Origin of the sequence: Nostoc paludosum FACHB-159, assembly GCF_014698835.1 — a bacterium.
Taxonomy (GTDB): Bacteria; Cyanobacteriota; Cyanobacteriia; order Cyanobacteriales; family Nostocaceae; genus Nostoc; species Nostoc paludosum.
In genome coordinates this window covers 173,015-288,357 of sequence record NZ_JACJTU010000004.1, presented here as the reverse complement: position 1 = coordinate 288,357, position 115,343 = coordinate 173,015, and the positions used below count along the sequence as shown (strand labels likewise).

At 40.1% G+C, this 115,343-nt stretch carries 92 protein-coding genes, 2 tRNA genes and 1 pseudogene (2 of these 95 running past the window's edge); 43 read left to right on the top strand and 52 right to left on the bottom strand.

Translation table 11 applies throughout. From position 1 onward, the window contains the following. Both H6H03_RS06450 and H6H03_RS06445 read right to left on the bottom strand, forming a co-directional pair. On the bottom strand, positions 1-111 hold the 5' portion of the coding sequence (locus H6H03_RS06450) for a hypothetical protein (protein WP_190954355.1). It extends 90 nt beyond the left edge of the window; only the first 111 of its 201 coding nucleotides appear in the window; the start codon lies at positions 109-111; its stop codon lies beyond the left edge, outside the window. Positions 112-223: 112 nt separating this feature from the next. Further along, positions 224-628: a response regulator gene (locus tag H6H03_RS06445; RefSeq protein ID WP_190954349.1), complete on the bottom strand. Its 405-nt coding sequence runs from the start codon at positions 626-628 to the stop codon at positions 224-226. A gap of 536 nt (positions 629-1,164) precedes the next feature. On the opposite strand from H6H03_RS06445, the gene gyrA reads away from it, so the two are divergent. Together gyrA and H6H03_RS06435 are read left to right on the top strand one after the other, a co-directional pair. Then, the gene (gene gyrA, locus H6H03_RS06440) at positions 1,165-3,705 is read left to right on the top strand and encodes a DNA gyrase subunit A (protein WP_190954295.1); all 2,541 of its coding nucleotides are present in this window, start codon (positions 1,165-1,167) and stop codon (positions 3,703-3,705) included. Between the two features lie 8 nt (positions 3,706-3,713). After that, positions 3,714-4,178, top strand: a complete 465-nt coding sequence (locus H6H03_RS06435; RefSeq protein ID WP_190954294.1) for a GNAT family N-acetyltransferase — start codon at positions 3,714-3,716, stop codon at positions 4,176-4,178. Positions 4,179-4,185: 7 nt separating this feature from the next. Here H6H03_RS06435 and H6H03_RS06430 read toward each other — a convergent pair whose 3' ends face one another. Further along, positions 4,186-5,058, bottom strand: coding sequence for a class I SAM-dependent methyltransferase (locus H6H03_RS06430; protein WP_190954293.1), 873 nt, complete (start codon positions 5,056-5,058; stop codon positions 4,186-4,188). Positions 5,059-5,617: 559 nt separating this feature from the next. On the opposite strand from H6H03_RS06430, the gene H6H03_RS06425 reads away from it, so the two are divergent. Continuing rightward, the gene (locus H6H03_RS06425) at positions 5,618-5,800 is read left to right on the top strand and encodes a chlorophyll a/b-binding protein (RefSeq protein ID WP_190954292.1); all 183 of its coding nucleotides are present in this window, start codon (positions 5,618-5,620) and stop codon (positions 5,798-5,800) included. Positions 5,801-6,017: 217 nt separating this feature from the next. Here H6H03_RS06425 and rpoD read toward each other — a convergent pair whose 3' ends face one another. From rpoD to H6H03_RS41170, 4 genes are all read right to left on the bottom strand, one after another. Beyond that, positions 6,018-7,187 carry an RNA polymerase sigma factor RpoD gene (gene rpoD / locus H6H03_RS06420; RefSeq protein WP_190954291.1) on the bottom strand — a complete coding sequence of 390 codons (1,170 nt, stop codon included), beginning with the start codon at positions 7,185-7,187 and terminating at the stop codon, positions 6,018-6,020. Between the two features lie 1,556 nt (positions 7,188-8,743). Beyond that, a complete protein-coding gene (locus H6H03_RS06415) occupies positions 8,744-9,382 on the bottom strand; it encodes a fasciclin domain-containing protein (protein WP_190954290.1) in 639 nt (212 codons plus the stop codon). Between the two features lie 430 nt (positions 9,383-9,812). Then, a complete protein-coding gene (gene gyrB / locus H6H03_RS06410; RefSeq protein WP_190954289.1) occupies positions 9,813-11,750 on the bottom strand; it encodes a DNA topoisomerase (ATP-hydrolyzing) subunit B in 1,938 nt (645 codons plus the stop codon). A gap of 116 nt (positions 11,751-11,866) precedes the next feature. Then, entirely contained in the window at positions 11,867-11,992 is a 126-nt protein-coding gene (locus H6H03_RS41170; protein WP_277926199.1) for a hypothetical protein, read from the bottom strand. 41 nt (positions 11,993-12,033) lie between these two features. On the opposite strand from H6H03_RS41170, the gene miaA reads away from it, so the two are divergent. Next, complete coding sequence (gene miaA / locus H6H03_RS06405) at positions 12,034-12,942, top strand: tRNA (adenosine(37)-N6)-dimethylallyltransferase MiaA (protein WP_190954288.1); 909 nt, start codon at positions 12,034-12,036, stop codon at positions 12,940-12,942. Between the two features lie 65 nt (positions 12,943-13,007). On the opposite strand, the gene H6H03_RS06400 is transcribed toward miaA, so the two are convergent. After that, complete coding sequence (locus tag H6H03_RS06400; protein WP_190954287.1) at positions 13,008-13,715, bottom strand: Uma2 family endonuclease; 708 nt, start codon at positions 13,713-13,715, stop codon at positions 13,008-13,010. A 72-nt stretch (positions 13,716-13,787) separates the two neighbouring features. Here H6H03_RS06400 and H6H03_RS06395 point away from each other — a divergent pair, with 72 nt between their 5' ends. The 8 genes from H6H03_RS06395 to H6H03_RS06360 all read left to right on the top strand — a co-directional run bounded on the left by H6H03_RS06395 (position 13,788) and on the right by H6H03_RS06360 (position 22,698). Further along, a complete protein-coding gene (locus tag H6H03_RS06395; RefSeq protein ID WP_190954286.1) occupies positions 13,788-15,110 on the top strand; it encodes a protein kinase domain-containing protein in 1,323 nt (440 codons plus the stop codon). A gap of 267 nt (positions 15,111-15,377) precedes the next feature. Next, positions 15,378-16,850, top strand: a complete 1,473-nt coding sequence (glcD, locus tag H6H03_RS06390) for a glycolate oxidase subunit GlcD (RefSeq protein ID WP_190954285.1) — start codon at positions 15,378-15,380, stop codon at positions 16,848-16,850. 218 nt (positions 16,851-17,068) lie between these two features. After that, on the top strand, positions 17,069-17,692 hold the full coding sequence (locus H6H03_RS06385) for a hypothetical protein (RefSeq protein ID WP_242058056.1): 624 nt from the start codon (positions 17,069-17,071) through the stop codon (positions 17,690-17,692). A gap of 206 nt (positions 17,693-17,898) precedes the next feature. Then, positions 17,899-19,116: a glycoside hydrolase family 10 protein gene (locus H6H03_RS06380; protein WP_190954284.1), complete on the top strand. Its 1,218-nt coding sequence runs from the start codon at positions 17,899-17,901 to the stop codon at positions 19,114-19,116. A 160-nt stretch (positions 19,117-19,276) separates the two neighbouring features. Continuing rightward, positions 19,277-19,828, top strand: a complete 552-nt coding sequence (locus H6H03_RS06375) for a hypothetical protein (protein WP_190954283.1) — start codon at positions 19,277-19,279, stop codon at positions 19,826-19,828. A gap of 3 nt (positions 19,829-19,831) precedes the next feature. After that, positions 19,832-20,035 carry a hypothetical protein gene (locus tag H6H03_RS06370; protein ID WP_190954282.1) on the top strand — a complete coding sequence of 68 codons (204 nt, stop codon included), beginning with the start codon at positions 19,832-19,834 and terminating at the stop codon, positions 20,033-20,035. Positions 20,036-20,313: 278 nt separating this feature from the next. Then, positions 20,314-22,563: a sensor histidine kinase gene (locus tag H6H03_RS06365; protein ID WP_190954281.1), complete on the top strand. Its 2,250-nt coding sequence runs from the start codon at positions 20,314-20,316 to the stop codon at positions 22,561-22,563. Positions 22,564-22,626: 63 nt separating this feature from the next. Next, a tRNA-Lys gene (locus tag H6H03_RS06360) sits at positions 22,627-22,698 on the top strand. A gap of 434 nt (positions 22,699-23,132) precedes the next feature. On the opposite strand, the gene H6H03_RS06355 is transcribed toward H6H03_RS06360, so the two are convergent. From H6H03_RS06355 to H6H03_RS06335, 5 genes are all read right to left on the bottom strand, one after another. After that, positions 23,133-27,557: an NACHT and WD40 repeat domain-containing protein gene (locus tag H6H03_RS06355; RefSeq protein WP_190954280.1), complete on the bottom strand. Its 4,425-nt coding sequence runs from the start codon at positions 27,555-27,557 to the stop codon at positions 23,133-23,135. A 273-nt stretch (positions 27,558-27,830) separates the two neighbouring features. After that, positions 27,831-28,955 (bottom strand): sensor domain-containing diguanylate cyclase, encoded by a 1,125-nt coding sequence (locus tag H6H03_RS06350; protein ID WP_190954279.1) that lies wholly within the window; start codon positions 28,953-28,955, stop codon positions 27,831-27,833. A gap of 315 nt (positions 28,956-29,270) precedes the next feature. Next, positions 29,271-29,438, bottom strand: coding sequence for a hypothetical protein (locus H6H03_RS06345; RefSeq protein ID WP_190954278.1), 168 nt, complete (start codon positions 29,436-29,438; stop codon positions 29,271-29,273). 323 nt (positions 29,439-29,761) lie between these two features. Then, positions 29,762-31,657 carry a transketolase gene (locus H6H03_RS06340; protein ID WP_190954277.1) on the bottom strand — a complete coding sequence of 632 codons (1,896 nt, stop codon included), beginning with the start codon at positions 31,655-31,657 and terminating at the stop codon, positions 29,762-29,764. A 716-nt stretch (positions 31,658-32,373) separates the two neighbouring features. After that, the gene (locus H6H03_RS06335; RefSeq protein ID WP_190954276.1) at positions 32,374-32,835 is read right to left on the bottom strand and encodes an ABA4-like family protein; all 462 of its coding nucleotides are present in this window, start codon (positions 32,833-32,835) and stop codon (positions 32,374-32,376) included. 32 nt (positions 32,836-32,867) lie between these two features. On the opposite strand from H6H03_RS06335, the gene H6H03_RS06330 reads away from it, so the two are divergent. Further along, positions 32,868-33,188, top strand: coding sequence for a hypothetical protein (locus H6H03_RS06330; RefSeq protein WP_190954275.1), 321 nt, complete (start codon positions 32,868-32,870; stop codon positions 33,186-33,188). Here H6H03_RS06330 and cobW read toward each other — a convergent pair. After that, complete coding sequence (gene cobW, locus H6H03_RS06325; RefSeq protein WP_190954274.1) at positions 33,083-34,123, bottom strand: cobalamin biosynthesis protein CobW; 1,041 nt, start codon at positions 34,121-34,123, stop codon at positions 33,083-33,085. The two genes, H6H03_RS06330 and cobW, sit on opposite strands and share 106 nt — an antisense overlap. 288 nt (positions 34,124-34,411) lie before the next feature. Between cobW and H6H03_RS06320 the strand changes: the two genes are divergently transcribed. Together H6H03_RS06320 and H6H03_RS06315 are read left to right on the top strand one after the other, a co-directional pair. Further along, positions 34,412-35,380 carry a DUF1822 family protein gene (locus H6H03_RS06320; RefSeq protein ID WP_190954273.1) on the top strand — a complete coding sequence of 323 codons (969 nt, stop codon included), beginning with the start codon at positions 34,412-34,414 and terminating at the stop codon, positions 35,378-35,380. A 173-nt stretch (positions 35,381-35,553) separates the two neighbouring features. Beyond that, positions 35,554-37,884: a CHASE2 domain-containing protein gene (locus tag H6H03_RS06315; protein ID WP_190954272.1), complete on the top strand. Its 2,331-nt coding sequence runs from the start codon at positions 35,554-35,556 to the stop codon at positions 37,882-37,884. On the opposite strand, the gene H6H03_RS40140 is transcribed toward H6H03_RS06315, so the two are convergent. Continuing rightward, positions 37,881-38,111, bottom strand: coding sequence for a hypothetical protein (locus tag H6H03_RS40140; protein ID WP_242057821.1), 231 nt, complete (start codon positions 38,109-38,111; stop codon positions 37,881-37,883). The genes H6H03_RS06315 and H6H03_RS40140 overlap by 4 nt on opposite strands. 485 nt (positions 38,112-38,596) lie before the next feature. Here H6H03_RS40140 and accD point away from each other — a divergent pair, with 485 nt between their 5' ends. Continuing rightward, positions 38,597-39,547 (top strand): acetyl-CoA carboxylase, carboxyltransferase subunit beta, encoded by a 951-nt coding sequence (gene accD / locus H6H03_RS06305; protein WP_190954270.1) that lies wholly within the window; start codon positions 38,597-38,599, stop codon positions 39,545-39,547. After that, entirely contained in the window at positions 39,508-39,840 is a 333-nt protein-coding gene (locus tag H6H03_RS06300; protein ID WP_190954269.1) for a hypothetical protein, read from the top strand. The genes accD and H6H03_RS06300 overlap by 40 nt, the downstream gene beginning before the upstream one ends. Here H6H03_RS06300 and H6H03_RS06295 read toward each other — a convergent pair. Further along, positions 39,741-41,162 (bottom strand): MFS transporter, encoded by a 1,422-nt coding sequence (locus H6H03_RS06295; protein WP_190954268.1) that lies wholly within the window; start codon positions 41,160-41,162, stop codon positions 39,741-39,743. The two genes, H6H03_RS06300 and H6H03_RS06295, sit on opposite strands and share 100 nt — an antisense overlap. Before the next feature lie 422 nt (positions 41,163-41,584). Between H6H03_RS06295 and H6H03_RS06290 the strand changes: the two genes are divergently transcribed. Then, positions 41,585-42,841: an ABC transporter substrate-binding protein gene (locus tag H6H03_RS06290; RefSeq protein ID WP_190954347.1), complete on the top strand. Its 1,257-nt coding sequence runs from the start codon at positions 41,585-41,587 to the stop codon at positions 42,839-42,841. Positions 42,842-43,129: 288 nt separating this feature from the next. On the opposite strand, the gene H6H03_RS06285 is transcribed toward H6H03_RS06290, so the two are convergent. After that, positions 43,130-45,577 (bottom strand): ATP-binding protein, encoded by a 2,448-nt coding sequence (locus tag H6H03_RS06285; protein ID WP_190954267.1) that lies wholly within the window; start codon positions 45,575-45,577, stop codon positions 43,130-43,132. A 243-nt stretch (positions 45,578-45,820) separates the two neighbouring features. Here H6H03_RS06285 and H6H03_RS06280 point away from each other — a divergent pair, with 243 nt between their 5' ends. Both H6H03_RS06280 and H6H03_RS06275 read left to right on the top strand, forming a co-directional pair. Continuing rightward, the gene (locus H6H03_RS06280) at positions 45,821-46,729 is read left to right on the top strand and encodes a carbohydrate ABC transporter permease (RefSeq protein WP_190954266.1); all 909 of its coding nucleotides are present in this window, start codon (positions 45,821-45,823) and stop codon (positions 46,727-46,729) included. Then, complete coding sequence (locus H6H03_RS06275) at positions 46,726-47,574, top strand: carbohydrate ABC transporter permease (protein ID WP_242057820.1); 849 nt, start codon at positions 46,726-46,728, stop codon at positions 47,572-47,574. The genes H6H03_RS06280 and H6H03_RS06275 overlap by 4 nt, the downstream gene beginning before the upstream one ends. Before the next feature lie 30 nt (positions 47,575-47,604). Here the strand turns inward: H6H03_RS06275 and H6H03_RS06270 are convergent, their stop codons facing one another. After that, a complete protein-coding gene (locus H6H03_RS06270; RefSeq protein WP_190954265.1) occupies positions 47,605-47,895 on the bottom strand; it encodes a hypothetical protein in 291 nt (96 codons plus the stop codon). A 214-nt stretch (positions 47,896-48,109) separates the two neighbouring features. Between H6H03_RS06270 and H6H03_RS06265 the strand changes: the two genes are divergently transcribed. From H6H03_RS06265 to H6H03_RS06245, 5 genes are all read left to right on the top strand, one after another. Beyond that, entirely contained in the window at positions 48,110-48,307 is a 198-nt protein-coding gene (locus tag H6H03_RS06265) for a hypothetical protein (protein WP_190954264.1), read from the top strand. A 97-nt stretch (positions 48,308-48,404) separates the two neighbouring features. Continuing rightward, complete coding sequence (gene psbV / locus H6H03_RS06260; protein ID WP_190954263.1) at positions 48,405-48,896, top strand: photosystem II cytochrome c-550; 492 nt, start codon at positions 48,405-48,407, stop codon at positions 48,894-48,896. A 337-nt stretch (positions 48,897-49,233) separates the two neighbouring features. After that, complete coding sequence (gene petE / locus H6H03_RS06255) at positions 49,234-49,650, top strand: plastocyanin (RefSeq protein ID WP_190954262.1); 417 nt, start codon at positions 49,234-49,236, stop codon at positions 49,648-49,650. 255 nt (positions 49,651-49,905) lie between these two features. Continuing rightward, positions 49,906-50,250 carry a cytochrome c6 PetJ gene (petJ, locus tag H6H03_RS06250; RefSeq protein ID WP_190954261.1) on the top strand — a complete coding sequence of 115 codons (345 nt, stop codon included), beginning with the start codon at positions 49,906-49,908 and terminating at the stop codon, positions 50,248-50,250. A 459-nt stretch (positions 50,251-50,709) separates the two neighbouring features. After that, the gene (locus H6H03_RS06245) at positions 50,710-51,357 is read left to right on the top strand and encodes a hypothetical protein (protein WP_199338815.1); all 648 of its coding nucleotides are present in this window, start codon (positions 50,710-50,712) and stop codon (positions 51,355-51,357) included. Between the two features lie 379 nt (positions 51,358-51,736). Here H6H03_RS06245 and H6H03_RS06240 read toward each other — a convergent pair whose 3' ends face one another. Then, positions 51,737-53,347 carry a hypothetical protein gene (locus tag H6H03_RS06240; protein WP_190954260.1) on the bottom strand — a complete coding sequence of 537 codons (1,611 nt, stop codon included), beginning with the start codon at positions 53,345-53,347 and terminating at the stop codon, positions 51,737-51,739. Between the two features lie 611 nt (positions 53,348-53,958). On the opposite strand from H6H03_RS06240, the gene H6H03_RS06235 reads away from it, so the two are divergent. Together H6H03_RS06235 and H6H03_RS06230 are read left to right on the top strand one after the other, a co-directional pair. After that, complete coding sequence (locus tag H6H03_RS06235; protein WP_190954259.1) at positions 53,959-54,654, top strand: esterase/lipase family protein; 696 nt, start codon at positions 53,959-53,961, stop codon at positions 54,652-54,654. 102 nt (positions 54,655-54,756) lie between these two features. Continuing rightward, a complete protein-coding gene (locus H6H03_RS06230; protein ID WP_190954258.1) occupies positions 54,757-55,365 on the top strand; it encodes a cytochrome b N-terminal domain-containing protein in 609 nt (202 codons plus the stop codon). A gap of 98 nt (positions 55,366-55,463) precedes the next feature. On the opposite strand, the gene H6H03_RS06225 is transcribed toward H6H03_RS06230, so the two are convergent. Next, on the bottom strand, positions 55,464-57,383 hold the full coding sequence (locus tag H6H03_RS06225; RefSeq protein ID WP_190954257.1) for a cation:proton antiporter: 1,920 nt from the start codon (positions 57,381-57,383) through the stop codon (positions 55,464-55,466). Positions 57,384-57,710: 327 nt separating this feature from the next. Between H6H03_RS06225 and H6H03_RS06220 the strand changes: the two genes are divergently transcribed. Further along, positions 57,711-57,783, top strand: a tRNA-Glu gene (locus tag H6H03_RS06220). Positions 57,784-57,874: 91 nt separating this feature from the next. Here H6H03_RS06220 and H6H03_RS06215 read toward each other — a convergent pair. The 3 genes from H6H03_RS06215 to H6H03_RS06205 form a co-directional block, all read right to left on the bottom strand. Continuing rightward, complete coding sequence (locus tag H6H03_RS06215) at positions 57,875-58,477, bottom strand: SRPBCC family protein (protein ID WP_190954256.1); 603 nt, start codon at positions 58,475-58,477, stop codon at positions 57,875-57,877. 8 nt (positions 58,478-58,485) lie between these two features. Continuing rightward, positions 58,486-60,504, bottom strand: coding sequence for a sensor histidine kinase (locus H6H03_RS06210; protein WP_190954255.1), 2,019 nt, complete (start codon positions 60,502-60,504; stop codon positions 58,486-58,488). 878 nt (positions 60,505-61,382) lie between these two features. Further along, on the bottom strand, positions 61,383-61,718 hold the full coding sequence (locus H6H03_RS06205) for a hypothetical protein (protein ID WP_096535028.1): 336 nt from the start codon (positions 61,716-61,718) through the stop codon (positions 61,383-61,385). Between the two features lie 71 nt (positions 61,719-61,789). Here H6H03_RS06205 and H6H03_RS06200 point away from each other — a divergent pair, with 71 nt between their 5' ends. From H6H03_RS06200 to purT, 8 genes and pseudogenes are all read left to right on the top strand, one after another. After that, positions 61,790-62,038, top strand: coding sequence for a hypothetical protein (locus H6H03_RS06200; protein WP_190954254.1), 249 nt, complete (start codon positions 61,790-61,792; stop codon positions 62,036-62,038). 80 nt (positions 62,039-62,118) lie between these two features. Then, positions 62,119-62,416: pseudogene (locus H6H03_RS40135) on the top strand (HNH endonuclease); the annotation flags it as partial. Between the two features lie 56 nt (positions 62,417-62,472). Then, the gene (locus H6H03_RS06190; protein ID WP_190954252.1) at positions 62,473-62,862 is read left to right on the top strand and encodes an alr0857 family protein; all 390 of its coding nucleotides are present in this window, start codon (positions 62,473-62,475) and stop codon (positions 62,860-62,862) included. A gap of 333 nt (positions 62,863-63,195) precedes the next feature. Further along, positions 63,196-64,050 (top strand): mechanosensitive ion channel family protein, encoded by an 855-nt coding sequence (locus H6H03_RS06185; protein ID WP_190954251.1) that lies wholly within the window; start codon positions 63,196-63,198, stop codon positions 64,048-64,050. Between the two features lie 205 nt (positions 64,051-64,255). Next, positions 64,256-65,206 (top strand): ABC transporter ATP-binding protein, encoded by a 951-nt coding sequence (locus tag H6H03_RS06180; protein ID WP_096535032.1) that lies wholly within the window; start codon positions 64,256-64,258, stop codon positions 65,204-65,206. A gap of 45 nt (positions 65,207-65,251) precedes the next feature. Further along, positions 65,252-67,012 carry an ABC transporter permease gene (locus tag H6H03_RS06175; RefSeq protein ID WP_190954250.1) on the top strand — a complete coding sequence of 587 codons (1,761 nt, stop codon included), beginning with the start codon at positions 65,252-65,254 and terminating at the stop codon, positions 67,010-67,012. Positions 67,013-67,249: 237 nt separating this feature from the next. Further along, positions 67,250-67,753: a pentapeptide repeat-containing protein gene (locus H6H03_RS06170; RefSeq protein ID WP_190954249.1), complete on the top strand. Its 504-nt coding sequence runs from the start codon at positions 67,250-67,252 to the stop codon at positions 67,751-67,753. Positions 67,754-67,985: 232 nt separating this feature from the next. Further along, entirely contained in the window at positions 67,986-69,149 is a 1,164-nt protein-coding gene (purT, locus tag H6H03_RS06165) for a formate-dependent phosphoribosylglycinamide formyltransferase (RefSeq protein WP_190954248.1), read from the top strand. 10 nt (positions 69,150-69,159) lie between these two features. On the opposite strand, the gene H6H03_RS06160 is transcribed toward purT, so the two are convergent. From H6H03_RS06160 to H6H03_RS06115, 10 genes are all read right to left on the bottom strand, one after another. Then, on the bottom strand, positions 69,160-69,690 hold the full coding sequence (locus tag H6H03_RS06160; RefSeq protein ID WP_190954247.1) for a hypothetical protein: 531 nt from the start codon (positions 69,688-69,690) through the stop codon (positions 69,160-69,162). Continuing rightward, positions 69,635-71,833, bottom strand: a complete 2,199-nt coding sequence (locus H6H03_RS06155) for a GumC family protein (protein WP_190954246.1) — start codon at positions 71,831-71,833, stop codon at positions 69,635-69,637. The genes H6H03_RS06160 and H6H03_RS06155 overlap by 56 nt, the downstream gene beginning before the upstream one ends. Before the next feature lie 203 nt (positions 71,834-72,036). After that, on the bottom strand, positions 72,037-73,215 hold the full coding sequence (locus tag H6H03_RS06150) for a DegT/DnrJ/EryC1/StrS family aminotransferase (protein WP_190954245.1): 1,179 nt from the start codon (positions 73,213-73,215) through the stop codon (positions 72,037-72,039). Positions 73,216-73,248: 33 nt separating this feature from the next. Beyond that, positions 73,249-74,322, bottom strand: a complete 1,074-nt coding sequence (locus H6H03_RS06145) for a GNAT family N-acetyltransferase (protein WP_190954244.1) — start codon at positions 74,320-74,322, stop codon at positions 73,249-73,251. Between the two features lie 48 nt (positions 74,323-74,370). Then, positions 74,371-75,237, bottom strand: a complete 867-nt coding sequence (locus H6H03_RS06140; RefSeq protein ID WP_242057819.1) for a hypothetical protein — start codon at positions 75,235-75,237, stop codon at positions 74,371-74,373. A gap of 33 nt (positions 75,238-75,270) precedes the next feature. Beyond that, the gene (locus tag H6H03_RS06135; RefSeq protein ID WP_242057818.1) at positions 75,271-76,152 is read right to left on the bottom strand and encodes a hypothetical protein; all 882 of its coding nucleotides are present in this window, start codon (positions 76,150-76,152) and stop codon (positions 75,271-75,273) included. 39 nt (positions 76,153-76,191) lie between these two features. Next, complete coding sequence (locus H6H03_RS06130) at positions 76,192-76,839, bottom strand: sugar transferase (protein WP_190954243.1); 648 nt, start codon at positions 76,837-76,839, stop codon at positions 76,192-76,194. A 107-nt stretch (positions 76,840-76,946) separates the two neighbouring features. Beyond that, the gene (locus tag H6H03_RS06125; RefSeq protein ID WP_190954242.1) at positions 76,947-78,104 is read right to left on the bottom strand and encodes a glycosyltransferase family 4 protein; all 1,158 of its coding nucleotides are present in this window, start codon (positions 78,102-78,104) and stop codon (positions 76,947-76,949) included. After that, a complete protein-coding gene (locus tag H6H03_RS06120) occupies positions 78,104-79,165 on the bottom strand; it encodes an NAD-dependent epimerase (RefSeq protein WP_199338813.1) in 1,062 nt (353 codons plus the stop codon). Before H6H03_RS06120 ends, H6H03_RS06125 begins: the two co-directional genes overlap by 1 nt. A gap of 10 nt (positions 79,166-79,175) precedes the next feature. After that, positions 79,176-80,456 carry a nucleotide sugar dehydrogenase gene (locus H6H03_RS06115; RefSeq protein ID WP_190954241.1) on the bottom strand — a complete coding sequence of 427 codons (1,281 nt, stop codon included), beginning with the start codon at positions 80,454-80,456 and terminating at the stop codon, positions 79,176-79,178. A gap of 735 nt (positions 80,457-81,191) precedes the next feature. Here H6H03_RS06115 and H6H03_RS06110 point away from each other — a divergent pair. Continuing rightward, positions 81,192-81,515, top strand: coding sequence for a PadR family transcriptional regulator (locus H6H03_RS06110; protein ID WP_313931800.1), 324 nt, complete (start codon positions 81,192-81,194; stop codon positions 81,513-81,515). A 127-nt stretch (positions 81,516-81,642) separates the two neighbouring features. Here the strand turns inward: H6H03_RS06110 and H6H03_RS41710 are convergent, their stop codons facing one another. Next, complete coding sequence (locus H6H03_RS41710) at positions 81,643-81,819, bottom strand: hypothetical protein (protein WP_313931799.1); 177 nt, start codon at positions 81,817-81,819, stop codon at positions 81,643-81,645. Between the two features lie 417 nt (positions 81,820-82,236). Here H6H03_RS41710 and H6H03_RS06100 point away from each other — a divergent pair, with 417 nt between their 5' ends. Further along, positions 82,237-83,424 (top strand): chromate transporter, encoded by a 1,188-nt coding sequence (locus H6H03_RS06100; protein ID WP_313931798.1) that lies wholly within the window; start codon positions 82,237-82,239, stop codon positions 83,422-83,424. A gap of 92 nt (positions 83,425-83,516) precedes the next feature. Here the strand turns inward: H6H03_RS06100 and H6H03_RS06095 are convergent, their stop codons facing one another. From H6H03_RS06095 to H6H03_RS06070, 6 genes are all read right to left on the bottom strand, one after another. Further along, the gene (locus H6H03_RS06095) at positions 83,517-84,638 is read right to left on the bottom strand and encodes a sensor histidine kinase (protein WP_190954240.1); all 1,122 of its coding nucleotides are present in this window, start codon (positions 84,636-84,638) and stop codon (positions 83,517-83,519) included. Between the two features lie 50 nt (positions 84,639-84,688). After that, on the bottom strand, positions 84,689-85,078 hold the full coding sequence (locus tag H6H03_RS06090; protein ID WP_190954239.1) for a hypothetical protein: 390 nt from the start codon (positions 85,076-85,078) through the stop codon (positions 84,689-84,691). Next, positions 85,079-85,555, bottom strand: a complete 477-nt coding sequence (locus H6H03_RS06085; protein ID WP_242057817.1) for a Rab family GTPase — start codon at positions 85,553-85,555, stop codon at positions 85,079-85,081. It abuts the gene before it with no gap. A gap of 42 nt (positions 85,556-85,597) precedes the next feature. After that, positions 85,598-87,385: an OmpA family protein gene (locus tag H6H03_RS06080; protein WP_190954237.1), complete on the bottom strand. Its 1,788-nt coding sequence runs from the start codon at positions 87,383-87,385 to the stop codon at positions 85,598-85,600. 107 nt (positions 87,386-87,492) lie between these two features. After that, positions 87,493-88,098, bottom strand: a complete 606-nt coding sequence (locus tag H6H03_RS06075) for a hypothetical protein (protein ID WP_190954236.1) — start codon at positions 88,096-88,098, stop codon at positions 87,493-87,495. Between the two features lie 176 nt (positions 88,099-88,274). After that, positions 88,275-89,918: a DUF4091 domain-containing protein gene (locus tag H6H03_RS06070; protein ID WP_190954235.1), complete on the bottom strand. Its 1,644-nt coding sequence runs from the start codon at positions 89,916-89,918 to the stop codon at positions 88,275-88,277. 955 nt (positions 89,919-90,873) lie between these two features. Between H6H03_RS06070 and H6H03_RS06065 the strand changes: the two genes are divergently transcribed. The 3 genes from H6H03_RS06065 to H6H03_RS06055 all read left to right on the top strand — a co-directional run bounded on the left by H6H03_RS06065 (position 90,874) and on the right by H6H03_RS06055 (position 96,411). After that, positions 90,874-92,664 (top strand): calcium-binding protein, encoded by a 1,791-nt coding sequence (locus H6H03_RS06065; protein ID WP_190954234.1) that lies wholly within the window; start codon positions 90,874-90,876, stop codon positions 92,662-92,664. A gap of 883 nt (positions 92,665-93,547) precedes the next feature. Then, positions 93,548-94,897, top strand: coding sequence for a pre-peptidase C-terminal domain-containing protein (locus tag H6H03_RS41165; RefSeq protein WP_190954233.1), 1,350 nt, complete (start codon positions 93,548-93,550; stop codon positions 94,895-94,897). Between the two features lie 65 nt (positions 94,898-94,962). Then, positions 94,963-96,411: a PQQ-dependent sugar dehydrogenase gene (locus H6H03_RS06055; protein WP_190954232.1), complete on the top strand. Its 1,449-nt coding sequence runs from the start codon at positions 94,963-94,965 to the stop codon at positions 96,409-96,411. 245 nt (positions 96,412-96,656) lie between these two features. Here the strand turns inward: H6H03_RS06055 and H6H03_RS06050 are convergent, their stop codons facing one another. The 10 genes from H6H03_RS06050 to ilvN form a co-directional block, all read right to left on the bottom strand. Continuing rightward, positions 96,657-97,778, bottom strand: coding sequence for a glycosyltransferase family 4 protein (locus H6H03_RS06050; RefSeq protein ID WP_190954231.1), 1,122 nt, complete (start codon positions 97,776-97,778; stop codon positions 96,657-96,659). Then, on the bottom strand, positions 97,775-98,995 hold the full coding sequence (locus H6H03_RS06045; protein ID WP_190954230.1) for an O-antigen ligase family protein: 1,221 nt from the start codon (positions 98,993-98,995) through the stop codon (positions 97,775-97,777). Before H6H03_RS06045 ends, H6H03_RS06050 begins: the two co-directional genes overlap by 4 nt. Further along, complete coding sequence (locus H6H03_RS06040; RefSeq protein ID WP_190954229.1) at positions 98,967-100,124, bottom strand: glycosyltransferase; 1,158 nt, start codon at positions 100,122-100,124, stop codon at positions 98,967-98,969. Before H6H03_RS06040 ends, H6H03_RS06045 begins: the two co-directional genes overlap by 29 nt. After that, the gene (locus tag H6H03_RS06035; RefSeq protein ID WP_190954228.1) at positions 100,125-101,273 is read right to left on the bottom strand and encodes a phenylacetate--CoA ligase family protein; all 1,149 of its coding nucleotides are present in this window, start codon (positions 101,271-101,273) and stop codon (positions 100,125-100,127) included. Positions 101,274-101,559: 286 nt separating this feature from the next. Beyond that, the gene (locus H6H03_RS06030) at positions 101,560-102,702 is read right to left on the bottom strand and encodes a glycosyltransferase family 4 protein (RefSeq protein ID WP_190954227.1); all 1,143 of its coding nucleotides are present in this window, start codon (positions 102,700-102,702) and stop codon (positions 101,560-101,562) included. 53 nt (positions 102,703-102,755) lie between these two features. After that, positions 102,756-104,114 carry a murein biosynthesis integral membrane protein MurJ gene (gene murJ, locus H6H03_RS06025; protein WP_190954226.1) on the bottom strand — a complete coding sequence of 453 codons (1,359 nt, stop codon included), beginning with the start codon at positions 104,112-104,114 and terminating at the stop codon, positions 102,756-102,758. A gap of 3 nt (positions 104,115-104,117) precedes the next feature. Further along, on the bottom strand, positions 104,118-104,990 hold the full coding sequence (locus H6H03_RS06020; RefSeq protein WP_190954225.1) for a hypothetical protein: 873 nt from the start codon (positions 104,988-104,990) through the stop codon (positions 104,118-104,120). A gap of 132 nt (positions 104,991-105,122) precedes the next feature. Beyond that, positions 105,123-106,109 carry a glucosamine inositolphosphorylceramide transferase family protein gene (locus tag H6H03_RS06015; protein WP_190954224.1) on the bottom strand — a complete coding sequence of 329 codons (987 nt, stop codon included), beginning with the start codon at positions 106,107-106,109 and terminating at the stop codon, positions 105,123-105,125. Positions 106,110-106,162: 53 nt separating this feature from the next. Next, positions 106,163-108,202, bottom strand: coding sequence for a polysaccharide biosynthesis protein (locus tag H6H03_RS06010; RefSeq protein ID WP_190954223.1), 2,040 nt, complete (start codon positions 108,200-108,202; stop codon positions 106,163-106,165). A 740-nt stretch (positions 108,203-108,942) separates the two neighbouring features. After that, positions 108,943-109,461, bottom strand: coding sequence for an acetolactate synthase small subunit (ilvN, locus tag H6H03_RS06005; protein WP_096535064.1), 519 nt, complete (start codon positions 109,459-109,461; stop codon positions 108,943-108,945). 272 nt (positions 109,462-109,733) lie between these two features. Here ilvN and H6H03_RS06000 point away from each other — a divergent pair, with 272 nt between their 5' ends. Next, positions 109,734-110,102 (top strand): phospholipid-binding protein, encoded by a 369-nt coding sequence (locus H6H03_RS06000; RefSeq protein WP_190954222.1) that lies wholly within the window; start codon positions 109,734-109,736, stop codon positions 110,100-110,102. Between the two features lie 92 nt (positions 110,103-110,194). Here H6H03_RS06000 and H6H03_RS05995 read toward each other — a convergent pair whose 3' ends face one another. After that, positions 110,195-111,097, bottom strand: coding sequence for an alpha/beta fold hydrolase (locus H6H03_RS05995; RefSeq protein ID WP_190954221.1), 903 nt, complete (start codon positions 111,095-111,097; stop codon positions 110,195-110,197). A gap of 256 nt (positions 111,098-111,353) precedes the next feature. Between H6H03_RS05995 and H6H03_RS05990 the strand changes: the two genes are divergently transcribed. Beyond that, positions 111,354-111,944, top strand: coding sequence for a Uma2 family endonuclease (locus tag H6H03_RS05990; protein WP_190954220.1), 591 nt, complete (start codon positions 111,354-111,356; stop codon positions 111,942-111,944). On the opposite strand, the gene H6H03_RS05985 is transcribed toward H6H03_RS05990, so the two are convergent. Further along, a protein-coding gene (locus H6H03_RS05985; protein WP_190954219.1) for a WD40 domain-containing protein crosses the window boundary here: on the bottom strand, positions 111,891-115,343 show its 3' portion. Its footprint extends 1,830 nt past the window's final position; 3,453 of the gene's 5,283 nt are visible here — the last part of the coding sequence; its start codon lies off the right edge, out of view; the stop codon is at positions 111,891-111,893. The genes H6H03_RS05990 and H6H03_RS05985 overlap by 54 nt on opposite strands.

Here is a 115,343-nt window from a genome sequence, read left to right as displayed (position 1 = left end):
TACTATTTTCCAATCCCAATGCCCAATGCCCCATGCCCCATGCCCCATGCCCCATGCCCCATGCCCAATGCCCCATGCCCAATGCCCCATACCCCATGCCCCATGCCCCATGCCCAAGTTATATTACCTACTTGCCGAACAGTACTTCCTTATAGTACATATATACTTAATTAAAGATAGGAACTAGTCGGTCAAAAACATTATTGGGCGAGTATTCTGGAAATCAGTCCTTGTCTGTGGGTAGAAGCGTGATGATTTGGTCAACAAACTGTTGATGGTCAACAACTGGTTTAGAAATGTAGCCATCAGCACCGCTTTGCTTGAGAAAGTTCTCGCGATCGCCTTCCATAGCGTGCGCTGTCACCAGAATCACGGGTAAGTTTGCCGTTCTTGGGTCTGATTTCAACATTTGTGTAATCTTGATGCCATCAACTGACTTGCCTTGATAAACACTTCTTGAGAGAGAAACGTCCATCAAAATCAAGTCTGCTTCTCCTGATTGGGCAATTTTTATTACTTCTTCTACATTTTCAGTGTGTTTTACACCCAAGCCGCCGCGCTTGGACAAAATCTTGGAAAAAACACGAGCATTAATCAGATCGTCTTCGACAATTAAAACGGTTTTCATGAGAATTTTAGTTATGGAGGTGAGGGGATTTAAAAATCGGTGTTGGGCAGTTTTGAGTGCTAAACATACCCTTTGGGATATTGCTAAATCTAGCAGCAACCAAAGAAGAAGTTCAGAACTCAGCCAGCTACAAAATTTTGGCAAAATTCAAAATTCCTGGGGGAAATTTGAACCAACTTATTGTATGAGTATCCTGGCTTGTTTGCCTTTGGCGTTCCCAAAGAATTTAACTGGCGTGTGTTTGACTTTGGGGTTGCCACAGCCATCACCCAAACTTGTTCAGACTTTGCCCAAAATTTCAAATTAAGAAATGCAATCATGGTAAATATCCTGGCTACTAAATGTATGTAGATTATATTCGTCTGCCTTCTTTTTAATAGTCAATCAAGAGGCTGGTCATCAAGGATGATACTACTGCTTTTTCTTATGTGACTATCAAGATTTTGTCAGGAATCCCATTTCATCCGTTATGCTGTGGTAGCTGGAGTATTGAGTTTCATCGGTTTTTGTGTAGTTAAATTTCAGGGAAAAAACTCATGGCAAAACAGTTAAACCTTCTCTCAACGGGACAGGTAATTACAACAGCCCTGCACACCGAGATGCAACGGTCTTACTTAGAATATGCCATGAGCGTGATTGTCGGGCGAGCGCTACCAGACGTGCGTGATGGCTTAAAACCAGTGCATCGCCGCATTCTTTACGCAATGCACGAACTCGGTTTGATACCAGATAGACCTTACCGTAAATGTGCCCGTGTAGTGGGTGATGTTCTGGGTAAATACCACCCCCACGGGGATCAAGCGGTTTACGATGCTTTAGTGAGGCTGGTGCAGGAATTTTCTAGCCGCTATCCTTTACTGGCAGGACACGGTAACTTTGGCAGCGTTGATAATGACCCTCCGGCGGCGATGCGCTACACTGAAACGCGCCTTGCACCCATCAGCCATGAGGGAATGCTGGCGGAAATTGGCGAAGAAACGGTGGAATTTGTCGGTAACTTCGATAATTCCCAGCAAGAACCAACGGTGTTACCTGCTCAGTTGCCATTTCTATTGCTCAATGGCTGTTCTGGTATTGCTGTGGGGATGGCGACAAATATTCCGCCGCACAATTTGGGGGAAATAGTTGATGGGTTGATTGCTTTAATCGACACCCCAGATTTGTCAGATCAAAAGTTATTCGAGCTAATTCCAGGGCCGGATTTTCCCACTGGTGGGGAAATAGTTGGTGAAGTGGGAATTCGGGAGGCTTACACCACAGGTAAAGGTGGAATTGTGCTGCGGGGACTGGCGACGTTGGAGGAAATTCCAGCCACCAGGGGAAGCAAACGACGAACAGCAATTATTGTCACAGAATTGCCGTATCAAGTAAATAAAGCTGGCTGGATTGAGAAGGTTGCGGACTTAGTAAATCAAGGCCGCTTGCAGGGAATTTCCGATCTGCGGGATGAAAGCGATCGCGAAGGTATGCGCGTTGTCATCGAACTCAAACGCGACACAAATCCCCAAGAAATTCTGCAACATTTATATCACCAAACTGCTTTACAAAGTAACTTTGGGGCAATTCTGTTGGCAATAGTCGATGGACAACCTCGCCAATTGAGTTTGCGGCAACTTTTACAAGAGTTTTTGAGTTTCCGAGAACAAACTCTCAACCGTCGCTACAGTTATGAGTTGGAGAAAGCCCAAAGTCGATCGCATTTGGTGGAAGGTTTGCTCAAAGCTTTGTCTAATTTGGATGCAGTAATTGAAATTTTGCGCCAAGCTGCTGATGGTAGTACTGCGAAAATCAACCTTTGCAACCGACTCGATTTGAGTGAGGTACAAGCAGATGCAATTTTAGCTATGCCGTTACGCCGCCTTACCAGTTTAGAGCAGCAAAACTTACAGCGCGAATTTGAAGAACTCAGCCAGCAAATTGATTTATTACAAAGATTACTCAACGATCGCCACGAATTACTCAAGGCGCTGAAAAAAGATTTGCGATCGCTCAAACGCAAATACAACGATGCCCGACGCACAAAAATAATAGAGGAACAAAAGGGCACACTAGCCCAAGAACAAAAGGGCAGAGGAGCAGAGGGGCAAAGAAGCAAAGGGGCAGAGGAAGATGAAGAAACCCTCAAACCTTCTGAACCCGCGCAGGAAGCAGTTTTAGAGTTTACTCAACGCGGTTATGTACGTCGTATTAACACATCTGGGAAAAAGTCGAAAGTTGAAAATGGTCTGCACGAAAATGATTTTATTATCCAAAGCGTATTGACCGATACAGACAAAGATTTGCTAATACTAACGAGTGGCGGAAAAGTCTACCCTGTGAAGGTGGGAGAAATTCCCCAAACCACTGGACGTTCTCCACGGGGAACGCCACTGATTACCATGCTCAGCAATACTGCTCAAGGCGCTCAAGAAGATGTGGTTAGCCGCTTTTTACTACCAGAAAATTTTGAAACTAGCCAAATGGTTCTGCTAACAAAACAGGGACGAATTAAGCGTTTGTCTTTGGAAGAATTCACTAACTTGACTCGTCGCGGAATTACAATTCTCAAGCTCAAAGACGACGATCGATTGTCATTTACTCAGTTCATAATTCCAGGGGAGCATCTGATTTTAGCTAGTTCTGGTGGGCGAGTATTGCGATTTGCGGTTAATGACGAACAACTACCAATTATGGGTCGCACAGCGATGGGTTTACAAGCATTTCGACTATTGAGAAATCAGCAAATGGTTGGTTGTGTCAATGTCAGCAAAGATGACCAGCTATTGCTAGTGACTCAAGAAGGATATGCTAAGCGGATGATTGCCAGTCAATTAAGAGCAGCTAATCGTGGGGATTTAGGCACGCAGGCGCTGAAATTTACCAGCAAAACTGATAATTTGGCTGGTATGGTAAAGGCGATGCCTTCGGCGGGCTACGCCAACGCTTCTGGTGAAGTAGCCCTAGTGACAAACAAAGACCGGGTATTGCGGATACCTGTGGAAACAGTACCTATTTTAAGCAGAGATGTCAAAGGTGAAAGCATCATCCAACTCAACCGGGATGAAAAAATTATCACGGTTGCTGAAGTCCGCTCATAGTAAAAACGATGTTAAACCTCCGGCGAGCCAATTTAGGGGATTTAGAGGCGCTAGTTCGACTACGCCTTGAACTCCTGCGTGAGGCTGGCGATATTCAAGATAATACCGAAACAGCAGCGATCCGAGCAGCTACTAAAAACTATTTGGCAAATAAAATGCCGCAAGGTGAGTTTTTGGTTTGGGTTGCTGAGGTGGAAAATCAAATTGTGGCTACTAGCGGCTTGGTACTTTTTACACGGCCTCCCTATGACGGCAATTTGTCGGGCTTAGAAGCTTATATTATGAACGTTTATACAATTCCACAATGGCGAAGCCAGGGAATTGCTACAGCACTTTTAAAGGAAACTATTAGCTTTGTCAAAGAGACTGAGGCAAAACGCATCTGGCTCCACACTACCAAGGATGGCAAAAGTCTTTACGAAAAGCTTGGCTTTATCTCAACTACAAAAGAAATGGAAATTGTTTGGCACTAAGTAAAAATCAAGCAACATCAACAGTGAGCGCGAAGACAGATTGAGTAGCAAGCATTTTCCTTACCACTTCTTTGTCGATGCCCAAAATTTCTAAGCAGCTTAACTCGTCTATGACGTTCAACATACTATGTTCTGTTACACGAAAACCTTGTTCGTAAACAAACTGCCGTGCTAGATCGAGTGTGCCAAAATTATTATTTACTAAAGATCTGCCTGTGAGGTTAGTACCTGTTTGTAATAGCTTTTGTAAATCTGAGTCATCTTGTTGCGATCGCACTAAACTACCTGTATCAATGAAATCAGGAGTAATCCAAACACCACCATAAGAGTGAAGCATATCCCGAATATTGGCACACACAAGTTGTTTTTCTGCCAAAGTTAGATGTGTCAGCAATCCTTCACACAAAATCATCACTGGTTGTCCGGCTTTGAGTAAAGGAGTACTCTTGGAAAACTCGCTAGGACGGCTAGTAGCATCAATTTCTAGAAAATGCAGGTTAGGACGTTCCCCGACTAGTTGCTGAATTAGTTGCTGTTTGCAACGAATCATCTGTGGCAAGTCACTTTCAATAAAAGTAATATTCGGATTGCTAGACATCACAAGTCCACGCGATAACAAACCAGATGCTAGTTCTAGAACTTGTGTTATTTGATATTCAGCTATAACCTTATTCATAGCTTTATAACGAGCTTCCACACGTGCGGTAAGCAAAACGCTTTTGTCTTGATTTTGTGGTTGAGGTAGCTTTACCAACCCTTGCCTTTCTATTAATTGTGCCAACTCCTTAGCATAAGAAATATCTGTGAACTGTCTAGCTAGACTAACCATAAAACCAGTAAGGACAATTTTCTCAAAGTCATTAGTTTGCTGTTTGTTCATAAGTTTTTTGATCTACTAACAAACAGTCTAAGCATTAATTTATTAAATAGAAATTGCTTTAAATTATAAATTAGTTTTATTTGTAATAACTCTAACTTAACTATCTTGATGACAAAGCTAAATTAATACTTTTAGTAAGTGGGTAGATCGCAACCACTGTTAATTATTTAAGTCTTCAACTACAAGATTGCTAAACAACGGACTTTTAACCTATGAACCGTACCCTAGATTTCTAAATTAATGCTAATAAATACTAATTAATTCATAGTTAATACATATTATTTGGAATTTAAATTCTTGTTTTTCAAAGATTATAGCCATCCATAACTGCTTAGATGTTAAAATAATTGATAAAAAATCTCAATAATTTACTCTGCTCTACAAAAGTCTTAAATAGTTGTATCGAAAGATAGATGTTTTAATACTTGTTGATTTACTACCACATCCAATGTCAAGACATTGCAACAAAAATATAATAATCGTTGTTTTTATTAAAATATTTGTTATATTAGTTTACGTAAGGCAATAAAAGTTAAAAATAGAATTTGGAGTGATAACCATGACAAATGCAACAACAAAAGTCACTACTCCTGTAGTTGAAGATCGTAATGCTTGGCGTTGGGGCTTTACTCCACAAGCAGAAATTTGGAACGGCCGCCTAGCAATGATTGGCTTTTTAGCGGCAGTATTAGTTGAACTTTTTTCTGGCCAAGGTTTCTTGCACTTCTGGGGTATCCTCTAATACCATTTTGAATTTTAGATTTTGAATTGAGAATTTCTTTTCCAGAAAGGGTTCTGCAAATTCATTTTTCAAATTTCAAATTGGTATAAGTTTTAATATCTGAAATGACCCATAAATAAAAAAACCTGGAGTGATTACCCACTACCAGGTTTTTATTTGTTTTTTATTAGCCATTTGTGAGTTTATTCACTAATGACTATTGATAAATGACTCTTGATTACCGAATATATTCCTTGAGAACGCTGTTGCGATTTGGATGACGTAACTTGCGGAGTGCCTTCGCTTCAATTTGACGAATGCGTTCGCGAGTGACGTTGAAAATCTGCCCAATTTCTTCAAGTGTCTTCATCCGACCATCATCCAAGCCGTAGCGTAGTCTGAGAACATCGCGTTCGCGAGGGCTAAGACTATCGAGGACTTTTTCTAGGTCTTCGCGCAGCAGATTTTTGGAAACTTGATCTTCTGGTGTTTCACCATCGGATTCAATAAAATCGCCCAAGCGAGAGTCTTCTTCTTTGCCAATGGGCGTTTCTAATGAAATAGGTAATTGGGCTGATTTAGCAATAAACCGCAACTTCTCAATGGTCATTTCCATACGAGTGGCGATTTCTTCTTCCGTGGGTTTGCGACCCATTTCTTGAGATAATAATTTGGTAGTTTTCTTAATTCGAGAAATGGTTTCGTAAAGATGGACAGGAAGACGAATTGTGCGGGATTGATCGGCGATCGCGCGGGTAATTGCTTGACGAATCCACCATGTAGCGTAGGTAGAAAACTTATAACCCTTTTCGTGGTCAAACTTTTCAGCGGCGCGAATCAAACCAAGACTGCCTTCTTGAATTAAGTCTTGGAATGACAAACCACGATTCATGTATTTCTTAGCAATTGAAACTACAAGACGCAAGTTAGATTGCACCATCTTGTCTTTCGCCCTGCGTCCAACATGCAGGCGATAACGAAAAGCTGGTAGTGGCAGTTGCACGGCTTCTGCCCATTCACTATCGCGAGGATCGCGATCTAACTGTTCTGAAAGTCTTTCCCGTACCCTTTCTAATTCGAGCAAATCAGCAATTTTACGGGCCAATTCAATTTCTTCATCTGCCCGCAATAGACGAATTCTACCAATCTCTTGCAAGTAAAGCCGAATCGAATCTTCTGTATAGTGCTTTTTCTTGCTTTGTGTCCGACGACGCGATTTAGCGGCTTTTCCAGACTTTGCGTCGTCCTCATCAGACTGAGGCTCTAAAAACTCATCTTCACCTTCATCTACGATCAGCAAGTCCTCTTCATCATCAATTAAGAGTTCTTCTAACTCGAGCTCAGGCTGATTCATTATTTCTAGGTCAGGCTGATATATGCTTTCGAGTACGTTGTTAGCCTGGTTCATGCCGCGTTCCTCATGCTCCTTGCAGAATCAATTACTCAAGATGTGTTTAATGCTCTTTAAAACGAGCTTGTTGACAACCGAAAATAAACTTTTTGGCAGATTTACCAAAAATATTTTCGGCACTTTTGCACCTCTGTTGGAGGGCTTTTTACTTTAGTTTAAGTCACTACTAAAAGGTGACTTGCTCAATGAAAGTAAATGTCATATGTGTTGCTATCACACATATTTTTTAAGGACTGGTCTTAAAAAAAGACTCACCTTTACCAAAAACTTGCCAACTTGATACAAACAAATTCAGACTTTTGGCAGATTTTCGTAGTAAAGACTCTTCCGATTGTAGCCTGTTTCACAGAAATTGCACTCTATTTTGTGTATCGATCATGAATTTATTAAACAAGTGTTAGCCACTTTTACCAAAAAGACATTAAACACGGGAATTACACCCTTAAATATTTTCTAGACTTCTCGGAATTGCAGTGGTTCTTTGATTACGTTTAAAAGTTAAGTACACTTTGTTTGGCTCGATTTCATGTATTTTACACAACATTAATTACTGAGAAAGAGTGCATTGTTATGTTAACTCAGGTGAAAAGCCTTAACCTACCTATTTTACATTTCCTTCATAAATTATCAGTCCTTGGATCAAAGTGGGTTTTCCTATGAATAAATACAACAACAGCCGTGGTACTTGCCTAAAATAAGTTAACCTTTTGCGTAATCATTACCTTAACTGAGGAGTTGAGGTTGTCGCAGAATCGACCTGATAGCAGATCGCTTTAGGTTTAACTAATTTGGTCTTATTCACACGTTAGCGCACTGTGGCGATTTCAGCCCTATGAAACTTGACAAACTCTTCTTATTGTATACAACGATATTTTAATCAATTCAAAAATGATTTGCCCTGAAAAATCGTTGATATTAGTTTACCTAAGGCAGAAGTACATTGAATACATGCGATGCAATAGCTATTTCCAGGGTAGTACATGAAGATATTAACAAGTTTTCAGTCAGATGGTGTTTGCTCCCACTAGGCATTGTATTGAGCAAAGAAAAATCAAAGATTTGCCTGATAACTTGGTTAAGAAGCTTTTTTACGTAAAGTATTTGTTATTTTAAATACTTCTCATCCAGTAAATTCTGATGGTTTTGTCATCTGATTATGAGAAATCCTCAAGATACTTATTAACTGTTGTTTGATAGATGATATTTAGTTATGTTATTCAAGCATAACAAATGTGTTTCTCACTGGTGGGCGCAATTAAGTCAGCGAGTTGGGACACAAGGTATTCATTGACTGGCTTCCAACAATGTTGGTATTTTATTGGTACTTTAACATTGGTTTTTTTAAATCTTTACAATAAATAAAATTATATGATGAGTTGCTAACTGAAAAATTGAGTTTTTCTTGTAGTATATGTATTAATGAATTATAATTCTTGCGGGCTTGAATTTATAAGTTCCCAAAACCTTAGGAAAAAGGAGTTTTTATTTTTCTCCTTGTCCTAAAAAAGGTCAAGTCAGGTTTGAGAAATCATAGATGTATTAACTTTTTCCAACTACCGTGGTGTTGGCGTGGCATTTAAACTTGCGGGAAAATTGGGTGGAACAATTACCCGGTCAACTATGTGAACGATGCCATTGCTAGCTGGGATATCGGGCTGAGTCACTTTAGCGTTGTTGACGGTTATAGTTTTAGTACTAGGATCGACTGTAATTTTTACGGGAGTGCCTTCCATAGTTTTTACTTGTCCGGATTTTAACTCTTGGGAGGTAATTCGACCGGGTATAACGTGGTAAGCCAAAAGCCTGACTAATTGTTGCTTGTTAGCAGGTTGTAAAAGTTTATCTAAAGTAGCTTTTGGTAAAGCAGAGAAAGCTGCGTCAGTAGGTGCAAAAACTGTGTAAGGGCCTGGTGTAGTCAATTGTTCATTTATGCCGGCGGCTCCCACTGCTTTTATGAGAGTTTGAAACTGTCCCTGAGCTACTGCTGATTTTGCCAGCTCTGCTAAATTTTGGCTGGGAGCGGGAGTTTGTGTGATGGGAGAAGGAGTTGTTATGGGGGTTTGAGTAACCGGAGGGATAGTTGCTGTGGGAGTTTCAGTGACAGGCTCAGCGCAAGCAGACAGAGCAACCAAACTACTTATGCCAACAATATTAAAAAATATTTTTCCTACTATGTCTTTAGTCACTTTCATAACTTTGTTTAAAATCCAGTTGAATAGGTAATTATTGACAATAATTAATGAATTGATGAATATAGTCACTTATCTAACGGTATAGTTTGTAGTCAGAAAAAATATTAAAACAAAACATTGACCAATTTTTTAGTTTGCCATCAGTCAAAAGACTTAAGTTTTTCGATTTTTAATTATGTAGCAGTACAGTTATAGTAAATTTTAAGGATACTGAGCAATTGCTTCTCTAGGTAAGGATTGTCCTTTTATCTGAATTGTATTCTTCGATAACCCTGTTGCCTGTTGTCTTTTGCCTGGGTTAAATTTTAAGATTTACCTTTGGATAAAGATGGAAATAATAGCAGTAATCAAAAAATAATGGGTAATAGATTTTCTATCCATTACCCATTACCAGGGTCACAAATTATTAGAGTGATGAGAAAAAATTGAATTAAATATCTAGATCCGTGAAGTTGAGTTTAGAACCATAGGTTTCAATGAATTCTCTTCGAGGTGCGACACGATCGCCCATTAAAATAGTAAAAATGCGATCGGCTTCGGCGGCGTCTTCAATTTCGACTTGCTTCATTTTGCGAGTTTCTGGGTTCATTGTGGTGTCCCAGAGTTGTTGTGGCATCATTTCACCCAAACCTTTGAAGCGTTGGATGGTGTAGTTGGCGTTGGCTGGAAATTTGGCGATAACTTGGTCTTTGTCGCGATCGCTGTAGCAATATTCATGATTGCGCCCGCGTTCTACCTTAAACAGTGGCGGACAAGCAATATAAATAAAGCCTTGTTCAATGAGCGATCGCTGATAGCGATAGAAGAAAGTTAACAACAAAGTCCGGATGTGCGCTCCATCTACGTCAGCGTCAGTCATAATCACGATGCGGTGATAGCGCAGTTGGGTGGAATCGAATTCTTCGCCTTTGACACCTAAACCGAGTGCTGTAATTAACGCTTGAACTTCGTTATTTTTATAAATTTTGGCGTCGTCGGTTTTTTCAATGTTGAGAATTTTACCACGTAGAGGCAAGATCGCTTGAGTGCGGCGATCGCGCCCTTGCTTGGCACTTCCAGCGGCTGAGTCCCCTTCTACGATGAAAATTTCTGATTCGCTGGGATCGCGAGAACTACAATCTGCCAATTTACCAGGTAATGGTGAAGATTCCAGTACCGATTTGCGTCTGACTAATTCCCGTGCATGACGCGCGGCTTCTGCGGCTTTGAAAGCTTGGATGGCTTTATCTAAAATCGCATCAGCGATACTGGGGTGAAATTCTAGATATTCGGTGAGCACTTCTCCTACCAAAGAATCGACAATTCCCCTGACTTCGGTGTTACCGAGTTTGGTTTTGGTTTGTCCTTCAAATTCTGGATCGGGGACTTTTACAGAAATTACCGCCGTTAAACCTTCGCGGACGTGTTCGCCACTCAGGTTGGGTTCATTTTCTTTAATTTTATTTCGCTTGCGGGCGATCGCATTTAACGTGCGAGTCAGAACTGCTTTCAACCCTTCTAAGTGCGTACCACCATCAACCGTGCGAATATTGTTAGCAAAGCCTAACACATTATCCGTATAAGCATCAGTACACCACTGTAAAGAAACTTCCACTTGAACGTTGTTCCGTTCGCCCTGGACATAGATAATCTCTTCATGTAGTGGTTGCTTTTCACGGTTCATGTAAGAGATATACTCTTTAATACCACCCTTGTATTCGTAGGATTCTACCTTGGGTGTATCGCTTTTGAGTAATTCTAGGCGGTGGTCAGTAAAGGTAATTTTGACACCAGCGTTCAGATACGCTAATTCCCGTAAGCGACCTGATAAAGTAATGTAATCAAACTCAATGCTAGTGGTAAAAATTTGGGTATCTGGCTTGAAGGTGACAGAAGTTCCAGTTCTAGCTTCTTTATAAGGCTTGACTTGCAAATCGGTAACTGGTGTGCCCCGTTCATAGCGTTGGGTATGAACCTTTTTATCTCGCCAAACTGTAACTTCTACAATCTCAGATAAGGCATTAACTACAGAAATACCAACTCCATGTAATCCTCCAGAAACTTTATAGCCACCGCCGCCAAACTTACCCCCGGCGTGCAGTACCGTCATCACGGTTTCCAAAGCTGATTTTCCCGTTCGTGAGTGAGTATCTGTGGGAATACCGCGACCATCATCTGTTACAGTTACAGAACCATCAGCATTGATATCCACCTCTATATGGGTGCAGTAACCCGCCAAAGCCTCATCAATTGAATTGTCCACCACCTCGTAAACTAAATGGTGGAGTCCTCGCGGCCCTGTAGTACCGATGTACATTCCTGGTCGTTTGCGGACGGCTTCCAGACCTTCCAGAACTTGAATCTGATCGGCACTGTAACTGCTCGTCATGTAAATTCTCCTGATGCGTGGGGTTTAACTCGCCGAAAGGCAAATAAAAGTAAAAACACTCCAAAATTGTAACACAAAAGCCTTGCTGGCGTCTGTAGGGCATTTTCAAGAGAAGTTTATACAGGGGTTGCAGTCCCGTGTAAGAGGGCGGAGGGGCGGAGGGGCAGGGGAGTGTGGGGAGTGTGGGGAGTGTGGGGGGAAAGATTTCTTCCCCATCCTCCCACACCTCCAACACTTCTCAATGCCCTATGCCCAATAACCAATGACTAATGACTAATGACTAATGACAAAATTAATTGTAATTTGTGGGACGACGGCAACAGGTAAGTCGGGGTTGGCTTTGGCTTTGGCAATGCGGTTGGGTTCTGTAATTCTCAGTGCTGACTCTCGCCAGGTTTATCGGGAGTTTGATATTGGTACGGCAAAGCCAAGTATGGCCGAACAAAAATTAGTGCCGCACTATTTAATAGATATCTGCGACCCGACAGACACGATGACAGTAGCAGACTACCAACAAAAAGCGCAAGCCTTAATCAATTCTCTTCCATCTGTGTCACCTATCTTCATGGTTGGTGGTACTGGTTTATACATACGTTCTATTGTCCAAGGGCTGAAAATTCCTCGTGTGGCACCGCAGAATGAATTGCGATCGCAACTGGAATCTCTGGGACAAAATCAACTCTATGCAATGTTACAACAAGTCGATCCCGTTGCTGCACAAAAAATTCATGCTAATGATTCAGTGCGAACTTTACGAGCATTAGAAGTATATTATATTACTGGATATCCAATTTCAGAACAGCAAGGGGAGAATCCGCCAAATTATCCGATTTTGCAAATTGGGTTGGATTGCGATATTGAAAAATTAGGCGCTCGTATTCAACAGCGTACTGAACAAATGATAGCAAATGGTTTGGTAGCTGAAGTGGAGTATCTTTGTCAAAAATATGGCGCTGATTTGTCTTTGTTGAATACTTTAGGCTATCAAGAAATCAAACAATATTTAGCTGGGGATATTTCCTTAAATGAATCGAAAGAATTAACAGTTTTGCATACAAGACAATTTGCCAAGCGACAACGCACATGGTTTAAAGCATATCCACAAATTGAGTGGTTTGATGCAGACGCTTCTGATTTATTAGAGAAGGTTTGGCAGCGAATACATGAGTTTATAAATTGTACAAAGTTGTGAGATTTTTTTTGTTTATGTAAAGCTGCAAAGACGCAAAGTTTTGTTTGCATCTTTACATGAGTGCCTTATATAGTGTCAGGATCTATGCCCATAGCCCGTAGCCTTTCTGCTAGAATTTGTGCGCGTTGTTCAGCTTGGGAGGCGCGTTGTTCGGCTTGGGAAGCGCGTTCATCTCCAGTTGGTAGAATAGTTCCGTCTTGCTGACACCAGCGTAACCAACTATCGTGTCTACTTTCAAATTCACCTTCCCATAAAGTTATACCTAAACCAACTTGTTCAAGCCAAGTTTCTTGACTTTCAAAGTAACGTCTTCCTCTCAATTCATAAACGCGTACTACTTTTTCTCCTAATTGTTGATTTGGGTCATATATGATGTAGTAACTAGCCCGCATATGTTCATAAATTTGTAGCTTTTTACCTAGTTCATCACCTTCTTTATTAGAGACAATTTCAATTACGACTTCTGGAGGTTTGCCAAAACGCCAAACCATATAACAACGATTTTGTTTTTCCCACCAATTTTCAGGCACTTGCACATCCAAGCTGAGAAAGATATCGGGTACAATTGCTGGTTGACCGTCTGTATGGTAAATGCCAACATTCGCTGCTGCTAAAAAAGTATGTTGCTGTGCAGAACTGTAAAGAGAGCCAACTAAGAGACGTTGTTGTTTTTCTGAAGCAAAATTATCCACAGGTGTATCATCTTCAGTGACTAACTGGTTGGCATCTGGCACATAGTAATCATCATTATTGATTAGAAGTTGCTCAACCATGATTTTATCTAGTGTTAAAAGTGTTATTTCTAGCTTAGTTTATTGAGGATAAGAGAGTATTTAGCAGCAAGGATGCTGTTAGAGGATAAATTGTGCCAAAATCTACACAAAGGGGCATCTAGCATCAGCATCATGATTGGATATATACTGCGACAGCGTTACAAAATTGTAGATAAATTAGGATCAGGTGGGTTTGGAGAAACGTATTTGGCTGAATACCCACAGGATCTACCAGTCATACCTAAGTATAAATGTGTTATCAAACGGTTGATAAGACCCTCAACGCCAGACCTAGACACAGAGCAAAGATTTAAGAAGGAAGCGGCAATTCTATTTAAATTGGGTAAAGAACATCCACAAATTCCTGAACTGTATGACTTTTTTGAGGAAAATAGAGAATTTTATCTTGTCCAGGAATTCATTGAAGGCCATGACCTGAGTAACGAAATCATTTCAGGAAAACCGTGGAGTGAAGCTGATGTAATTCAACTTTTACAAGAAATTTTGGAGGTGCTAGCTTTTGTCCATCAACATAATGTAATTCACCGAGATATTAAGCCATTAAATTTGATGCGACGATATTTTGATAATAAGCTTGTTCTCATTGACTTTGGAGCAATCAAAGAAATAAGCACACCCAAAGTCAATATTCAAGGACAAATCAGCAGCACAATAACCATTGGTACTCGTGACTATATGCCAAGTGAGCAATGGGAAGGGCATCCTCAGCTTTGCAGTGATGTATATGCTTTAGGAATGACAGCAATCCAAGCTTTGACTGGATTAACGCCACAACAACTACCAAAATTTGAGACTTTAGAATTAAGGTGGCGTGATTATGCTCAAATTAACGATGGACTAGCGAATTTTTTAACAAAAATGGTGCAACGTGATTTCCGCCAGCGATACAAAAATGCAGACGAGGCATTGCAAGCTTTACAACTGGCTTTATTCAATTCACAATCATCTGTTACCTCAGTAAAAATGCAAGCTCTCAAGCTAGCTCAACTAAGACTAGAATCGCCTATCTTTTCACAAAAATTTCAAGTTTCAAACCTAGCTCAACTAGGTTTACAATTAGCTGTTGCCTCACCAAAGTTGGTCAAAATTGGTGACAAGTACGGTTATGTTGACCAGACAGGGAAGTTAGTTATTCAAGCACTGTTTGACATGGCTCGCGAATTTTCCGAAGGACGGGCAGCAGTTAATATTGATAGAAGGGAGAGCTTATTCGGTGGTGAAAGTGTTGGCAAGTGGGGGTATATTGACGAAAAGGGTTCTTGGGTAATTAAGCCTATGTTTAAGATGGCTTATTCTTTTAGGAATGGGCAAGCAAAAGTCGAAATTGGTGGGCAAGAGCGGATTATCGACAAAAGAGGTATGTTTATTGATTAGTAGTTTGTCAAGCTTTAAGCAGTAATTTGCATAATTATGATTATCATTTCTTGATATCTCTTAAATGCATATCCTCAATTAATAAATACAAGTGATGCGATCGCCTTCCATGCACCCATCCAAATTATTAGTCAAGATAAATACGATCGCACTTACTCTACATCAAATGTGGTCGCTTTTTACTTACTCTTGGCTGCTATTCTTGCAACAATGGTAATTACAGCCATATCAACCAGGCTTAAACATCTACCTTTAACTGTAAAACCTATGCTTACCCAAGATAAAAAACAACGTAACTGGAAGCCCATTATCAAAGCATTTGAGGCTGTACTTGGCAAAAATGGTGTGGTGCAACGCCGTGAGGAACTTATTACTTATGAATGCGATGGTTTAACCGGCTATCGTCAACCTCCGGGTGTGGTGGTTTTACCGAGAACTACAGAACAAGTTGCCGAAGTTGTGAAAATATGTAACCAATACTCTATCCCGTTCATAGCACGCGGTTCTGGTACAGGTTTATCTGGCGGCGCTTTGCCTTTAGAAGATTCAGTTTTAATTGTCACTTCTTTAATGCGGCAAATCCTTAGCATTGATTTGGAAAATCAACGCACAGTTGTGCAACCAGGGGTGATTAATAGTTGGGTAACACAAGCCGTTAGTGGTGCAGGTTTTTACTATGCTCCTGACCCTTCGAGTCAAATTATTTGCTCTATTGGCGGAAATATTGCAGAAAATTCTGGGGGAGTGCATTGTCTCAAATATGGTGTAACCACTAACCACGTTTTAGGATTAAAAATTGTCACGCCGTTAGGGGAAATTGTTGATTTAGGCGGACAAATTCCAGAAATGCCTGGTTATGATTTAACTGGTGTTTTTGTTGGTTCTGAAGGTACTTTAGGAATTGCTACAGAAATTACTTTACGAATTCTCAAAAGTGCAGAATCAATTTGTGTATTATTAGCAGATTTTACTAGTATTGAAGCTGCTGGGGCTACTGTTTCTGACATCATCAGCGCTGGAATAATTCCTGGCGGGATGGAAATGATGGATAATTTTAGTATCAACGCCGTTGAAGACGTTGTAGCAACTAATTGTTATCCCCGCGATGCTACTGCTATTTTGCTCATAGAAATTGACGGTTTAGAAGTAGAAGTTGCAGGCAATAAACAGCGAGTTACAGAAATTTGTAAAAAGAATGGTGCGCGTAATGTCACTTCTGCTAGCGACCCAGAAACGCGATTGAAATTATGGAAAGGACGTAAAGCTGCTTTTGCTGCTGCTGGGCATTTAAGCCCAGATTATTATGTGCAAGACGGTGTGATTCCCCGGACTCAGTTACCTTATGTGCTGCATGAAATTGAGATGTTAAGTCAACAATATGGTTACCGGGTTGCAAACGTATTTCACGCTGGTGATGGCAATCTTCATCCACTAATTCTTTATGATAATTCTGTGTCTGGAGCATTAGAAAAAGTCGAAGAAATGGGAGGTAAAATTCTCAAACTTTGCGTCCAAGTTGGTGGTAGTATTTCTGGCGAACATGGCATTGGTGCAGAGAAAAAGTGCTATATGCCAGAAATGTTTACCCAAGTTGATTTAGAAACTATGCAATGGATAAGGCAAGTTTTTAACCCTCAAGGTTTAGCAAATCCTGAAAAGATATTCCCGACACCACGAACTTGTGGCGAGGCCGCAAATGCATCGTCTATCAAGCAATTTGAAGGTGTGGAAAGATTTTAAGAAAACAGTGAGATAAAGAGTTTATAAAGTTCAGGGTTTTCACTGAATGTAAAAAGCCATATAAAAGTATAGCGTTGGGTGGCGATCGCCACCCAACGCATTTTGTTTATTAAGGTATCAAAAAGACGATTGAAAGACTTGTGTTTTCCCTGATGATATGAGTAGGATTATACGTAAGTAATTTGAACTATTGAATTTCCTACACAACACCATTGTGAATGGATCAATTGGATAGCTGGGCTTTGATGAAAATCTGGGCCAAGCTTCTATCCGTGCTTTCAAATTGCGGAGTTATAAACAATACGAAGATAAAGGATAACCGGATGCGTCTGAGAAAGCTAGTCAACTATGGGATTTTTGTGCTGGTAATTGTCATCAGCTGCGGTCTAACGACAGTTGCTCGTGGTTTTGACATCCCACCCCCACCTCAGAAAGTTGAGTTTGCCCAACGTACAAGCGATCTCATGCTCGCCACGTTGTTCGCCGCGCTGACGCAGGAGTTCAACGAAACCACGCCACAGAATGTAGAGGAGGGCAAGGACTCCATCTCGCTGATATTTAACGATAAGAATAAGGATATGCGGCTGGTGGGCACATTACAGCCACTCGAAGAAAGCGATCGCCCCCGCGACGCCTTCGAGCGTCAGGCACATTCGCTAGCGTTGGCAGGGGGACAGGCATACACATCCGTCGAACGTGTGGACGGCGATTGGTACTATCGACGCTCAATCCCTCTCAGCAATTTTAGGGCGGAGTGTGCGCTCTGTCACACCAATTTTGCACCTGGCCCCACGAATGACTGGGTGGGTGCGCTGATGCTCAGGGTGCCGATTGACAAATAAGCAACTGACAAAAAAATAAAATATGTAGGGGATAGGAGTCAGTGCTGGCGATCGCAACATTGACTTCTTTTTTTGTAGTAAATTTAACTATATCTGATTGCAGCTTTTAGGGAATTTAATCATCATTTATTCACATATTCCGGAGAATTATAATTTAATTTCGTAGTTATATATAATATTGCGATCGCATTCGATAACGCTGACAAATGAATCAGGTTGCACGCCGTTTTTTTTCTTACTTTTTGTGTTTGGGATTAGTAATCACCATAACAGTTTTTTCACACTCTTCAGGTCTAGTTTATTCTCAAAAAACAAGTCCTTTAAGTACAGAAATTCGCGGTGTTTGGCTGACTAATGTTGCTAGTGGTGTACTATTTGTACCTTGGGGAATTAATCGCGCTCTCAATCAATTATCAGCTCTCAACTTTAATACAATTTATCCTGTAGTTTGGAACCGAGGGCATACTTTCTATCAGAGTACTGTAGCTAAAATGACCACAGGCTCAGATACTCAACCTTTAGTCAAGTTTATGCATGGTGGACAAGATCTTTTAACAAAGATAGTCAGACTTGCCAAAAATAAAGATTTGAAAGTGATTCCCTGGTTTGAATATGGATTTATGACGCCGCATTATTCAGAATTAGCAAGGCGTTATCCTGACTGGTTGACAATTGGGCAAAAAGGTGTGAATTCTATTCAAGATACCCCACCAGAAGAAATCGACAATGGCTTAGTAAATAAGCAAGCATGGTTAAATCCTTTACATCCACAAGTGCAAGAATTTATCCAAGGGCTAATTGTGGAAGTAGTCAAAAATTACGATGTTGATGGTATTCAACTTGACGATCACTTTGGGATGCCTGTACAGTTTGGTTACGATCGCTTCACTATAGAACTTTATCAACAAGAACATCAAGGCAAAAATCCCCCAAACGATCCTTTCAATACAGAATGGATGCGCTGGCGAGCAGACAAAATTACTGATTTCATGGCAGAAATCTATCAAGCTGTTAAGGCAGCCAACCCAAAAGCTAAAATATCTTTGTCTCCCAACTACCAAGCTTTTGCCTATAAATACTATTTGCAAGACTGGGAAAATTGGGTAAAAAAAGGCTTAGTTGATGAGTTAATTTTGCAGGTATATCGAAGTGACAAAAACTCTTTTATCGCTCAACTCGAACAACCATCTGTAAAACTGGCTCAAACTTTAATTCCGGTTGGAATTGGTATATTATCTGGAACGGTGCATAATCCAGTAAAAATGCCCCAAATTAAAGCACAGGTGCAAGCAGTACGCGATCGCAATTTTGACGGGATCTCCTTTTTTTATTGGGAGAGTCTGTGGGGTTACATCGTACCCGAATCACCTCAACAGCGACGCAAAGCTTTTCTTGACATGTTTACAAAAGGGACTGGGGATTAGGGATTGGGGACTGGGCATGGAGCATGGAGCATTGGGCATTGGGCATGGGGCATTGGGCACGGGGAAAGATTAAATTTATTCCTTTTCCCTTTTCCCTTTAACCTTTTCCCCTGCCTCAAGAGCCTCCCATCTCCCCAGTCCCCAATTCCCAGTTTCCTCGATGCCATTATTCAACTTTAATTTTCTCTGGACTTTAGCTACTTTTAGCGGTTTTTTGTTGAGTTTGTTGTTAATTGAAATTGGTGAAAAGCCTGATATTGGAGTATTAGAAGCTGCTATCGGCGGATTTGCGATCGCACTTTTTCAAGGTTTGCTTCTCAAGCAACCTCTAGTTTGTATCAGGTGGATTTTGTCAAGTCTTTTGGGTTGGAGTATCATCACTGCCATCGGTATTGGTGGCTTGGGTTGGTTTGTATTTAGCACTCAATTTCTGCCTTTGAGAATTCTTTATGGGGTAATTTATGGAGGACTTGGCGGCTTAGGAATTGGTTTAACACAATGGTTAGCAATTTCCCAGCCCGCCTCTGTGATGTGGCGATGGATATTTGTCTCTTCGGCAAGTTGGGCAATTGCCATTCCTTTCGGTTCTGCTGTTGGGATTGTTTTACGCCGCTTGACTCACTTATTCTTAGGTGAAGTCATCGGATTAGCTATTACTTGGCTGCTGGTTGGTATGCTGACTGGAATCAATGCTCATAAATTGCGATCGTGAATCATGGATTGGGCATTGGGCATTGGGCATGGGGCATGGGGAATAGTGGATGAGTCTTTGATATTTAACAACGAATGTTTTATGGCCGCCTACGAACCTTTGATATTCAACGACGAACCTTTGAACTCCACTCTTCTTCCCCAATGCCCAATGCCCTATGCCCCATTTAAAATATTAAGAATTATTAATTTAATTGATAAAACTTGATGATTGCACCTAAGGATATGCAACAATTCTGGAAAAACGGTTCAAAATCTAGTAATTTTGTCTCACCTGCAAATACATTTTCGCCTTCAAAAAGCAGGATTTGTTAAGCTGACTCCTATTAGCTTTCCCAAATTTCCGATCGCGAAGTAGAGAAAGATCCAAATTTCCACGAGCAACAGCTGACAACACTTTGCCTGAGGCGCGCAACTGCATCTACTACAACCACAACAACAAGAGAGCGCCGAGAAGAGTCAGTAATACCAGACAGGGACTCTCGCATGAATATAAATCCGACTGAATCAACTATACAACTGACACAATTACCGCCTCCTCAGGTTATCTTCGGCACAGAAGTAGATAAAACAAGTAGCAGCGAGCAGTTTCTACTGAGTATGTACGATTCTGTGCAGGCATCAATATTTGTGGTGGATGTGCTAGAGGACGGAGATTTTCGATATGTAGCACTCAATCCCACTCATGAGCGTTGGATAGGCATAACTTCAGACGATCTGCGGGGCAAAAAACCAGAGGATATTCTCTCGCCCATTGATGCTGCGAGGGTGCGTCAGCGTTACGCTGACTGTGTACTATTTGGCAAAACTATTTCTTACAAACAATGTTTGCAGTTCCAAGGTGTTCCAACTTGGTGGAGTACCACTTTGACTCCATTACGGGATGCAAACTCCAGAATTTATCGATTAATTGGTACTAGCAGTAATATTACTTCTATTAAGGAAGCAGAACAAGCAGTAGAACTCCAGGCACAACGGGAGCAACTCATAGAAGCGATCGCCTGTAGGATTCACCAATCTGTAGAATTAGAGACAATTCTCCATCAGACAACACAAGAGCTGCGGCAGTTTTTAAAGAGCGATCGCGTGCTCATTTATCGCTTTAGTGCTGATAGTAACGGAGTGGTGATTGCCGAATCAACTGTGGCTAATAGCGATCCCCTGTTAGGAAAAAACATCGCCGATCCCTGCTTTGGTAGCCAATATCAACAACAATATAATCAGGGTTACACTCAAGTTATTGAAGATATTCATACAGCGGGGTTACATCCTTGCCATATAGATTTCCTGGCATCTTTGCACGTGAGAGCAAATCTAGTAGTACCAATTTTTTTGAAGCAAGATGTGTGGGGACTATTAATTGCTCAGCATTGCCATCAGCCGCGTCAATGGCAAGAAATGGAAACTAACTTGCTCAAACAGCTGGCAACTCAAATCGGCATTGCTATTCAACAGTCAGAACTTCATCAGCAACTCAACGATTTCAAAGTCAAAATCGAGTTGCACAAACAAAAACACATCAATCAGTTGCAGCAAGTAAGAAACTTTCAAACCTTAGTGCGACAGATGACGGAGCAAATCCGCGATAGTGTCGATGAAACTCAGGTTTTGCAAACAGTTACCCAGGAATTAGTATACTTACTCAACCTTGACCGTTGCCAAATTGAACTTTATAACACCTGTCAAACCCAGGTACATATTACTTACGAGTACAGTACTAATTTACCCAAGTGTTTGGGATTGACCAAAGAAATTGCAGAGCGTCCCGAAGTTTATCAACCACTTTTGCAAAAACAACCTTTGCAATTTTTGGAAATTGTACCTGGATGGCAACCAAAATTGTTAGTTGTTGCTCAGATGGCTTGTCCAATTTTCGATACTCAAGGAATTTTGGGAAATATTTGGTTGACAAGACCAACACAAGAGTCCTTTGATGAATTTGAAGTTGGGCTAGTGCAGCAGATAGCAAATGAATGTGCGATCGCTATTCGCCAAGGGCAACTCTACCAAAAAACCCAGGCACAGGTAAAAGAATTAGAAAAACGCGAACGACTCAAAAATGAATTTCTCAGAACACTGTCCCAAGAACTGCGAACACCAATAACCAGCATCAGCCTTGCATCTCAAACCCTCGAAAGTGTGCTTGCACCAGAACAAATATTAGATATAGAAATAGTTCCGCAGCTTTTACAGATATTGCATAACGAATGTGCGCGAGAGAGCAAGTTAATTAACGACCTACTCACACTCACATCTTTAGAAGCCGAACCAAATCCCGCAACTTTGATTCCCATTGACTTACAAAGCTGGCTTCACCCCATCATTGAAACTTTTCGAGATGTTACCAACTGCCAGCGCCAGCAGTTAAACCTAAATATCGATCGCACACTCCCACTTTTAGAAACAGACATCACAGACCTAGAACGGATTATTACCGAACTGCTCAACCATGCCTGCAAATACACGCCGACAGGAGAATCCATCACAGTTTCGGCTGAACTCGTAGGCGACGCAGTACAACTTCAAATTACTAGTTCTGGAATCGAACTTACTAGCAACGAACTGTCACGAATTTTTGAGCCTTTCTATCACCTTTCCAAACACGATCCTTGGAAACATAGCGGCACCGGATTAGAATTGGCATTAGTGCAGAAAATGGTCAAACATTTAGGCGGGTCAATTTGTGTAGAAAGTGCAGCAGGCCAAACCACCTTTACCGTCCAATTTCCCCTTTAACGCGTTTTTTGGGCTGTTGCACTGGCAAAATGATGAGAAGTTTGCTAAGATAGTTATTTGTTTGGGTGACTAGCTCAACGGTAGAGCATCGGACTCTTAATCCGCTGGTTCTGAGTTCGAATCTCAGGTCACCCACTTTTTGAGTATTTTACTTTATCAAGAAAGGCAGAGGGCAGAAGGCAGGAGGCAGAAGGAATACTGTTTTCTGCCCTCTGCCCGTGACCAAAGGGAACAAGGGTTTAAGACAAGAACACCAAATTTCAAGAAAGGTGGCCTCAATTAAGTAATACTAATTCCAGAAAAAATGAAACAGATGCGTAGGTTGGGTTGAACGAAGTGAAACCCAACACATACAAGACTTTGAGGTGTTGGGTTACCCTTCGGGAAGCCGCCTCCGGCGTCTACGTTCCTCAACCCAACCTACATCTACATCAGATTTTTCGTGAAATGGTATAAGGTATTGAATCCACTTCTAAATTGAACCTTCTGCCTTCTCCCCTCTGCCTCCTGCCTTCTTTATCCCTATTTTGGGATTTAATATTACTTTATTACAGTAAATTAATTTTTACTTATATTTCTCCGTCTTCTACTGCGCCCAGTGCTTTGAGGGTAGCAATTTCGCCTCTAGTCAACCCTTTAATGCCTGTAATGTTCATGCGTTCATAAGGGCGATCGCTTTTTAAGGTTTTTAAACACTCACCAGTTTCAATATCCCAAATTTTAATTGTTTCATCTCCACTACCACTAATCAAGGTCACACCATCAGAACTGAAGGCAACTGAAAATACCCAAGCTGTATGTCCTTGTAGTGTTCTCAAACATTCTCCAGTTGGTACATCCCACAACTTGATAGTGTAATCTTCACTAGCTGTGGCAAGTTTTAGCCCATCAGCGCTAAAAGCTACTTCCTGCACGATATTCGAGTGTCCTTGCAAAATTTTTAAACACTTACCTGTGTTCACATCCCATAACCTGACTGTGCAGTCAGAACTCCCGCTAGCAAGAATTTTACCGCCAGGATGGAAGTTAATCGAGCGAACTGTAGCAGTATGCCCTTCGAGAATTTTGAAGCATTCACCTGTATTGATATCCCATAACTTGACGGTAAATTCAGAACTCCCGCTAGCCAATGTTCCATCAACGGGATTAAATGCAACTGAATGTACTGTCCCTTTGTCTAAATTAAAAGTTTTTAGACATTTACCTGTTTCAGATGACCATAACTTCAATTGTTGGTCAATACCACCACTAGCTAATAGCTTTCCATCAGGACTAAAAACAACTGAGAACACGCAGTGCGTATGTCCGTGTAAAGTTGTTAAGCATTCACCAGTATTGATATCCCATAATCTTACTTTTGTGTCAGCACCACTACTGGCAACAATCTGACCGCAGGGACTAAATGCAACTGAAAATACCCAACTAGTATGTACTTGTAAGGTTTTTAAAGATTTACCTGTGTTTGTATCCCAGATGATTGTTGCATCATTTCCGCCGCTAACAATAGTTTTACCAGATGCATTCAATGCTACTGAACTTATCCAATTGGTATGACCCTGCACAGTTTTTAAGCATTCACAGGTATTGATATCCCATATCTTGACGGTTTTATCATAGCTACCAGTAGCAAAGGTTTGACCAGATGGGTTAAAGGCTACTGAACGTACTACATTCGTGTGTTCTTGGATAACACTTAAGCATTCTCCAGTTTGAACATCCCAGAGTCGTACTGTTCGATCGCCACTAGCACTAGCAATTATGCGATCGAAACAACCAAACACAACTGACATTACAGTGTCAGTATGACCTTGGAGAATCTTTAGGCATTTTCCTGTTTTAATATTCCAAAAGCGTATTGTACAGTCACTACCACTACTGGCTATAATTTCGCCAGTAGAATTTAAAGCAATTGAGCGTATCTTATTCGTGTGACCCTCAAGAATTTTCAAGCATTCTCCACTGTTAATATCCCAGATTCGGATTGTTTTGTCTGCACTACCACTAACCAACATCATGCCAGAAGGGTGAAAGGCGACTGAACGTATATGATCGGTATGTCCATGAAAACCTGTCAGGGATTCTCCAGTATCAACATCCCAAAGCCTGATTATATTTTCATTACCGCTACTAGCAAGTAATTTACCACAGGGACTAAAAGCAATTGCACGTATTCCCGAAGTGTGACCTTGCAAAGTCTTCAGACATTCTCCTGTCTGAATAGACCATAGTTTTATTGTGCGATCGTAACTACCACTGGCAAGTATTTGACTAGAAGGACTAAAGGCGACTGAAGGTACTGTACTATTATGTCCTTTGCAAGTTAAAACTTCTTTACCTATTGCCGTTTCCCATAAGCGAACTACGCCATTACCATCACCTGTAGCTAGTAGTTTTCCATCTAGACTGAATGCAACTGAAAAGACTGCGCCTAAAGCTTGGGTAAAAGCACAATTGGCTAAATTTGCTTGAGCAAAATTCACACTCTGCAAACTAGCATTACTAAAATCTGTGCCTTTAATCAAAGTACCACTTAAATCTCTTCCCTCCAACGCAGCCTTATGGACTTTTAGGGCTAGTGTTGCCGCATTTCCGCCAACATAGGCTACCTCATCCTCACTTTTACCCCGCGTTACCTCGATCGCACTAATTAGAGACTCACTATTATTCAACATCGGCACAAACAAATCCATCACTGCTTTCGTGAGTGGCGCTTTGCCAAAAGTCTCCCTCAACTTGTCCAAAGACTCACTTGTAAATTTGTTTAGCGGTGCGTTCGCCCCACTACTGGGCGAAAAATAACCAGACCAAGTATAATCAACAGGTGCAAGACTTTTATCTATAAGCGATCGCGCTTTTGCCAATTCCGTAAAATCACCAGCTAAAGCCCCCAACTCTGCTGCAAATTTATACGCTACAAAAAACTCTAACAGCGACCTATGTGCCGGAGTGTAATCACCATCAGCATTGCGGACAAGCATTGTCTGGGCCATCATGTCGTAATGCCAGTGGTCTAAATCCTTTTCTGCTTGGACAATAGAACCAAATAAGTTGCGAATGCGTTCTGGGAACAACCGATAATTCAGGCTCATTTGGTCAGTAGAAAGCATTTCCCAAGAAAGTTCGCATAAAAAGTAGAGTTTATCTGCCAAAGAAGTAAAAGTACGCTCTGCTTTGATGTCTCGCTCCATCTTGCGCTGCACAGCATAGAGATAAACTCGTGACATATCCACAGGTTTACCTGCTTCAATATCTGGTAATGCTTCTAAAATTAAGTCCGTCATCACTGGACGACGGGCCAAATCTAATAACTGCGGGTTGACCATCACTTGCTCAACTGTGGCAGGTTCAGCTTGGTATAACAACACCTGCCGAATTTGGTCGTCGTTAAATTTTTCCAGTTCTAAAACTTCAAATTGTGGTGTTTCTCCAGTTAATTTATTAGTGGAAGCTTGCAATTCTGCATTCAGTAAAGCTCGTCCTTCTTTGGCCTCTGGGAAATGCTCAGTACGACAGGTGAGGATAACTTTAGAACCAGGAACTACTACCTTTGCTAGTTCCCAGAAGTTATTAATCATTTGTTGGCGGTCTACTTTTGCTGCCATTTCGTCAAAGCCATCAAAAATTAGCAGCAATTTACCCATACGATTGAGTTGGTCAAAAACTTCGTTGTTGATGCGGATGTTGTGTTGGGTAAAAAAGAAACCTGCCAAAACATTCTCAACATTTAATGCTCTAGCAAAGTCCCGCAAGGTGATTACTAAAGGAAGGCGGGGACGTTCGACACCACGTCTTTGAGCATCGCGGTAACGTTGCAATGCAGTCCAAGCATAGTGAAAGACAAACCAAGTTTTACCTGTGCCAAATTCTCCCAAAATAGAAATATGCTCTTTGGCGGGGTCATCAAGCCACAGGTCGATGTAGCCATCAATCCAGCCGTCTTCTTCCTCATAATGACTGACTGCTATCCGTCGCTTGGTAATTGGATCGATTTCTTCTTTTGTACAAGCAAGCGGTACATATTTAGTGTCAATTTTTCGACGTTTGATTTCTGCTTCCAGCCAGTCGAGATAGCCATTAAAGTCTGCATCTAAGTCAATTAGTTCGTCAAAAGTGAAACAATCAAGGCGATGATTTTCTTGTTTCTTGACTTCATCTCTTGCAGCGCGGGAAATCCGGCGGGTAGTTACTAACCAGCCTTCATCTGTTTTTTGTGCTTCAACTGACTGACGCAAGGCCATCACATCACTCAGTCCCACTTCTTTTGCAACACCACGTACAACAATCCGGTCATAACTGCGACGTACTGGGATGTTGATAATCCATTCAAAATATTCTTCTGCCCAGATTTCATATTTTTCCAGGCGGTAGCCCAAGGTATCAAACCATCCTCGCATCTGCTGAGCTAAGGCGATCGCTCTACATTTATTTTCAGTTACAGTTCCCGTTAGTGCGGGATAATTTTCTGCCGCCAACCGTGCTATTTCTGTGCGAATTCCTTCCAGTGTGGGCAATCTTTCTAGCTGTTCTTGGATACTCCCAATCCTTTTGTGTAGAGAACCAATTTGCTGGCTCATCAACACATCAGCAGGTGTGCGACTACGTTTGGCAACTTCAATAAATACAGTGGCAAATGCAGCTACCTCTCTTCTGACATCAATTTCTAAGCTTCTGATTTCATCACCCAATGTATAAGCATCAAGAAAAACATCAACTTCAGAAAGCAGAATTGAAGGATTATTGTGATCTAATGCTGTGCGAAAAGCTTGTTTAATTGTTTCTTGTCGGAATAATTCCAGAAATGGTTTTGGTTTACCAACTCCATATTCTACTAAAGCATAAACGTAAACACCGCTAAAATCAGCAGGTGGATGTTCTGGATCGAGGTTAAATTGCTGGAGTAACTTAATTACTGTCTCATTACGCTGAATTTTTTCTTTAATCAAAGGATTACCAATGCCAGTAATTGCGTTGATGACTAAATCAATTAAGTTCATGATGATACTCAAAAACCCAGAGTTATCTTGCTAATTAGCGATTAATGATTATTAGAAAGCATAACCCATCTTTTCGAGTTTTATTTTATACTTTCTCAAGCATTAGCAATTCTCAAGTTTTAAAATTTATTAACAGCGATCGCTCTCACAAAAATATATCAGATAAACCTCTATCTACACACTATTACTGGCAGATACTTGAGAGTTAGCTGGGAATAATAGCTCACAATTTTATTATTATAAATCGATGTTTAATCGCTCAGACTAAGAATGTTAACAAAATTGATTGGTAGAACTTAGCTTGGCACGTTTTTGCTGGTACATCAATTCATCTGCCTGGAATATAAGTTTTTCCAATGAAAAATCTTCATTTAGAAAACACTGTTTCACTCCAACACTGATTGATAAGTGATAACTTCTACCTCGATTGTGATTGAAGAAATCAACGTTCCGTTGTAGGCGAGCAGAAACTGTATTAGTACAATCTGAAGATTCAGGCATGAATACAACGAACTCATCACCTCCCAATCGGGCAATGATGTCAGAATCTCGATAGGTTTGTTTTAGTAGTTCTGCTGTATCAACAATTACACGATCGCCAACTTCGTGCCCAAATGTATCATTGATTTGCTTCAATCCATCGATATCTATAAATAACAGACAACAGGGCTTTTGTCGTCGATGAGCAAGTTTTAATTGCTGCTGTGTAAGTAGAAAAAAGCCTCGTCGATTGTACAGTCCAGTTAATTCATCTGTTAGAGATAAGCGCCTAACTTCTGCCTCAACTTTTTGACACTCCTCTATTTCTTTTTCTAGTGTAGCAGTGCGATTGCGGACTCTTTGTTCTAGTTCACTATAAATCTGCACATTTTCCATGGCCACAGCTGTTGTGTCTGCCAATGCCTGTAAAAGCTTGACTTGTTCTAGCGTTGGCTGATGTAACTTAGCCCAATATGTTCCAATTGCACCGATGGGGTTACACATCCTGATGGGCACCATTGCCAAACTTTTGACAAAAGTTGGTTGGTAAGCTGCAAATGGAATTCGTTCGTCTCCATAAATATCGCTAATCACAACAGGCTGACAGTTCCGCATCGTATAACCACCAATGCAAATGCTCATAGGGAAACGTTGCCCTTTCCATAATGGAGCGATCGCATCTTCATCTGCGTAAAAACATTGATCTCCATCTCGTAGGACAAAAGTAGCTCCATCTGCTCCAGTCAACTCACGTGCAGACTTTCGCACAATCGCCATGATTTCCTCTAGCGTCCGTGCTAATGACAATACTCGAACAACCTCAATTAAATGCTCCATTGCCTGGACATAAGATATTTCAGTTTTGAGACTATTGGAATCAGAAGTGATGGCAGATGAAGCAGAGTTTTGAAGATCCATGCGCTGACACCCAGAAAGCAATATCAAAAATCAGTTGAGGCCGCAATTTAGAGCAAATTTGCCCATTTTACTCAGCTTTTTATATGTTTTGAATATAAATGTTACATATCTATAAAAATCTATCCTTAGATAGATGTAAAGCTGTATTGATATATTAAAAAAAGCCAGCTTGCCTAAAATTAATCAGACGTGAATTCGGCAGACCTCACCCACCCAGCCTCCCTCTCCTACCAGGCTACGGTGTACACACAAGTTGTTCAGGGCACGGCACTGCCCATTGGTGTCAACTTAAGCCTGGGCGAATGGAATTCGCGGCTACACAGGCAAAGTCCGCCTATCGCGCTTGCGCTGCGCTTGGCGCACCACGCGGACTAACGGAAAATTAAGGCTTTTGAAACCTGCGTAGGCAGGTTTTGTTTGTGTAGACGCGGTTTCTAACCGCCCGTTTCGCGTTAAGTTGACTGCCGTGCCCCTACCAGACATCTCTATCTGTATCAAGGTTTTCGTGAAATCGTATTAGACATTGACAACAAATACCAAACATAGATGATTAAAAAACCACATCTTTTGTAGGGGCACAGCACTGCTGTGCCCTTGATTGAAGACGAACCACTCCCCTCTCTCCCCTCTCTTTCAAGGCTACGGTGTACACACAAGTATTAAAATTCCCCCTAGTACTTGGTTTGGTCATCTAGCAATAGGATTGTGCGATCGCTCTGGAAGCCTGTCCGCAGCAAGGAGGAACGACGTTCCCGAAAGGTGGCAATCGCTTTAACCACGGGATTATGTTATTGAGCTATGTTGTACTAATTTGATGCTCCTACTGGCTCTCTGACTTGCGATTTCACGGCTTCAACAATGGCATCGGCATCAATTTTGGCAGCATGAAGCAGTTCTTCTGGAGTGCCGGAACCTGGCATATCAGTGACTGCCAACTTAATTAGTCGCACTTGGGATTCATTGTAAGTAGGATGATTACTAGTAGCCGCAAAAACATCTAGCACTGCTGCGCCTAATCCGCCTTCAGGCCAATGGTCTTCAACAACGACTAAATTACCCTTGGTATCGCGTGCAGCTTGATGAAGTGTACTGACATCAATGGGTTTAACAGAGTAGGCATCGATGACGCGCACCGTAATACCCTCGTTTTTCAGACGATCGTAAGCCTTCAGAGCCTCGTGTAAAGTAATGCCAGCGGCAATTATAGCGGCTCGATCTCTGTCTGAACTACGGACTACTTTACTACCACCAATGGGAAAATCTTCATCAGAACCATAAATTACAGGTGTGCTTTCCCTGGTGGTGCGGAGGTAGACAATGCCATTGCGATCGCTCATTTGCGCCACTAATTTAGCAGTCTGGTTAGCATCGCTGGGATACAGTACAGTACTACTCCATACTGCCCGGAAAGCTGCTAGATCCTCCAGCGCCATTTGTGAAGGGCCATCCTGACCAATGGATACCCCAGCATGGGAACCTACTAATTTAATGTTGGCGCGAGAGACAGCCGCCATCCGCACAAAATCGTAAGCTCGACTCAAGAAAGCTGCGAAACTCGATGCAAAGGGTTTGTATTTTCGCACCTGCAAACCCACCGCCGCTGCAACCATTTGTTGTTCGGCAATATACATTTCAAAGTAGCGCTCAGGATAAGCTTCAGCAAAATCTTCAGCATACGTGGAATTACTGACCTCGGCATCAAGTACGACTACATTTGGTTGAGCGGCTCCCAATGCTACTAAAGCATCGCCATACGCTCGACGTGTTGCGACCTTGGTATCTTTGTTATAGGTGGGAAGTTGCAGCGGTTGAGGGTTCGCTGTTAGAACTGGTTGGCCTTCTTCTTCGGGCTTGTTGACTTGAATTTTGATGTGGCGTTCACCACCCAACTCGGCGATCGCTTCTTTTTCGGCATCGGGTTTGAGTGCTTTACCGTGCCAACCGCCTAAATCTTCCAAGGAGGCTACACCTTTGCCTTTCTTGGTACGAGCAATAATTACAGTGGGGCGATCGTTGATACTCAAAGCAGCGCTAAAAGCTTGGTCAATCTCCGTCAAATCGTGACCATCAATTTCAATTGCTTGCCAGCCAAAAGCTGTAGCGCGTGCAGCATAGGCTTGTGTGTTCCAGCCTAATTCAGTCTGACCCCGCTGTCCTAGACGATTGACATCGATAATAGCGATCAGATTGTCTAGGCTGTAGTGTGAAGCGCGATCGAAAGCCTCCCAGACAGACCCCTCAGCTGTTTCGCTATCACCCAGCAACACCCAAATGTGGTATGGTAACTGGTCTAAATATTTACCTGCTAAAGCCAACCCTACACCAATTGGCAATCCTTGTCCCAATGAGCCAGTGGCCACATCAACCCAAGGTAAAACCGGTGTTGGATGACCTTCTAAGCGGCTGCCCAATTGCCGCAATGACATTAACTCCTCATCAGTAATTACCCCCGCAGCTTTATACATGGCATACAGTAACGGTGCGGCATGTCCTTTAGAGAGAATCAAGCGATCGTTATTAGGATTATCTGGATTCTCAAAATCGTAGCCCAGATATTTAGAAAGTAAAACCGCCATCAGATCGGCTGGTGACATGGACGACGTAGGGTGACCTGAACCAGCAACAGTTGTAGCGCGAATGCTATCTACACGCAACTGTTGTGCTAATTCATGCCATTGGTGTAGTTGCTCCTGTATGGCCATAGTGGTATTCCTATATTAAAATTAAGGGTATGTAGCGAATTCTTATATCTAATCACTTGTATTTTGGCGAAATACAAGTTTCAAACTCGCTCAAAATTGTAGATATCGATTTCTAGAATCAGGTAATGGTTAAATCCCTAATGTGTAAGCATTCTCAATTGGTAATTAGAGGATTTTTATTGAAGAATAGTGTCTTTTTCAGTTAAAAGCAGACACAAATCTAATAATATTGTTGGAGATTTATTTTACTCTCCCTGGGTTTACTTTAGAAAGTAGTAACTGCTATAACTTCTTTCTAATGGAGTAACTGACTTTATTTCTTAGGGTATATAATATAAATTAAAATAGATAAAGTATTGTATTTTTAAATGAATTAAAAATTCTCTAGATTTTAAATGAGAGAAAAAAATTGTCTTGATGAACAGTATTTAATCGGTATCAGCTATTTTCTATATTTTTAATCTTCTATTGAGGTAAGATAGCTAGGTGTACTGCCTCTCGTAGAGAAGGCGTACTTTGCGGTAGCCTGCGGCAAGCCGCTTTGGGTCTACGTTTAATATTCTGTGCATCTTCATAAAGAATTGGTACAAGCTGTATTGCATTTAACTTGAGCATTTTTGGTGTTGGCTGTTGACTCTTAAACTTTAACAGTCAACAGCATGAGTTCCTGTGCAATTTAAAAGCGTAATACCTTACTAACTGTTAGTTGATGATACTTATTTTTCTGCTACCGTCACCGCTTCATTTTGCTCAAACTTAAGGAAAAATTTCTGAGATATCCAGTCAGTAGCGATGTGAGATAGTAATCCCAAAGGGCCAGCAAAAAAACACAAAGCTAGGGAATGAATTGTCCAAATACCTGTTTTTTGACCTTCTAAGTATATCCAGCGACCAACAAACAAATCCATTACTAAATAATGAACCCAACCCGTTGCAGCAACTTTTTCATCTGCAAAAAGTCGGGCAACATTAGCTAATTCCAGATTCGAGAAATCTTGGGCGTTTTCTGGCGTAACGCTGTTGACGAACAAATACAAATATACTCCAGCTAACAGCACAAAAGGCAGATATGATGCCATTATTCGCTGTGTTACTTTCCAATTCGGCAATAAAATCATCAAAGCCCAAAAAGGCAAAACGAAAAGATTCGCAATGTTAAATATTTGAGAAATTGTCATAGTTTTCTAAAGTGGGGAATGGGGAATGGGGCATGGGGCAAGCAGGAAGTGTGGGAGGTGTGGGAGGTGTGGGAGGTGTGGGAGGTGTGGGAGGTGTGGGAGGTGTGGGAGGTGTGGGAGGTGTGGGAGGTGTGGGAGGTGTAGGAAGAGATGGGGGCATAAATTCTCTTTCTCCCCACACTCGGCCATTTCCCCACACTCCCCCATCCCCCCATACCCAATGCCCAGTGCCCCATGCCCAATTAATTTATAAAGCTACAAGTTGGGATTCGATTTCTGAGGATTTTAAATCACGACCGATGAAAACTAAGCGGGTTTGTCTGGGTTCTTCGGGTTGCCAGGGGCGATCGTAAAATTTATCGAATCTGGTTCCCACACCTTGCATTACTAGGCGCATGGGTTTGTTTGGTACTGCGACAAAGCCTTTGATTCGATAAATTTCTTGTTCTTGTGCCAATGTTTGCAACTGCTGTTGCAGCTTTTCTGGGTCAAAGGCACGATCTAAAATTAAATTGGCTGAGGTAATTTCTTCATCGTGGTCGTGGTCTTCTTCGGTGTCGTGATGACTGGGGCGAGAATCTAGGTCGTCTTCGACTGCGGCCTGGAATCCTAATAATATAGATGCATCGAGTTGAGAGCGATCGCTTTCGACAATCTTCACTACTCTGGGCAACTCTTGTTTAACCAATTCCTCGACTCTGGCTTTCGTCTCGTCGTCTACCAAGTCAGTTTTATTCAAGACCACTAAGTCTGCACAAGCAAGTTGGTCTTCAAACAGTTCTTGCAAAGGCGTTTCGTGTTCTATACTATCATCAGCTTGTCGTTGGGCTGCGATCGCCTGGGGATCGCTGGCAAATGTCCCTGCTGCTACAGCCGCACAATCAACCACAGTAATCACAGCATCCACCGTGGCTGCATTGCGAATTTCCTGCCAGCGAAAAGCTTTCACCAGTGGTTTTGGTAACGCCAAACCAGAAGTTTCAATCAAAATACAATCAATGCTATCTCGCCGCTTAATTAGCTCTTGCATCGTCGGGTAAAACTCTTCCTGAACGGTACAGCATAAGCAGCCGTTGGTTAATTCAAAAATATTGCTCTCACCTTCACCATCCTCAGGGCAAATTTGACAAGATTTCAACAGTTCGCCATCAATACCGAGTTCGCCAAATTCATTGACTAAAACCGCAATACGGCGTCCTTGGTTGTTTTGTAGCAGGTGGCGAATTAGACTAGTTTTTCCACTACCTAAAAAGCCTGTAATTACTGTCACCGGAATTTTTGCAGCCATATTTTGCCTGATGTCTTCAATATCACAAGTTTTGTTGTTTATTAACTTAGATACTGAAATTATCTTGAGTTTAAATATTGACTCAGTTATTTTAAACTGAAATTCAAGAGTAAGACGCTGCAACTCAAAAATAGGTATTGAGGATTGGGTATGCCCTATGCCCTATGCCCTATGCCCTATGCCCCATACCCAATTCTCTTTTTCAAGAATGATTCTCTATTTTGTGGCATAACTTTAGTGAATGCGGGCGATATGTACATAGCAGCGTTGATAACCACAAACTGACTTATGAATAACTCCACCTATCAGCTAGAAGATTTCACATTAACATTGCCAATTCCCCAAATAGCTCGCATAACTGCCCAGCAATTTGCTCATGAGCAGCCAAATTCTCAAAAAGCAGAGCAAGTCCGGCTGAATACTCTAGCTGTATGGGTGGTAAATGACTATTTGCAAATGATGGATATTCCCACCAATCTCCAAGCTAGTGACAGCTGGAACCCCGTTATGCGGCTGTGCGGGGATGTAGCTGACTTAGAAGTGCCATCAGTTGGTCGTCTGGAGTGCCGCCCTGTTCATCAACACCAGCAGATATGTTCCATTCCTCCTGAAACTTGGGGAGAACGAGTGGGGTATTTAGTGGTTCAATTTGATGAATCGCTCCAAGAAGCCAAGCTACTGGGTTTTGTGCCTAGTGTAGCAACTGAAACACTACCTTTGAGACAACTGCAACCATTGGAAGCTTTTATCGACCATATGGCGCAACTGCGGGAATCTCCACTTGACCCACTAGTAAATTTAACTCAATGGTTTGCTGGTGTATTTGAGACGGGCTGGCAAACTGTTGAATCTTTGTGGAATCTACCAGAACTTAGACCAGGTTATGCTTTTCGCAGTACTGAAACTTTAGAACTAAATACTTCAAATTCACCAGAATCAATTACTAAACGTGCAAAGCTGATTGATTTGGGTATCCAAATTCTCAATCACCCTGTGATGTTGATTGTGGAAATTACCCCTTCAGAGGATCGACAAACCAGTATCCACCTTCAGTTGCACGCAACTGGTAGCCAAATCTACTTACCACCAGGAGTTCATCTTACCGTTCTAGATAGTTCGGGAGCAGTCTTTTTAGATGCTCAATCTAGAAAATCAGATAATTACATTCAGTTACAGTTTCGGGGCGAACCCAGAGAAGAATTTAGCGTTAGGGTAGCATTGAATGGTATTAGTATTACAGAACATTTCCGGATTTAAAGTATATACGTATCTTCCCTGTTTGTCGGTAATTTATAAGTAACTAATTGATTAATTAAAAATTCAAATCACCTTTTTGGGACTTTCAAAAAAGTTCTGTAGACGCTTGGTGAAGCTTTTCACCAGATATCAGAGGTTTGCGAGTTTGCACAGAAAGAGGGATACCGACGGTCATGGGTAAGTTAGTAGTTCTGAAATTCGGAGAGGGTAGTTTTGAGCAGGGGTTTGCTGTCACCCTCCAAATTGGTGAAGAACACGAGCGTGCTACTACAGAAGTCACGGGCAAATTACCTCCATTTCCCGAAATGCCGCTCTACTATAGTCATTGGCAGTCCAGTTATCGGCAGATAGGCAATCGTTATCGCCTCCATGCTGAGCAAGTGCAGGTGACAAATGTATCGATGATTCAAGACTGCGAAAACACTTCTCATATTTTGCGGGCACGTTTTAATACTTGGCTCAAAGCAGAGGAGTTTCGCTCTGTAAGAGAAAAATGGTTAGAAAGATTGTCTTCTAGAGAAGAAGTACGGGTAATTTTACAAACAGAAAATAGTCAATTACAGCTATTACCTTGGCATTTGTGGGACTTATTGGAACGCTATCCCAAGGCTGAAATCGCCCTCTCTTCACCAACTTACGATCGCGTTCACAAGTCACGCACTCCCAATCCTTTAGTCAAAATTTTGGCAATTGTTGGTAATAGTCAAGGAATTGACACCCAGGCAGATCGAGTTTTATTGCAACAGTGTAGCAACGCCGAAGTCAGTTTTATCGTGGAACCACAACGCAAGGAATTAACTGAGCATCTGTGGGGAAAAAACTGGGATATTCTCTTTTTTGCCGGACATAGTTCTAGTCAGGGAAATGGAGAAAGCGGACGAATTTACCTGAATAAAACTGATAGTCTCACCATTGGCGAGTTAAAGTATGCTCTGAGGAAAGCCATTGAAAATGGTTTGCAACTAGCTATATTCAATTCCTGCGATGGGTTGGGATTGGCGCGAGAATTAGCTGATTTGCAAATTCCTCAAATAATTGTCATGCGCGAGCCGGTTCCAGACCAGGTTGCTCAAGAATTTTTAAAGTATTTTCTCCAAGGCTTTGCTAGTGGAGAGTCTTTGTATCAATCAGTGCGCCAAGCGCGGGAACGCTTACAAGGACTTGAAGATCGATTTCCTTGCGCGACTTGGCTACCAATGATTTGCCAAAATCCAGCTCAGACGCCCCCCACTTGGGATGAATTAAGGTCTAGAGAAATTGAAGAGATGCCGAATTTATCTCCGTCCATGAAACGCAGATTTAGCATCACTTTGTTATCCAGTTTGGCAGTTACAGCCTTTGTGGTTGGGGCGAGGTTGGTGGGAGTCTTGGAAGCTACAGAGATTTCAGCCTTTGATGGGATGATGCGATCGCGTCCATCAGAAGGAATTGATCCCCGACTGCTAGTAATCACCATTGACGATGATGATTTGGCAACTCAAAGAAAAAATGGTGAGTCTTTAATTGGAGCTTCCATTTCGGAGAAATCTCTCAACAAACTTTTAGAAAAACTCAATCAATATCAACCCAGAGCGATCGGCTTAGATATCTACCGTGATTTTAATGCCAAACAACCAGATTTAATTACTCGTTTGCAAAAAACTCCAAACTTAATTGGCGTATGTAAAGGAAGCGATGGCACAGCCAATATCAGAGGTATTCAACCACCACCAGAAATTCCAAAAACAAATATCGGCTTTAGCGACTTTATTCATGACCGTGATGGAGTTATCCGTCGCCATCTTTTATTCATGAACCAAGAGCCGACATCATTGTGTTCTACTTCTTACTCCTTGAGTTTACAACTGGCTTCCCTGTATCTGCGACCTTCAGGAATTCGAGTTAAATTTACCCCCGAAGGAAATTTGCAGTTGGGTAAGACTGTTTTTCCAAATCTCAAGTCTCGTAGTGGTGCGTATCAAAATATTAATGCCGATGGCGGTCAAATCTTACTCAACTACCGTTCTCCAAAAGAAGTTGCTGAACAGGTGACACTAACAGAATTTTTATCTAGTCCAGTTAATCCCAATGCTGTCAAAGACCGGATTGTTTTGATTGGCGTCATATCAAGAGGAGATTCTCCAGATACCTGGCCAACACCCTACGGAATTCCCCTAGACGACCAAATGCCAGGAGTTTTGGTACAAGCACACATGGTCAGCCAAATTCTCAGCGCTGTTGAAGATGGGCGTCCATTGCTGCGGGTTTGGTCACTGTGGTTGGAAGTTGCTTGGATTTGGGGCTGGTCTGTGGTAGGGGGAGTCCTAGCTTGGCGAAACCTTTCACTTCGCTGGTTGGCGTTAGCAGTTGGTGTTACCTCTAGTGTTTTGTATGTAGCTTGCTTTGGTCTGTTAATTTGGGGTGCTTGGATACCTTTTGTACCCTCAGCTTTATCCTTACTAGCGACTGTTAGCTTGATGTCAATTTATAATTTTAAAACAATAATTCCTAGTGCAAATACTTAGAAATTGGGGCATGGGGAGATGGGGAGATGGGGGAGTGTGGGGAGTGTGGGGAGTGTGGGGAGAGAGGGGAGTGTGGGGAGAGAGGGGAGTGTGGGGAGAGAGGGGAGTGTGGGGAGAGAGGGGAGTGTGGGGAGTGTGGGGAGATGGGGAAAAAGAGAATTTATGCTTCCATTTCCTCCCACACCTCCCACACCTCCCACACCTCCCACACCTCCCACACCTCCCACACTTCCTGCTTGCCCAATGCCCCATGCCCATTTTTATAATTCGTGACTGTAACTTGGATTACGCCATCTGCCCTTCACATTTTGATAATATTCAGCTCGTGACTGGTATTACCCTCTTTAACGACGATTAACTGTTGGTAAGCACAATTAATAAAAAAGATACTGATTGCTTATGACCCAACACAAAGAATAATTAATTTGGGTGGGAGAGGGTAACCATCTTATTTGGAGGTTAGTATTTGCATGGCTTTGTCACTACATTCATATAAAAAGTCCTCTAAAAAAAAGAGCAAGAGGCTTGTATTGGCATAAGTATTTTCGTTAAGCTGGCAACCAAAGATGAAAATTAAGGTCTGAATTGCTTAAAAGCTTAATTTGACGATCTAGTCATTACTCATTAGTAAAAACAAGTGGTTAATGGCTAGGGATGACCCGATAGGGCTTCAGATGGTTTCGACCTCATACCCACTTAAAATAAGATAAAAATGGCTAACAACGAAGAATCACGCGGTTTAAAGTCTCTATTTGATTGGTTTGCAAATCGACGTAAATCAGGATCTACCAGTCTCGAACGCCAAGAACGTGAAATTGCTGATGGACTATGGCATAAATGTTCTAATTGTGGTGTGTTGACATACACAAAAGACTTGAGATCTAACCAGATGGTTTGTGTGGAATGCGGCCATCACAATCGTGTAGATAGCGATGAGCGTATCCGTCAGCTGATAGATCATAATACCTGGAAACCTTTAGACGAGCATTTGCGTCCAACCGATCCCCTACAATTTCGCGATCGCAAGCCATATAGCGATCGGTTACGGGAAAGCCAGGAAAAACTTGGCTTAATAGACGCAGTTAAAACCGGTTTGGGTCAAATCAACGGTTTGCCTGTTGCCCTTGGGGTTATGGACTTCCGTTTCATGGGCGGTAGTATGGGTTCGGTTGTGGGAGAAAAACTCACCCGCTTGATTGAACAAGCCACTCAACGGCGATATCCTGTAGTTATTGTCTGCACCTCCGGTGGCGCGAGAATGCAAGAAGGAATGCTTTCTCTGATGCAGATGGCGAAAATTTCCGCAGCCCTACAGCGCCATCAAGACGCGCGACTGTTGTATATTCCGGTTTTGACAAATCCCACAACAGGCGGCGTTACCGCTAGTTTTGCAATGTTGGGCGATATTATTTTGGCAGAACCCAAGGCAACTATTGGTTTTGCAGGTCGGCGAGTGATTGAGCAAACCCTACGGGAAAAACTGCCTGATGATTTTCAGACCGCTGAAGATTTACTTCAACATGGCTTTGTCGATGACATTGTACCGCGTACCCAATTAAAGAACACCTTAGCCCAGCTGATTGCTTTACACCAGCCTGTGCTAACACCGCCTCATATGGTGTTATGGGAAACAATGTCTTTGACTTCCAGCGCCGCAGAATAAGCCATTGGGCATGGGGTATGGGGCAAGCAGGAGGTGTGGGAGGGGTGGGAGGTGTGGGAGGTGTGGGAGGTGTGGGAGGAAATGGAAGCATAAATTCTCTTTTTCCCCATCTCCCACACTCCCCACACTCCCCTCTCTCCCCACACTCCCCACACTCCCCACACTCCCTACACTTCCCTATCTCCCCATCTCCCTATCCTCTTTCCGGTTCTTGGGTAAAAATCAGTGGAATCAGGGCTGTTAGTCGAAATACGGTAGAGAGGGCGAATAACGCCAATGACCCTCCAGATTGAGTAAATTGTAAGATGAAGCTGCCTATGGTTGTGCCTAAAGCACCACTGGCTCCAGCAACGGCAGCTGCGATCGCAAAATAGATAGACTGATTTTTAATCGGCGCAATCCCTAATTGAATATTGTTATTACATAAGTCCATCGCCGCGCCTGTTCCGCCAGTCAAGATATGTAAGAGCGGTAACCACAGCCAGATATCAAGTTGATTAACACCAATCCCCAGCCACAGCAATGGTGTGGTTGCAACCAGAATTCCACCAAACAGCAGGATGGGACGATTGCCAATTTTGTCTGCTAATTTGCCCCACACAATCAACATCAGCAAATTTGCCCCCGCTTGAAGGCTGGTGTAGATAGTCACGTAGCTAACATTGAGATCCAAGGTGTCCAGCATGTAGAGGTTAAAAAAAGGAGCACTGAGGTTAAATGCCAGCGTCCATAAACCGAAATACAACAGAAATCTCAAAAAGTTAGAGTTTTTCCAAATACTGATGCTTACCTGTTCTGATGGTGTATGAATTAATTGATTTTCTTGGGAAGATTCATTTTTTGTAGCGTCTAATTGAATCTCAGTTGTTTGAGGTAACTTACCAACATAAGTGTTTTGGGATAAGGGATTCATATCTGCTTGGAAATACTGACACCCTAACCCTATAATTCCAAAAATCATACTCAAAAACAGAATCACCCCATAGCCTTGTACAACTCCTCCATACCAATGAGATACAGCTAAACCGGCTATTGGTACGCAAATTAAATTGGTGAGGCTAGCAGCACTATTACGTATCCCAAAATACCTGCCCCGTAATCGCCGGGGAATTATCATTGCCATCCAACTTAGCCACGATGGAGTTCCTAATCCTGCCAAAAGATTGGTCAAAAGAAGAATCAAGAGTGTTAATATTACTAACTGGCTATTATTCAACACTCCCCAGCTTGCGGCTGCGATCGCAATTACTAAAATCAGCCACAATACACGAGCAATTCCGTGTGTCCGCAGTGCATACTGAAAGCGGCTGCTGCTACGTTCAGACCAGTAAGCACCCAACGGCTGAATCAAATTCACCAACATAGGGATAGAGGACAACATCCCAAATATCACTGGACTAGCATCCAACTCCACCAATAAATTGGCAAGCAAAATCCCGCTAGTACCAATAGAATAAACTGCTGCTAAGACAGAATCTACTGTAGAGGCTCTTAAACTTCTGCGAATGGCATCCTTGGGAATGCGAGAAGTTGAAGAAAGTGTTGTTTGTGGTGTAGTAATCTGGGCAATTTCCAGATTTATAGGAGTAGATATTTCAACCGGAACAAAATCCATAATGCATTGTTTATGGATGAAGCATTCTGGCATCAATTCATTTTTCGAGTAATTCAGCCTGCTTTCATCAATATCGTTAATAATTCTTCGTTATTTTAACTTGCATATCTCAATAAAAATTCAAAAAATAAAAATATCAGTCTTTAGCTACAGACCATATAAGTAACGAGAGGGAGTTAGATATAAGATTACCTCTTCTTAAGAGGTATTCCTAATATCAACTCAAAGGGCTTTAAAGTAAAAAAAACAAGTACGCCAGTAAAATCATAAATTTTATTAACGAGTATCAAAGGCTGATTTACTACGATTGAGTATGATTTACTAATAGTGAAAGTCTTACACCTAATGAAGTACAGCCCATAGCAAATATCTCTGTGTATAATCCCCAGTACCCAGTTCCCAATGCCTCTTTTCTATCAGTGATTAAAAGCAAGTTATTAACTTTTTTCGGAGTGGCGATCGCCATTGCGATCGCTGTTATTGCTTGTCACAATTTACAGTTAGCAAGCAAACACTCAACATCTACCGCAATTACCATTAAACTTAGCGGTTGGGGAGGTTCGCCTGTTGAGCAAAAACTGTTGAGACAGGTATTGCAAAACTTTGAAACAGAGCATCCAACTATTAAGGTTAAATATGAAGTAATTTCTGACCAATATATGGATGTCATCAAAACTCGCTTAATTGGAGAAGCCGCACCTGATGTATTTTATTTAGATGCATTGGAAGCTCCTTTTTTGATGAGTCAAAATGTTCTGGAACCACTTGAAGATTACGTCACACCTGAATTTGACTTAGCGGATTTTGAAGATACTCTACTTAACAGCTTCAAATACCAAAACAAAATTTATGGTCTTCCGAAAGACTATTCCACCCTAGCGCTGTTTTATAACAAAAAAGCCTTTGCCGCAGCTGGTTTGAGTAATCCCCCAACGACTTGGGACGAACTACGCAGCTACTCGAAACAATTGACAGGCAAACTTAACAGATATGGCTTTGGAGAAATCCCAGAATTGTCGCGTCAGGTTTATAAAATCAAAGCTTTTGGCGGACAAATCGTTGACAAAAATGGCTACGCGGCTTTTGCCAGTGAGGCAAGTTTAAAAGGTTTACAGTTGGTAATAGACCAGTATCGAAAAGACCGTTCCTTTGCCCAAAAATCCGATGTGGGGACAAACTCAGGTAGTGAAATGTTTGGTCAGAGTAAAGTAGCAATGGTAATTGAAGGTAACTGGGCAATTCCTTATTTAACTGAAACTTTTCCCGAAGTCGAGTTTGCTACCGCCGAAGTGCCTACGATTAATGAAAAAAAAGGCACAATGGTGTTTACAGTCGCCTACGTAATGAACAAACAAGCACAGCACAAAGCCGAAGCTTGGGAGTTGATTTCTTATCTTACAGGCAAAACTGGAATGCAGAAGTGGACAGGAACGGGGTTTGCTTTGCCAACGCGTAAATCAGTAGCCAAGAATTTAGGCTATGACCGAGATCCATTGCGATCGCCATTAGTCGCAGGTGTGGATTATGCTACACCGTGGCAAGTAGGTAAATATCCGGCAGCAATTGTGAATAATTTTGAAAATCAGTTTGTCAGCGCTTTATTAGGACAGCAACCATTAAAGCAGGCAATGGTGCAGGCAGAGAAGTCAGCGAATCAACAGATTAAAGCTATAGATTGATGTTTAATTTAAAACTTTTGCAGTGGGACGAAAGATGAAATAACGCTGGCGAAAAAACAAAAATAGACAAATTGAAAGGTAGGCGATCGCTATTAATCCTATACTTCTTATTAGCAGTTTGCAAATATTAAAATTTAGCATGTTTTTCTAGTGATTTTCTAACACTGCTAAAAGAGCGATATCTACGATGGTCACTGAGCTTGTCGTACCCCTACGGGGAAGCAAGCTACGCGGAGCGTCTCGTAGAGAAGTGCGGGCTACGCCTACGCTATTTTAATTATCTTATTATTAATCTAATCCCCATTCTAATTTCAAAGTTTCCAACTTAGGATTCTTCACACTCATTCTTTTACACTCTTCCAAAAATTCCTTCACTTGTTCTTCATTGAGGCTTAAACCACCGTCTTGCAGATTATTGATGTAAGTAATCACATCTGAAGTTGTCAAAGCTGAACTTATTTCTTCCAAAAGAATAGCATTTTTAACTTCTCGGCAAACTAATTCAATATCAGATGAAGTAAATCTGGCACTTTTATCACCTAAAATTTCAAAATTCACAAGCTGATTCATATCATTTTGTGACAAATAGTGTTTGAATAAATCTATTCTTTCTACTTGGTTGGGTGGGAAAATAGGAATTTTCCAATCCAACCTTCCAGAACGTTTCAAAGCACTATCAATACCACTCAAATAGTTAGTGGCAGCAATAACAATTACATCACTATTTTGTAGGTTATTTAGTTCTATGAGTAATTGGTTAATGGTTGCCTTTTGGTCTGTGTGTGCATTATCTTCGTTACGGTTAAAACCAATACTATCTAACTCATCAATAAATAAAAGTGAAGGAGATTTTTTCTTAGCTTGAGCAAAGATGTCACGAATATTTTTTTGACTTTGACCTATCCAAACACTAACAATATCAGCAGGAGAGAACTTAAAGAAATATCTCCCAGACTCATTAGCAAAGGCGTTTGCCAGTAGGGTTTTACCGCATCCTGGTAAACCATAGAAGAGAATTCCGCCGATTGAACCTTTGTATCCTTTAGATTGCAGCTTCAGGAGTCTAGTTAGTTTTTCTTTTTCTTCGTTTAAACCTTTGACTTGGCTAAAGTCAAGCTTAAATTCTTTGATGCGATTTGTTATTGGATATGCTGGTACTAAGCTAAGTTTTTTAGCCGCATATTCAAAAGACGGATACTCTATAGAGTCAAATGATACTGGCACTAATTGGTGATTTTCATAATCAGGAGCCATGATTATAACCTGGAAGCGATCGCCATAATATCCAGAAAATTTATACTCTAATATTTCCTTAGCTTTTTTCAACTGATAATAGTTGCGTGCTATCTCAAAACCCGGAATTACCAACCAAACGCTTTCTAGTTTATTCGGCCAAACTTTTGATTTTCTCAAAACTCTTCTAATTGTATCCAAAAATAGATTATTATCCTGAAACTCATGGTATTTGAAAGTTTCTATTTCAACCACTATCTGATTTTTAACATAGACTTCTATGATTTCACTTTGGTATTCTTCCTCATCATCTGATGTATCTTCATCACTTGTTTCTTCATCCCTAGAAGTCAACTCTACTTCACACCCAATATGAGATAATTCATATCCTAGACTTTCTAAGGTTTTAATAGCAAAGTACTTTAGATAAATATATTCTTTACTTTCCTGTTGCCACTTCAAAGTATAAAAATGTTCGGCTTTCATCTTCAGCAATAACTGTGATTCAGCTTGAATTTGAGCTTTTTGTAATTCTAAAAAGTAATCTCCTAAAGATGCATCGTCTTCCTCTATTTGATAATATGGGAGTTCCATGAGTAGACGGAAATGGGCATATATTTCTTCTTTATATTCAATAGATGCTTCATTTGGATATTTACACCTGAGAGTAAAAGTAAAAGGAATTTTCCGAGCAACTCTATCTACCAAATATCCCAAAGCGTCTTCTTGCTGATGAGCTTGAATTTCTAAGAGTGACGGACAATGAAATACAATAAAAAATTGTTCGGAATTATATTTATTTGCATAGAGCGATATCTGTTCAAACTGCTGGTCAAATTTTTCCGAATCAAGTAATTCTAAACCAGTGTTACCCAGAATGATGCTAGTCATAGTGGAGCGATAAAACTGAAAAATATTAGCATCAGCGATCGGATTTTCTTGTTCGTCTTCACAGTCATCATCTGAAGCGAGACTGGTAGGAATTTTCCGATAAGCAGCTTTTGGGATATTATTGTATCCTCCATATTGATACTTTCTAATTAGTTCATAATTAAAAATTTTGACAACAATATCACAGAAAAAATCTTCTACTTGTGGAATCAAAAAAATCCCCACTGGTTGGTGAGAATCTAAACACGCTTGGAACCGTTCATATTCTTGTTCAGAACCAAAATCAAATAAATAGTAGAAAAAATCATGCCTGACTGAAATATTATCTCTAAGTTTGGCTGAAATTGCTTGAGAATCATTTACTTGGTTTATCGGTTCTATACCTTTAATAGAAATAGCTATCTTTGTATCTAAAGGAATGTGTAAATCTAATATAGGATCTGCACAAAGACCCAGTTCATCAAGAGCAATATTAAAATCATTTACGAATGATTGGCTTCTACGCTGGTAGCCAAACTGTTCTATGATAGTTTTAACTCGTAGGCTTTTTTTGGTTTTACCAGTTCTTTGAAGTTCGTTTTTAATTGAACGTAAGTAGGCTGTATAGGTCATTTTGTATCCTATTGCTTGAGTAAGTTGAGTTAGCATCCCTAAGGAAACTAAATATATAGTTCCCTAAGTCACATATCGAGCTAACTCTTGCAAGCGATGTCTGCCAACAAGCTTACGTTTACGCTTTCCAAACATCAAGACTCATTCAATCAGGCTGAATATTTTTTACAGCAGTACGAAAAATAATCATACACGACTCATCACTACAGCTTGCTTAGTGGGGGATTAAACGGAGGTTTAATAGTGTTTGAAATCAACAGGCGGCGGCTAAACCCCAGGTGGAACATCACAGAAGATTTCGCTGGGTATATGTTCATGATGCCTACGATTTTGGTTTTAGGGACTTTTGTAGTTTTACCTATTCTCTTTGCCGTTTTTCTTTCTCTGCAAAAAGTTCAACTTTTGGGTGGTATTCAGTACGAGTTCATTGGTTTTCGCAACTTTACGCGATTAGTTGAAGATGAACGGGTTTGGATTGCTTTGAGAAACACCGCTGAATATGTAGCCATTGTTGTACCAACTCAAACAGTTGTAGCTTTAATTTTGGCTGTGACTCTCAATTCTGGAATTCGCGGTAAAAATTGGTGGCGCATTCTCTACTTTTTGCCCACTGTCACTTCTTCAGCAGTACTGACGCTGATCTTCATGTGGATTTATAACACCGAGGGACTACTAAACGATTTTCTGGCTTTTGTGGGGCTACCTACTTATAACTGGTTGGGTGACCCAGCAGTTGCCCTCAAAGGGATTATGCTCATGAATATTTGGTCAACTGCACCGTTTTTCATGGTGATTTACTTAGCGGCGTTGCAGGATATCCCGCAAACAGTGTATGAAGCCGCAGAACTTGATGGCGCAAATGAATGGCGGCAATTTATTTACATCACTATTCCTTTGCTCAAGCCTGTAACCTTCTTTGTGGTAGCGATGGGGGTGATTGGCACTTTTCAATTGTTTGACCAGTCTTACATTTTCTCTGGCGGTACTGGCGGGCCAAATAACGCTACCTTAACTGTGGTGTTACTAGTTTACCAAGCTGTATTTCGCAATTTACAGATGGGATATGCTGCGGCGATCGCCTTTTTGTTAGCATCAGTCATCATTACCCTGACCATAATTGCGCGGCGACTTTTTGGAGGCGAACAGATTTGACTAGAATTTCTAGCTTGTCCTGGCCCAAAGTCCTGGCCAAAATTCTGTTATACATCTTGCTGACACTCTATGCCCTCATTACCCTCATTCCCTTTCTTTGGGCACTTTCAGCATCATTTAAGCCGCTACCGGAAATTGTCAGCGGCGAACCCAACTTTTTCCCTAAAAATTTCACCCTCGACAACTACAGACAAATCTTTTTGCAAGAACCCTTATTTTGGCGCTGGCTGTTTAACAGTGTGGTAATTGCCGTCAGCGTCACTGTTTTAAACTTGTTGCTAAATTCAATGGCGGGTTATGCCTTAGCCAGACTGCGCTTTGCAGGCAAACGCTTTTGGTTCTTGTTAATTTTGACAGTACTAGCAGTACCAGCGCAAATTACCTTAATTCCCACATTTTTGATTTTAAAAGCGATCGGTTGGCTAAATTCCTACCAAGGAATGATTGTCCCCAGCATGGTCAATGCCACCTTCATCTTTATGATGCGACAGTTTTTCGTAAATTTTCCCAAAGAATTAGAAGAAGCTGGTCAACTTGATGGCTTAAATACCTTTGGAATTTTCCGCCATATCGTTTTACCTTTAGCAAAACCAGCACTAGCAGCCCAGGCAGTTTTTGTGTTCATGGCAAGCTGGAATAATTTCTTGCTGCCCATAGTTATCTTATTTGACCCAGAAATGTTTACCCTACCCTTGGGGCTAAATACCTTCAAAGGTCAATATATTAGCTATTGGAACTACATTATGGCAGCCTCAATGGTATTTACCCTACCAGCTTTAAGTATTTACGCCTTCTTTAACCGCTACTTCATCCAAAGCGTCACATTTACCGGCGGGAAAGGTTGATAATTTTGGGCATTGGGCATGGGGCATTTGTCAAACTTGAAATTCCAAGCTCAGATATTCATCGCTAAACCTCAGATATTCATCGCTAAAACTCAGATATTCATCGATGAAGCTTAGATATTCATCGACAAACCTCAGATATTCATCGCCAAACCTCAGAGGTTCATCGCCAAACCTCAGAGGTTCATCGCCAAACCTCAGAGGTTCATCGCCAAACCTCAGATATTCATCGCCAAACCTCAGATATTCATCGCCAAACCTCAGATATTCATCGCCAAACCTCAGAGGTTCTAATTTCGCTATCAAAAGCTCAAGAATCATTAACTCCTTTAATTCGATTAACTAACTCTATCTACTGCCGCAAAACTTCTCCTACCTCCCTTGCCCCCCTGCTCCCCCTGCTCCCTGCCCCCATGCCCAATGCCCCATGCCCAATGCCCCATTCCCCAAACCGTATTTTCGGCAACAAATTGCACTCCTAACGTGATATTGGTATTACAGCGACTCAATCTCTATCTATCAGTTAACAAGCATTATGGGTTTTGCAAACCTATCGATCGCAGAGATAGCAGCCGACTACAGCATGACTGTAGAAAAATTGTTTTCTCTCGACAACCAACTCTTAATTGCCGACAAACACCAAAAGAGCCGTTTGGCGTTAGAGGATGCAAAGGCAATTATTTTCCGAATATCGTCTGATACACGCCCGAAGGATCGGCAATTCGGTGGGTGATACCAAAGTCATCCCAAGGGCTATCTCAGGCTTTGGATATGGAGATTGAGCATCGTTTTATTAGCTGTGTTGAGCGTCAAAATCTTTAAGGGGAAACATGTTTAGAAGACTAATTGGCGTTGTTGTGGCTACTTTTTTACTCGCGTTTGGGTTGATTGTCGGTAGCGCGACAGCATTGGAACTGGACAAAGCTACCCGGACAGTGCCATTAAACGATAAGGGTGACACCATTGTACTTAGCCTCAAACAAGTCAAAGAAGGCAAAGCTTTATTTGCTTACGCTTGCGCCCAATGTCACGTTGGTGGCGTTACCAAGACTAACCAGAACGTGGGACTAGAACCAGAAGCTTTAGCATTGGCAACACCAAACCGTAATAACATTGAAGGTTTGGTGGATTATATGAAAAATCCCACTACTTACGACGGGGAAGATGAAATTTCCGAATTACATCCCAGCACTAAAAGTGCAGATATTTTCACAGAAATGCGAAATCTGACGGATGATGATTTAGTAGCGATCGCTGGTCACATTCTCCTACAACCCAAAGTTGTTGGTAATAAATGGGGTGGCGGAAAAATCTATTACTAAATCCCTAAATTAGCGCATTAGTGCTGAGCCTTTGGGATTGGGTATTGGGTATCGGGAAGAGGCTCTAGGGGCAGAGGGGGACAAGGTAAAGACTTGCAACAACTTCTCTTGTGCTCCCCTGCTCCTTAGCCCCCAGTCCTCAATATCCAATCCCCTGCTTTTCTACAGAGACTTTCTGGGGTATGGCAGTCTAGTATCTATTACTGATTACAGAGCTTTTCGTTATAATTTGCCGCCCATTCTTAAAAAAAAATTGTATCTACGACATATTGTCATATTTGGTGTTGATTTTATTTAAAATGAGAAAGGAAAAAAAATGTTTGTTTAGGAGAGAGTCATGAAATTTATTTCGGCAAGCTGGCGACGCCTGAGCCTGGCTGTGTTAACAATCCTTTTAGTTGTTAGCAGCTTTGCTGTTTTTACCCCCAGCGCTGCGGCTGAAACATACCAGGTGAAACTTGGTACTGATAAAGGAATGCTGGCATTTCAACCGAAAAAATTGACAATTAAACCAGGTGACACAATTGAATGGGTGAACAATAAAGTTCCTCCCCATAATGTTGTGTTCGATCCTGCGAAAAACCCAGCTAGCAGCAAGGAATTAGCAACTTCTCTGTCTCATAAAAAACAGTTGATGAATCCCGGTCAAAAAGTATCAACTACCTTCCCCGCAGACGCACCTGCTGGTGACTACACTTTCTACTGCGAACCTCACCGTGGTGCTGGCATGGTTGGTACAATCACTGTTGAATAGCTAGAAATATCGTCGTTGGCACTAGATGATATTTTCAGCTTCCCTCAGTGAAATCAGCTAATAAGCAACACGCTACACTCCTAGAGTGACCAGACAAGGGATAATGGCGGTAACAAATCTGCCCACCGAAGACGCTAAGCACTGCGTAGCGACAGAAGGGTGAACTAGTTACCGCCAATTTTGATCGAATTGGACTTAATCTAAGGATCGATCGCGTTTATACTCTTCGTGGAGGCTTGTTGCGAGGAAATTCTTTTGAGAATACTTTTATTAATTTTGCTGTTAGCGATCGCCTTATTCAACGTAACATTTATCAGTCCAGCACTAGCAGCCGAAACATCTAACGGTGCTAAAATTTTCGAGGCTAACTGCGCTTCTTGCCATATCGGTGGCGGTAACATCCTCATCGCCGAGAAAACCTTGAAAAAGGAAGCATTGTCAAAGTACCTAAAAAATTATGATAACGACTCAATTCAGGCGATTATCCACCAAGTAGAGTATGGCAAAAATGCCATGCCTGCCTTTAAAGACAAGTTAACTCCTGAGGAAATTTTACAGGTAGCAGCTTACGTTTTTCAGAATGCAGAACAAGGCTGGTAAAATATAGCAAGCAACAGACCTGAAAGCTATTGCCGTCAGGGTTTATGCTTAAGCTGCTATAAGTGAAAAATTAATCTCACAAGAACAACCCTTTGGTGTATCAGAGGGTTTTTTAATTCAGAAATACATTCAGTATTACTCTAGAAACTAAAGGCTTCAAATTTGTCGCAAATAATATACTGACATTTTTATTCATACTGATCAATTGACTTCATAATTTCCTTAATTTTTTATCAGAAAACTCTTACTCTAGTATTTTTACTGTGAAGCAGTCTGAATAACTGTTGTAATTATCACTAAGAAAATGTATTTTTTATTCAGCAATACTTACAACGGTTTTCACGTAAATGAAGTACAGAGTAGGGGCGCACAGATGTGCGCCCCTACTCTGTACCTCACCAACTTGCAATCTGCTGTATGTATTTATAGCTTCCCTCCCTGACTTGAAATTTGAGGATTATGATGATTAACTCATTTACTGTAAAAAATTTATCCTTGTCTACACTCAGTGCAGCTGTTATTACCATAGGAATGAGTACAACTGCACAGGCATTAACAGTGATTGATTTTGAAAGCTTAGCCCAGCCTGGTGACGGTATAACATCCCAAGGTTTTTCTTACACTGAAGACGGCTACACTCTGACAAATACCAATATCAATGAGTTTCCTTTTGCAATATTTAATATTGGAGAACCTCGATACTTAGGTTCTACAGCTTTATTTAACGATACACCTAATGGTACAATAATTTTAAATAAAAGTGATGGCGGTGCTTTCGATCTTCTTTCAATTGATTTGGGAGAACTAAATGAGCCTTTTGAGTCATCTACAGTCACGTTTGTTGGAGTCAAAGCTGATAATTCAACTATTTCTAATACCTTTACCCTAAATGGTGTTAAAGGATTCCAAACTTTTAACTTTACAAATTTTACAAACATTATTTCAACAAGCTGGCAGCAAGTTGACCCGTTTCACCAATTTGATAACATTGTAATCTCTGATAGTACTACAACGAGTGTTCCAGAACCGACTTCAATTTTGGGCTTACTATCTTTTGCTGCTATAGGACTTGGTTCAGCATTAACATATAAAAAAGCAGCAACTTAGGCGCTTATCTACAAAAATCAGCCTCAGAAGTTGTCTCAAAAGAGGTTGGTTATGATTTTAGGCACTTCTAGATTCTCCTTAACCTGAAAACGAGGTAACTGGAATTAGATTACCCATTTCAAGCCAGATTTAAGGAGATCTAGAAGATTTTATTAATACAAGAATATCCCGCTGTTCACAGTCAACTGTCAGCAACTTCAAGAAGGATAATTTATTTATTAGAGTTCCCCAAGTGAAAAAGCTTCACTTGGGATTAGCTTTCTTTGGATTTACCTTAACTGGTGTTTTATCTAGCCTTAGCAACCTAGAAGACAAATTGCTCAAACCTGTAATTACGAATTTACTAACCAGAGTTAAATTTAGTATGCCAAAGAAGTGGCTATTTTTCTGGAGTAGACTTTTGTCTGTTTCCCTTCAGTTGGCGCAACTGTTGTAGTAATTCTTCTTCCGATTCAGGAGTAGGCTGATTTTTATTAACTCTTGGCGTTAATAGCGGTTCAGAAGAACTACTAGCTGCTGGTGATGATGGTTTAGAAGTAGCTGTTGGTAAAGGCTGGGTTTGATTGGTATTGATTTTTGGTAGAACTAATGGTTTGAGAGTATTTGTACGCAAGGAGGCAGGCTGATTATTCTTGATTTGCACTTCGGATGATGGCTTTGCACCATCTGTCGGTGAGGTGGCATTGGCTCCTGGCACAACTAATGGTTTGAGAGTGCGTGCGGGTGAAGGCGCAGACTGATTAGTTGTGACTGGCGCTTCTGAAAATGGTTTAGAAGTGGACGCAGGCGATGGCGTTAGCTGATTGCTATTGCCTGCTGGTGCTAATGGAAAGGGCTTTTGGTCTTGAGTCGTTCCAATTGTGTTGCTACCGTTTTGGAAGACTAGGTTAAATGGATAAGAACTAATCTTTTTATCTCCCTTGGGGGATTGTTTGTTAAAGTATTCCCTTGCTTTTGTTCGCAATTCCGGGGAGAGTAACTTGTCTTGGAACTTGATATCTAAGACTTTGCCATCAGGATCTACCACTAATACACCCAAAACAGCCCCTTCCACATTCGGCTTCTCTGTAGCTACTGTTTGCCGAATAACTGGTTTTTGTTCAGCATTCGGGTATTCTTTCTGGACTTCTTTTCTGAGAGCATCGTAAGAATCCAGTTGTGCGATTGTTTGTTGAGTTCCTTTAGGGGATAAATCGCTCGCTTGGGATACCATTCCCCTAGTTCCCATTAAAGTATTGCTATTTGCTCGACCTTGTTTTAAAGAATTTATCAAGGAGTTTTGAGTAGTTTTAGACACATCACCAGTTGGTTGCGTCATTTGTGGAGTTGGATTTCCCTGTGGTGTTGTAATGGGAGGAATATCAGAAAGGTTGCGAGATTGGGCATTTTGCAGAATATCATCAGGTATGTTCTGGGACTGCAATTGTGGCAACCTATTCACAGCCAGTGGTTGAGGCGATTCGTATTTACTATCGCTTTGACTCAAACGAGGAACTGGAGGAACTGATGGCGAGAATTTTGGGGTGTTATTGTATTTAGAACTGTCAAATTTAGAAGCGTCAAACCCAAAATTATAATTGGGAATCCTCCGCAGAGACTGTCTTGTAGGCACAGAGGAAACCCGATAGCTATTAGCCGATGGAGGTAGGGGAGGCAGTACTAACTGACTAGTTGATGGTGGTGCCAATGGAGGTAATACACTCTGGGCGCTGAAATTCGGTGCAGAAAGTGGCGCTATTGGCGGTAATTGTTGTAAACCTACTTGGGTTTGGGGTGTGCTTTGGGGCAAACGGCTTTGGTCGGCTTGGCTCAATTCCATAAGTCCGACGGTTTTTGATGATGCCGTTTCCTTGGGCTTACTGGAGTCTATGGGCATCAATGGTACAATCATGGCGATCGCACCGTGGATGCCAACAGAAGCTATAGCTGCTATCCCAATTGGCTGGGTAATAATTTCTGGTATATTTTTCAGCAGGGAGACGTAAGACATGGCTGTTATCGTTCACTCGACTCAGTTGCAGTTGGCTAACAATTTTATCTCTGGTGACTATATTGCAATATATTCCAAGAGATGCTTCCCTCTAAGGAAATAATAACTTCCTATGCTGGCAATCCAGACGCTAAGATTACCATTTCCTCAAGTTTTTAATTTCTTAATGATGCTCTATCATATTGTTAAATTGGGCTTGCTAAAAAATGTTTAAATAATCACTACTTTTGATTTTTTATTGTTATAAAGCACACTATTAAAAGTAATATTTCGGTTATTTATCTATTTCATATTTCTGATAATTTCTGCTGTATCCGAACATTCGAGCTATTTTTTCGTCTTTGCTACTGCCTTTGTTTTCATAAAGATTACGTAACAGATGGCACGCTAAAATGATAGATACTACGCCCTTTGTGACAATCTTACCACATCAGCCGACACTAAAACTGTTGTGTACTGTACCATTTGTTGATACTTTAGCCCTAAAACCCATCAATACGTATTTGGGGCTTCCAAGATTGAGTCAAACGATGGCTACTTTAGCCTCTAACTACTGACTATTTCTTTGTTAAAAAATTCTAAATTTTAAGCCCTTGCAGCCAAAATTTTAAATGCCGTTACCGACAGTTATTGTCCCTGGTTATCTAGAAAGCGCGATCGCTTATCGCCAACTAGAACAATCTTTACAACAGTTGAATTTTCCCACTCTCACAGTACCACTACGGCGCCGTGACTGGCTACCCACTATTGGCGGAAGAACCATAACGCCGATTTTGCAACAACTCGATCGCACTGTCAAACAGATGTTGCAGCAACATAACGCTACTCAAATTAATTTGATTGGTCACTCAGCCGGGGGTTGGATATCACGCATCTACATGGGAGAAAAACCCTATTTTGCACGTGGTGATGTCAAGCCATCCCTCTGGCAAGCTCACCCCCTAGTTGCTACTCTCATCACCTTGGGTACACCCCACATCAGCCAAGAACGCTGGACGCGCTCCAATCTCGATTTTGTCACCAATAACTATCCTGGAGCTTTTTACAAAAATGTTCGTTACGTTTGCGTGGCGGGAAAAACTATTTTTGGACAAAGGCGGCGTGGTAGCTGGTTTGCTTACAGTAGTTACAAATTAACCTGTGGTAAAGGTAATACTTGGGGCGATGGAATCACACCCATTGAAGCAGCTCACTTGGAAGGCGCAGAAAATCTGGTGATTGAAGGTGTTAAGCATTCTCTCAGAAGTCCTGGTATTTGGTATGGCTCGCCAGAACCGTTAAAAACTTGGGTGCAATATTTGATTTAAAAAACTTTATTTTTATATAAGAAAAGCAAAATTTCTTAAAATTTCTTAGCTAAAATAATTGTATAAGAATAAATACTTACTTAAGAACAGGAGGGGTGAGCCATGCAAAGCACCCAGTTCGATAGGATTTTGCGACGAGTAGCAACGATATTATCAGTTGTAATTCTGACTCTGTGCTTAATTTACGTTTCTACTGGAGTTTTACTTTCTTTTTACTACGAGCCGACAGCTGGCGGTGCTTATAACTCTTTGAAGACGATTAATACACAACTGTCATACGGTTGGTTGTTTTGGAGATCCCACGAGCTTGCTGGTAACGGTCTAATTGCGATCGCCCTCATTCAACTAATAGTCATGTTTTTGAGTCGCCAATTTCGCAAGAGTTGGCTGACTGCTTGGATTAGCGGCATTTTGTTCACCCTCAGTGCCATCGGGCTAGATTGGACGGCGATGATTTTAGACTGGACTCAAGAAGGATACTGGCGTTTTAGCATTGAGCTAGGAACCATCGAAGCGATTCCGCTAATCGGTGGACAACTGCGAGACATCCTCACAGGTGGTGGAGCCATTAGCACAGTTACAGTTGAACACCTTTACACAATACACACTTATCTGATTGCTACGACAACACTAATTTTAGCCATAGTCCATTTATCTGCTTTACTCTGGCAAGAATGGCAACAGAGTGCTGAGTTAGGAGTTAGGAGTTAGGAGTGAGGAGTTAGGAGTTAAGAATTATTCTCCTTGTCTCCTTGTCTCCTTGTCTCCTTGTCTCCTTGTCCTTTTCTCTCCCCATCTCCCCATCTCCCTCATCTCCCAGCACTCTCAGTAGTTGAAAGCTGAGATAACTGCGCTAGGGGTAGGTCTTCGACTTCTGGTAACTTTTCTAGAGATAGGGGAGTGGATTGGGTGGCACCGGATAAACGTTTTAAAAGGCTAGGTCTGGGGTCATGCAAGAGGTAGATAATGCGATCGCCAACTTCCCACTCTTGGTTAGCAGGCATTACCTGTAAGCGTTCTTCTCGTTCTACCAATAGCGGTATTAATACCCCAGTCCTAATTTTCTCTTGAATGCGATCGTGTTGAGTGGAAAATTCCGACTCATTGAGCGTAGTTGTCCCTAACTTGACTCGTCCATCATTGAGATATTCGTTCCAAGTCTTAATGGCTAAATCTGGGATAAAAGCTTGATTAACTTTATGATTGGCTGAGCTACTTGCTTGGGGGTCACGGGGAAAAACTGCTAACACACGCGGCGGATTAAACTCCTCAGCTGCTCGTTGAGCCAAAACAAAATTCACCTCACCATTACTGGTCATTGCCAAAAAAGTACCCATAGACGCAAGTCCAGCTTCTTCCAAAACAGCCGCATCCAAGGCACTACTAGCAATCACCCGGAGATTTTGGGACTCAGCTTGCAGAAGACATTGGGGGTCAGTATCAATCATTACCACGTTTTCTCCCCGTTCTTGAAAGAACCGGGCAATTAAAAGACTCAAGGGATTACAACCCACAATTACTGCCCCAGTTGCATCTTTCGAGGTAATTTGTAGGAACCTGGCAACCCAGCCAGCTGTTAACCCTTGGCAGACGACAGTCATGATAATTGTCAAGAAGACTAGAGCTTTAATGGAGTCACCGCCATTAATACCCCGTTGTGTTAGCAAAATCGCAAATAGAGAAGCAACAGAAGCCGAAACAATTCCTCTCGGAGCAACCCAACTCAAAAACAATTTATGCCGCCAATTTAGGTCACTGTTCCAGGTACAGAACAGAATATTAATTGGGCGAACAACGAACATTAGTACCAAAACAGTGAGTAAACTACCCCAGCCCAAAGCAAATACACTGGCGATGGATAGGTCAGCTGCTAATAGGATGAACAGTACGGAAACGCTGAGAATTGTTAGCTGACCCTTAAAGCTTCTTAACAGACGTTCTTCTGGAACTGAGGAGTTAGCAAACACCGCTCCGGCGACTACTGTCGTCATTACTCCCGATTCACTGCGGATCATTTGCGATAAGGTAAACAGGCTCCAAAGTATCGCCAGCACCACTAAGTTTTTTAGCTCGAATGACAGAAAACTGGCGCGTTTGAAAATTAAACTCATCAGATAACCGCCAGCGCCGCCAATTGCCGCACCAACGCCCAACCGCATCAGTAGACCAACGATCGCATTGATTGGCTGAGCATCGCCGTTCAAAATCGTATCGAGGACAACGAAAGCCAGGATCGCCCCTACAGGGTCGATTAGAACTCCTTCGCCTTCTAAAAGTGTCGCCACCTGCCGATCTACATTAATTTGTTTGAGCAGAGGGCCAACGACAGTCGGGCCTGTAACCACGACTATGGAAGCATAGAGAAAAGCTATGTTCCAAGGAAATTCACCCAGCCAGTGAGCAGCCATACTCCCACCAAGCAGTGTGATTAGGGTTCCGAGAGTGACGAGCAATTGTAGGCTCACTGAAACTCTGCCTAACTCTCGCAGATCTAAATTCAGCCCACCTTCAAACAAAATGATTGCCGTTGCTAGGGCGACAATAACTTCTAGCCCAGTGCCTAACAGATGGGGGTGCAACAGCCCTAAACCATCAGAGCCAAACAAGATGCCCAATAGCAATAACAAGACAATGCTGGGTACTCGTAGGTATGCAGCCAAGACTTGGGCGCTAATACCCGCTAGTACAGCGATCGCCATCTGGAGAGTGATTTCAAAAGATGCTTCCATGTTGTAGATTTTGAGCCATTTATTTCAAAATCTTTTGTAAAAAAACTGTAGGTATTAACTCTACAGGGTACAACATCATACCCTTTCTCCTTTGGCGAATTTTGCGTTTTTTCTATTTAGGCATCCACTAAAATTGGCAGCCCTGGACATTGAGCCACTCTGCCCAAAACCGGACAAGCCTCTGTGGACTTTTTTTTGTGTATCCATATCTGTGTATCCTTTTGAAACTTTCGCCTCCACCCAGTTTAGCCGCCACCAACTTTTTTTGGCAAAAACTATTGACATCCTTGAGAAAATTCGTTAATTTATAAAAGGTCTGAGTCCGATGCCCCCATCGTCTAGAGGCCTAGGACACCTCCCTTTCACGGAGGTAACGGGGATTCGAATTCCCCTGGGGGTATTAAAAAGCCAAAAGATAACATCTTCTTGGAGATAAGTAAGTGGTAAAAACTATCACTCAGAACTAAATCTGAATGATAGACTACTGGAGTTCAGCTTTTTCGACTGGCTAGTTCTTCTACACGTTGGTAAATAGCCATAAGATTTAATCGCAGATCTTTACTCAGGCGGTTTTCAATAATTGACACTGGCATAGTGAGCTTAGGCCAAACTTGAATTGTGTAGCAGAGATTGGTTCCTATATACTCGTCAAGGGAATAAGGCTCTAAGCTCCAGCTACCAGAGAAGCCTTTAAAATCTCCTTCTACCATACGGAAATTGATTTCTTTAGGGAAGTATTCTTCCAGATCTAGAACTACCCGCGCACAAAAGTTGAAATTTAAAAAGCGCTGGGAGCCTACCTGTTCGAGTCGAATACCGCCGTCAGGATGCTCGATAAGACGGCTTTTGGCAAGGTTGGGAATGAAGTCAGCCAAGGCTTCATAATCAGTCAGAACCTTCCAAATTTGTTCCACTGGTTGGGGAATTTGAACTTTAGCACTGATTTGCCGTTGCCGCTGTGCTAGTTTCTCAATTTGAACTTCAACTTTAGCCAATAAAGCAAGTGCATCAGCAGACAAATCAGCTTCTAAGTTAGTGTCATCAGTGGAAGACTGAAAATCGAGGTTCTCTGTTGTGTTGTATTCTTGAGTCACTTTCCGAATTATGGTTTGCTTTCGTCAGAAAATTGCGGCAGAGTCAGGGTGAAGCAAATTTCGCTCTGTTGAGAATCTGGTATTGGTAGACTTTCAACTGCGATCGCCCCATTGAGATGCTGCACTAAAGACTTGACTAAAGCAAGTCCCAAGCCGGTTCCTGGAGTCCAACGTCCTTTTCCGCGACGGAACTTGTCAAAGATGTATGTCGCTTCTTCTTCAGAGATGGCACGTCCGATGTTCTTCACCTTCATGATAACTCGATCTATTTGTTCATCGACTTGATGAAAGGCGTGTAGGTGAACTATAGTATCATGCTCTGAGTATTTACATGCATTGGTGAGCAATTCTTGGAGAATGCGGTCAAAACTTTCTAGTTCGGTTTGCAGCCTTAGCGACTCTTGGGGTAACTCTAAGGAAATGTTTAATCCCTTCTCAGCAAGTTTTTTCTCAAAAGATGCCGCTATATGCTCAATTCTGCTATTTAAATCTATAGTTTCTAATTGCGGAGCTTCGTGAGGCGACTCTAACTTCTGGAGTGTCAACAAGTCATTAATTAAGTTAATTTCTTTTGTACATTCCTGCTCTAGGATATCCAGATATCTCACTTGACGCTCTGGTGTTATTCCTGGGAAACGTAAGTTGCGGATTGACAACAGCATGTTTGTCAGGGGGTAGCGTAGGCGATCGCTCATATTACTCAAAAATTCATCTTTGAGTTCGTTAAGCTGCCGCAATTGCTCAACATATTGCCGGGTTCTTTCATGCAACTTTGCTTGAAGTTCCAGACTGCTCTGTAGTTTTGCTGTTCGCTCATCCACCAAAGTTTGCACTTGACGCAAAGTTTGTGACTGGATGATGGCGTTACTCACTTGAGCGCAAACCATTTCCACAAGATTTAATTCTGCTGGCTGCCAACTGCGAGTAAAAGATTGCTGTAATACCAAAAATCCTAAGATTTTACCTTGACTTTCTAATGGCATTAACAGTACCGCAGGCAATTCTTCTAGCGCAAATAATGGAACACCACAGGAGATCTCATTTTGGGCGGTATAATCATCGAAAATTACTGGTTTTCCAGAATCTATGAAGGCACGCTGGCATAAACCACACTCGGAAAGCGAAAAAGACTGATTTAAGATTTCTGGTTTGCTGGTGCGGGAATTTTGTGTTGCCTTTGCCCATTCACCAACTACCGTAGCTTTGGCTTTGGGAATTTGTTTCTTAGCTTGAGTCCTAAATAGTGGATCTGTATATTTCAATAGGATCAGCAAACCGCGATCTGCCTGTAGAGATTCAGCTGTAGAGGCAATAACTACTTGGAACATTTGATTAAGTTCCAAGTTACTGCGACTTAATATAGTTAATTGCTTGATCAAGTTTTGATGTTGGTTGCTTTTTTGCAAATCCTGTTGTTGACTAGCAATTAGCTGGGCTTGTGCGGCTCTAGAAAAAGCGATCGCGCAAGATGACTCTACTTCTTTGAGCAGTTGTTTTTCTGATTCGCTCCAATCATATGGTTGGAATTTAATCAGACAAATAACACCATTGTTATTGCCACCAAATCGGGTAGGAATTGCCAAAACTGCTTTTATCGGCAGTGGCAGATATTGACATCCAACTACCAGACTGTTCTGAATGATAGAAATATCTTCAATAGTCAATGGTTCAGCAGCACATTGCAGCACGGGGGAGTGCATCAGCAACTGTTCCATCGAAAATATCTCTTCTGGGTGTGGTAACCCTAAATAATCATCAGCACACCAATTAGTAGCAGTTGGTTCGTCTGATATCTCACCTGTTACTGAAACCAAGCAGCAGCAATCTACTTGAAAAGTCACTCCTAGCAATCGGGCAATATCTTGCAGCATCAATGCCGTTGCCGAGCTATTAGCAATGATTTGGTTGATTTTATGTACCAACTGGCGGGCTGGTTCTTCCTGATGCTGCATCAGCTTGACTTGGTAAGGTTGTAGTCGATCGACATCATTCAAGTAATGTGGCGGCGACGATAAAGGCTTTTTCATTCTTGGCACGCCCTTGGATAATAAATCCGCTGTTTTTGCACCCAACCTTTTGGCATATTGTTCACCGTTAGTTGTGTTGCTCCACCCTGATAATTGACAAATTTTTTATGAATACTTTCTCTCACCTGTTATAGCCCTTTTCTATGTCAGATGGCCAAGTTTCCAAATATATTAAGCAAATTGCTACATGGATACTTAGATAGTTAAGATATGCTAAAATCCCTTAGCCAGATTATTTTTGCTTTCTTTATATTGATATGTTTAACAAACTTTGACTTAGAATATCTTGTCTGTAAGTATACATAAACCGTAATTTCTCTGGAATCAAACCCTGACCACAGGTAGTTTTACCCGTAAGATTACTTAATAAAATTTAAGTTTTTTGTAGAATTTATTCAATTTTTAGTATATTTACAAGCTATCCTTGACTCTGTATTAGTGTCAAAAAGATAGACAAAGACAAGCTAAAGCTTTAAAAAGTAGACATATAAACGATCCTAAAGCTCTCATACTAAATAGCGCAAAGTTGAATCTAGACGCAAAGTGCTTTCTAGAAGATGAGAGATTTAATAATAACTTTTGACAACATGTAGGGGCGATCGCTAGACTTCGTTTTTTTCAGAGCGGCCCAAGGTTTTCAGTAAACTCTCGGTGTATATCAGGCAGTGTAGCCTTTGGTTTTGGTAATTGGGAAGAAATTATTAACCATTGGCGGTTATCCATTACCAACTTCACAATTATAACTATAAATAAACATAAATAAATAAACTATAAGTTTTAACAATGTATTGAATCACCGGAGAAAATAGAGCTAAATTTTGAATGCAGCCCGATTATTTTAATCAAAATAACCGAGCTGCATTCGCCTGGATATAAGTCTATCCAGCCAAACTTTCGACACTCAGAGGAACCATATCGCCATTCCTCGTCAGTCCTAACAACATCGGCTGTTGGGGTTGGATGAGTTGACCTGTGAGGACACAGCGTTCCTCTTGTTGAGCCGTGGCCGCTATGCTAGCTCGAATATCGGATCGCGAAAATCGCGGCTTCCACTCACCTGATTTTTGCTGGACATAGTTCCAAAGAATATCTCGGATCAGAGCTTGATATCCCTGATTGCCAGCGATTTCTTTGAGTTTATCTTTGAGTTCACGTTCTAGGCGGATGCTGGTAACTTCCATATCGGTGGTTGGGGTGCGAGCGATTGTATGCATGACTTTTTCTCCTTAAAGGTATAGACAGGATAGTAATACAAGTGTAGTATGTTTAAAGGAATGTTCAATAGGTGAAATTTTCTGTGAAATCCATTTACCCCATCTCTACTTCCTTATGCGCTACCAATTGCCGAGCCGATTGGGAATCAGCTGCTGTGGGAGTGGAGTATTTATTTATGGGCGGTAGTAGCCGAAATCATGGGCAAATCACAGAGGGTAATCATGAGTTTAGATATCTGAGCATTAGTGGGCCGATCGCAAAACCACAACGAGATGAAGAAAGCGGGGGGTACAGGCGAAGGAATTCTGTACCGATATAAGACCAGAAAAATTTTCGGTCAATTTCCAACCCCCGCTTCAGGCAAACAAGAAGCGGGGGTTTTTTATAAGGAGTGAAGCTGTGACGACTGCAAGGCAAGTGTTAGAGCAATCCGTGGTGATGTTTTATCAGAATTATTTACCACTATGTCGGATCAATATCAAGCGGGCGATTGTTTTATTAGTAACAAAACAAACTACAGCACTGGGTTTTACCACGGAAAGTGAATGGCAAATTCACTCACTCCAGTTGAGAGCGGATGTGGAAAGTTCCAGCAGCTAATTGGCGAAAAGTGTTACCAAAAGGGGATCGCATTTACCAAGATTGTGGGAGCAGCAGACATCTAACCCTAGATTATCTGATACCGCGATGTACAGGCTGAAGACTTTTGGATAAATGTGCAAGCAAACCTGGAATAACAGGAGAGCATAAGGAATGCTGAAATTAACTTACACTGAAAGCAGCTTTTATTTAGAATTTCTCACTCTGTCGCTAGAAGAATGGGTAGCGCAACGAGTGATTTTGGCACTGCGAGTCGGGCAAACTCTGAGCGTTGAACCCAGTACAGCTTCCTTTTTGCTTCCTGTTGATTTACGGGGAGTGGAAGTGTTGAAGGCTGAGGTGAAAAGAGATGACAGAGAAATTATTGCTTTGTCTGTCTGCGATTCCGAATATGTGGAAGTCACCTTGCGGGGTTCTTGGCTATCAGATGGTTCTGAGGATGCTGCGGGTGTGTTTGTCACCACAATGAGCGATCGCGCTGAGTTCTTTTTGCACAAACTTTGGCAGGAAGCTCAAGCTTGTACTTCTGTGATGAGTGAATAAATGGAATCAAAGGGTGAGTGAAATTTCTCGCCCTTTGTTGTTTTATGGCAGGCAAGAGGCAATAGCCAATAGGCAACAAGCTTGAAAATATTTTTGTGTTTGGGTTTTATCCTAGATTGATGTCCTAATCTACCTGGCAACTGCTATATTTTTCCAAGTTTGAGAATTGCTACAAATTGGTCAGCTTGGTGTTTAAGTAATAAAAATTTCTTTTCCCTACTCCCTATTTTCAAGGCAGAATCAAATAAAAATTAAAAAAAAAGTATTGATACGTGGTTTCGATTCAATTTCTTGTATGTTGATTGTGTTTAATAATTCACAAACAAAAAAATTATGGATTTTAAGCAGATTGGTGAGGTTGCTAGTTCACTCTTAACTCTGTTTGGGCTGAAAATTTTAGGTGCGATCGCTCTGTGGCTGATTGCTCAACGCTTGATTGATTTTGGATTAAAGCTACTACGACGTGCTTTCCGAAGCCAACAAGTCGATCCGACACTAATTAACTATCTTCTGAATATCATTGGGGTGACGCTGAGAATTGTTCTAATTGTGGCAATTCTTGGCTTTTTTGGCATTGAAACAACTTCTTTTGCCGCATTGCTAGCAGCGGCCGGTGTGGCAATTGGCGCAGCCTGGGGTGGATTACTGGCGAACTTTGCAGCGGGCGCATTTTTAATCGTTTTTCGACCCTTTAAAGTTGGTGATTTCATCACAGCAGCAGGTGTAACAGGCACTGTCACAGAAATGGGACTGTTTACAACTAATATCAATACACCCGATAACGTTTTGACAATTGTGGCAAATAACAAAATATTTGCTGATAATATCCAAAATTATTCTGCCAATCCTTACCGTCGGGTCGATCTGGTAGCTCAACTGCATCATGATGTCAAACATAATGAAGCGATCGCACTGTTGAAAGCCAAAATTAGCCAAATTCCGAATGTTCTCCAAAATCCAGCACCGGATGTAGAAATTCTGGATTTCAACTTTGCAGGGCCTGTGTTAGCAGTACGTCCTTATTGCAATAATGACCACTACTGGCAAGTTTACTTCGACGCGAATAAAGCTATCCGTGAAACATTTGGCGAGGCGGGGTATCCTGCTCCCGAATACCGTTATGCAATTAGCGGTTCGTCTGGTAATGGAATTAATACTGTTATCCCACCACTATCAGAAATAACTTGACACTAAAGTAAAAAGTCAAGTTTGATTTGCAAATCTTTGCTAAATATCTGAATAAGAATTAAAAAGTAGTTAGGGTACATACCTTACCTACTTTTTAATGTCACAAATTTTTGAAAAAGCCAGTTTCAATTTCCGAAACCAGCCTGACAAATGGTGTAGAAAAAGGTTAGCTTAACTGTTAATCACAAGCGGCACCCCAGCAGCGATGGTAAAAGAATTAGCAATTTGCACCCGTGGACTAACTAAGCAATTTGACCGACACGTTGCTGTCAATGATGTTGATTTAGAAATCCAGGCGGGTGAAGTATATGGACTAATTGGCCCGAATGGCGCAGGTAAAACGACTCTCATCCGGATGTTGGCGACTGCTGAGGAACCAACTACGGGTGAGATTTATATTAATGGCGATCGCCTTTTACGCGATAAGAGTAACCCGAAACTCAAGCGTCGTCTTGGTTACTTACCCGATGACTATCCACTGTATGAAGATTTAACAGTTTGGGACTACTTAGATTATTTTGCGCGTTTGTATCGTTTGCGGGAACCTCGCCGCACTCAACGGCTACATGAAGTTTTAGAATTAATCCAACTTGGTAACAAACGCCACAGCATGATTTCTACTCTCTCACGAGGGATGAAACAGCGTTTGAGTTTAGCGCGAACCATTATCCACGAACCGATTTTACTATTACTAGATGAGCCTGTTTCTGGACTCGACCCCATTGCGAGAATGCATTTCCGTGAAATCATTAAGGCTTTACGAGAAGCTGGGATGACTATATTAATTTCTTCCCACGTTCTTAGCGATCTAGCGGAATTGTGTACTTCTGTGGGAATTATGGAACTTGGCTTTTTGGTAGAAAGTACTTCCCTACAGCAACTTTATCAACGTCTTTCACACCAACAAATTGTGTTATCTACTTTGGGAAAAATAGAGGCACTTTTGAGTGAATTGAAGCATCATCCTTTAGTAGAACAGTGGGAGGTGATACCAGGAAAAAACAGCGTGCGGGTGAATTTTTCAGGAACGCAGGAAGATTGTGCGGATCTTTTGCGATCGCTCATTCAAGCAGGCATTCCTTTGAGTGATTTCCACTGCACGCAAGAAGACTTAGAAACTATTTTCTTAAAACTAGGTCACAAACAAGCATCTTGATTCGTCAATAACTATTGCTCCCCATTTTTGGAGAATTTTTTTCCTATGATGCTCAATTTGATAGACAAAATCGGCGATGCGAATCCCCAACTATTGCGGGAATTAAAAGGACGCCTAAAATTTTTTAATGTGGCGATCGCTGTTGCAATTTCCCTATTACTGCAACTAGTAGTTTATTTATATCAGTTTCGCGAATTTCCTGATGACAGATATCAGCTAACTGACACATACTGTCGTTTGCGTCAAATATACGAACAGCGACAAAGAGAGGTTTATCAACAAACAAATCAATCTAAAATTGATGAATTCAATAGTTTTTTGTCCAAGAATTTCTGTCCTGAAAACCAAATTGATTGGCAGTTTTGGTGGCGAGACCATTGGGAATATATATTCCTGTCTTTGAGTGTAATTTTTATATTTACACTATTAGTTGCAGGAACTTATTTACTGATTAATGATTTAGCCAAAGAAGAACGTCGCGGTACGTTGAATTTCATTCGTCTGAGTCCACAATCAGAAACAAGTATATTGACTGGCAAATTGCTAGGAGTTCCGAGTTTTATTTATCTTATAGTCTTACTAGCCCTTCCTTTACATTTGTGGGCTGGACGTTCTGCCAACATAGCTTTTAGTTACATTTTTAGTTACTACGCTATTGTTGTTAGTAGCTGTATTTTCTTCTACAGTGGTGCGTTACTCTTTGGATTAGTTACTCGCTGGTTCAGTGGTTTTCAGCCGTGGTTAGGTAGTGGCGCTGTTTTATTTTTCTTGTTTATGACGATGGCAATGGCATCGTATTATGGCAACAGTTTAAATAATTCAGGTGCTTGGTGGAGACTTTTTAATCCTTGGGATGTAACCAATTATTTATTCCCGAACTTGTTCCGTGTACACAATGGTTCTCCGTTGAAAAGCTTGGAGTTTTTCTATATACCGTTGGGAACAAATATTGTGAGTGTTGTTGGCTTCCATCTATTGAACTATGGAGTGTGTACTTACGGGATTTTTAAAGCACTGAAACGTTGTTTCCGTAATCCTCAAGCCTCAGTAATCAGCAAAGGACAAAGTTATATAATAGTAGCTTTTTGCCAGTTGATGATGTGGGGATTTACTTTGCAATATAGAGGCAACCTTTTTGATTTAGATCGACAAGTTGAGCAGAATTTTGCTTTGATGGCATTATATAATGTGGGCTTGCTTGTCAGTTTGATTGCAATTCTTACACCTCATCGTCAAACTGTACAAGATTGGGCGAGATATAGACATCAAACTAGCAACAAGAGTATTTGGTGGGATTTAATAGCGAGTGAAAGAAGTCCTGCATTAGTGGCGATCGCCATTAATCTTATAATCGTTAGTATCCCTTGGGTAGTTTGGATTTCACTTACATCTACTTTTAACACAGACACTAACCCAAATTGGGCGGGTGACAATATTGATAGGTTGAAATCACTTTTAGCCCTAGCTTTGTCTATTAGCATGATTTTGATTTATGCTACCATCGCTCAATTAGTACTGTTACTCAAAACTCCCAAACGTTCTTTCTGGGCAATTGGAACTGTTGGTGGAATAATGTTCCTACCTCCAGTGGTTTTAGAACTTATCGGTATCTCTTCTTGGAAAAATCCCACTATATGGCTGTTTTCAACTTTTCCTTGGTCAGCGATATCATATTCTGAGGCGACAACAATTTTTATGGCATTCCTAGCCCAGGTGAGTGTTCTTGGATTCTTAAACTTCCAGTTAACAAAGCAGGTGAGATTAGCAGGCGAATCTGCTACAAAAGCATTGTTAGCAGGACGTTAGTTTGATAAAGCAGAATTCGTAATTTCCACGCGTAAGATCCCCGACTTCTAAAAGAAGTCGGGGATCTTATTTTTGCTATATTATCTATTAGCTGGCTAAAGTGAAAGTTATAGCATTTTCAAAAAATTTGGTAACAAATAAATTACTTATAGATGTTTATTCATCTATCTGTAGTAGAAATTTAATTAAATAAGTTTAAGTTTTTAATCAGTACAACTACTAGAAAATATAAAAATAATGCTAGATACTTCTTCTGAAGACCTACGCTGTATAGCTATCCAGTTTTTAGAACAAAGCCCTCCACAACGTCTGCACATTCTCAGGCAATTGGGCATAGCTCGTTATGAATTTTTAACTAAAATACACTTTAATGAAGCAAATATAATTTGTATTATGCGGTTTTTAAAATATCCCAGCCGCCTAAAATTTCCCAATCTTCAAGAAGCAGACTTATCTGGTTTAAATTTAGATGGACTCAACTTCATTAAGGCAAATTTATCAGCAGCGAATTTGCAAGGTAGTAGTTTAGTTAATGCCGATCTCTTATTTGCAAATTTGACAAAAGCTGATTTGAGGAATGCAGATTTGAGAGGTACAACTTTGAATGAGACTATTTGGTCAGATACTTTAGTAGATAGATGTCAGCTTGGTGTAGGTATTGGTTTAACTCATCTGCAACGCCAAGATTTACAATTGCGTGGAGCTAAATTTAATGACCTGGAAACAGGGAGTGAGGAATAGATGTTTGCATCCCCAGGCGCGAACTTTTATTGATGGATGTATCTTGAAAAAAAGGGCGTTGCTGATTGAGAATATGAATTTAGCTCACGCAGAGGCGCAGAGTCGCTCCAGAGTAAGAGTTGAGAAGAGTTGATTTTTGAGTTTCATATTCAAATTCAGCAATGGCAAAAAAAGATAATAAAAATACAAAAAGTTATAAAATTATGAGATTGAGATTGGCTTGGATAAATTAATGAGTATTAAACTGCCCCAAAAATTGATGTTGCTTGGTGCTGGGGAACTAGGCAAAGAATTTACCATTGCTGCTCAGCGTCTTGGTAATTATGTGATTGCTGTTGATCGTTACCCTAACGCTCCAGCGATGCAAGTTGCTGACTGTTTTGAAGTGATTTCTATGCTCAGTGGTAATGATTTAGAAACTATAGTTGCTAAGCATCAGCCAGATTTTATCATACCAGAAATTGAAGCAATCAGAACAGAAAAACTTATCGAATTTGAACAGCGGGGGATTACAGTTATCCCGACTGCGGCTGCTACTAATTATACGATGAACCGCGACAGAATCAGGGAACTGGCACATCAACAATTAGGCATTAGAACAGCTAAATATGGTTATGCAGTAAGTCTAGAAGAATTGATTGCTGTTTCTGATGAAATTGGGTTTCCTAATGTTGTGAAACCTGTGATGTCATCATCAGGAAAAGGTCAGTCTGTGGTGCAGGATAAAAGTGAAGTGGAAAAAGCTTGGAATTATGCGATCGCTAATTCTAGAGGTGATAGTCAAAAGGTAATTGTAGAAGAATTTATTAATTTTGAAATAGAGATAACTTTACTCACTATTAAACAGTGGAGTGCCCCAACAATTTTCTGTTCTCCTATTGGTCATCGCCAGGAAAGAGGCGATTATCAAGAATCGTGGCAACCCGCAGAAATTTCTGAAGATAAGATATTAAAAGCCCAAGAAATAGCCATTCAAGTCACTGACGCTTTAGGAGGAGCCGGAATTTTTGGTGTTGAGTTTTTCATTACTAAAGATGAAGTAATTTTTTCCGAACTTTCTCCTAGACCTCATGATACAGGTATGGTGACATTAATTTCCCAAAATCTCAACGAATTTGAATTACATCTGAGAGCTATTTTAAACTTGCCAATTCCTCATATAGAACAATTAGGAGCATCAGCTAGTGCGGTAATTTTAGCTTCAGAAAAATCTGATTCTATTGCTTTTGCTGGTGTAGCTGATGCTTTGTCAGAAAAAGACGTAGATATTAGGTTATTTGGTAAACCTAATGCCCATCCATATCGGCGAATGGGAGTAGCTTTAGCAAAAGGTGTGAATGTCAAAGAGGCTAGGGAAAAAGCTACGAAAGCTGCAAGTAAAATTCAAATTATTTAATTTTGGAATCTTAAAAAGTAGACGAATCAAGAATATTTACCACTGCATGAAAATTTTCTCCAAGCATATATCGATTACTATGGGGTAAATTTTCTAAACTTAACAAGATTGTTTTTGTGCCCTGAGAGTCGCTTTTTTGGGGTTGAATTATAATTGCTACCTTATTTTCTCCAGCCGGAACGATCGCAAAATTAGCAATTGGCTGGTAATCTACTCCATACTTAGCTGTTCCCTTGATGTTGTACTTCACTATTAAATCTTGAGTCAGATCGCCATTACGAGTAATTACAAACTCACCAATCTCTCCAAATTGAGACGCGCGGTTTTTTGTGGCTGTAATGTTCACAATGGTTGGGTAGCTGAAGGTAGAGTTTAATTGATGATATTTATTTTGGTTTTCATCACTGGATATTAAGCTAAATTTAGTTAATAGTTGATTTTTAGTAGAAAAATTGCTGAAATTGACAATATTAGTGAGTTGTGAATTATGAACCAGGCAATTTAATTCTGGCAAGTGGTTTTTGACTTGTAAATTCTTCATTATTTTCTTCATTGGAGTAGTAATAACTGTAGCGTTCGTGCTGGGGAACAACTCCGTTAACAACCTGTCCCAAGACATTCTGACCAGATTTTTCTAAAAGCTCTTTTGCAATAATGGCACTAACACAATCAACGACTCCCGGACGAACGACAAATAATACACCGTCAGCCATTTGTCCTAGAGTAGCAGCATCAGCTGCAACGTTTAATGATGGAGCATCAATAATTACAAAATCGTAGTAAACAGAAAAGGTTTGAATTAATGTAGCCATTTTTTTTGAGTCAAGCAGAGAACCCGGATTAGGAGGTATAACTCCACAAGTGAGGACATACAAATTATCCATTACTTGTTTGATAGCTGTATTAATCTCAGCTTGTCCAACAATCAAATTACTAAGACCTTCATTATTGATTAATTCCCAAATTTTATGCTGAACAGGACGGCGCATATCCGCATCCACTAGTAAGATTTTTCGCTCCATTTGAGCCATTGTAATAGCTAAATTAGCTGCTACTGTGGATTTGCCTTCTTTGGGTACAGAACTAGTGATAACTATAACTTTTAGTTCCTTATCAGCGCTCAAAAACTTGAGATTTGCCCGCAGCATCCGGTATGCTTCATTAATAGGCGATCGCGGTGCATCTCGAACCATAAGCCTTTGACTATATAATTCCATTTCTTCATTGCCAATAAGAGACTTTTTCGGCTTATTAAAAGCAGGAATAACCCCTAATAAAGTAAAATTTAATAATTCCTTGGCTTGCTCAGTAGTCTTAATTGATTTATCTATTTTTTCCAAAAGATACACAATCCCTAAAGCCGCTAAACTAGACAATAAACCTGTACTCAAATACAAAAACATCGGAGAAGAAATTGACTCTTCTGGAACTTCAGCTTGGGATATCACGCTAGCATTACCTAAACTTTGATTTTCTGCTATGCGGCTTTCTTGCAGTTTTTGTAGTAAAAGCGAGTAGGTAGATTGGGCGGCTTGTACTTTACGTTCTAATTGTCGCTGTTGCTGTTCTAATCTTGGGAGATTGTTCAAGCGTTGTTTGTAAGCAACTTGTAAATTAGATAAAGTGGTGATTTGGCTTGCTAAACCGAGACGGGTTGATTCTAAATCTACAAGTCTTGCAGAAAGTTGCTGCTCTAACTCTCCTAGTTGCAAATTATTTTCTGGCTGTACTGAATCTGTTCCTACAACGTTTTTTATTCGTTGTTGTAGTAACTCATTTAACGACTCTAATTTATATACCAAATTAATAATTTCTGGATGGTTATCTTGTAAAACAGTCCGCCTAGCAGCAAGCTGTGATTCTAACTGTTGGATTTCTTTAAGAATATCTTGCACCCCTGAGGTTTGACTCAGAGAAGTCATAACTATAGCTTGCTGAGAGTTCATTTTTAACTGTTTTTTGATTTCTTGACTTTGTGCCTCAGTATCAGCAAACCTAGATTTAGCCTCGCTTATTTGCTGTTGTAATGCTGTAAGAAGTTCGAGTGATTTATTTGCTTCTTCTTGTAGAGATACAATTTTATTTTTTTCTTTAAATACTGCTAGTTCTGCTTCTGCTTGTCGAACTACTAATTCTGCATTTGGTAGTTGTTTTTCTATGAATTTACGAGCAGTGGCAGCTTGAGTTCTATGACCAGATATATTGTATTCTAAGTAAACTTCTATTACAGTATTAACAACTTTTGCAGATGTTTCTGGGTTTGTATCTTTGTAGGAAATACTGAGAATGTCGGCTCCTTTTATTTCCTTCACCGTCAGATCTTGTAGAAATTCTTTGATTGTTAAAGGTAAATCTTTATTGTCTTTAAGATATAGTTTATTGATAGTAGATTTGACAATTGGAATAGAACGAATAACTTCTGCTTCTGTATTAAGAGGATTACTTTTATCACTCACTAATGGCTCTAATTTACCCATTTCTGTTCCTACTCCTGTTAAAGAAGAAGTAGTGTTTGTTCTTTGGAATTTTAGTTTTCCTTCTGCCAAGTAGTAAGGTTTTTTGAAAAACGTAGCTATCTGTAAAACTATGAATACACAGACAAAAACACTTAAGGCAACAGGCCAACGGCGCTTTATGGCTTGCCAAGAGCGATCAAAATTCCCAGGAGATTCTTGTATTTTCATAAAATAATTACAAGTTATACGATTTTTGATTTTAGATTTATGATTGAGAATTGCCTTCTGTATTTAGGCTAGATGAATAAATTTGTGGTAATCATTTTTAAATTGGTTTATTCAAAACAGAATTCATGAGCTATATTCTAATATGGTTCAGTTAGAGCCAAAAACTAGAAGAAAATTTTTCGGATTTATTTGTAATGATTTATCTAAATTATCGCGAGTGAAGAGTTGAAAATATTTGTGTTATTTTTTAGATTTTCATAATGAAATTTTTGAATTTGGCTAATCACTGTTTTCAAATCTCCACCTGTGAGATTAGAGCCAGAAGGTAAGCAAAGACCGCGTGCAAATAAATCTTCCGCGACTGCACCACCAAAATATTCACATTCAGCAAAAATAGGTTGAATATGCAAAGGTTTCCAGACGGGACGAGATTCAATTTGCTGTTCAATAAGTGCTAGGCGGAGTTGTTCTCGGTTGGCACCAAAAGCTTCAGGATCTATTGTTATGCAGGTCAACCAACGAGTAGCATATCCATAATTAGCTTCTGGCATAAATTCTATTCCTGGTAGGTTTTTCAACGCCTGGGAATAAATTTCAAAGTTACGTCGTCTAGCTGCTACTCGTTCATTTAAAACACCCAATTGAGCGCGACCAATACCAGCTAAAATGTTACTAAGACGATAGTTATAGCCGATTTCTGAATGTTGGTAGTGAGGAGCGCGATCGCGTGCTTGGGTTGCGAGAAAACGCGCTTTTTCTACTAATTCTAAATCGTTAGAAACTAACATTCCCCCGCCAGAAGTAGTAATAATTTTATTACCATTAAATGAATAAATACCAATGCGTCCAAAAGTTCCTAAATAACGTCCTTTGTAGGTAGCTCCTAAAGCTTCAGCAGCATCTTCAATTAAGGGAATATCATATTGATTACAAGCTTGCAAAATTGGGTCTATATCTGCACTTTGACCATATAAATGTACAAGTACAACTGCTTTAGGTAATTTACCTGTTTTAGCACGCCGATCTAGTGCTTCTGCTAATAATTCGGGATTCATATTCCACGAAGTGCGATCGCTATCAATAAATACTGGTTTTGCTCCCAAATAAATAATTGGGTTAGCACTAGCAATAAACGTTAAGGTAGAGCAAAAAACTTCATCCCCAGCCTCAACACCAATTAATCGCAAAGCTAAATGCAAAGCCGCTGTACCAGAACTTAAAGCAACAGCATAACTAGCATTAGTTACTTGACAAAATTCTTTCTCGAAAGCATCAACATGCGGGCCAACAGGAGCAATCCAGTTTGTTTCAAAAGCTTCTTTCACTAATTCTAGTTCGCGATCGCCCATGTGGGGTGTTGAAAGCAGAATTGGTTTATTCATGCACATTACCTTAATCTGGTTGCCAGTTTGCACTCAATTCAAAGAACGATAAGCAGGGAAAAAATTTGACTCCAATAAATTTTGGGCTTCGGTTTTTAAAGATTTTGCTCGTAATTCAACTAAAGAATTATATTTTTCTGGGTCTGTAATTAACCGTAGTGTTAAAAATAGATGTCTTTGTTTAGAAAACCCTGCTTTGAAATTGTAAAGGCTATCTTTAGCTGAACCAACACCACCACCTAAATGCAAAAATTTATTTCCCCGTTCTTTAGCCCAAAATCTAACGTAATCAAACATTAACTTACTAGGAGCTTGTTTCAAAAACTCGCTATTTGTACCTCCTAGATGATATTGCACTATTTCACAGCATTCGGTAAATATTCCTGCACAAGCAATTTGATTATTCAACTCTATGAGGCACAAATAAATGTTTTTATGTAATTTTGCTAAATTCTCAAAATAGTTATAATCAAAATAAAAATAGTTTTTTGCTTCTACACGGTTCATGGTTTCATGATATATACTCATAAATTTATCTATATATTCTTCTAACCTCACAATTTTGGCAGTAAAACCATGACGTTTACATCTATTGATATGATTGCGATGTTCTGGTCTAGTTTGATGCCAAATGTCTGATGTAGATAGGCTTAAATCTATCGACACAGTTTCTCCACTGACTTGACATAATCCAAGTGGTAAAACTTCATGTAGTCCTTGATTTAGTATTGGGTGTAGCCTTAAAAACGCTGAACAAATTTCGCGATCGCGTAACGCAAATATTAACTGCTTGACTGCCAACTGCAAAAACTCCGGCGTATTAGCTGCGGCTTGATTCAATAAAATTCCAGGGTAGCCATAAGGAGATACAATATCCCAAATCAATGGAATTTCAATCTTTGTCTCAAATAAATTATTGACACAACGTAATAAATAAGGTAAAAACAATATTTTTTCATTTTCAAATATCAATATAGCTTCCGGAATCGCATTAATTCTTTTAGCCTCTAAATTTACATATTCCGGCAGATGATAAATATCATACTTTAATTGATTTAAAGTTTGCAGCCACAATGGATCTGACAAACTAATTATTTTATAATCCATTGATTTCTCCTATATTCAATATTTAGTTCAATGGACATTTTTTAAATTTTAATCGTGCCCAGTTAAGCGATAGTATTGATGTGGATATTTCCAACGGATAAATTGCTCCACGAGCGGATTTATCTCCACTTTGGCGGGTATATAGGTGATGGGAAAACCCATTCTTTCTTTGAACTCCGCTACTCCCGGTTTTTCTCGCCAGTGCTGGCCGATGGCAAACTCATGAATTCCACCAGAACGACGGCAAATTTGCACAAATTCAAAAAGCAATATTCTGTTGAGATTGTATTCTGATGCTTCACTGGTGATGTAGAGATCCTCTCCGTATGCAGTGCCGTTGATAGCATAACCTGTGATATAACCACAAAGTTTTTTATCATTAAATCCTGCAAGAATCAGTCGACGTTTGGGCACAACATAGTCTACAAGCTTCATCATATATTTCTCTCTAGAAAGCGATGATTTCCATCGCGTTCGTGTCATTGCCGAGAGAAAAACATCATATCCCTGCTCTTCTAGCAACTGTGTACCAGTTAACTCCACAATATCAAACAGATGGCGATTTTTACGGATGTTTTGTCTGCTGTTTTTGTTAACGCTATACAAATCATAGTTTTGAATATTAGACAATAAATGAATAGGAATCGATCCGTTAGCGCTTACCGCATCATCTTCACACAATGATGCTAGGAATCCCCAGCAAAATTGCAGCGGACGAGTTACTTGTTGAATCTGTAAGCGAGCTAACAAATGGATTGGCTGATAGAAACCAAAACGTCGTTCTTCCCAATAGCATCCACGATGAAAAACAACATTTGCGCCTTCCTTGCAGCGCCACCTGGCAAATTCTTCTTCGGTCATTGAGGTTAATACTGCTTCGGATACATCTCGCATTTGTTGAAAACTCATACTCATTTACTGTATCTATTTTGAGTACTGGTGCGATGTCTACGACGGGCTACGCCTACGCAACTGACAACCGACTAAGCGATAATACTTATGTGGATATCGCCACTGGATGAATTGCTCGACGATGGGGTTAATCTGTACCTTTGCAGGAATATGCTTTACTTGAAAACCCATTCCTTCTTTGAAGACACAGAGGTTTTCATCTTCACGAGAGTGCAGACCGTTAACAAGTTCGCGAATTAACCCAGACCGACGACAGACTTGTGCAAATTCAAATAGCAATCCCGTACCAATGTCGGTAGACAATGCTTCAGTAGCAATTACGACTTCATCAATATAAGCAATACTGTTAACCGCGTATCCTGTGATATAGCCGAGAAGCTGTTCGCCGTTGACACCTGCAAGAATCAATCGCCTCTCAGGAGTAGAATAATCAGCAAGTCCTTTTAAATAGTCTTTTTTGGAAGGTATTTGACGATAAGCTGTTCGTTTCAATGCTGACATAAAGACTTCATATCCCTGCTGCTGCAAAAGCGTAGGTTTATCTAGATGCACGATATTGACTCGCTTGTAGCACTTACGCAGATGATTTCGGCGATTTGATGTCAGACTGTGGAGATCATAGTTTTCCAAGTTGGGTAACCAATGAATTGGCATTGAAGCGTTAGCCGCGGTTGCATCAACTTCAGATAATGTTGTTTGGAATCCCCAAGATAGGGGCGTCGGTGAGTTTGCTTGTTGGGCACTCAAACGCGCTAACCAATGCAACGGTTGATAAAAACCCCGTACTGTTTCCTTCCAGTAGCGATCGCGATGGCAAATCACATGTGTACCGCGTTGTCGGTACCAATCGGCGCATTCTTCTTCAGTCATGGAAGTTAACACCGCAGCGGATACATCTGCTGTCTGTTGAAGACTCATACTTTTTTACTTCCTGTACTTCTATAGCCGATAGAAACCCTATTGTTTCTTAAGTTGGCCTGTGAATTCTTCTGAAGTAACGTGACCTTCCTGGCTGATACTTTTTCGCTGAATTACTTGCCATATAGTCATCAATAAAATTTTCAAATCAAGCCACAAACTCCAGCGATCGATATACCAAACATCCAACTCAAATTTTTTATCCCAAAACCGATCTAATGTGCGGCGGCCATTAACTTGCGCCCAGCCAGTAATACCCGGTTTCACTTCATGACGACGTGCTTGTTGAGGTGTGTAGCGGTCAAGATATTTTACTAATAATGGACGAGGGCCAACAAAACTCATGTCTCCTTTCAAGACATTCCAAAGTTGAGGTAATTCATCAAGACTCGTTTGACGTAGAAATTTACCAAAGGCTGTGAGGCGTTTTTCATCAGCAAGAAGATTGCCTTGGGCATCACATTCATTCGTCATCGTGCGGAATTTGTAAAAGTTAAAAATCCGAGCATTTTTACCGGGACGAGGTTGGATAAAAATCACTGGACTACCCATCCGCAAATAAATGGCGATCGCAACACCCAAGAGTAAAGGGGAAAGAAAAATTAAGGCGATCGCTGCCACAACTCTATCCAATATATATTTAATTAATCTGCTATACCTTTTTAAATTAACACCTTCAAAATTCATTAATACACCCTCCAAATATTTCTCATTTCTCCTCTCTGCGCCTCTGCATGATTTTTTATCGAACCGCAGAGACGCAGAGAACGCAGAGAAAAAAAGAGTTTTGATAATCAATAAATTCCTAATTCTTGATAGTACTTATTTAGCCGATTGAAAACTAATTCTTCATCATAATCAGTTTCAACACGTTCGCGACCAGCTTGACCATAACTTTGTCGCAATTCATAATTAGACAATAGTATTCCCAAAGCTTCAGCTAACTTTTCACTATTTTTAGGTGGTACAATTAAACCTGTTTTTCCATGAATTACTGCTTCTCGACAGCCGCGAATATCTGTAGCGACGACTGGTAAACCCATCGACATTGCTTCAAGGATAGAACGCGGTAATCCTTCATGAGTGAATGTAGGCAAAGTGAAGATATCTAATAACCCTAAAACTTCTGGGATATCTTGCCGCTCTCCTGTTAAAATAACATGTTTCTCAATTCCCAAATCATGAATTTTTTGAATTAATTGTTGTTGGAAAGGTTCAGGATCGCTACTAAGTTGAGAGCCAATTACTAAAACTTGTAAATTTGGAAAATAAGGGAGTAGTTTGGCTGCGGCTTCAATTAAATATCCACTACCTTTTTTATGAGTTAAACGTCCAATTGTACCAATGATTAAGTCGGTATAATCGGGAATACCTAAAGATTTTCGTAATTCAATTTGATGAGTGGGATTAAGGCGATCGCGTTGGAAGCGATTAATATCTACACCGTTACCCAAATAGCGCAATTTTGCCGACGGACAAAGATTTAATTTTTTAGCTGTGGCAATATCTTCATAATTTTGGGTGAGAATCAAATCAGTTATCAAAGCAGTGAGTTTCTCAACGGTAAAATAAAAACGATATTCACCACGTGAAGAGCGATCGTGAAAGGGAAAGCCGTGAGCAGTATAGACAATTCTTTTCACACCAGCTAGCTTAGCAGCAATTCGACCTAAGACAGCAGCAATAGGAGTGTGTACGTGAACAAGGTCATACTGATTTCGCCTGATTAATTGTGTCAATTGATAAATACTTCTCAAATTGCTCAAAGGAGAAATCCGGCGGTCAATTTGAACTGGGTGAATTATATAACCCTGTTGTTGGAGTTTTTCAACTTCTGCACCTGGAGAACAAGCTATTTCAACTGATAGGTTCTGAGATAAAAAATAATCGATTTGAGGTCGTAAAAGCGCCTCAACAGTGCCACCAATTGCACAAATATGTAGTATTTTCATTATTCCCTAATCCCTACCCTCACCCCAGAATTTTGGGTTGTTCTATGACTAGCTTTTTGATAATAAGAACAATACCAAGCTACAAAACGTTGAATTCCTACTTCAATAGGTGTGCTGGGTCTAAAGCCTACATCCTTAACTAAATCATCAACATCTGCATAAGTAACGGGGACATCACCTGGTTGCAGAGGTAGCAAATTTTTTTGTGCTTTTACTCCCAAACAATTTTCCAATACTTCTATAAAGCGCATTAATTCAACTGGTTGATTGTTACCTATGTTGTAAATTTTATAAGGAGTTTTACTTGTTCCTGGGTCTGGTGTATTTCCCGACCAAGTGAGATTTGGCTCAGGAATTTTATCCATAACTCGCACAACACCTTCTACAATGTCGTCAATATAAGTAAAATCTCGGCACATTTTTCCGTAATTAAACACATCTATTGGCTGCTTTGCCAAAATTGCTTTAGTGAACAAAAACAGCGCCATATCAGGACGACCCCACGGCCCATAAACAGTAAAAAAGCGGAGTCCAGTTGTTGGTAGATTATATAAATGGCTATAACTATGAGCCATTAATTCGTTAGCTTTTTTAGTAGCAGCATATAAACTAACTGGATGGTCTACATTGTCGTGAACAGAAAAAGGCATTTTAGTATTAGCGCCATAAACAGAACTAGAAGAAGCAAATACTAAATGCTGAACGCCTGAATGACGACAACCTTCGAGGATGTTAATAAAGCCCACTAAGTTACTGTTTATATATGCATGAGGGTTCTTGATGGAGTATCGAACGCCAGCCTGTGCTGCTAAGTTAACCACCACATCAAAGCGTTGTTCGGCAAAGAGTTGGGCTATAGCTACCGAGTCTGCCAAGTCCAGTTGATAAAAACTAAAACCTGGTCTTTCTTGTAATTGAGCTAGGCGGTCTTTTTTCAAAAAGACATCGTAGTAATCATTGAGGTTATCCAGACCAACAACTTCGTCGCCTCTGGTCAATAGACGTTGGCTGAGGTGAAATCCAATAAAACCAGCAGCACCGGTCACTAAAACCTTGGCCATAATGTTTCTCCTATAAGCTCCAGTAATGAATATGGGATGGTATTGTAGCTTGGCTGAAAATGGATTTGATATCCATCAGTACTCCACCTGGACGCAAACAGTTCAGAAGTTGTTCGCAAGGCATATTTAAATAGGCCTGATGACTGACTGCAAGTATTAACCCATCTAAATCAGATAGGTTATGCCAATCAACTAAATCAATCCCATATTCTTGCTGTGCTTCGTCAGGATCTACCAGAGGATCGTGTAAGAGTGGTTCAATACCAAATTGCTGCAACTCTTTCACCATATCTGGTATGCGACTATTCCGAATATCGGGTACGTTTTCTTTAAAGGTAAGACCGAGAATTCCTACCCGTGCTTGTTTAATCGAGAGGTTAGCTTCAACTAGGAGTTTGACAAAACGCTGACCGAGGTAAGTACCCATACTGTCGTTAATTCGGCGACCAGCTAGGATGACTTCGGGATGATATCCCAATTCTTCTGCTTTGGTAGTTAGATAGTAAGGGTCAACCCCAATGCAGTGACCACCAACAAGTCCCGGAGTAAATGGTAAGAAGTTCCATTTGGTGCCAGCAGCTGCTAAAACATCATGGGTGCGGATACCAAGGCGATCGCATATTAATGCGAGTTCGTTCATCAAAGCAATATTTAAGTCTCGCTGGGTATTTTCAATGACTTTGGCAGCCTCAGCTACTTTAATTGAAGAGGTGCGATAAACGCCAGCATCAATAATCGCTGTATAAACACTTGCAACTCGTTCGAGAGTTTCTGCATCTTCCCCAGCTACTATTTTGACGATCCTTTCTAGTGTATGAGCTTTGTCACCGGGATTTATCCGTTCTGGAGAATAGCCCAACTTGAAATCAACACCAGGTTGCAAGCCTGAGACTTTGGCTAAAGTTGCTTTGCAAATATCCTCTGTTACTCCTGGATAAACTGTAGATTCATATACTACGATCGCTCCAGGTTGTAACACTTTACCAACAAGTTCAGAAGCTTTAACTAGCAAAGTCAAATCGGGATTATGGTTGCGGTCAACTGGCGTTGGCACAGCAACTATAAAAAAGTTGGCGTCTACTAAATCGTAGAGTTCTGAAGTAACGATCAGACTAGAATTTCTTAACTCATCGCTGGAGATTTGATTTGTGCGATCGATGCCTTGCTTTAAACTTTTAACTTTCTCTAAATTGATATCAAATCCAATCGTATGAGGGAATTTTTTAGCAAATGCCAGGGCAACAGGTAGACCAACGTAACCAAGGCCAATAACTGCAATGCGGTTGCTCATATCTCAACAAAAGTAGATTTAGAATATGTCATGAGTCTTTTTCTGCCTTTTCTGAATTTTTTTGAGAACAATTCAGCAAGGATGCAGAAGAGTTAAAAAATTTAGCAAAAATTTGATGAATAAATATAGCAATCATACTGAAATGGTATATTTATTCTGGTTAATGAGTCTTGGTAGCTGAATTTTTATAATTTTTGGTTAATGGTAAACAATCGAAGATGACTAAATTGAGTAATTGTACAATCAAGATGTGTGTTAGCTAATTCTAAATATTAGCTATTGTTGCTTTTTGATTTCTATTTCATTTTTGTAGCACTGTTTTGTTATTTGAGTTATGCCAATTTGGCGCAGCTTCTACAAATAAAAAGACATAACCGCACTTACGGAAGCGTCTGCAAGTAGTTATTCTTATATAGGACTACTATTTGATTGCGTGAAAATATATGTAGCGTGGGTTAGCGAGAGCGTAACGCACCATTCGTAACGATTTGGTGCGTTAGGATGAAATCTGTAACGCACCCTAAAGTACTAATTTTGTTTAAAAATCAAACATGATTCGGATATAAGACTCTTATTTAATTTTTGAAAAAACTCCGTATAGGTGGAAAAGGTCGATTAACTATTAGCTACTGCTCTACAAACAAGATGATTCGCTTCTCTACTCACTACTTAGACAAACAATTTCAAAAATGAAAGCGGATTACTATCTAGAATTTATAATTCAAAATGATATAAGTGTTGCAAACGCTTTGCCCAATGGATGGACGAGAATTTTACTCAAGCTTAATTCGACTTCACATCCTGCATCATGCAGTTCAGGAGCCAATTTTTGGGCTGGGCATTATTGAAGAGTTGGCACGTCACGGCTATAAACTCAGCGCGGGAACACTATACCCAATGCTGCACGAGATGGAGCGTAAGGGATATCTATATTCAGTTGAAGAAAGATCCGGACGGCAGAACCGGCGTCTATACCGAGCTACGGATTTGGGAAAAATGACCTTAGAGGATGCTAAAGAAAAGGTACGAGAATTATTTGGGGAGTTGTTTGAGGAGTAGGGAGATGAGGAGATGGGGAGATGGGGAGATGGGGAGCAGGGGAGCAGAGGAGCAGAGGAGCAGGGGAGAGTTTTTGTGCAAGTTCTTTCTCCTTTGCCCCTATGCCCTATGCCCTATGCCCCATGCCCTACTCAAGATTTTCTAAAAACTGTTTGAGATGAGCTTGTTCTGGATTGATGTCAAGTTCTTTTGCTTTTGCTAAAAGTTGTTCGCGGTTGAGTTGATGTTGAGTTGCAAAGGCTATGAGTGCTAGGGCGCTGGCTCGTCCACCTGCACCGCAATGAAAATATACAGGAGTCGGCAATTGCTGTAGTTCTGAGAGAACTTTTGCAGTTGAGTTGTCGTTTGCTTGGCTTGGCTTGAGTGGAACGTTGACATATTCCAGCCCTACGGCTTGAGCCTGTTGCTCTTCGTCTGCTAATGCTCCAGTTTCATCAAGCGATGTCTAACGACAAGCCGCTACGCGTCTACGCAAATTAACCACGGACTTGTACCCCTCGTCTGCAAGCTGTTTTAATGTCTCTGGGGTTGGCTGTCCACCTGCGGAATACTCATCGCTTACTTTTTTAATATCACTCATATATACTCCATAATATCGATTGCTTTACCGTATTTTATGGTCAAGGGCATGGTAGCATGAATTCACTTAACATATATAGATTTACGATATCGAAATTCGATATATTGATGCTATCAACATCATTAAATCAGGAAAATCACAGTGACTCAGGAAGCTGAGGATATCCAGAAATCCGATAATAATCTGACTCCCAAACAGCAAAAGCAGCGATTAACGGAACTGGCAATGGTGTTTTTGCGATTGGGGACGATCGCCTTTGGTGGCCCTGCTGCCCATATTGCGATGATGGACAATGAGGTGGTGAATCGCCGTCAGTGGATGAGCCGGGAGAAACTGCTAGATTTACTGGGAATTACGAATTTGATTCCGGGCCCCAACTCAACGGAATTAGCTATTCATATTGGCTACGAACGAGCGGGATGGCGTGGTTTACTGGTTGCGGGCACTTGCTTTATTTTCCCTGCAATGGCGATCGTATGGACATTAGCTGCCATATATGCTCGCTATCAAACTGTTCCCCAAGTGGAATGGCTGCTCTATGGAATTAAACCTGTAATTATTGCTGTGGTGCTTCAGGCTGTGTGGAATCTGGGCAAAAAGGCAGCCAAAGATGTACCGACAATTATTGCAGGGGTAGGGGCGATATGTGCCTACTTTGCTGGATTGAATGAAATTTTGGTGCTGATTTTGCTAGGTGTGGCGGTGATGCTACTGAAGAATTGGCAAAGTAGAGGAAACATAACAGGAGCATTTTTATTACCATTTTCAGGTGTTTTGGCTCAGGTTGGTAGTACCACAGCAGTCACATCACTTAGTTGGATTAATGTGTTTTTCTTCTTTCTCAAAATTGGCTGTGTTCTCTACGGCAGTGGTTACGTATTGCTGGCATTTTTGCAACGGGAATTAGTTGAGCGTAACCAGTGGCTTACGTCACAGCAGCTTTTAGATGCCGTGGCCATCGGGCAATTTACACCAGGCCCAGTTTTCACAACTGCCACATTTATCGGCTATTTGTTAGCGGGAAATGCGGGAGCGATCGCCGGTACGATTGGAATTTTCTTACCAGCTTTTGTGCTGGTGTGGGTAGTTAATCCTTGGGTTTCTAAGTTGCGTCAATCTCGTTGGGCAAGCGGATTTTTAGATGGCGTGAATGCAGCTTCTTTAGGATTAATGGCAGGAGTTACCTACACATTAGGACGAGCCGCACTAGTCGATTGGTTAACAATTACTCTGGCAATTGTGAGTGCGATCGCTGTGTTTCGATTCAAAATAAACTCTGCTTGGTTAGTGCTAGCAGGGGGAGCGATCGGACTTGTTTCACGCATATAGTTTTGGGCATGGGGCATGGGGCATTGGGCATTGGGCATTGATTATTCTCCGCGTCTCCGTGTCCCCGCGTCCCCGCGTCTCTCTCATCTCCCTCATCCCCTTACGATCCTTCTTCGCAAGCGGAACCAAAATCTAGAGCCACCTTCTGCGCGGGGTAAATAACCAATACTACCTCCCCAACGTTCTAGTGTGATTCTACAGAAATAAAGACCTAGACCGGCTCTGCCGGATTTATCTTTGCCTTGGGAGAACTTTTGAAATAAATTTCTCACCATTTCTGGTGGTACGCCAGAACCGCGATCGTCTACATTAACTAAAACATATTCTCCATCCAACTGGAGACTAATAGTCACAACAGAATCTTGAGAGCTATAACGATAAGCATTCTCTACTAGATTAGAAATCACTCTATCTAAACGAGATTTTTCTGCAATAACTCTCCAGTCTATTCTCGTGTCAACTTGGTTAGCAAACTCTAATTCGATATTTTTCTGGGAAAAACTGGGCTTTAAAAATTCAATGACTTCTTGTATAGAAGTTAAAATATTGGGTGATTCTTGAATATCGCCATTAGAATTTTCTAATGACATTACTTCAGTAGAAAAAATATCTAAAATATCTTTAATTAAAGCCTGCTGCTTCATACATTGCTGTCTCCCTACTTCTAAATATTCTTTACCTTTGAGCGTTAAATTTTCATATTCTAGTAGTGACAAACAGCCATTTATAGCACTTAATTGTCCTGCTATATCATGCATAATACAATGAAGCAAAATATCTTTTTTTTGATTATCTTTGAGTAATTGATAATAAATTAATTCATATTCTCTACCTTTTTGTATAAGATATTGCTTATCTCGATAAGTCTCTTCTAAAAGCTCAATCAATATAATTTTTTTTTGATTTATAAATAGTGCATAAGCTTCAAATTGATATTCTTGTCCATTTGTATCTACTTCAGTCCATAAACCTGAATTGATTTGTTTACTGCTATGATTCAACCAAAATTCTTCAGCATCAATTAAAAAGTTTTTTAAAAAACAAAATTTTTCCTCTGGTACTGATATATTCATCCCTGAAGTTAATTTGTGATGACAAAATTCATTTAACCAATCAGGTATATTACCAATTATTTTAAATAAGCCTGTATTAATATACTCTAAAGTTAAAATGTTTAAAGCAGCCAGCACATCATTTGTAATGGACGTATTCATATTTATTTAAATTTAAGATGATTAAATTGGATTTCAGATTAACAATAGAACTATTTATTTAATTTTTCTTGTAAAAGACTAAACTCATTAGCCTTTTGTTGAGTAGCAAAGAGATCATTTTGATCGCAGCTACTATCTAAGAATAACACCCAATCTCCTTCTTCAGTGGGAAACATATGAACATCTGCACAACTGCCATACTCTGTTTTGATAAATGGTAGAAATAGAGAAGTATCATCTAGTGGTAGTAAACCCTCTAGAAAACAAACTTGCTCTTTAATATTTTCTCCTTTAGCGAGGTTAGTAATTCCATATTCTGCCAATTTGCCTCCCCAATCTAATAGACTCCCATCTTTGCTGACCAACAGATAGGCAAGAGAACGCTCTGCTGTTAGAAAATTGATAAGATAGGTAATCACAGAATTAGGGACATCTAGCATTTAGGAATCCAAAATTTTCTTAGCAAGAGTTTGAAAAATTTCTTCTACACCTAGTCCATTTTTAGCACTTGTTTTGATCGCAGTCCAACCCTTTTCTATCACTTCATCTACTTCAGCAGGTTCAATTTCCCATTCATCTGTAATATCGTATTTGTTCATCACCAAAATAAATGGAACTTTACCAATAGCATCTTCTACTCTTGTTTGTAAATCGAAAGCTTTTTCTAAAGTATTACGCCTCGTACCATCTACGACTAATAAATAACCAGCACAACCGCGTAAATAAGACATTCGCACTTTTTGAAATTCATCTTCTCCGTAGAGATCCCAAACAATCAGATTTATCTTATTGTCTTGAATATCTATAATTTTTTTATCAATTTTTACACCCACAGTCGTATGGTATTTGTCAGAAAAAATACTGTGAACGAACCTCGATACTAAACTAGTTTTACCTGTAGCAAATGCACCTATCATACAAATTTTTTTCTGAACAACCATAAAAAAAGTGGTATAATTTTAGTCAGATTTATTAGCTATAAATACTTTAAAAGATACTCGACGGCTACTAATATTTTGAGAGTCTGGTGTGAGTTGTAGCTGCAAAGGTTGGTTATAACTTACACCTATTGCTTGAAGTTGTTTTGTATTGATTCCTTGGAATTTGAAATAAGATAAAATTTTCTCAGCACGGGCTTGACTGAGGAGCATATTTGTTTGCTCTGTTCCTGTGTTATTGGTATGTCCAATGATTTGAATTTGCACGTCTTTCTCTAAAGACTTAGCAATATTCAAGAAATTGCGTATTGACAGAGTTAAATTAGGTAGCTTACTAACTTCACCAGAGCTAAGTTCAACCGTCCCTTCGACAAAAAACAATATTTTTTGTTCTATTTGTTTTTTATATTCCTCCAATTGACTAAGTTCTATTTCTCCAAGATTTTTATCCTGAAATTGAGTAATGCCAGGAATAAAAGTCCATAATTTACGTGCTTGTAAAATCCATTGACGGGATGCATAACCTGTGACGTTAAGAATACCGTTTTTATCAACTTGTAGTGATACAGTTGGGGGTGGATGTAACAATTGTTTAACTCTTTTGGTAGTAAATTCTGGTTCCAAAGACAGGTAAGGTTGCCACTGACTAATTACTGTTTTGGGGTTAAGATTTGTTTGTTGTATGAATGTATTAGGATCTACTGCCAAAGGATCGCGCATTCCCCTAATAAAGTATTTGCCAAAACTTTGCTGGGAGTTAATTACAACAATTCCTGGCTGAGAGTTGAGTTTTTGCAGATAAGCCCGCCAACGGAGTTGTTCTCTAATAGTAAAAAAACCCCAAGTTCCAAAAGCGATCGCCATTACACCTAAGAGAATCCAAGTATATGTATAATTTTTTTTAGCAGCAGATTTATACTTAACTACCAAGCAATCTTCTAAATCGGGTTTACTGACATCAAATATTTCTGTATCTCCAGCAAAATCTTTAATTTCTTGACTAAACTTGAGGTGAATTTTTTCGATTGCTTCTTGTAAAACTAACCTTAATTCTTGGGGAGGATTTCCCCGAATCATCGCTGCTATTAACGCTTGTGGCCCCTCTTCAATCCAAATGGTAACTTCTCCAAAACGTAAACTTTTTATCCCATCTCCTTTTTGGACGGTGAACGAATCTTTGATAAAATCTTGAATAGCTGTCAACATAGCAGCTACTAAATCTGGATCTTGAATCGTAACCTGCTTTACTACTAAATGTTGAAGTAATAATCCAGATTCTTTATGAATCAAAAATACTTGTTCCACTCGGTAAAGTAGCGTCCGTAGCAGCACAATTTCCGCAAATGATTTTCCTGTGCGTTGCGCTTCTAATCTCCACTGAAAACTTTGGAAAGACAAGCTATGTTCTAAGGTTTGATTCAGAGATTGAATCATTTCTTCAAGAGCTGTAGAAATCGCCTTACGAGTAGCTGGCCCAATTATTGGAAATAATGTTTCTGCAAGCACATTATGGTCTTGCTTAACAGAAACTTGAATAGCTTCTTCAACAGTTGATACCATTACTTCTCCAAGTTGTTTATCTTGCTTTGAGCGCAAGATTACAGCTTCTGGAAGCATTTTGCTAATATCTTCTGGTTTAATTTCGGGGTTTTCTAGCCGTTCATAAAGTTTTTCAAGTTTAGTTGGCTCAATATCTAGTAGCAAACTACGGAGTATAGTTAATTCATCCTTAATTTCGGAAGCCTTGCTATTGCTTTTCAAACCTTCAGGAGATGCTTTTGGTATTTGATTCATCGAAGAGTCACTCATTACCAAAATCCCTCAATTCCCAGTTTTTATGAATTAACATTTTTTTGTTAATAGGAGAACTGTGCTGATGCTCTAACAATTAACTTTGTATTTCCTAATTTTTGATTTTAAGACTTATTGTCAGCGTTCAGCCTGACAGCTAATTCTGCGAACATAGCTGCAAGATTGGAACGATCTGTTTTGTCTCTACGAAGCTGTTGAACCTCCCGTTCTAGCAAAACTAAAATTTCCTGGGATTTTTTTTGAATATCATCTTGTAAACTTTTAGATTGGTTGAGAATCTGCTCGTGTAGCTCTCGTTGACTCTTAGTAGCTTGTTCGTCAAATTGAGTTAACTTATTTTCTAAATTTAGACTGACATTTTTATTTTCTTCTGCAACGGCTTTCAGTTGAATATCGCGTTCTTTCTGCTCATTTTTAAGGCGCTGTGTTAAGGAATCAACTTCTTGTTTAACATAATTTTCTAAAGCATCTAAACGTTTTTTACTTTCATCTCGCACGTTAGTAAATTCTTGCATTAGCCGTTCTTCTAAGCGGATAAATCTTTTTTCGATATCTCTAATTTGATTGCCAACAAGAATTTCTCTAACTTTATCCAAACTCCTACTTTCGCTAATCCCATTGCTAAATTGCAGTTCGTTATTTACTGAATTCGCTCCCTCTTGTTCTACTTTCAATGAATTATGACTGATGTATTCTTCTGGTGGATTCATATTTTTAATTCCTTTTGAAAACAAATTTGGCTTTGGTTGTTAATTTTTATAGTATATTTATAGTGTAGACAATAACTAAGTATAAAGGATATTTATACACGAAAAAAATATATCCACTTGGATATATTAAAAAATATCTAAATTTTAGTCAAAGTAATGATGAATTTCTCAATCTTTTATTGAGAAGAGAGTCTATGTATTTCTTCGCCCAACTGTCGCCGGACTGATTCCAACAAATTTGTATCCCGCGTCCAGTGCTTCCAGTCAAGCCCTACACGCCGAGCTAATGAAAGCGCCCACTGTTGCCGCTCCAGATTTTTAAGTATTTCCAGGTACTCGTAATCTTCTACCCCTTCTCTGAGCCATTTCAGCCTCATGGAAGGAACAACTCCTTTGATACCTACTTGTTTCCCCGGATAAAACAACATTCCTTCGCCAGGAAAATAATGTTTGTATTTCTTCTGGAAATAAGTTTGAACGTCCTTCCAAGGGTCTTTTGTCCATAGGTCAACTCGCCAGTATAAAATCCCAGTTAGCCCAAGGCTTTGGCTAATAAAACCTGGATGAATTCTGTAGTTTATTGGTTCAAAGTCTATCTGCCATTTGGGAGAGTATCCGTCTTGTACTAAAGCATTGTAAGACCAAACTTTATCTCCTTTTTGCAAAACTTCAGTAATTCGATCGCGGGCTTCATCATAGACTTCTGGCAATACTATCCATATATCTACAGCTGTACGTCCAGTTCCAGAACCATCATCATAAAGTGCAGGTGTAGGAGTCATTGCTAAAGCGGTTGCAACTCCAGCTTGATGAAAATTTCGCGCCCATTCCTTTACTGGTTCAATTAAATTTGAGCAGTTATCAATTTCATCAGCATATCTGGCATAGAGAAATAAACCCGATTCATGTTTAGTAGCAGTAGTTTTAATCTTTTTGAGAGAAGGTGCTGGAGCCATTTTGCAAGTACTAACATTAGCCCCACTCCAAAAAGGAAGACTCCGGGAACGCAGCCCCCATTGCTTCATTAACTCTGGTTCATATGCTGGATTAAAATGAGCGTCAGGCATTAATTTATGTTTGAGAAGTTCTATCATCTCGCTTTTATCTTCATGTTCATAAAAGGTGAACTCAGAATTCAGCGATGGTTTGATCGGTAACTCAAAATCCCAAACTTTCAGGTGAATTTTACCTGCGATCGCTCCTTGGTCGCTATTAACAATAAAAGTACCTCTATAGTCTCCAGCTTGAGTGTTGCGAGGTACAAAAATATCTACCCAAATAGGTTGGTTATTCCCACCTTTTAAGTTGAATGGAACAGCGTCTAACTCAGCACCTCTAATATCTTTTTTGTTTTCAGGATTAATAAACGGAATTAGCCCATCAGCATACCATCCAGTACCTAAAGATGGATTAGTACTGCCTTTTTTGTTAGGGCTGGCATGAGTAACACGAACGTAATGTTCGCGGTAGAGTGTAATGTTTGTGTTGGAAATTACTCGATTGTTTGCAGCAGACAAATCTGAAACCACTACATTGACATTTGTCAGACCACCATTGGGTGCGCGAATTCCTATCTGAAAAGGTTCATATTCTCCCCGCGCCGCATACAAATCAATCTCGGTTTTACTTCCTGGTGGGTCTTTTTGCTTTATTCTTTCCAGACTTGGAGCTACCCATACAAAAGGGCGATCGCCTAAGAATGAGTTATTAGCTAATAATCCGATATTTGAACAAGCAAATAAAGTAAATACTGTCCCCAATATCCCAAAGATAAGTTTGAGTTTGTTAACAAACCTGAGCTTTCTATTTAAAAAAGACACTTCAAATTCTCCTGATTCAAATCTTCTTGAAGCGAGAGATAACTTTTATACTTGGAGATTAGTAAATGCCTGAAATATCAATTTCCCGCCTCCGGCGGGGTGTAGCCATCGCTAATTTTGGCACTCCATATCACTTTAATCATTTAACTTTTATTATTCTCTGCCCTAAGTAGTAAAAGAGCCTGAGACAAATTAAAAGGTAGAAAAATTTTTGTCCATAAGGCGGCTGGGGAATTGTATTAACGGTTACTGTACTTAAAAACTTTTCCAGTAATTATATAAAGTTTATGTAAAGCTTAAAGGTTTTTTAAGGTAAAAAATTTACAGGCAAAATATAATTTTAATTTATATATTATTTGATTATTCTTTAGTATTAAAAAACTTTTTTCTATAATTAAATAGAAATAATTTTTAACAAAAAAATCTAATTTTGAAACATAAATTAATAATTGAAAGCGTATGAAGCTAAAAAAACTATTAATGTTCGCCAAAAAATCACTAGGAGCTAAAAATTTTTAATTAAAATTAATAGTTATATTGCTATCTATTATTAGTGGTATTTATTAAGATTTTAAAGATTTTGTAAAGAAGTTTAGTTAACCTATCGATTGTGATAAGTAAATAGTTACAGCTTGGCTCAAAAAATCTGACAAAAGAATCAAAAATATAGATCTAACTACTTAACCATTTGAGTAATTAATTAACTAATTTTTAGAAACATAAATTATCTAGTTTTGTAAAGTAGGCATCTCCTTTGCCGAGAATCAAAGGCAGGCTTTTCTGGCTTGTCCACAATATTAGTTGAATATTTTTTGTTTAGAAGTTTCTAAGCAAACAATTTCATGTTTTCTAACTTAATAGTACGCAAATGGCAAGCGATCGACATTGAACTGATGAATAGTTCTTTGGGTGAGGCTGAACTTACGTATTAATCATAAAATTCAGGAAAAATAACATGGCATCTATTTTCGGCAGCACAAATCCTGACAGTCTCACTGGAACTGTGGGAAATGACACTATAGTTGGTTGGGCCCTTGGTGGTAATGCCAATAGTACCTCTGGTAACGATACCTTAAATGGTGCAGCTGGTAACGATTCCCTCGCAGGCGGGACGGGGAACGACAGTTTAATTGGTGGAGATGGCAATGATACGCTTGACGGGGGTACAGGAAACGACACCTTTAAAGGCGGCCAGGGTAGCGACAGCATTAATGGCGGAGATGGCCTTGATACCGCAGACTACAGTCAACTAAATCAAACCATTATCTTGTCAGGTGTCGGAACCATTCAAAAAGGGGCATTGGGGCAAGACCAACTTTTTAAAGTAGAAAAAGTTATTGCTAATGCTAACGTTGCCAACAACACCATAGATGCATCCGCATCTTTGGCTGGGGTATTTATTACCGTTAACCTGCAAACCCAAACTTTGGCTGCTAATAACGTTCCTGGTTTGGGAACATTATCATTTACTGCAATCAACTTTGATAACGTCATCGGTACAAACGCAAATGACATCATTGTTGGTGACAACCAAAACAACCAATTATCCGGTAATGGTGGCAATGATAGTCTAAATGGTGGAAATGGCGATGACACCCTTAATGGTGGTTTAGGTACTGACACATTGAACGGGGCAGCAGGCAACGACACTTACATCATTGACGGTGCTGTTGACACCATTATCGAGGCTGCTAATTCAGGCACAGATATCGTCCGGTCTTCTATTACCTACACACTCGCTGCCAATGTGGAGAATCTTAGGCAAACGGGAACTAGTGCTATCAACGGCACAGGTAACACTCTTAACAACTTACTTTTTGGTAATAGCGTTAACAACACTCTCAATGGTAGAGCAGGCAATGACACCCTAGACGGTAATTTGGGCAATGACATCCTCAATGGTGAGGACGGCAATGATAGTCTACAAGGCGGGCCTGGTAATGACAGAATCAATGGAGGATCTGGAGACGACATCCTCATCGGTACTTTCCCTGGCAGTCTGCTTCCACCGGGATTAGGAGAACTTGATACCTTGAATGGTGGACTTGGGATAGATAGATTTATCTTGGGAGACTCTTTAAATGTTTTCTACGACGATAACAATACTGTTAATCCTGGTTTTGGTGACTTGGCAATTATTACTGACTTAGACTCGAACCTAGATCGAATTGAACTTAAAGGAGCCACACAGAACTACCTCTTACAAGCTGTTGCAGGTAACACACAAATATTTTTAGATAAACCGGGAACAGAGCCAGACGAGATATTAGGTATTGTGCAAGGAAGAACCAATCTCAGACTTGATAGTGATGACTTCCTTTTCTATGAGCGAGAAAATGCTGGACAAGGTACAAACAATACACTAGCCAGTGCTGAAGGATTAGGTTCATTATCATCAGGATCGAATGTTAATATTTCAGCTCGCTTAGCAACAATTGAGCCAGGGAGTAATCCTGATTTTGACTTTTTTAGATTTTCTTTAGCAAATCCAGGAACTGTCACTATTGAGACACTGACATCAGGAGATACAGTTCTCGGACTGTTTAACAATGCTGGGACTTTACTGGAAGTTAATGATGATACTCCCCCAGACTTGCAGTCATTCATCAGTACTTCATTAGGTGCGGGTACGTACTCCATTGCAGTGAGTAAATTTAATTTCTTCCCTGAAAGTGGCGGAACTTTTTCAGGAGGTGACGCATCTAATCCTGATTTTTCTTATACGCTAAAAGTTACTTTTGCTTAAGGACTTTGTTAACTTGAGAAACTACTGACATTCAAACTAAACATCACTAAATCAATGATTTGGTGATGTTTCGCTCTTGATTCAACAGGGAGTAATACTGCAATAGCCAACTGAATGCTGCGCTGATAAATTTTATGTAAAGTTTGACTGCTATTAAGCACAAAAATTTTCTGGATCGATGTATCAGTTTAACTTATCCAATTTTCAAAAGATTGCTTTAATCTAAAAGTATTTTTTGTAGTTAAAAATAATAGTTTTTTTTACAAAATATCTGATAATGATACCTAACTTAACCAATATGCAGCTTTTATTGAAAAACTATCACAAGTTTTACTAAAAAAATTAGTTTTTGTGAAAAAAAGCTTCATTAAGGTTTACATTTTTGGGGAACCTATTATAAATGGCATAGATTGAAATTTTGAAGATTTGTTAAAGTAGTGCATGTATACTTTGACTCATGATAATTAATAGTTATGGCAATGATAAAAATTTACCAAAATAACCAAGACAAATAAAATTTTTTGCCAATTACTTACCATTTGCGTAATCAATTAAGGTAGTTACAAAGAATAAATTATTCAATGTTTTTGTAGGGCGATCGCCTCATTCACCTCTAACCAGAGGAATGGCTTTTAACCCAGCTACAATCAGCACTTGAATATTTTAAATTTGGATTTTCAAAAATAGGATCACGCAAATGGCAAGTAATCTATATCTAACTGATAAAGAGTTGTTTGACTAATGCCGAAATTAAAGGAAGTTTGAAAAGTATCAATGATTTTGCTTTTTCCCACCCTCTACTCCTAAAAGCGAGAAACGGAGTATTTAAAACGACTTTGCAAACAACCTCTTAGGCATTAGTTAAAAATTCAGGAGAAATAATATGGCAGTTATCTTTGGCACGACAGGTTCTGATGTCAGAAATGGGACTTCGGGAAATGACACGATATATGGTTGGGCTAATGGTGGTAATGCCAATAGTCTGTCCGGCAACGACACCTTAAATGGTGCGGCTGGTAACGATAATCTGTTTGGTGGCACGGAAAACGACAGTCTAATTGGTGGAGATGGCAACGACACCCTTGATGGCGGCATCGGTACTGACACATTAAACGGGGGATTAGGTAACGATACTTACATAATTGACAATGTTACTGATATTATTACCGAAGCTGCTAATTCAGGTACAGATAGCGTCAGGTCTTCTATCAGCTACACATTACTAGCGAATCTGGAGAATCTGACGCTGACGGGAACTAGCGCCATCAATGGCACAGGTAACACTCTTAACAACTTCCTCTTTGGTAATAGCGCTAACAATACTCTCAATGGTAGAGCAGGCAATGACACCCTAGACGGTAATTTGGGCAATGACATCCTCAATGGTGAGGATGGCAATGATAGTCTACAGGGCGGGCCTGGTAATGACAGACTCAATGGAGGGTCTGGAAACGATGTCCTGATTGGTGTTTTCCCTGGTAGCCTGGTTCCACCAGGATCGGGGGAGATTGATACTCTCACTGGTGGAATTGGGGTAGATAGATTTGTTCTTGGGAACGCTACAAATGTTTTCTACGACGATAACAACACTGGCAACGCAGGTTTTGGAGACTTAGCCACGATTAGTGACTTCAACTCTAGTGAAGATCGAATTGAACTCAAAGGATCTGTACAGAACTACCGCCTGCAAGTTGTTGCAGGAAACACACAAATATTTTTAGACAACCCAGGAACAGAACCAGATGAGATCGTAGGTATTGTGCAGGGAAGAACCAATCTCAGACTTGATAGTGACGACTTCCTTTTCTATGAGCGAGAAAATGCTGGACAAGCTACAAACAATACATTATCCACCGCTGAAGGATTAGGTTCCTTATCATCAGGCTCAGATGTGAATATTTCTGGTGAATTAGTATCAGTTCAACCAGGAGATAATCCTGATTTTGACTTTTTTAGATTTTCGATAGCAAATTCAGCAACTGTAACTATCAAAACGGTGACACTTGATGATACTATCCTCGGCCTATTTAACAACGCTGGGACTTTGCTGCAATTTAATGATGATAGTGGCAGTGAATCAGACTTTGGATCGTTAATCACCGCTTCACTAGGTGCAGGGACATACTCTATTTCAGTCAGTAAATATGCTTTCTTTCCTCAAAATGGTGGAACTTTCTCTGGCGAAAGTGACAGCCTCTCCGTTCCTTATACCTTAGAAGTTAGTTTGGCGTAGGGACGAATTTTGTTAATTAAGAAAATTTCGAGAAAAATCATCTGACTATGTTTGTGGAGAAAATAATGAGTACCAGTAAATTATCTCAGCCAGCTAAACGCAAATTTAGCAATAAATTCGCTCTTAAAAGCTGCTTTTTTTGGTCAAAAACGCTTTTATTAACAATGGTTCTATTAAATTATGGAACTACTGTAGTTAGTGCTGCACCTGAAGCCCTACGTTCTGATATTAAGATTCGCAATATTGTCAATACAAAATCGATTTCTCCTTCTGTTCGGATTGTAAAAGATCCGCGAAACAATACCCTCTATTATCTCAAACGCAATGGTGAAATTTATCGAGTTAATTTAGGTTCATCTACTACTACACTGGTCTACAACTTTAATAATCATAAAGTCAGTGAAACTCAAGGTATGGCCATTGGGCCTAACGGTACTATTTATTTAGTTGGCAATGGAAACGTTGCAAATGACCAGACCAAAGCAGTTATTGTTAAAGGTGTAATTAATCCGAGTACAGGACAACGTATTTGGTCTGTTTTGGCTAAAAGTGCAGCGTATCCTAAAAGTAAAACAGCCTACGACCATCGTTTCAGCGGCGTAGTTGTTAGCCTAGATGGTAATTATATTTATATCAATAGTGGTTCTCGTACCGATCATGGTGAAGTTCAAACTGCTGGCGGCTTATATCCTAATACTCGCGAAGTAGGATTAACGGCCTGTATAATTCGTCTTCCTACTAATGGACAAAATTTGTTTCTTGCAAATAATCGAGCTACTTTAAAGAGCGCTGGCTATATTTTTGCAGAAGGAATACGCAATACTTATGATATGGCTTTCGCGCCTAATGGAGATTTATTTGGCGCAGAAAATGGGCCAGATAGGGATATGTCAGAAGAATTAAATTGGCTACGTCAGGGTTTTCATTACGGCTTTCCCTGGCGTATTGGCGGGACAGATAATCCACAACAATATCCAAATTATAATCCTGCCAACGATCGTTTATTAAATCCCAAATTTGGCGCAGTTATAAAAGGCTATTATTATAACGATCCGACCTTTCCCCCTAAGCCTAATATCACTTTGACTGAACCAATTCCTAATGTTGGCCCGGATGCAGATAATTACCGCGATCCTCAAGATGGCAAAGTCAAAGATGCTAGTGTTCTTGGGCAAACTTTTAGCACTTTTACAACACATCGTTCTCCTTTGGGTTTAGTTTTTGACACCCAAGGAGCAATGAGTCCAGAATTCAACAGAGATGGCTTTGTATTAAGTTGGACTATAGGCGATCCTACTGGCGAAACAGTGGCTGGCCCTTTTAAAGATCCTAGCCAAGATCTGTTGCATTTAAATTTGACTAAAGTAGGAACTACCAATTATAAGCTTGAAGCTAGACGTATTGTTAAAGGTTTCAGTAATCCCATTGATGCTGAAATTATTGGCAATAAAATTTATGTTTTGGAATACGGTGGAGATCAAGGAGTTTGGGAAGTTACTATACCTGCTAAGTGAGGCAATTTTAGATTTTAGATTTTGGATAGTATTGCACTAAAATTTCACTCGTTTACTATCACGATCCGCGTCACCCCACCCCGGTTTTGTCTAAAGCCAAAACCTCCCCTCCCCTTGCCAAGGGGAGGGGTTGGGGGTGGGGTCAGAGTTTGAGCTTAGATTGACACCAATGATAGCTATGCGCCCCTACTTGTGTACTTCATTTACCTGAAATACGCTGCATGATTTTTAGTATTTTGTTGAGGCTATATATGATGATATATAGCCTCATATTCAGTCACAATAGAGTCTAAAGAAAAGCATTTTATGACTCTGGCGCGTGCTGCTTTTCCTAAGCTTTCTCTACCGTCTTTTCCGATATTGATTAATGCTTGCCAAGCATTGGCTAATGCTTCTGGATTTTTTGGGGGGACGACTTTTCCAGTATCACCGACAATCCAGCCTGAGTCTCCCACATCTGTAACTACACAAGGAACGCCACAAGACATAGCTTCGCCAATTACGTTGGGAAAACCTTCTCCAGATGAAGAGGAAGAGGCGATATCTAAAGCAGCAGTTAAACGTGGCACATCATGACGTTCACCTAATAGATATATGTGCTGGATAAGTCCTAGTTCATGGATTAGTTCCGATAAAATATGATTATCCCAATCAACTTGATTGCCAACAAGAACAAATTGGACGTTGGAATAACTTTTGATTAATAATGCAGCAGCCTGAAGAAAATTAAAATGGTCTTTTATGGGATGATAACGACCAATTAAGCCAATCAATAAAGAATTTTCTGGGATATTTAGTTCTGAACGAACACCGAGGCGAGCTTCTGTTGATGGTATATATTTTTCTGTTTCAAAACCGTTGGGAATTACACAGGTTTTCTCAAGACAATATCCAATTTTTTCATGTTGTTTAGAACTATTCTGAGAGTTATAAATAATTTTTTTTGGTAAGTGAGAAAATCTGGCGCATAGTTTAATAATAATAGTTGTTCTAGGCTTTTCTAGTTCTAAAGAATGAAGTGAATGACGTATATTCCAGAAAACAGGCACTTGTCTAAATATGAAAAGTCTTACAAACTGTGCAGCCAAGTTTCCATGATACATCCAACCTTGAATTAGGTCAGGTTTGAGTTGGCGTACTATGTGAATCATTCGCCAAATATTAATTAGTTTAAGCGTTCCTGGTTTCATCCCAATGGTGTAAACTGGAATGCCTAAATTCACAATGCGATCGCCCCATGTTCCGCTATCCATTAAAGAAATAACAACTGGACTAAAACGTTGCCTATTTATCTTAGAAAGAAGTTTATAAAGCATGACTTCAGCACCACCAGTGGAGAGTCCGGTAATGATATAAATAATTTTCATAATTGATATCCTAATTTTAACTTTTGTTCTAATCGGCTTGCTCCAGTCATGGCAGCCATGAATGAAAACATAATGAGGATATAACGTTCTTCTAAAACGTTATGGCTAAATAATCCCCACAGAAGAATAAAAGCAGCAAAAGCCAAGCCAATATATTTAGTTTCTCCACGGGCGTGCTGTGTGACTGCATATACTAATATAGGTAGAACTAAAGCACCGATGATTCCATGATCTGCCATATAATATAAATAAATATTGTGCGTAGATATTTCCATATTCCACGTTAAAGTTGAGCCAATTCCATTGCCGAAAAAGGGATGTTTCATAAACATCTGCCAAGCCAATTGAGCTACTTCTAACCGCGAATCTGCGGAATCTTCTGAATCAGAAGTTGAGATATTTTGAAACCATGCAATTCTTTCTAAAGAGTTGGCGTTAAAATCTAAATTTTGTAATAATTCTTGCCACCATTGTGAACCTAAGGTGAGAATAAAAATTCCTATGCCAAAAATCCAATAAAGTAATTTATTGAAATGCAGTACGCGGGTAATGGTAAAAATAATAACTGTAATTAACCAGCCAAGAATAGCACCTCGTGAAAATGTCAAGATAACTCCAATACCGACTAAATAGACAAAAGGTAAACGATATATTGGCTGTAATATACTGACGCTAAAAATCATCCCAAGTATCAACGCACAGCCATTACTGTTTGGGTTCAAGTAAAATCCAGTCACCCGACCACCATTACCTAATGCATTAAAAGCAGCAGGGTTAAAAAACTCGTAAATGCTATTAAATACAGTAATTAATACTGCTAAAAATATCGCCCATTGAGCCAAGGAATGGATTGTTTTATTTCCAGAAAAGATTAAGATCATTGCAAAGATAAAAATCAATGCTAAAAGTCGTTTTCTTAATTCTTCAAAAGCAAGTTCTCCAGATGGTGGAAATAGTACAAACCACAGTATTGAGACAAAAATAAAACCAAAAGCCCAAAGAATTACAGATATTGGAATGTACTTGTCTCGTGAAAAAATTAAGGGAATAGAAGCTACAGCAAAACCTAAAATCCAAAACAAAGGAGGTTGAGAAAGAATACCTGATGTATATAAATACGAATTAATATCTGTGAAAAATGTGAAAATAGCAGCTACGGCTAAGGCACATTGATAATAAAAAAGGAAATCAAATTTTGCATTTGTTGATTGATTCATGACATAAACTAACTAAAGAAACTTCGGTTTTCAAGACTAATTCAGCTACCGAGAAATGGTCAATTATTCGCTGTCGAATTTGGGCGCGATCGCAACCATCAATACTCAATCTTTCTATTAACTTATTGATGGCAATTTTCAAAGCTTCGGGATTTTTAGGAGGTACTACTACATCGGGATTACCAACAATCAAAGCTGAATCGCCTACATCTGTCACCACACAGGGAACACCGCAGGCCATTGCTTCTCCTATTACATTGGGAAATCCTTCTGTATAAGATGCAGAAACAACAATATCTAAGGCATTATAGATTGCAGACATATCTGCACGCGCTTTTTCCCAAATAACTTTTTTAGAAATGCCTAGTAGAGAAGCTAATTCATCCAACTCCCGTGCATAGTTTTCTGAACCACCACCTACACAAACAAAATGTACATTCTGGCTATGTTCGCACAGTAATGCTGCTGCTTTTAAAAATGTCGGATGGTCTTTTCTTAAATCTAGCCGTCCCACTAAACCAATTAAAATTGTATTTTGGGAGATTCCCCAGTGCGATCGCACTTTTGTCCTAGCTTCTAAATCAGGCTGAAAAAGTTCGATATCAATACCATTAGAAATTACCATCATCTTCTTAGCGGGGAATCCATGACTGAGATAGTATGTTTTTCCAGCATAAGAATTAACCACTATCAAGTTAGCAAACTTGGCTAAAATACACTCTAACTGAAAGATTAAACGCCCTAACCAATCATAAAAATTAGAATCACTATTAGAATTGCGTAATCCCCAGACTATCTGGGTTGAGGGAAAAAACGGTTTTAAAAAGATAGTCAGTAAATTTGGCGTTCCACCATATCCATGCAAGACATCGGGACGTATGCGCTGAAGATGCTGAACAAGACGCCAAAAGAAGCTGAATAAATGCCATCGTCCTCGTTTTTCTAAATAGATTATTGGGATGCCATTATCTTTTAAATCTTTATCTAAAGATAAGGAACCACCCGCGTAAAAGCATAAAACAGTGATATCAAAACATTGTTTATCTAAAGCTTTTGCAAGTGTGACTAATTGCCTTTCTGCTCCTCCATAATTCAAATCTCGAATCAGGAATACAATCTTTTTCTTCATTTAAATCACCTCGGAAATTGTGTAGCGGTATTTCCCAGACTTATTTACAGGAATACGATCTACAAATTCAAAATTAACCACACAATCTTTGCCCATCATCAGCTTACACTTGGCAACAATATCATCAAGTTCTTCAGCGAGATAATCAGAATTAGATTTAATAATTTTGATGGTGATTTCTAAGTAGCTTTTTTGAATAATTTGAAATTTATGTACCCAATTTTTGAAGTATAAAAGATGAGTAAAATATTCCCCATCAATTAAAGTTCCGCTTTGAGTTTTAAAAGTGTCAACATTTCTACCGGAAACTTGTTGAAGTATTTGTCCAGATTTATATTCAGGAGATAAAATGCCGCGATCGCCAATTTTATAACGAATCAATGGCATAGCAAAATTTGTTAGAGAAGTAATCAAAATATTACCTTCAACTCCTGCTGGCACAGGATTATTGTCATCATCTACAATCTCAATATAATTACCCCAAGGAGCTACCCATAATCCTTGCTCTCCTGGTTTTTCACAAGCAATATCGCTGACTTCTCTAGAACCATAACGATTAAATACTTTACACTGAAATACAGTTTCAATCTTTTGCCGCATCCAAGCATAAAGTGTCCCAGCAGAAGTTATGATTGCTTTTTGAGGAACAAGTGTAATTTTTTCATCTTCAGCAAATTTCGCTAATTCATAAATGGCTTGAGCGTAGGCAACAATTAACTTTGGTGGTTTTTTATTTAGCAATTTCAAAAAATCCCTCATTTTTTCAGGAGTCATCTGAAAAGCATTCATATATGTAGTATTTCTCAAGAAATTAAAAAACGTTGCCTTCCATCCCATCGTCCCATCAAAAACATCTTTTTCTGAACCCCACAAACGTACTTCTGCTTCTCCTAGTTCTCGTCCAACTAAATAAGAAAAAAGTAAGCTAATTGCTGTAGATTTATCGTTATATTCAGCATCTTGAATTAAAATAATTGGTTCTCCTGTTGAACCACCTGATGTATTTAAATACCACTTACGCTGTGCTAAATCTGTAGATTTTAGTTGTTCAAAGTTGGCGCGAATAATATCTTTTGTGAGGATTGGTAACTGAGAAAGATATACCTCTGGTTTTTCATAGATAATTCTCTCAATGGAGAGATTATTCATTAATTTTGCATAGTATGGAACAGATTTATTGCAGTGAAGTAGTAGCTCAGTTAGCAAATTTCTAGTCGTATCAATGGAAATATTAGATGAAATTTCTTTGAGAAATTTATTATAGAGTTGAGGAAAATTGTATTTTCGACAATAAGCATAACTGAAGTAAAGATATTTTCGGATATTCATTGTTAAATATTTTGGCTAAAATTATTATAATTTATATAAATTTATGAAAAAAACACCAAAAGCGCTAAAAAATAGATAGTTATTGTTTAAGTAAGAACCTATTCAATCATCTAAATTTGGCGGTGTTTGATTCTGACTTCTGAATTATGAATTCTTTTTGAGTAACTTTAACTAACACGTCTTCCCACATTTCCATAATTTTTTTGACGCTAAATCGTTCGGTTATTTCTGGCGCGTGAGCAGCTAAATAATTGCGTTCTTGTTCGTTAGATATCAGCCTTTCTATTGCTGCGGCTAATGCTGAAATATCTTCATTGGGAACTAAAATCCCATCTATTCCATCACGAATAATTTCTCGCGGGCCACTAGGACAATCTGTGGATATAACTGGTAAACCACATGTCATTGCTTCACAAATAGCATTTGGAAAACCTTCAAATCGGGAAGACATAATAAAAATATCTGCTTGCTGTAAAAAAGCATAAGTATCGTTTACCATACCTGGAAAATAAACGCGATCGCTTAATCCGAGTTCGTTACGCAAACATTCTAATTCTGGACGTAGTTTTCCATCTCCTAATATCGTCAATGTCCATTCTGGATAATTATCTTTGAGTTTGGCAAAAGCTTGTAGCAATAAATCAAAGCCTTTTTCTGGAACAAAACGTCCCATAGCAATGAGCGATCGCTCTATTACAACTTTCTCTACTGACTGCTTTTTTATTGCTGGCAATACAACCATATTAGGAATAATACAACTATTATTTTGCAGTTTTACTGGAAAATAATCTCTTGCTCGCTGAGTTTGAAAAACAATTTTATCTGCAAATGAATAAGTCCATTTTCGTAATTTTTGCCAATTCCAACCTAAATAGCTTTTTTCAGGATTACTACGTTCAGAAACTATTACTGGGATGTTCAACCACCGCGTTGCTAGTAAGGTAGTGATATTAATTCTAGACATGAAACTAATTACAATATCTGGATCGCTATTAATAATTGCATTTCGTAGAATTCGGATGCGTTTTAAATTATTCCAAATACCAATTATTGCATTGAGAGATTTTTCAGCTATACCTAAGGGAATATAAGTTACACGAGAATCTAAAGGAAAGTCCGGTATTTTATTATCATCAAATGTTAGTAGAGTAATTTGCCATCCCTTAGCTGACCAATAATTTGCCATGATTGACATAATACGTTCAGCACCCCCATAGGTAAGGGAATGAATGATTAATGTTATTTTCATAGCGTGCAAATATTTAAAATCACACAGAGATACCCAGAAGAGAGATTTGAAAATTAGGTTGCGATCGCAGAGTTGTGTTTGAGTTTTTTATGAGCGAAGTATGATAAGAATAAGAATGCTAAGGCAGAAACACAGGCTGTTGATAGAGCGATACCGGCAACGCCAAAATAGTGCAGAAATAAATAGTTTAAAACAATATTGTTGATGAGATTGTAGGCAGAAGCCCACATTAATATATGATTGGCTTGCATTGCAGAAATTAAGCGTACTACCAAAATTCCTGCTACGTGAAAGGGAATTTGCAGAGCAAAACAATTTTGAATTTGAGCTACTAAATGAGTATCATCAGCGGTAAATGAACCTCTTTGAAAGAGTATTCTGACTATAGATTCAGAAAATACAAATAAGAATGCTGATAGTAGAATAGTTGTGAGAAAGATGATTTGTATATATCGCTTAAGTGTGCGATGCGTTCCTGTCCAATTGTTAGCAGCTATCATTTTAGAAAAATAGGGAATTACAGCAGTACTCAATGCTGTAGTAGCTAGAGACATGGGAAATGCTATTACTTTGTTACCGTAGTTCAGTGCTGCTACACTACCAGGTAACAACATTGCTGCCATAGATTGATCTACTAAATTTGTACTACACATTAAAAGTCCCCCTGCAATCATGGGGAAATACTGGCGAACAACTTGACGCAGATTATTATCAAATCCATACCATTTGGGAAGCCATGAAATGCCTTGTCGGTGCAATGCTATTCCTAACAAAATTATTTCTAGTACTGCACCGCAGACTAACCCAGCAGCTAAAGCAAAAATACCCCAAGATTTGAGCGTTAAAAGTAATACGACGGTAATAGTTGGAGTAATAATTGGTGAGAATGCTGCTAAAGCAAAACGCTCCCCTGCATTTAACACAGCACTCCAGATAACAATTATTCCACTTAAGAGAATAAAAGGTGCGATCGCGCAAAGCAAATGAAAAGTTAGCTCTAATTTTTCAGAACTAAATCCAGCCGCAATTCGTGGTAGATACAAAGGTGCTAAAGCTACCACGAATATTGTTGTAATTGCTAACAATCCCAAGCCACTAGTTGTAGCTCCACATAAAAGCCTTTGAGCAGCTTTTGTACCTTCCTGCTCTCGTACCTGCATATAAGTAGGTATGAGAGCAGTATTAAAAGAACCTGCGATGACATTAATAATAAAAGAAGGAATCAGCAAAGCAATAAAAAAAGCATCGATGTCATCGCCGGTACCAAACCTCTGAGCAACGACTAATTCTTTACCAACAGCCGCCACTTTAACTAATGCTGTCAATAAACCAACTATCATCGCCGCACCAAAAATTTGGCGATTGATAGAGCCAGTTGTCAGCTTCTTCCAGCGATTAACTAAGCTTTGCATTTCTCACTCTCTCTGTGCTTCTGGTATTGAAAATTCCACTTCGCTGGAAGCTGGCGCTTCGATTTTTTCCTGTGTCTGTGTGTGAGATAAAAAGTAAGGTTTACGCAATAAAGATAATTGAGATAACCTCATATATACATTTAGCAAATGTAAATATAGTTTCCCCTTTAAAGTAATGCCATAAACACAGTTAAAATTCTTGACAACTTCTCCACCAAACTTTTCTTTAAATTGATTAATACCTAATTTTTCCCGATCTGTATTTCCGATATACCAACCACCAAAATCATAAGTTGAAATCCCTAAATTCTTAAATCTCACAATATCTTGCCAGTGATGGTAACGATTTGCTCGTCCCAAAATCGATTGATACGAAGTATCATCATTCTTTTTCAAAGATGCAGAATGTAACAGACGCACTCTATTTTTAGTTCGATAATAAACATGCCAAACTAAAGACTCACCATCTTTTAACTTGACGCGTGAAATATCAATTACACCAGCATCAGCACGATTTTGTAGTTGAGCTCTGTTAATTTTAGTCAAACCTTTTTGTGAAGCAAATGAATCATAAAAATCTGAAAAATCATTGAGAGTATCAGAGTCAATTTTCTCCCAATATTCATAAATAATATGGTCTTTTTGTTCTGCTCGTCTAATTTTGTATCTATCATTACTGCTGATACATTCCCAAAGTTCATCATGACTTTTAGTTAAATCAATCAATCTTGTGTAAAATTCATCAGACTGACCACCTTTAATTGGGTGTAACAATTGCCTATAATGCACAACATCAACATTACTTAATTCTTCTGGATTTTCATCAAACCAGACTTCTCCCACTGAAAAGATAAACTTCTTTGTGACAATTAACATCTCTTCTATTCCTTGCTATTTTATTCAACTAAACTTATTGAAATTTGATTGCTTGTATCTTCTCTTCTCCGCGTCCTCTGCGCCTCTGTGGTAGCCTCTGCGGTTCGTAAAAAATTTCACAAATCAAAACTTTCAGTTATTGAATCTTGGCTCAAAAACTAATCGATAACGCTTTCCATCCACACATGCAATCCATTTTGTTCGCTCGATTTGATGAGCATCAATGTGGTGCATCCCTATTTGATTCCAACCCATCCCACTAGCTTTAATAACTGGATTATTTTTAACTTCCTTCTCTTGATAACTCGTTGTTGTCAATTCAGTTATTTCAAACCCTCGAACTTGATGACCATATATTCGCTCACAATCCTGGGTATATCTCACAATTTTGTCATCGAATACTATAACTCTACCTGCTGGTCTTGCTATACTTTTATTTCCCTCAATTACAGGACTTTTCGGATGTTCAACCCAAGCATCCATTAAATCTTCAGAATAATAAAGACGTAATGTATTTCTTGCCTCTGATGTTGCAGTTAACAACCACCAAAGATTATCGTATTCAAAAATACTAGTATCTACAAAATCGCTTTGAGCGAGTAAAGTTTTGACGTAAGACCATTGTGTGGGAAAATTAATCGCTTTATATAAACGAATAGAATTAGCTTGAGAAGTTTCTGGAATCAAATAATAGTCATTCTGAAATTTGAATACATACGGATAAGATAAATGAAACGGTTCATCAAGTACAATTTTTTGATAATTCCATTTGTATGCATCACTGCTAGTTGCTAGTCCTATTACTCCTTTATTTTGTAGACCATTCAACACTTCAAAGAACATATACCAAATGCCGTTTTCACGAACCATAAATGGATCGGCGACAAAGTGTGCTGGGACATCTGTTATGTCCTTGGCAGTCAATACTGGGTTAATAATTGTGTCTGGAGAAACCAAATCAAAAGGAGATTCGCCTATATAAATTCCAATCGACCACTCACTTCTTCTGGTGACAAAAATCTTGGCGATGTTTTTAATCCCAGCCAAATATCTATTATTAACCCTAGAAACTCTATCGAATACCTGCGAAATACTGGTGATATTAGAGGTTTTGTACATATTTATTCTTGGAATTAAGGTAGATGCTAAATTACTCAAATCAATGGTATTTTTTAAGATTTCACCTGTGCCAGCATATTCATGTTTGGCTTAACTCTGAGTGAAGTATTGCTGGAAATACTTGATGCCACATAATTATTTAAATGTTTGGGTTTATATCCTGGTACTAATTGTTCTAGTAAAAACAGAATAAAACTGATATCATTTTTCACTGCTGCTTGACACAAAGTCGCTACAGTAACATCCAAGTTTTCTGGAATAATCTTACTAGCATTTTTTACTACCAACAGTTTTTGGTGTTCGGTTGGTTCATATTCTTCGCCAGGGATAAATAATTCCTCAAATAGTTTTTCTCCTGGACGCAAACCAGTAAATACAATCTCAATATCTTGGTTAACTTCGTATCCAGAAAGGCGAATCAATTCCTTAGCTAAGTCAACAATTTTTACAGGTTTACCCATATTCAGCATTAAAACTTCGCCACCACGACCAAGTACCGCAGCTTGCAAAACTAGTTGAACTGCTTCGGGAATAGTCATGAAATAACGACAAATATCTGGATGAGTAACGGTTACTGGGCCGCCTGCTGCAATTTGTTTTTTAAAAGTCGGAACTACACTACCTCGACTGCCTAAAACATTGCCAAAACGTACTGTCACATAAGGATTACCACTTTCTTTTGCAGCTTGCAGCACCAACATTTCAGCGACTCTTTTACTAGCACCCATCACGTTAGTAGGGTTAACTGCTTTATCTGTAGAAATCATCACGAAATGTTTGACATCATATTGCAAAGCTAGTTCTAGTAAATTTTTTGTTCCCATTACATTGTTCGTGATTGCTTCTACTGGATTTAATTCCATTAGTGGGACATGTTTATGAGCCGCAGCATGAAAAATTACATCTGGTTGAAAAGTTTGAAAGCCATATTCTAATCGAGATTTGAAGCGAATATCAGCAATAAAGCTAGAAATTTGAGTAGGATTAATTGATGATTCGCTTTCGTTTTGAAGCAGTTGAACAAGTTGTTCTAATTCTTGCTGAATATTGAACACAGAGTTTTCTCCATGTCCCATCAGTATCATTTTTGCAGGATTACATTTAAAAATTTGACGGCAAAGTTCGCTACCAATAGATCCACCTGAACCTGTAATTAGTACTGTTTTACCTTGAAGAAATTGGGAAACTTTTTCAAAATCTATTTGTACTGGTTCCCGTCTGAGCAAATCTTCAATTCTCACATCCCTAATGCTGTCAACTCGCACACGACCATTGAGGATTTCATGTATACCTGGTAAAGTGCTAGTTTGAGTTCCAGTTGCTTTACAAATATCTACAATTTCTCGAATAACTGCACCTGTAACTGTCGGCATAGCAATGATAACTTTATGAATTTGCAGAGATTTTAAAACATCAGGAATTTGATAGCGATCGCCAACTACACGAATCCCACGTATATATGCTCCAAATTTGCGAGGATCGTCATCAATAAAAGCAACAGGATAAAATCCTAATTGCGGGTTTCTTTGCATCTCTTGTACCAGAGAAACTCCAGCATTCCCAGCACCAACTATCAACACACGTTCTTGGGGATTAAATACTGGACGTTGCTGACTAATTCTCTCTACAATCCGAATGCTAAAACGCAATCCTCCAATGAAAATACACGAAAGTAAACCATCAATTAACGGTAGCGATCGCGGCAGTATATCCAACCCTGAATATGCTACAAATCCCATACCGTCAAAGAATACTCCTTGGATTAATACCGCAATTCCCATCACTATAGTTATATATAAAAGTTCCTCAATACTGGCATACCGCCAGTAAAGTCTATAAAAACCAAAATTCCACAATACAGTCAGTTTGACTACTAAAAAAAGTATTGTGACAATTCCTAGTTGTGATTTATATTCTTCGATGGAGAATTTACCGTCTAAACATAGGTTTAAAGCTAATAAAGTTGTTATTAAAAAAACAATAATATCAAAAACAAATAAATGCCTGTTTCTGATATTCAGCAAAGTATTTAATAATTTGCTAATTAATTTTTGGGGCAGCCAATTGGAAACCAGTAACAATGATAAATTCATGCCTGTCAAAACCTCTAGAATAATCTAAATAATCATCGGTTCGATTAGACAATCAAATATAGCCGTTTATCCTCAAAAAAGGATTTATATAGTGTAAAGTTACCCTTTAAATGCAAATTTCACTAATTTGAGATGTAAGGTATTTGTTTAACTTACATTTAATGTATATATTCTTGAGCATTAACATTTATATCGAAGCAATCTTTTTGCTCTAAATAAATACGCTAATTTCTTTTAATGAAACATTTAAAATCAAGTAATAGCCAGATGAGAGGGCTATTAAAACTTAGTTTTAATGTTTTATCTTTCTAACAAACTTGTAGCAGTTTCTTATATGTTGCGTCATGCCAAACTGGCGTCGATCGCGCACATAAAAAGACATAATAGTGGATGATAGTGTATAGGAGTAATTCTTGTTACTAAAGAAGATAAAATTTGAAAGTCAAAAGAAAGCCAAAAGCTATAGCACAAGGCAAGAGGCACTAGGTAAAAGTATTACTATTCCTAGCATTCTAGCTTGTCATTATGTCTTAACCTATGTGATTAGTGTTTTAACTTAAGCCGCGATCGATAGAATTAAAAGCTACACAAATAAAACCCACGCAGGTGGGTTAAAAATTTTCCTTATTCCAAAACAAAATTGATTAAATTACAGTAGGGTAGCACAGCTACCTGCCTACCCTACTACCTATTGATGGATTCTGAATTCTGACTTCTGAATTCTGACTTCTTCTTAACTCCTAAACCTTTGCTTCCAAAGATTTGAGCAATTCGGTATTCACACCCGATTCACGAGTGAGGGCGATTTTGCCAGTGCGGGCGATTTCTCTGAGACCAAATTTTTGTAACACCTGCACGATCGCTACCATTTTACCTGGATCTCCCACAACTTCTAAAGTCAGAGAATCTTCCGCCACATCCACAACTCGCGCCCGGAAAATCCCAGACAGTTCGATAACTTCAGAACGATTGCTGCTAGTAGCATTCACCTTTAACAGCATCAATTCTCGCTCCACACAAGGAGTTTCGGTAATATCCTGTACCTTGAGGACATTGACTAACTTGTATAATTGCTTGGTGAGTTGTTCGATGACGCGATCGTCACCAGGTACAACCATCGTAATTCGTGAAACTCCTCCCTGTTCAGCCGGGCCAACAGCAAGGCTTTCAATATTAAAACCACGACGGGCAAATAAACCAGAAATGCGGGACAGAACACCCGCCTCATCTTCTACCAGAACAGAAAGAGTATGTTTCATCTTCGCCAACAGAGGCTAGAGCAGGATTTGAGTAACGCAGACACTAGCTAAAGACTACGCTAGACGTACTGCTCCACTAAAAAAAATAAGTGAGACCTTTTATTTTAAACTTAATAGCTGCACTCATCTCAATTGGTAGAGATAATTTGTCTAGAATTTATTTCCCAAGCAGCATTCTCTTCGATCGCATCTCTTTTCATCGGCAGATGTTAAACGTTGGTAAAACTTGTATAGTCAAATCTAATTGAACTTTTTATCGGAGATAAGTTGTTATGGGTTGGTTACAAAGACTATTTGGAATGGAAAAACCTCAAAATGCTGAAGTAAACCCTACTCCACAAGCAATACCCCAAACTCCTACTGCTACTGCTGCGCCTACCGCTACACAAACAACACCGCCAGAACGTCTAGGATTAAATGGAGAATATGACCAAAGTGGTCTAGCCAAACGAGTAGCCTTGGCATTCGACCAAGACGCCCAACTTGATGATGTTAATACCCTTTGGGTTGCTCAAACAGGCAGCACTGTAGTATTAAAAGGTAAAGTTCCCAACCAACAAATCCTTGACAGAATGATTTCTGTCGCCCGTACTGTGAACGGCGCCACAAACGTTGACAGCAGCCAAACAACCATCGGCTAAGAATAGGGCACAGGAGACAAGGAGAATAATTCTTAACTCTTGTACAGACGCGATGAATCGCGTTTCTCCGTCTCTCCGATTTATCGCCTCTCCTAACTCCTGTTTATCCAATCTAAAATCGCTTGGTTCACTTGCTCTGGACATTCATCATGGGGACAATGACCCACGTCTTCTAAATTCAGCACTTCCAATTTGTCATTATATTGGGCAAATTGGCTAGCCAAGGCTGGCGGAACAAACCGATCTTTTTGTCCCCAAATTAACAGCATGGGAATTGTTAAGGTTGGTAATAACTCCTTGACATTCGGACTAAAATTAATTCCAATTGTCGCTTTAAACAAAGCACTAAAAGCCCTCGCCGAACCTCGGTCTTGGGGAGGGCCAGCTAAAATTTCTATCAGTTCGTCGGTTATCGCTTCTGGGTTAGCGTAGGCGAGACTCGCCCAGCGACGCAGCACTCCCGGACGACGGACAAAGTTAAACACAGGTTTGAGAATCAACGGCGAAGCCACAATATTTTTAATTCCTCTCACTACTGGTCGCAGCACAGGAGGAATTGCTTCTTGTTCTAGTGAAGGATCGGGTAAACTCATCATCACCACACCCCGCACCATGTCGGGATGAGCCGCCGCCGCCGCCAGAGAAATCAGCGAACCGTTGGAATTGCCGATTAATATTGCTGGTTGACGGATAAATGTTTGCCAAAAATCGTAAACTTGCTCTACCCAAAGTTCAACGCTGTAATTAGCTGCGGCTTTTTCCGAAGCGCCAAAACCCAGCATATCTAGGGCGTAAACGGTGTGATGTTCGGCTAACACTTCTAAATTATGTCGCCAATGACCAATGGAAGCGCCAAAGCCATGTAACAGAATTAGAGGTTGTGTCTTTTCGTCATTTTTGGCAGAGCGAATATAAGTATAGCGAGTTTGCCAGCCACGCCAAACCCAATCTCTTTGATTACCAACTCGCTCCTGCCAGTGTAGTGTAGTAGTCACAGTCTCCTCTAATTTATTAGCGTTGAAATACTATTATAAAAAAATTGCCGAAATGTGCGTGATATCAAAATCCTTGTAGAGACGTTGCATTGCAACGTCTCTACATCTGGATGCAGAATGACATAGCGATCTATTCAAACAGCAGTTAAAACAGGCTGGAAAGGTTGCAATGAAATACCCAAAATTTTATTGTGGTGTATATCAAAATTAATATAGGTTTGAGCTTAGTCAGCGAACAAAAACGGGAAATACTCCTATGACGGCACTTACATTAAATCTGAATTCTGTAATTAAACTAACAAGAGAGCAGTTTTATCAGTTGTGTCAAGAAAATCCCGATTTAAAATTAGAACGCAATGCCCAAGGAGAATTGATTATAATGCCACCTACGGGAGGAGAAACAGGAAAAAGTAATTCTCATATTAACGCTCAAATATGGTTCTGGAACGACCAAAATCAATTGGGCGAAGTTTTTGATTCGTCAACTGGATTTACTTTACCTTCGGGGGCTGACCGTTCTCCAGATGTTGCTTGGGTAGAAAAATCTCGCTGGGATGCTTTGACTAAAGAGCAAAGAGAAAAATTTATTCCCGTATGTCCTGATTTTGTTATCGAGATACTTTCACCTAATGACAGCTTGATAAAAACTCAAAAGAAGATGCAAGAGTATATCGAAAATGGTTGTCGTCTAGGTTGGTTGATAAATAGAAAAAAACAGGAAGTAGAAATTTATCGTCCAGGGCAGGATGTGGAAGTTTTAAAATCACCTCAAATTCTTGAGGGGGAAGATACGCTACCTGGTTTTGTTGACAAACTCTTTCGCCCTCGCCTGGGAATCAAACTTTAATTTACTATCCCATTGCTGTGCTTTGTTGAACTTTGCAACAGCGCCATTAATATCATCATTTCGCGCTAACTTCTCACCTTGGATGACTAACACTGTCGCCCCTTGCGCCAACTGCGCTGGAGTTTGGCACGATTGCAACTCTTCTAACACTTCTGGATGGGCAATGAGGTAATTATTTAGCAAGTTGCAACCACTGAGCAATAAATTATCGAAATCCAAGTCCCATAAAATCACGGTGTTGTCATCACTGCCAGAAGCCAGTGTCTTACCATCAGAGCTGAAGACTACGCTATAGACCCTATTACTATGCCCAGTCAGGGTTTTGATGGCTTTGCCCGTGCTGACATCCCAGAGTTTGATGGTCTTGTCATAACTGCCAGAAGCCAGTGTCTTGCCATCGGGGCTGAAGACTACGCCCCAGACCAAACTGCTATGCCCAGTCAAGGTTTTGATGGCTTTGCCCATGCTGACATCCCAGAGTTTGATGGTGTTGTCATTACTGCCAGAAGCCAGTGTCTTGCCATCGGGGCTGAAGACTACGCTTAAGACCAAACTACTATGCCCAGTCAGGGTTTTGATGGCTTTGCCCGTGCTGACATCCCAGAGTTTGATGGTGTTGTCATTACTGCCAGAAGCCAGTGTCTTACCATCGGGGCTGAAGACTACGCTATAGACCCTACTGCTATGCCCAGTCAGGGTTTTGATGGCTTTGCCTGTGCTGACATCCCAGAGTTTGATGGTGTTGTCATCACTGCCAGAAGCCAGTGTCTTGCCATCGGGGCTGAAGACTACGCTTAAGACCGAACTGCTATGCCCAGTCAGGGTTTTGATGGCTTTGCCCGTGCTGACATCCCAGAGTTTGATGGTCTTGTCATCACTGCCAGAAGCCAGTGTCTTACCATCAGCGCTGAAGACTACGCCCCAGACCGTACTACTATGCCCAGTCAGGATTTTGATGGCTTTGCCCGTACTGACATCCCAGAGTTTGATGGTCTTGTCATAACTGCCAGAAGCCAGTGTCTTGCCATCGGGGCTGAAGACTACGCTATAACCCGAACTACTATGCCCAGTCAGGGTTTTGATGGTTTTGCCCGTGCTGACACCCCAGAGTTTGATGGTCTTGTCATAACTGCCAGAAGCCAGTGTCTTGCCATCGGGGCTGAAGACTACGCCCCAGACCAAACTGCTATGCCCACTCAGGGTTTTGATGGTTTTGCCCGTGCTGATACCCCAGAGTTTGATGGTGTTGTCATCACTGCCAGAAGCCAGTGTCTTGCCATCGGGGCTGAAGACTACGCTTAAGACCGAACTGCTATGCCCACTCAGGGTTTTGATGGTTTTGCCCGTGCTGACATCCCAGAGTTTGATGGTCTTGTCATCACTGCCAGAAGCCAGTGTCTTACCATCGGGGCTGAAGACTACGCCCCAGACCTTACTGCTATGCCCAGTCAGGATTTTGATGGCTTTGCCCGTACTGACATCCCAGAGTTTGATGGTCTTGTCATAACTGCCAGAAGCCAGTGTCTTGCCATCGGGGCTGAAGACTACGCTATAACCCGAACTACTATGCCCAGTCAGGGTTTTGATGGCTTTGCCCGTACTGACATCCCAGAGTTTGATGGTCTTGTCATAACTGCCAGAAGCCAGTGTCTTGCCATCGGGGCTGAAGACTACGCTATAGACCCTACTGCTATGCCCAGTCAGGGTTTTGATGGCTTTGCCCGTGCTGACATCCCAGAGTTTGATGGTGTTGTCATTACTGCCAGAAGCCAGTGTCTTGCCATCGGGGCTGAAGACTACGCTATAGACCCTACTGCTATGCCCTGTGAGGGTTTTGATGGCTTTGCCCGTGCTGACATCCCAGAGTTTGATGGTCTTGTCATTACTGCCAGAAGCCAGTGTCTTGCCATCGGGGCTGAAGGCTACGCTTAAGACCGAACTGCTATGCCCTTCTAAAGTGTTAACTTCTATGGCGCGATTTTCTTTCTTCTCGTTTGGCTTTAAATAAACCGCTTGCTGTAAAGTTAACACAGTGTGCATTAGAGTATCGTTTTCGTGCTGTGCCCAAATTGTATGCTTGAGTTTGCTACTTGCCCTTAAGGCTGTTATTAAAGCATCTGGATATTGTCCGGAGATAGCAAAGGCTTCTGAAGAATTATTGATGGCGTTAATTTGACTAACATTTGCCTCTACTGCCCACTGGAATGTTGCCGCTGCTAAAGCAGCAAATCCTAAACCTGCGGCGACGGAACTCAAAAGGGCGCGTCTCAGAAACTTATTCAGTTTTGTCTCACTAATTTTTCTTTGTTCTCGTTCTTTTTCTAGTTCCGCCATCACCTGCTTTAACTTCGGTTCCTGTTGCTGGCGGATAAACCCGGCGATGTAGTCGTGTACCAGTTGATAACGGTCAGCCGGGTTTTCTGGTAAGAAAACCACTAAGCCAGATTGGACAAAAATTTCTAAAATTAAATCTAATTTGCTGATTTCAGAAGCTTGTTCCGCCCTAGCTTCTGATCCCCCCGCCTTCGGCGACCCCCTTAATAAGGGGGTAGAAAGAATAAAGCCCCCCTTTTTAAGGGGGGTTGGGGGGATCTCCGAGAAGTATGGGAGCAAATCGCGTTCCAATTCGGCGCGAGTCTTGAGGGGGCGAGTTCCCTTCTCATCTGTCAGCAAATACAGTAAGAATTCCGCCGCCTGCTGATTTTCCACGCCGCAATCATTAACAACTTCATCCAAATAACGCTTAACCAGTTGTTCTTTAGTGCCGCGTTGGTGATATTCTGCCAGAGTTGTAATGTTCTCGGTTTGCAACTGCGCCCCCACAACCTGTAACTCAATGGGACGCACTTCGCCCAATTCTTCGGCTAAATCTTGTACGAGTTGTTTAACTAAAGCATCTTCCAAGCGAAAACTAGTATTTTCAGTTAAACGCTGGATAATTGACTTGGCATCATCAGGGGAGAAGTTACCCAACTTATAAAGCACGTTATTACTGAGAATGTCATTGCCTATAATCTTCAGGCTGGGCAAATCATTGCACTCTAGCAAGTAATGAATGTAATCCACCCGCAGCGATAAGATAACTTTCAGCGATAAAACATTCAGACATTCTCCCAGAAACTCAAAGAATTGCTTCCTTTGCGCTGGTTCGGTGTAAATAAAGAAAAATTCCTCAAATTGATCGAAAATTAACACCGTGCGGAGGTTACGCTGTTCGTTTTCGCGGAATTGGGTGAGTAGAGAGTTAGGAGTTAGGAGTGAGGAGTGAGAAGTTTGAGTCTTTGAGGTGGATAAACGGAGTTCTAAACGAGAATGTTCAGGTTCTAAACGAGAATGTTCTAGTTCTAAATGAGAATGTTTAGGTTCTAAACGAGAACGTTCAGGTTCTAAACGAGAATG

Bases quoted from the DNA above. Each gene is read 5' to 3' on its own strand.
- H6H03_RS06315 (WP_190954272.1), top strand. From the start codon at position 35,554: ATGGGTAAGTTAGTAGTTCTGAAATTCGGAGAGGGTAGTTTTGAGCAG.
- H6H03_RS06130 (WP_190954243.1), bottom strand. From the start codon at position 76,839: ATGAATTTTGAAGGTGTTAATTTAAAAAGGTATAGCAGATTAATTAAA.
- H6H03_RS06295 (WP_190954268.1), bottom strand. From the start codon at position 41,162: ATGGATTTTGTTCCGGTTGAAATATCTACTCCTATAAATCTGGAAATT.
- H6H03_RS06135 (WP_242057818.1), bottom strand. From the start codon at position 76,152: ATGAGTCTTCAACAGACAGCAGATGTATCCGCTGCGGTGTTAACTTCC.
- rpoD (WP_190954291.1), bottom strand. From the start codon at position 7,187: ATGAACCAGGCTAACAACGTACTCGAAAGCATATATCAGCCTGACCTA.
- H6H03_RS41165 (WP_190954233.1), top strand. From the start codon at position 93,548: ATGGCAGTTATCTTTGGCACGACAGGTTCTGATGTCAGAAATGGGACT.
- H6H03_RS06065 (WP_190954234.1), top strand. From the start codon at position 90,874: ATGGCATCTATTTTCGGCAGCACAAATCCTGACAGTCTCACTGGAACT.
- H6H03_RS06115 (WP_190954241.1), bottom strand. From the start codon at position 80,456: ATGAGCAACCGCATTGCAGTTATTGGCCTTGGTTACGTTGGTCTACCT.
- H6H03_RS06140 (WP_242057819.1), bottom strand. From the start codon at position 75,237: ATGAGTATGAGTTTTCAACAAATGCGAGATGTATCCGAAGCAGTATTA.
- H6H03_RS06245 (WP_199338815.1), top strand. From the start codon at position 50,710: ATGATGATTAACTCATTTACTGTAAAAAATTTATCCTTGTCTACACTC.
- H6H03_RS06335 (WP_190954276.1), bottom strand. From the start codon at position 32,835: ATGACAATTTCTCAAATATTTAACATTGCGAATCTTTTCGTTTTGCCT.
- murJ (WP_190954226.1), bottom strand. From the start codon at position 104,114: ATGCAAAGCTTAGTTAATCGCTGGAAGAAGCTGACAACTGGCTCTATC.
- H6H03_RS06030 (WP_190954227.1), bottom strand. From the start codon at position 102,702: ATGAAAATAACATTAATCATTCATTCCCTTACCTATGGGGGTGCTGAA.
- H6H03_RS06095 (WP_190954240.1), bottom strand. From the start codon at position 84,638: ATGAATACGTCCATTACAAATGATGTGCTGGCTGCTTTAAACATTTTA.
- H6H03_RS06375 (WP_190954283.1), top strand. From the start codon at position 19,277: ATGCCATTATTCAACTTTAATTTTCTCTGGACTTTAGCTACTTTTAGC.
- H6H03_RS06160 (WP_190954247.1), bottom strand. From the start codon at position 69,690: ATGAAGAATTTACAAGTCAAAAACCACTTGCCAGAATTAAATTGCCTG.
- H6H03_RS06090 (WP_190954239.1), bottom strand. From the start codon at position 85,078: ATGCTAGATGTCCCTAATTCTGTGATTACCTATCTTATCAATTTTCTA.
- H6H03_RS06230 (WP_190954258.1), top strand. From the start codon at position 54,757: ATGCAAAGCACCCAGTTCGATAGGATTTTGCGACGAGTAGCAACGATA.
- H6H03_RS06075 (WP_190954236.1), bottom strand. From the start codon at position 88,098: ATGAATCCACCAGAAGAATACATCAGTCATAATTCATTGAAAGTAGAA.
- H6H03_RS06020 (WP_190954225.1), bottom strand. From the start codon at position 104,990: ATGTTAATTGTCACAAAGAAGTTTATCTTTTCAGTGGGAGAAGTCTGG.
- H6H03_RS06370 (WP_190954282.1), top strand. From the start codon at position 19,832: ATGGATTGGGCATTGGGCATTGGGCATGGGGCATGGGGAATAGTGGAT.
- petE (WP_190954262.1), top strand. From the start codon at position 49,234: ATGAAATTTATTTCGGCAAGCTGGCGACGCCTGAGCCTGGCTGTGTTA.
- H6H03_RS06190 (WP_190954252.1), top strand. From the start codon at position 62,473: ATGCTGAAATTAACTTACACTGAAAGCAGCTTTTATTTAGAATTTCTC.
- gyrA (WP_190954295.1), top strand. From the start codon at position 1,165: ATGGCAAAACAGTTAAACCTTCTCTCAACGGGACAGGTAATTACAACA.
- H6H03_RS06180 (WP_096535032.1), top strand. From the start codon at position 64,256: ATGGTAAAAGAATTAGCAATTTGCACCCGTGGACTAACTAAGCAATTT.
- cobW (WP_190954274.1), bottom strand. From the start codon at position 34,123: ATGGCTGCAAAAATTCCGGTGACAGTAATTACAGGCTTTTTAGGTAGT.
- H6H03_RS06415 (WP_190954290.1), bottom strand. From the start codon at position 9,382: ATGAAAGTGACTAAAGACATAGTAGGAAAAATATTTTTTAATATTGTT.
- H6H03_RS05990 (WP_190954220.1), top strand. From the start codon at position 111,354: ATGACGGCACTTACATTAAATCTGAATTCTGTAATTAAACTAACAAGA.
- H6H03_RS06155 (WP_190954246.1), bottom strand. From the start codon at position 71,833: ATGAAAATACAAGAATCTCCTGGGAATTTTGATCGCTCTTGGCAAGCC.
- H6H03_RS06445 (WP_190954349.1), bottom strand. From the start codon at position 628: ATGAAAACCGTTTTAATTGTCGAAGACGATCTGATTAATGCTCGTGTT.
- H6H03_RS06365 (WP_190954281.1), top strand. From the start codon at position 20,314: ATGAATATAAATCCGACTGAATCAACTATACAACTGACACAATTACCG.
- H6H03_RS06055 (WP_190954232.1), top strand. From the start codon at position 94,963: ATGAGTACCAGTAAATTATCTCAGCCAGCTAAACGCAAATTTAGCAAT.
- H6H03_RS06265 (WP_190954264.1), top strand. From the start codon at position 48,110: ATGGGTTTTGCAAACCTATCGATCGCAGAGATAGCAGCCGACTACAGC.
- H6H03_RS06240 (WP_190954260.1), bottom strand. From the start codon at position 53,347: ATGTCTTACGTCTCCCTGCTGAAAAATATACCAGAAATTATTACCCAG.
- H6H03_RS06225 (WP_190954257.1), bottom strand. From the start codon at position 57,383: ATGGAAGCATCTTTTGAAATCACTCTCCAGATGGCGATCGCTGTACTA.
- H6H03_RS06010 (WP_190954223.1), bottom strand. From the start codon at position 108,202: ATGAATTTATCATTGTTACTGGTTTCCAATTGGCTGCCCCAAAAATTA.
- H6H03_RS06345 (WP_190954278.1), bottom strand. From the start codon at position 29,438: ATGTCTGGTAGGGGCACGGCAGTCAACTTAACGCGAAACGGGCGGTTA.
- H6H03_RS06340 (WP_190954277.1), bottom strand. From the start codon at position 31,657: ATGGCCATACAGGAGCAACTACACCAATGGCATGAATTAGCACAACAG.
- H6H03_RS06080 (WP_190954237.1), bottom strand. From the start codon at position 87,385: ATGAGTGACTCTTCGATGAATCAAATACCAAAAGCATCTCCTGAAGGT.
- H6H03_RS06395 (WP_190954286.1), top strand. From the start codon at position 13,788: ATGCTGTTAGAGGATAAATTGTGCCAAAATCTACACAAAGGGGCATCT.
- H6H03_RS06270 (WP_190954265.1), bottom strand. From the start codon at position 47,895: ATGATTCTTGAGCTTTTGATAGCGAAATTAGAACCTCTGAGGTTTGGC.
- H6H03_RS06175 (WP_190954250.1), top strand. From the start codon at position 65,252: ATGATGCTCAATTTGATAGACAAAATCGGCGATGCGAATCCCCAACTA.
- H6H03_RS06285 (WP_190954267.1), bottom strand. From the start codon at position 45,577: ATGACCTATACAGCCTACTTACGTTCAATTAAAAACGAACTTCAAAGA.
- H6H03_RS06150 (WP_190954245.1), bottom strand. From the start codon at position 73,215: ATGAATAAACCAATTCTGCTTTCAACACCCCACATGGGCGATCGCGAA.
- H6H03_RS06050 (WP_190954231.1), bottom strand. From the start codon at position 97,778: ATGAAAATTATTTATATCATTACCGGACTCTCCACTGGTGGTGCTGAA.
- H6H03_RS06355 (WP_190954280.1), bottom strand. From the start codon at position 27,557: ATGAACTTAATTGATTTAGTCATCAACGCAATTACTGGCATTGGTAAT.
- H6H03_RS06385 (WP_242058056.1), top strand. From the start codon at position 17,069: ATGGATCAATTGGATAGCTGGGCTTTGATGAAAATCTGGGCCAAGCTT.
- H6H03_RS06210 (WP_190954255.1), bottom strand. From the start codon at position 60,504: ATGAAAAAGCCTTTATCGTCGCCGCCACATTACTTGAATGATGTCGAT.
- H6H03_RS06320 (WP_190954273.1), top strand. From the start codon at position 34,412: ATGAATAACTCCACCTATCAGCTAGAAGATTTCACATTAACATTGCCA.
- gyrB (WP_190954289.1), bottom strand. From the start codon at position 11,750: ATGACGAGCAGTTACAGTGCCGATCAGATTCAAGTTCTGGAAGGTCTG.
- H6H03_RS06145 (WP_190954244.1), bottom strand. From the start codon at position 74,322: ATGGATTATAAAATAATTAGTTTGTCAGATCCATTGTGGCTGCAAACT.
- H6H03_RS06000 (WP_190954222.1), top strand. From the start codon at position 109,734: ATGGGTTGGTTACAAAGACTATTTGGAATGGAAAAACCTCAAAATGCT.
- glcD (WP_190954285.1), top strand. From the start codon at position 15,378: ATGCTTACCCAAGATAAAAAACAACGTAACTGGAAGCCCATTATCAAA.
- H6H03_RS06430 (WP_190954293.1), bottom strand. From the start codon at position 5,058: ATGAACAAACAGCAAACTAATGACTTTGAGAAAATTGTCCTTACTGGT.
- H6H03_RS06185 (WP_190954251.1), top strand. From the start codon at position 63,196: ATGGATTTTAAGCAGATTGGTGAGGTTGCTAGTTCACTCTTAACTCTG.
- H6H03_RS06125 (WP_190954242.1), bottom strand. From the start codon at position 78,104: ATGAAAATACTACATATTTGTGCAATTGGTGGCACTGTTGAGGCGCTT.
- H6H03_RS06435 (WP_190954294.1), top strand. From the start codon at position 3,714: ATGTTAAACCTCCGGCGAGCCAATTTAGGGGATTTAGAGGCGCTAGTT.
- H6H03_RS06380 (WP_190954284.1), top strand. From the start codon at position 17,899: ATGAATCAGGTTGCACGCCGTTTTTTTTCTTACTTTTTGTGTTTGGGA.
- H6H03_RS06425 (WP_190954292.1), top strand. From the start codon at position 5,618: ATGACAAATGCAACAACAAAAGTCACTACTCCTGTAGTTGAAGATCGT.
- H6H03_RS06400 (WP_190954287.1), bottom strand. From the start codon at position 13,715: ATGGTTGAGCAACTTCTAATCAATAATGATGATTACTATGTGCCAGAT.
- H6H03_RS06170 (WP_190954249.1), top strand. From the start codon at position 67,250: ATGCTAGATACTTCTTCTGAAGACCTACGCTGTATAGCTATCCAGTTT.
- H6H03_RS06035 (WP_190954228.1), bottom strand. From the start codon at position 101,273: ATGAATAATCTCTCCATTGAGAGAATTATCTATGAAAAACCAGAGGTA.
- H6H03_RS06300 (WP_190954269.1), top strand. From the start codon at position 39,508: ATGGGAAACAATGTCTTTGACTTCCAGCGCCGCAGAATAAGCCATTGG.
- H6H03_RS06330 (WP_190954275.1), top strand. From the start codon at position 32,868: ATGGGGCAAGCAGGAAGTGTGGGAGGTGTGGGAGGTGTGGGAGGTGTG.
- H6H03_RS06015 (WP_190954224.1), bottom strand. From the start codon at position 106,109: ATGTACAAAACCTCTAATATCACCAGTATTTCGCAGGTATTCGATAGA.
- purT (WP_190954248.1), top strand. From the start codon at position 67,986: ATGAGTATTAAACTGCCCCAAAAATTGATGTTGCTTGGTGCTGGGGAA.
- H6H03_RS06205 (WP_096535028.1), bottom strand. From the start codon at position 61,718: ATGCATACAATCGCTCGCACCCCAACCACCGATATGGAAGTTACCAGC.
- H6H03_RS06045 (WP_190954230.1), bottom strand. From the start codon at position 98,995: ATGAATCAATCAACAAATGCAAAATTTGATTTCCTTTTTTATTATCAA.
- accD (WP_190954270.1), top strand. From the start codon at position 38,597: ATGGCTAACAACGAAGAATCACGCGGTTTAAAGTCTCTATTTGATTGG.
- ilvN (WP_096535064.1), bottom strand. From the start codon at position 109,461: ATGAAACATACTCTTTCTGTTCTGGTAGAAGATGAGGCGGGTGTTCTG.
- H6H03_RS06120 (WP_199338813.1), bottom strand. From the start codon at position 79,165: ATGGCCAAGGTTTTAGTGACCGGTGCTGCTGGTTTTATTGGATTTCAC.
- H6H03_RS06235 (WP_190954259.1), top strand. From the start codon at position 53,959: ATGCCGTTACCGACAGTTATTGTCCCTGGTTATCTAGAAAGCGCGATC.
- psbV (WP_190954263.1), top strand. From the start codon at position 48,405: ATGTTTAGAAGACTAATTGGCGTTGTTGTGGCTACTTTTTTACTCGCG.
- miaA (WP_190954288.1), top strand. From the start codon at position 12,034: ATGACAAAATTAATTGTAATTTGTGGGACGACGGCAACAGGTAAGTCG.
- H6H03_RS06040 (WP_190954229.1), bottom strand. From the start codon at position 100,124: ATGAAGAAAAAGATTGTATTCCTGATTCGAGATTTGAATTATGGAGGA.
- H6H03_RS06350 (WP_190954279.1), bottom strand. From the start codon at position 28,955: ATGGATCTTCAAAACTCTGCTTCATCTGCCATCACTTCTGATTCCAAT.
- H6H03_RS06085 (WP_242057817.1), bottom strand. From the start codon at position 85,555: ATGATAGGTGCATTTGCTACAGGTAAAACTAGTTTAGTATCGAGGTTC.